Raw genomic sequence first — 113,251 nt, 5'->3', positions numbered from 1 at the left:
ATCGGCCTGCCCGACCGCTTCGTCGAACAGGGCGGCCGCGAGGAATTGCTCGGCCTAGTCGGATTGGATTCTCAGGGTATACTGACTCAAATCGAAGCTTTTTGCGCCTAGCCTCCATGCTTGAAATCGTCCAATTGCCGGTTCTGACAGATAATTATATTTATCTGCTGCACGACTCCATAAGCGGTGAAACGGCCGCCGTCGATCCGGCAATCGCATTGCCAGTCATCGATGCGTTACGGAAAAACGGCTGGCATCTGGATTATATTTTCAATACCCACCACCACGGCGACCACGTCGGCGCCAATTCGGAATTGAAAAGAGCGACCGGATGCAAAATAGTCGGGGCAGCTTCCGACCGCAATCGGATCCCGGGCATCGATATCGCCGTCTCGGAAGGCGAAACGGTTGCTTTAGGCCGGCATAATTTCGAAATCATCGAAACGCCCGGCCATACCAGCGGCCACATCGTTTATTACTGCGCCGACAGCGAAGCTCTATTTTGCGGCGATACCCTGTTTTCCCTAGGCTGCGGCCGATTATTCGAAGGCAGCGCCGATCAAATGTGGCAGTCGTTACAAAAGCTGAAAACCTTGCCCGGTAACACCCGTGTTTATTGCGCTCACGAATATACCCAGGCCAACGGCCGCTTCGCGTTAACAATCGAAGCCGATAATTCCGAACTGCAACAACGCGTAAAGCACGTAGCGGAACTCAGACGCGTGGATAAATCCAGCGTACCGTCGACTATCGCGCAGGAATTGGCCACCAACCCGTTTTTACGCGAACACAGCGCCGGTGTGCGCCAAGCAGTCGGCGCATCGGCCGAAGACCGCCCCGCTCAAGTATTTGCCAAAGTCAGGGCGTTAAAAGACCAATTCCGCTGATCACGCCTTGACGGCTTTTACGATCACGAATTTGGCATTGCCGGCGACGTGCTCGAAATTGCCGAATAGCTTTTTCAGAGCGTGATGATAATTCAAGTGCCGATTGCCGATCACCCGCAGTTCCCCGCCTCTGCGCAGCACCTCGTGCGATTGTCGAAACATTTGCCAGGCAATCTGATCACCTATCGTATGCTGCTGATGAAAAGGCGGATTGCAAACGATGCAATCGGCGCTATCAATAGGGAAACCGCTTAAACCATCATTCACGACGAAATCCGCCTGCCGACTAGCGCCGTATGCCAGGTCGAAATTCTCTTTGGCGGAGGCAACGGCCATAAACGATTCGTCAACGAAACTGATTCGGGCGCCGGGCCCACGTTCGGCCAACACCAATCCCACGACGCCGTTACCGCAACCTAAATCGATCATGTGGCGGTAATCTGACACATCCGGCAAATGCTTCAGTAATAGTCGAGTGCCGATATCTAAGCTGTCTCGCGAAAAAACATTGGCATGATTAGAAATCGTGAAACGAGTATTTTCCAACTTGTATTTGATCGGATAGGGATTGGCCGGTATGCTTAATTGCGGTTCGTGCTCGGCGAAAATTAGGCGGGCCTTCTTGACAGCCAACGACGGTACCGTCGGCCCAATTAGGCGTTCTAGTAATTTCCAAGCGTTAGCAGGCAAGGACTTAACCATACTCGCCGCGATGATCTTAGCATCAGGCTTTATGAGAGGGCGTATACGATGAAGTTGGTATTCGAGCAGTCCCAAGGTTTTCGGAATCTTGATCAATAGATAATCAATAGGCGAGTCCGGCACACTCAAGCTATCCAACAACCGAATGCTGCTGGGATCTATGCCGTTGTTTTGCAGATTATTCCTAGTCGCTTGCTGAGATAGAAATGAATCGGAAATCGCTATGGGATCGAAAGCATGCAAAGCCAGCGCGAGCGCACCGAAACCATCGTTCAGTATCGTAATCTGCGCACCAAGCGGCGGCATGTCTTGGCTAGCTAGATAGTTCAGCAGATACTCGTCCGCGGCATCCCATGCCTGCAGCGGCTCGTTTTTCCTAACGGGTAAACGCCCCAGCCTAAAACTGCCTTGTGGTACTTGAAAATCGATGTGCATGATGATTACGAATCAGCGACAATTTGCCACGCGGCGAAATGCCACATACTAAAGATGTTTGAGTTCCGCTAGACTATATCCAACTCTTGTATGCGCCCCTCGGGGAAACAGAGTTACTTCCCTCTCGCAGCGGCCAGACTTCTTCTCGTACCTGGCCGTTTTTTTTGCCGCAAAAAAATGAAATCTTTACATTGCGAACAAACGATAAAAATTATCGCGAGACAATGCGGCCACTTCTTCGACGCTACATCGGCGCAACTCGGCGATATGTTCGGCTACGTGGCAAACGTAAGTGGGATAATTAGGTTTGCCCCTATACGGAACGGGTGCTAGATACGGCGAATCGGTTTCGATTAAAAAGCGATCTGCAGGCACTTTTCGCGCGACCTCCTTAATGGCCTGGGCATTTTTAAAAGTCACGATGCCGGAAAATGAGATATAAAAATTAAGTTCCAGAGCCTTCTTTGCATAGTCCCAATCTTCGGTAAAACAGTGGATAATGCCGCCTACTCGATCAGCACCTTCTTCGCGAAGCACATCCAGGGAATCGTGGCCTGCTTCGCGGGTATGGATGATCAAGGGCTTAGATAATGTCTTAGCAACCTCAATATGATTTCTAAAGCGCCGGCGCTGCCATTCCAAATCACCGGCGCTACGAAAATAATCCAAACCGGTTTCGCCGATCGCAATGACTTTTTCAAGACGTCCGAGCTGTAATAGTTCGTCTATCGTCGGTTCTCGCCCTTCGGTGACGTTTGGATGCACACCTACCGATAAAGAAATATCCGCATAAGGCTCGACCAATGCCGCCATGCCGGGATACGACTCCATATCGATACCAATGCAAAGCATGTGTTCAATTTTTTTGCTGCGAGCATCTTCGACAAAGGCGCTAAAATCGTGATGGTACGGTTTTAGATCGATACGATCCAAGTGGCAATGGGAATCTATATACATTGAAAATATTGCTTGAAAAACCTGCGCCGGCCGCGCCAAGCGGCAATTACATGGTATGAGTTGAGCGATCCGACTCTAAAGCACCAGCCAGATAAGTTTCGATTTTGTTGCGTGCGGTACCGCCGTCTTGGTCGCTAAATTGTACGCCGATACCCGGAGCTCGATAACCTTCGGCCCCGACAGGCGTTTTCCAGATGATTTTGCCGGCGATGGGTAAACGTTCGGTTTCTTCCATTAAATTCAACAACATAAATACTTCTTCGCCGATTTGGTATTCGCGTTTGGTCGGAATAAACAAGCCGCCGTTTTTTATAAACGGCATATACGCCGCGTAAAGCGCATTCTTATCTTTAATGGATAATGACAAGATACCCTGTCTTGCTGCCGTCTCTGCCATGTTGCTATCGAATATTTAGTTGCGACCAGTCGATCAAAATCTGCTCCAACGTCAGTTGTTTATTGACTTGAGTGTTCAATTGCGAATATGCCTTCAGCAATCGATCGTAAAACCGATAAAGGCCCTTCAATTCTAACCTTTCGGCGAAGCCTTGCAAGGATTTTTGCAAGTCCGGATTATGCAATTGTTCATCTCCGGCCAGATACTTGATTTTAATAATATCCAACACCCAGTAAAGCATCCATTGCAGCAAGGTCGACAAATCGAGCCTATCCGATTTTTGCCATTGTTCAGACACTTCCAGCAAATTTTTTTTACCTTCGGCGATCTGCACCCATGCATCAAAATAATACCGCCTAATGCTAACAAAATCTTGTTCGGCAAAGGCTTTCGCCACTAAAGGCGCCCTCCCCGCCAGCGTTAACAACGTATCGATATTCTCTCTTACACCTTGCTCTTCCAACCATCGCTGCGCAAGCCGGTGTTCAGGCAGATGACATTGAATGGCTTGGCAACGGCTGCGAATCGTAGCGGGCAAAGCGGAAGGCTTTTCGGTCAACAATACCAGACACGTACGCTCGCTCGGCTCTTCCAGACATTTTAGGAAGGCATTTGCGGACGCGGTATTGAGTTGATCGGCCGGCGTAATGATCACAACGCGCTGCATCTCAAATTGGGGCTTCAACGCCAACTTGACGATGAGCCGTCTGATCTTGTCTATGCCTATCGCCTTACCAGGCTCGTCCGGCTCGATCAACAGGTAATCCGGGTGAGTTTGCGCGGCAAGCAGTTTACAACTTCGACAATGGCCGCATGCCGAATAATCGGCTGACGGCGCATGACAGCTCAGGCTTTGGGCAAAGGCATCGGCTAAACGGCGTTTGCCTACGCCAGCCGGCCCGGTGATCAATAACGCTTGGGGAATTCTTTGTTGCCGGATATAACCGAGCAAATGTTCCCAGTTAGCGTGCTGCCACGGATAAACCGGCAAACCGCTTTCTTTCATTTCCCGCAAAGCAGATCGACAATCTGCCGAATTCCGGCTTGTACGTCCGGCAACGGCAAACTGGCGTCGATGACGACATAGCGTTCGGGAATGCTTTTTGCCCGCTGTAAATAGGCCAGGCGTACCCGCTGAAAAAACTCAAGCTGTTCGCTCTCAAAACGGTCGAGAAGGCCGCGGCTCCGGGCACGCCTCATACCCGTTTCAACCGGGGCATCGAACAGCAATGTCAAATCCGGTTGCAGATCGCCATGCACGGTACGCTCCAGCCACTCGATTGTTTTAACATTCATCTGACGACCTCCGCCTTGATAAGCGAAAGTCGCGTCGGTGAAACGGTCGCACAATACCCAACAGCCCCGTCGCAAAGCCGGCAAAATCACATGATGAATATGTTGTGAGCGCGCTGCAAACATCAGCAACAACTCGGCGTCGGGTGTCATGCTCTCGTGATGCTTTGCTAATAAAAGATGGCGAATTTGTTCGGCCAGCTCAGTCCCGCCGGGCTCTCGCGTCACGACGGCTTCAATCTGCTTTTCCTGTAGTAAGCTTTTTATAAACTGCAAATTCGTTGACTTACCGACACCTTCGCAACCTTCGAGCGTTATAAATCGTCCGTGCGTCATCGTTGATAGGTTTGAACATATTTTTCATGCATGGCGTAACTCGCGGAAAAAGCATGGCGACCGTTGCCTCTCGCAACAAAGAACAACGCGTTTCCGTCTTCGGGATGCAAAGCGGCTACTATTGCCGCTTTGCCGGGCATCGCAATCGGTGTCGGAGGTAATCCCTTATTTACGTAGGTGTTGTAAGGCGTTGGTTCTTGCAAATCTTTGCGGCGAATATTGCCTTGATATCCCTCACCCATACCATAGATCACCGTCGGGTCGGTTTGTAATAACATGTCTCTTTTCAGGCGCCTGCTGAACACGCCGGCAATTTTTCTACGCTCTTCGGCCGCGGCGGTTTCTTTTTCGATGATAGAAGCCAGAATCAAAGCGTCATAAGCACTTTCTAGCGGAACATTTTTATCACGCTTCTCCCACTCGCTAGCTAACACCTGTTGCATCTTTTTGTGAGCCCGTTTCAACAGCTCGATATCGGAACTATTCTTTTCAAAAAAATAAGTATCGGGGAAGAACTGGCCTTCCGGGTGAACCTGATCGGAACCCAACTTTTGCATGACGTCGGCTAACTGATCATTTGACAGCGTGTGGTGTATATTGGGATTATTTCTGATGGCTTCGAGCATTTGCTTGAAGCTCCAGCCCTCCAAAAGCGTAATCCTATATTTACGAGTTTTGCCTTCCTTCAGCGTGGCCAATATATCGGTGGCTGTTGCGCCTTTTTTTAATACATATTCGCCTACTTTCAACAAGCGGTCCAGATGTGCGCGATAGGCATATAATCTGAACCAAATCTTATTGACTTCAATGCCTTTGGCGTGCAATTGCTTTATTACGCTGTTCAGCGTATCGCCTTTTTTAATTTCCAACGTACTTTGTTGACTGACCACCGGTTTCTTTTTCAAGATGTGGTAATGCATACCACCCCAAATCAGTAATAAGCCTAGCAGCATCAGGGAAGTAAACGCAACTATACTTCTAATCACACTATTGTCTCCGCTTCGCGTGCTTCCGCATACCATTGCTGAATACGTCGTGTTATCCGGCCCACTTTAAAGCACTGACTATCAAGTTGTCTTATTGGCCAAATGCCTATTACCGAGTTGGTAATAAAAAGCTCGTCCGCCGCCAAGACGCTCCGCTTGTGAAACTGTTGTTCACACACAACGATATTGTTGCGAATTGCCGAGTCTATCACAATTTTTCGAACAATCCCCGCGATTCCGCATTGGGTCAGAATCGGCGTATGTAATATTTCGTTTTTAACGAAGAAAAGGTTAGTCATTGTGCCTTCAATCACGTGATCGTCATAGTCCAGCATCAAGCCTTCTTGGTAGCCGTCATCCTGCCACTCCGCCCTAGCTAAGACTTGCTCCAAGCGGTTTAGATGCTTGATACCGGCCAAGCTAGGATTAATAGCTAAGCGCTGGCGGCAAAAGCGGGCGACAACGCCGTCGGTTTGAAAATGATCGGGATAAACAGGAAAAGGGTGCAGGCTTAACAGGCGCGTCGGCACGACCGGATCTGGCTGCCGATAACCGCGCCCGCCGCTACCGCGGGTGAAAATGATCTTTAATACGGCGTGATCTGCGTCGGCGCAAAGCTGTTCGGCCTCGGCTTGCAGCAGGCCCAAGTCAGGTGGCGGAATCAGTAATCTTTCACAACCTATAAGCAAACGCTGCAAGTGTTGCTGAAAAAACAGCAACTTACCGTTAAGCACTTCGATAGTCTCAAACAGACCATCGCCATATTGAAAGCCTCTGTCAGAGGCATCGATACACTGTCTGCGTTCGCCATTCAATAAGAACATCGGCAGACACTAGTTAGAAAACCGGCCTTATTCGAAACGCTTAAATACCAATGATCCGTTAGTACCGCCAAAACCGAAGGAATTGGAAACAGCGACATCGATTTTCATATTGCGAGCGACATTCGGCACATAATCAAGATCGCATTCGGGATCCGGATTTTCCAAATTGATAGTCGGCGGAGCGATTTGATGCATGATCGCCAAAGAAGTCAAAACGGCCTCGATACCGCCGGCGGCACCCAATAAATGCCCTATCATTGATTTGGTCGAACTGATGGCGACTTTATAGGCATACTCACCCAGCGCGGTTTTCATTGCATGGGTTTCCCCGACGTCCCCCGCCGGAGTCGACGTGCCGTGAGCATTGATATAATCGACTTCGCTCGCATTGATCTTGGCGTCGCGTAGCGCGTTGCGCATACAACGAGCCGCACCCTCACCCCCAACAGAAGGCGACGTAATGTGATAGGCGTCCCCACTCATGCCGTATCCGACCAATTCTGCGTATATTCTGGCTCCACGTGCCTTGGCATGTTCCAACTCTTCCAGAACCACAACACCGGCACCATCGCTCAGCACAAAGCCGTCGCGATCTCTGTCCCAAGGACGACTAGCGCGTTGCGGATCGTCATTGCGACGCGACAAGGCTTTTGCCGACGCAAAGCCTCCCATTGCGGTCGGAGATGTCGTACAGCGCTCGGCCCCACCGGCGACCATTACGTCGGCATCGCCGTATTTAATCAAACGCGCTGCGTCACCGATATTATGGGTACCGGTGGTGCATGCGGTTACGATTGCATAATTCGGCCCTTTCAATCCGTATTTGATCGACAGATTACCGGAAATCATGTTGGTAATATTGCCGGGCACGAAGAACGGCGAAATCTTCCGAGGACCGCCTGCCAAATAAGAGGCATAGCATTCCTCGATACCTGTGATACCGCCGATTCCGGCACCAATTGCAACACCAATTCGCTCTGCATTTTCGTCGGTCACTACAATGCCCGAGTCTTCAAATGCCTGGCAACCGGCGGCAATACCATAATGCATGAACCCATCCATCCTTTTGGCATCCTTCTCTGAGATGTAATCACCTATATTGAAGTTTCTGATGACGCCGCCGAACGTGGTTGCAAATGTGGAAATATCAAAAGAATCGATTGGACTGATGCCGCTTCTACCATTGACAATTCCATCCCAAGTATCAGCGACATTATTTGCCAAAGGCGTAACGGCGCCTAAGCCCGTTATAACAACTCGACGTGTGCTCACAGAAAAGTACCGTTATATTTGAAGAGAAGACAAACAGATGGGAATGCAGTGTAGGCTAGTGGACAAATCCACTAGCCACAGGAACGACTTTATTGCAGATTGGCGTTGATGTAATCGATAGCCAATTGTACGGTGGTGATTTTCTCAGCTTCTTCGTCAGGAATTTCGCACTCGAATTCCTCTTCCAGCGCCATGACGAGCTCAACCGTGTCTAAAGAATCCGCACCAAGATCATCAACAAAAGACGCGTCGTTTGCGATTTCCTCTTTCACGCCTAATTGTTCAGCGACAATCTTTTTTACCCGTTCTTCGATATTACTCATAATTATTTTCCTCGAACAATGCGAACGCTTAACTTGCAACGTCCACCTTATCTTTAGTGTGTGTTGTTAATATGTAAGTCTCGTCACCGGCGATGCCTAACGATTTCGGGAATTATACTTGATGTTCAAAAAAATTCACAACATTAGCCATCATAAGTGGAAACACCCGATAGCTACGGGGATTTTGAACTTAAATTTTTGACGATTTCCTCCAATGGCACTAAGTTAAGTTTGATTCGAAACAATATGGACTGATCCTCCAGCACACCGAAGCATTCGTAAGTGCGCAGCATGATATTGGTATGATGCAGCGTATTGTCTTTGGATTCGGGCAATTGTTTTACCAGAATGTGCAGTTTGTCATTATTTTTTACTTGTGCCAGATGCACTCTATCCACCGAGAAATCGTGCGATGTATACACCATAGGGTTACGCTTGAAATCGTGATTTTCCAATTGGGCTTTTTCCAATAACGCCCCCGAAGTCAAGCTGACAGGAAACACCTCGGGGTAATGCGCGACATGCACCAGCTCGTCGAAATAATCCGATTGCTCGGCGAGCGATCCCGATAAAAAGTTTTTCACATTGCCGTTGGTCAACCATTTTCGCTTCAAAAAAAACTCGGTGCCAGGCACCGTCGAATGATCCTGGATAGTATTCAGGTCGGGTAATGCGCTCAAATCGGTGTCCGCCAAGAACAAAGGTAGCTTGGTTTCCTTTTTATAACCCAACAATATCGTTTTACCCTGAGATTTGATCGCAATGCGATTTGTCAAGGTTAGATCGGGAATGGTCGCAATTAAGGTTTTTTTAATATCCAACGAAAACTCTTGCCGTGGTCGTAAGGCATTGACAAAAGTAACTTGATAATTGCTGAACCGCAGATGATTCTCTGCAATGATGTTGTCTTCATGCTGCGCCTCCCTAAACAGCTTCATTTGATGTTCGATCAGGGTGTTGAGCTGAAAACCCAATACAATAGGCCCTTTGAACGGGTTATGTGTAATCTGCAACCATTTATGCTTGTCGTGGAAAAGATTGAAGTCGTCAGAGGCCGCGCGGGCTACCTCGATGTGGATTTGGTCGAAGATAAATTGCTGGTCTTTCATTAGCGGATATTAACAATTTTGGAACGGCTATTCTAGATTGGAGTATTTCAGACCCGAAAACTTTAAGTTCCGGAGGTGGCATAAGGGGACGCTGATAGGGCGAATAGCTCGGTGTCAACACACTAAATGCTGGCGATCAATGCAGCTTCGGATATTTCGACTGGAAACATCAGCTTTCCGAATCCGGTGTATTCAATTGCCTGATTTGTATTTTCGCGACTGTTGGATAGGCGATAGCCATTCCACCGGTTCGCTTGGACAACGAACCGGTGAAACTAAGGCCAGACCTATTTCAAATCCATACAGTTGGCGTAGTAGGTAACGGTCGCCGCCCAATCCGAGAAGATACCGAGGATGCCGACGTCTTGCGCCAGCACATCCAGCATTTCCATAGTATCGCCGTCGGTTTTGACGCCATCCGTGACGGATTGATAGTAATAACCGCCCCCGTCTTTCAACAAGCCGGACCGCTCCAAGGTCCAGGTGATGATCTCCAAACCGGCAGCTTTAGCGGCTTTGGCATAGTCGGACGGCACGATTTTATTGTCAGCGTCCAGGGTCACCAATACCCAGATCGGCGGCGCGACGATTTGCACGCCTTCGGCTTTCAAAGACGGCAATCTAGCGATGGCTGGCGGCACATCTTCCGGCACATTCAAGTCTTCCAGAAATACCGCTTGTTTACCGAATTTAGGTTCATGGGCAATCCAGTAACGCACATCGTCCAACCTAAACGATTGCGGATAGACGTCTTTAGTATTGACGCCCGCAGTCTTGTATTCGTCGATCATTTTCTGCGCGTAAGCGTCTTGGGTAAAGCCATCGAACGGCATAGGCACGCTTGGCTCTTTCAGTTCGGGAGTCATTTTGACACCCAGTTTTTTGAACAGCTCAATACTTTCCTTATGCGTCATCACCTTGCCGTTACCCGCATAGCTATCAGTACGGAAACTTGGCGTGGCGTTCATGAAATCTGCCAGAGTCTTGGCATCGCGGTTACCTGCATCCATTTTGCCTTTCAGGGTTTTGAACTCGGCTAGGGTGATGTCGCTGGTACAGCATTTAACCTTTTTATAAGGCGTATCACTACTCATATCAGGGCCGACCGAACATTTGCCGGCCAGATCGGTTTCCAAAATATTAGTCGTGGTTTCCAAATCGCATTGGGAATGGCGGCAAACCAATTCTTTATCTTTGGTAAAGGTCACGTCGCATTCGACGATGCCAGCCCCCATCCGCGCGGCGGCCTCATAAGATTGCTGCGTGTGCTCCGGGAATTGCAACGCGGCACCTCGGTGGCCGATGGAAAAGTCGGTTTTATAGAACGGGCCGTTGGCGCATTGCTTCAAGGCCTGTTTCAGCTCGCCTTCTTGCATATCATTGACAAGAAAAAACGGTCTAGGACCTAATTGGACTGTCGCTTCCTTATCGCGGCGATCGTAGCGCGTATGATGACGGTCGTTTTTACCATCGGCCAATGCAGCCGCAGGCGCAAAAACGACCGCTAATGCCGAAACAAGCAATAGATTTTTGATCGAGTTCATGAGTGTTTCCTCGGAAGTAGTGGATTGTGCTCGCCCTCCTAAGGCGATCCAAAAACTTACAGGATATTTATGTCTGCTTGATGTCGGTGCCGTTAACGGCGAATGACAATAAGATGGGCAATTTTAATATTTCCGGCTCATTAACATACGACTGAAACCGGTGCCGTGGCACCGCTGCCGCCGATGCTCGGAATGCTTGCTGTTCCCAATTAAGGATATCGTCCAAAATAACTTCCCGATATGGCAATAGTCGCTGGGGATGTACCGAGTGAAGATGTCGGCAGCAAGGACGCGGCCGTCAAGCCCCCATGGGAAGGGTTCACGGCGTTCCTCATTCGGTATGCCCCAGGGTTCGCACCGGCAAAACGGGAAGTTGTTTTTGGCCAAATCCTAAGCAAAAACAAGTGAATAAGCGATGACCAAGCACCCGGGCCGGCTCAGTTTTATTGCTGAGTGATAGCGAGCAATGGAGGCACCGGCAGGAGGCTCGTTGGTAAGACTTTTTCGTCTTCGACAGATGGCATCCGCAAAACAAACCAGAAACTCAAGCCCGAAATGACCAACATTGTCGGCAGGGCGGCACCGGACGGCCTTGCCAGACCGAAAGTGAGGCCAAATACGATTACCATAAAAGTCACAACCCTGTGCATCGTAGAGCGTCTCATAGCACGATGCATGTACCAGTCTTTGATCATCCGCCCAAACAAACGTGATTGAAGCAGACGCTGATTTAAAGAAGGCGAAGCCTTTAACGCAAAATAGCTACTGAGAATAATGAAAGGCGCAGTGGGCATCAAAGGTAAAACGACACCCACCCCTCCCAAACCGAAGGACAGCATTCCGAGCCCCGCATACAACCGCCGACGTAATCCCGAAACAGTTTTCGGAGCACGGGCGTATATGCTCCGGCCGGAGGATTCCTGCCAATCAAAATAGGGATATTGCACGGAAACCCAATTTTTCCTTCGTTTCGCAGCGAGCTTGTCGCCCAATCGCGCTAATACGATCGGTGGCGGCGATGATTTTGGATGCAAATGTACGAAGGCCGAACCGATCGACCGATCGATTTCTATCGAAACCACTTCCTCCAATTCGAAACCGCGTTGCAAAAATTCGTCAACATAGCTGCCGTTGATATCTTGAAACAATCGGGGAAAATCAATCCGGATTGTCCAGATTCCGCTCATAACGACATAGGGATAGGACATACAATCAACACCTTATAATTTTTTCGTAAAAACCGACCGCCGGATAGCTATTTCAGCCGGCATGAACGGCGCCGTTGCCTTTACCACGCTGATGCATTCGAATTATCAGAACGCGCCTATTAGAGAAATTCGGGCGGTTTGAAGGATAATTCCCAAGACTCTAGCCTGCGGACGTCGATGCCGGCGCATAGAAAAAACCGACACCCAACATGATATAAACCATAATCAACCAAACACCGGCACCCCATCTTACGGACCCGAGTTGTAGCATGTTAACCACCGCAAGCACGGTGAGAATCAGCGCAACCAACTCGAATTTCGAGAACAACAGATTCATGTTTTGTCCCAACATCAAGCCGAAGAACATCAGCAAAGGCACAACCAGCAGCGCGATTTGAGCACTGCCTCCGGCGGTAATACTCATCGATATATCCAGCTTACCTTGTCGTGCAAATCTGACCGAGTTGATGAGTTCGGCAACGTTGCCTACCATGGCCAGAAAGAACACGCCCGCAAAAAGCGGTGTAAATCCCAGGCTTTTGGCCGCAGGCTCTATGGCATCGGTCATAATCTCACTCATTATTGCCAAACCTGTGGCTAGAATGGCTAAAAACCCTAATGCTTTGTTCCGGCTCCAATTAATCTCCCCGCTTGCACTTTCTTCCTCCCACTCGGTTTCATCCTCCTGCGTACCTCTCATGAGAGTGACGGCAATACTCATTAGATAAAACAGAAAAAGTAAAATGGCGATGTGTAAGCTGATTTCATGTTCCGATTCGGTACTAAAGTTGAATACCGCGGGGATAATCAAACCGAATACGGCCAGCAGTAAACTTCCCACATGAACTCGGACTGAAGCCGGGTTAAATTCTATATTCCTCTCCGGCGATTTCAGCCCGCCGGCTAAAATCGAAACGCCCAGTCCGAATAAAAGGTTTCCGATGATTGCCCCGGAAATAGAAGCCTTAACCATTTCGACCAAACCGTGTTTCAGCGCAAAAAAACCGATGATAATTTCCGGCGCGTTACCAAGCGACGCATTCAATAGACCTCCGACTGAGGGCCCCAGATAACGTGCCAAAACTTCAGTTGCATCTCCCATCATTCCGGCCAAAGGCACAACGGCGAGCGCCGAAACAATGAACACGAAAATCGGATTCGCCTCGAGCCAAGCTGAAAGGAGAGCGACCGGCACAAAAACTAACAACCATTTCAAATTCACAAGGCACCTCGTTGAGCAATAAGTTTTGAACCGATACTAGGGGTGGTAATAAAAGGCTACGGCCATTACTGCGTAAGTCACGATTAACAAAACCCCTTCGAGCCAGTTGGAGCGACCGTCCGTGCTAATCGAATTTGTTAAAAACACAGCAACCATTACCGCAAGCAACTCAAAAGATTTGAATCCCAAATCCATTGGATGACCGATAAAGTGTCCGACCAACACTAAAACAGGCGCCACGAAAAGTGCAATTTGCAGGCTCGAACCCATCGCGACGCTTAGGGCGAGATCCATTTTGTTCTTCCGCGCGAAGGTAATTACGGCGATGTATTCGACCACACCTCCGAATAAAGGGAGCAAAATCACGCCGGTAAATAATGGCGTTAAATCTAAAGATTGAATGGCTCCTTCCAGACTGTCGACAAGGACTTCGGAAACAAACACCAAAACGATACTTGTGAATGCTAGCTTGAAGATTTGCCGTAACAGCATGTTCCGACTCGCACCTATTACCAATTCGGCTGTGTCGCCGTTCGTCGTATCATCCAGATTCAGCTCATAAATATGGCGATGCGTCTTCATCGAAAATAGCAGCGACAGCAGGTAGTAGCCCAACAATAAAGAGGCTGCAATCAGGGAGAAATTTTTTATATTAGGGACGTGAAACTCAGGCGAGGTGTACAACATCGCGGAAGGCGTCAACAACACCACCAATCCGAGATTCAGCGAAGAAGAATTAATCCGACTGATGCGCGAATGGTAATGTTGCTCCGGATGCTTCAACCCGCCAAGAAACATTCCAAGTCCCAAGCCTAGCAGCAAATTGGTAATGATGGCTCCGCTAATACTAGCCTGGACGACTTCGGCCAGATCTTTGGAAAGAGCGACAATCGATATGGTCATCTCGGTAATGTTACCGAAGGTCGCATTCAGCAAGCCCCCCATCGTTGAGCCGACTGTACCGGCGATATTTTCGGTTGCGTTAGCAATTGCGGTCGCTAGCGGAATAATGGCCAAACCCGCAAGAAAAAAAACCAGCAAAGGGTCTAATTCCAGCCACTTGCTCACAAAACACAAGGGCACGAACAACAACATCCATGGAAACTGCGTGTAGTCGATACTCAGAAGGGCACTGCGTACCACAATACGGGAATCATTTACTGAATTCATTTATGAGGTTACCGTCTTTCCAAAACGTTAATATCTACGACTCTGTTTAACACTGGCACATGTCATTTTGTGCTTTGGTCTTTGTGCTGAACACGAGCTTTGGATTGATTAATCCTGTAACTCAACCTACTACTGCGCGACGAACGCACCGCTCATTCGCCGTTTTTCTTAACTGAACTCTATGGCGCGCCCGCGTCAAGCTTTCCGGACGCAGGTTCGATCCAAATAACTTTGCCGCGGTCCCGCAACCAGCTCTCCTGAAATACCCGCTTGGCTGTAATGCCGGCTCTAGCGACAAACTCCCGGTTCAAGTAGGCATTGAATGCAATACTGAAACCCGGAATAAGCATACCTAATTCGGAACCCAACACCGCGCGTTGCAACGCCCTGTTAGCCGATTCCTCGACCGCTTGATTCAAGAACGAATGCTCAATTTGGCGCTGGTAGTTATCCATCGCAAGCTTTCGTTCCTCCGGACTCTCGGAAGCCGAAAGAGCAAGAATATGAAGCATCAACTGTTTGTCGCTTTGCTGCTCGATCTGATAGCCGTAAGCCTGCGCCACCCGGTAGATCACGCGCAATGCACCGGCTAAAAGCACAGGGATGCCGGCGGCCGCAGCGACCGGCCCGCCGGTTCCCGTTACCGCCCCCATTCCAAGCGCGATATGACTCGCATCGTCAATCACGTGATCTGCCAGCATATCCGCAAAATTGAGCGGTTTGACAGCGATTTCCTCTAACGAGGAAACGCCTTGAGATAGGACGAAACGGTCTTTCAAAATATTGTCGTCCCGGGCAAGTTGTCCCGCCATCCGGTTGAGCGTACTGACAGCCATTTCTACGGCGTTCTTCGGCAACACTTTATTTGCGGCAATGCTGATGGGGCGCGTAATGGCTCGAACCATCCGTTTGGCAACACCAGGACGTTCCGCTTTCCACGCTGCGATTTGGCGTCCTTGTTCAGCTTCGTATTCAGTCAACAATATCCTGGCTTCGGGACTTTCATTAGAAACAACCACAGTCATCTTCCATCCTTTGGGTTACGAGGATACCGCCGCTCCAGGTCGTCAAGAAAACGATTGATCTGCTTCATGCTGCCATGGAAAAATTTTGGTGTATGGCCTTGTCGCCACTTTTCCACGCGTTTTCGATTACCGGGCCAAAGCGCAAAGGCCCCCATCAGCAAAAACGGAGTCCCCAAAATACCCGGCACAATCATTCCGATCGCGCCGGCGGTTACCAATATCCAACCGACTTCGTGCTCAAGTTTTCCAACGCGTTCAACCACTGCATCGTCTTCCATTTGCTCTTCCGGACCTAAGACCTCAGGCCTATGAATCACCACAGAAGATCCTGTTCTGGCCTCGGATGAGCTGTCTTCTTCCGCTTCATTCAAAGCACTAGCCGGATCGGCAGCGGTATTATCAACGGTATTGGTCGAATTTGAGGTCATCATCTTTAATCTAAAACCTGGAAGAGTTTGGCTTAGAACTGAATTCTTCTGAAATCATGCGTTTCATCAATCGATTTGAGCGATTCGGTTGCCTGTCGATACACTTTTAGTACCGCCACGTTGCCTAGAATTCCGGCGGTAACACCATTCAAAACGCCACCGAATCCACCGGCTACGCATAACAAATTAGGGATCATAGCTCGGCGGCAGGTCTCCTTAATCCGCGCGGGATATGCATGGGCCAAAATCGCAATTTCGGGTAAGGAATCGATAGCGTCGGAGGTCAGCACGATATCCGCAGATTCTCGCTGCGACAGGCCAAACCCGCTGGGAGAAATGGACACATGCGCTTCCCTTGCTCGTTCCGGACTGGCACCGAAATCACCGACATACAACGATTTAAGACCGCGGCGACGAAGCCCTTGTAGAAAACGTACTTGTTCGTCGACTGAAAGATCACCACTGAATAGATCGGTTCCAAGCAAACTCGCAGCTTCTTTCGCCTCATCGTTAGGACGATCCGACGCCAGAAAGACCTGAAACCCTTGCTTTCTCAGACGACGAACCGTTGCGGCCGCGCGCGTTTGCATACCGTATTTGAATTGCAATGAAGCCGTCTCGATGCCGTCGATTTCAACTGTCAAAGGAGGTGCGGGTTCGCCCGACACCTCGGGCCAACTCCTTAAGGTAATCGTTTGAGCGCCCTGTCGAACCGATACAAAATTTTCCTCAAGCCCGAGCAGTTCAGGCTGCCGCACTAGCAACCGGCGCTGCTGGCAGGCTGCCGCCAATGCAAACGCGCGCTCATCGCCAAGATAAAGTCCGGCACCGGCCACGCATCGCAACAGACCATCGGTTTCCGATTCCGGAAGTCGACTTTGCAGCCTATACAGCTCAAGTTCCCGCTTGAATAGTGCCGGCCTGTCATCCAACACGACGAAGTTGCTTTCCGCCAATCTGGCAATCGCCGTCGGTTCCAGAACGATCGCGCCCTTTCTGGCCGCCAGACGGATGGTTCTTAACGTTTCGATCGGTACGGTAAGTTCCGCTCCGCTCAGCCAGTCTTGGTGTAAGATCGCGCCGGCCGTGAACAGGCCGCCTGTTGCAAGACCGACACCGGCGGTCGCCAGGATCGGAGGAACTGTACGATCGACCAATACTTCGGACCGTTGTTTTAAATCGGGGTGGACCTGCAACGATGTGCAAGTTTGAAGCAAGGCCTGCGCCATCCGGGCGTTACGTGTATTTTGTCCGGAGCCCAAGACCTCGATTTCTACTTTGCCGTGAAAAACCGTGCTTCCGGCAAAAACAAGATCCCCGACCTTCTTCGTTACCGGCCCATGCATCCAACCGGCCGCGCCTTCATGCACCAAGGCGACACCAGCCGTCACCCGTCCATCGACGGAAATTACGTCACCGATCTGCACATTTAGCGCTTGCCCAGCGCTAATTTTTTCAACCGGCGTCCATACTTCGATTCCCTCATTCGTCTGAATTCGAGCATGATTCGGAACGGGCGCCACTTCGTCAATGAGTATTCGACTTTCCGACACAAGGTCGCGCCGATGCCGGCGAGCCCAATAGCGGAAAGACCAATCCGTCAATGCATAGGCAAGTACCTGGCCGCTGGCGATAGAGCACATCAGCAAAGCGGTCAACCATACCGGCGTTCCGACTTTACCTTGCCGCAACTGCACGGCGGCATCACGCACTATATTCGATTGCCCGACTACCAATAACCCTGCACCCAATATTTCCGCCAAAGGCAGCAGTAGCTCACCGGCAGTCGCAACTCCCACAGTGATATTCGTCAACCGGAAATCAACGGGTTGCGGTTGCAGTGCCGCAGACGACTGCCTCGACCAGACCAATCTTGAATCCAAAATACTTAGCAAGCCTTTAACATCGATTAATTCCGGCCTGTACCGTATCCAAAGATTACCCTTTGTGCCTGTTGCCGTCACCTCTGTGACGCCGGAAATAGAACGCAAAACGTGTTCGGCGCGACGTCCGAAATTGGTGTCTTGGCTCAGCACCGGATGGCGCAATTGCACCTGGCCGGGACTTTTACTCGCTATTTGCCATCTGGAAACCAAGCCTTCGAATCGATGCAGAGTTACCGGTTCGTCCATAGCCCATTGGGGCAAGCCGGAGTCCTCTATTTCCGTTCCCGTCCCTTCAATGGCTTCCGCAAGCTTAACAACGAAGTCCTGTACGCTGCGATTCCCCAACTGGTAATTAACCGCCACAGAGTGTTCATATGGGTCAATAGAGATCGAGAAAACTTCAGGAAAGCTAAATACTCTCCGTGCAATAAAACGGGATAGCCGAATATTTTCCGAACTGAACAAACGATCGTATTTAATACTTAGAGACTCTCCGTCGTACTGAATCAACGGATCGGCGATTTTTGTTGAAGAAATTTGTCTCACGGCATGAAATCTTGTTTATAGGGCTTGAGTGCTGCGCTGTCCACCATGTGCTCCAATTGGACCGCGATATTTTTGGTTTCGCTGTCAAGCACATCATAGACCTCACGCAGCTTTTTCCGCCGTCTATCGATCTCGAAGCCGACGGCAGCGATCATCGTCGCGGCAAAAAACAACCCAACAACCTCTGATATTCTATCCATCACTGTGTTCCTCTCTGGTTTATGCCATCATTTCGCTCGCACCTTCGCGAATGACCTCAATTGCGCCTTCCAAACCATCACGGTGCAGTCGTCTCTGCAAATCTTTTTCGATGTTGGGGCTTTTCCGATGATCCGAAATAAAGCGTAAAAACTCTTGCAATGCTTTCAAAGCCTGCTCCGGATTCTTGATGGCGCCGAGGCAAAGCCGGAAGCCGTGATAGCCGGAAGCTCCACGCCCGCCTTTGGCATGCAAATCATGCACCAGTAGAATAGGATCTTTGCCAAGAAGCACCGGGTTGGCGCGAATCAGCTCGATCGATTGTTCGCGGCTGAGAACATATAACACATCGTGGTTTTCGAATTCGCGGATCATATGAAAGTTCTCGCGCAACACTCTGGCGGAATGGGATTTCCAACCGGCATCAATGATAAAGTAGTGAAAGCGCGGTTGTGTTTCAGCGCATTCCGCTTCCGAAGCAACCAGCTCGGTAGAAGCGGCCGACCCGGACGGCGCCTCGGCAGCCTGAGAAGATGCTGTCGCGGAGGCCGCCAAGTCTTGGGTTGGCGCGCTTGTTTCTCCGGTTGGCTGCCCTTCCTTTTGTTGGCTCCGCCTTCTCAATCCGGTCGTTTTTGGCTGACGTTTTTGGGTTTCCATTGTTTCTCCTCAAAGGATAGACTCAACAATACGCCAACGTGCCGTCTTCTTCCACGTTTCGATCGTTGAGCCTGGGCTGTAAAAAACTGCTGCTCTCCTACAACTTTTAGGTAAGCGTCATGCTAATACGGCTTCATCTTTACCTTCGAGCTCCGAGGCAGCCGCAGCATGACCTTGTCCCGCGACATACCCGCTTTGCTTGAGTTCGAGCTCCAAACGATGTCTGCGTTCGGCCTCCAGTTGAGCCACCTTACGCATCGGCCAAACGCCATTGGCAAGAGCACCGATCGCGGCAACGTTATTGGTCAATACCGAGGCTCCGATCCCGAAGCCCATCGTGAATACCCCTGCCACGCAAAGAATGTTCGGAATCAAGATCATGGTCCAGCTATTGCGAACGTTCCTGTCCATCGAGTGGGCGATATCGCGCAATTCGCACAACTTGCTTAGACCCTGCTCCATGAAGACGATTTGCGCGGTATCGGTGGCAATCGACGTCGCTCCGCGCAGGGAAATCGAAACATTGGCTTGTTTGAGCGCAATCGAATCGTTGATGCCGTCGCCGACAAAACAAACTTTGCGGCCTTCCTGCTGCAGCTTCTCGACGTACTCGGCCTTATCCGCCGGCAATACCTCCGCAAAATAGCGATCCATGCCCAATTCCTCGGCGAGTTTACGGGTAGGCGCTTCGTGATCGCCCGAGATAATCGCAAGATGTTTGATGCCTCTGGCACGTAAGCCGGCGACGATTTCTTTTACTTCGGGACGTACCGCAGCCTGCAGTTCCAATGCACCGCCTAACTGATCATCGACACCGACCATGATCAAGGTGTTGCCGTCCAAATGGGCCTCGTCCAATGCCGACTGAATTTCCGGCGTCAGTTTAATTCCTTCCATTTCAAAATAGCGGTTACTGCCGACACGAATGGTATGGCCTTCGATTCCGACGCTAATGCCATAGCCGACTTTGTATTGCGTCTCATCGGTGCTCGCCAGCTCTATTGCCAGTTCCTCGGCCTTATGTAAGATAGCGAGCGCGATTGGATGATGGAATTTATGTTCGGCAGTGGCGGCATATCTTAGAATTTCGTTTTCTTTGAATCCGTTTGCAGTAATGACACGACTGACTTCCGGCCTTTCCCGTGTCAAGGTACCGGTTTTGTCGAACAGCACCGTATCGATCTCGTTCATCAATTCCAATGCCCGGCCGTCCTTAACCAAAATCCCTTTTTGCGCACATAAGGCAAGTGAAGAAAGAACGGCCAAAGGTGCCGCCATCCGGATACCGGTGCCCAAGTCGCTGTTCAATACCGCCACGCCGCCTTGCGGCCCCATCGCCGCGTATGCGAGCGCTCCCACCGCTAAAGTGGGAACTACCGCCGTATCGGCCAAGCGCTCCCCTTTATTCTGCGATGTCAATTTGTATCCTGCGGTGTCGTTCAAAATTTGACTGATCTTGGCCGATGCGGTTTCGCTTCCGGCTTTTTCAACGGATACGTAAACTTTGCCCGCGACCAAAATGGTCGATGCGAACACGCGATCGCCGACACCTTTTTCGGCTGGTGTAGATTCACCGGTCAGCGCATGCTGATCGATCATCGCCATACCGTCAACGATATGCCCATCAACCGGCACCATATCGCCGGTATGCACTACCACAATGTCGCCAGCCTTAATTTTGTCCAAGGAAATTTCCGTCTCAACGCCGTTTTGACAAAGCCAAACAAATCGTGGCTGTTTACCGAACGCGCTGAGCAGCATCCTTTTCGAATTGTCTTCGGTTTTTTTGACCAGCATACGCCCGAAGGACAGGCACCAAGCCAATACCGCGCCGGGGAAAACCTGCAATGTGCCAAGGCAGCCCAAAACGACAATGGAATCCAACACGTCGACGCCTAGCCGCTTTTCCTTAAATAAAACGTCATAGGCACCTTGAAAGCTCGGAATCGTAGTATACGCAAACAAGGCAGCGGCTACCGGAAGCAAAGCCGGAGCGGCAAACTGGGCGACACCCGCTAGCGCGAGCGATCCGGTGCAGATGGCCAAATCCAGATCCAGTTTATCTAATTCGGCTTGATGCTCGGCGGCGGCCAACGCGCCATCCAGGATTTCGATAATCTGAATTCTGGTAAGGCGTCTAGGATCGTACTCCACTGTTACCGAACATTGGAGCGAGTGAGTCTTATACCGGTCAATTCCTAGCACCGCCATCAATTCCCGCTCGATAGCCTGGCACAGCCCGGACTTACGGTACAGCACCGGATTTTTGACTTTCATGAATCCGGCACGTTCCGCTACGACTTGGAAACCGGTAACGACGTGTCCATAACGATGGTAATGAATGACCCCATGCCGGTCGCGCGCGGTGATGGACGGAGCGACCGATGGGACCATCGAACTACCTTGTTCCGATTTTGTGCCGGCCGTGGAACTTCCTTCGCCCGATAGACATTGTGCCAAACCATCCAAAACGTCGCGTAACGCATGTCGGCCGGCATCGAAATGAAACTCGGCCGTCGGTATCGAAACGCCGTTCAATTTAGCGCCATTAAGCGTCTTTGTTGCGAATGCGCGTTCAAGAAAACGCCGGCATTGCTCACCCTCAGGCTCGGCAAACAAAGCGTGGCTTTGGAAACGTATCAACCCCGAGGAAGGAAACGAAATTGATATATCGACAGGGACCGATGCATCGACTTTTGAACCAGATTCAAAGCGGCTATCGCTATACATAAATTTAATACTCCCGAATGGAGCGGACTATCTTTTCGGATTGTTCGATAGCCCGCCGGTTCCTTCATACACGATTAAAACAAGTTACCGTGCGCTCGCTGCCTATTTTTATTGCGACGGCCTAAGCCGGCGCTACTGAACCGATCGACTCGATGCTCAAGCCTTTCGCTTCGTTGACGGCTTCGACCGCGGCACGCGCACCATCGACGAAACCTTCTACAATCGGATTATCTTGCGGCACCGATTTAGCCACGAAGACTGTTGCGTAGACTACACCGTAGGAAAGCATGTAAGAAGTCGTGTAGGCAAAACGGGAAACTGAACTACCGACACCGGCGCTCACGCCCATGAGCTTTTCTTTCGCTCTCGTCGCATCTTCCGTTGCCGAATGAGCGGCATCCTTCACCGCGTCGGCGACTGATTTCAATGGATCGGCTTGTTCATTTACACCTGCTTTTGAGGCCATTTCATTTACTCCTGTTTTCTGTAAGAAAGAGATCCGAACACATGTACGACCCAACATGCTGTCTTTTCTGCAGCAGTTGAAAAATACTCCATCCCGTTATTGATGTCACTACCGGTCAAAATAAGCGCACCATCGCAAAGGTCTATTTGCCATACACCTTTATTGACGGGCAGTTCGGCGCGTACGGTCCAAGATTCTAATCGTGCGGACAGTACATTGTAAACACCAGAATGGATCTAATCGACAGTACATTTTTTGAATAATCTGAGGCGTTTTTCTAAACGCTTGTAAAAAAAAAAAAATCCAAGTTATCCGCAGCTAAATTTTATGCGCTGTTGCCCGGCTTCGTTTGACCGGCCTCATTTATATTCAACTTATGTTGCAGCACTATTACCAAATGATTTGACGACTAAGGTAGCGCACTATCGATATTTTACTAGTTGCTGATAAAAACATTTGCCGGAATACTCGTCCCATAAAGCCATCACAGCTCTGGCTAAAAGGAATATAAATCGGTTTTTTCGGTCAAAAAATGAAACGCCAAAGTACATCGAAGCGCTTTCAAAATTCACGACTATCGCCGAATAATAACCGTCAGACACCATCCAAAGCTCGATCACAGAGCACCCACTCTCTTTTTTCAGCCATCCCGGCATCGTACATCAAATTCCCTCACCTGCATCATCATTTTTTGTTTTAAAAAAAGAAACAATAAATGCGCAAGACAACCAATTGTTAATTGAAAAACAATGAACTACAGTTAAACCAACTTCGAAACCGACCGGCCCCACAAGATAAGGAGCTTGCGATGAACAACAAAATTACGGCAAACAAGCTAATCAGCTGTTCATTTTTTACGTCAGGCCTTTTAGCCTTAGTCTCCGGACAGTTCATATTGTCGACTGCTTTATTCGGCACGGCTTGTTTGGCTACCAACCTCTACGCCGTCAAGGCTAAACCCGCGCGAGTTTGATTTTCTGTGCCTCCTCGTTGTTAAGACAACGACACTCCACAGCCCCCAACTTTGCCCAAAGCTGGGGGCTCTTTTTGCGCGAAGGAACGCTTCTTAGGATATCGTCCAAAATAACTTCCCGATACGGCAATAGTCACTGGGGACGTACCGAGTGAGGGTGTCGGCAGCAAGGACGCTGCCGTCAAGCCCCCACGGAAGGGTTCACGGCGTTCCTCATTCGGTATGCCCCAGGGTTCGCACCGGCAAAACGGGAAATTGTTTTTGGCCAAAGCCTTATAGCATTTCCGATTCGGGCCGGCATTGCGCACGCGCTCCCGCGAAATCCCAAAGCCTTATTCCATCAACCGATGCCAAATGCTGTCGACCTGCGCCCGCAATTCAATAAATTCGGCATCGCTAGCCATCGCGCTTTCGCCTTGCAAAACCTGATGGTGGCCGTAATCGCGATACGCGCAATAGGCTTTTTTCAATATAGCCGCATCGTCCTTAGTCATAAAGCCGTGCCCGGCCAAACTCTCCAATAATCGAACATTATCGGTATAAGTCGCAAGGCTGTGATTGCGAGCGGTTTCCGCCAGCACGCCGAATTGAACCATGAATTCGATGTCGGCAATGCCGCCCTTGCTTTGTTTTAAATCGAATACATCGTCTTGTTTGCTGGCAAGACTTTCCCGCATTTTTGCACGCATGTCGCTTACTTCCCGCCTCAAGTCCGCCACATTGCGAGGCATTGCCAAGATACGGGTCCGGATCGCTTCGTATTCGGATTTCAGCTTGAGGTCACCCGCCACGAATCGCCCGCGCACCAGGGCTTGATGCTCCCAAGTCCAGGCTTGATCGCGCAGATAAGCTTCGTAGGTATCGATATGGGCGACCAATAAACCGGAGTCGCCATTCGGCCGTAAGCGTAAATCGGCTTCGTAAAGCACACCGGACAGCATTTTGGTATCGAGAATGTGACGAATCTTTTGCCCGAGACGCAAATAAAATTGGCCGGTGCTGATCGGTTTATCGCCATTTGTCATCGCGTCGGCGTCTTCGCAATCGCAAAGAAACACGAGATCCAAATCGGAAGCATATCCCAGCTCGATGCCGCCGAATTTGCCGAACGCGATAATGGCGAACCCGCCGGATTTTGTAACGCCGGTTTCGGGCGGACAGCCGTGCTTCTCGGCCAGCATCAGCCAAGCCCGTTCCATCACCTGTTCCAAGATAACCTCCGCGATCCAAGTCAGGTAGTCGCTGACCACCATGACCGGAATCGCGCCGACAATATCGGCGGCTGCCACCTTCAACACATTTTGATGCTTAAACTGACGCAGAGTAATCATCAATTGTTCGCTGTCGCCAGGGTCGACCTTATCGAGCTCGCGCTGCAAATCCCCGATCAGATCGGCTTTTTTCAAGGGTTCGAACAACCTGACGGGGTCCAGCAACTCATCGAACAAGATGGGGTACATCGCCAAATAATCGCAAATCCACGGACTGGCCGACGCCAGCCTGATCAACTGGGTCAACGCATCCAGATTTTCCACTAACAGCGACAAATACACGTTCCGGCCGGCTACGGCCTCGAACAAATCCAATAGCCGGCCTAATGTGATATCCGGGTTATCGACACAAGGCACGCGTTCGATCAACAACGGCATCAGCCTGTCCAATACACCGGCGCCCTTGCGCGTCATCCGCTTGATTGGATAAGAGATCTTGAAATCGACAATCGCCCGGTATACGACTTGAGGATCGGCGTAACCGCAAACCACCAGCGTTTCCCATGCTTGTTCTTCGTCGGCACCTATCCAGACCAAGCGGGTAGCCTGTTGCTGTATCTCCTTTTCGCTAAGCTTGAACACCTGGTCGAAAATGGCATGTACACTGCTTCTAACCTCGTCCAGCTCCCGTTTGAAGCTATGCCAGTCGCCGAAGTCCAGCGAATAGGCCAGAATCTGCTGCGCCAACGCCTGCTTAGGCAAATCATGGGCTTGCTTGTCTTGATATTCTTGAATGTGATTTTCTACCCGCCGAAGAAATCGATAGGCGAATTTCAGCGTGGCGACATCGTCGGCCGTCATCAGCCCGAACTCATCGAGCACTTCCAGAACGACCTGAATTTCACGCTGTTGTAGCGCTTTTTCTTGTCCGCCGCGTATCAGTTGAAACGCTTGCCCGATAAACTCAACCTCGCGTATTCCGCCAGGGCCCAATTTGACGTTGTCCATTCGGTCTTTGCGCATCAATTCCTGGCTAATCTGGAATTTCAACGACCGCAGCTCTTCGAAGGCGCCGTAATCCAGATAACGCCGATACACGAAAGGCTTTATCATCGCCGTCAATTGCTTGCCGGTGTTGATGTCGCCCGCTACCTGGCGGGCCTTGATCATCGCATAGCGTTCCCATTCGCGGGCTTGGGTCAAATAATAGTTTTCCATGCCGTCGAAGCTCATGATCAGAGGACCGCTATCGCCAAACGGCCTTAAACGCACGTCGGTCCGAAACACAAATCCATCTTTTGTGGTTTCGTCCAAGGCTTTTACTAGCGAACGGCAGATGCGGGCAAAGAACTCGTTATAGGAAATATCTTTTTTCTCCGACAAAACCCCATCTTCGGCATAGGCGAAAATCAAATCGATATCGGAGGAATAATTCAGTTCCCATGCCCCAAGCTTACCCATTCCGAGCACGACCATGTTGAAAGGCGTTCCATTAGCAAGCGTCGGCGTGCCCCAGCGCCGGCAAGCTTGCCGATAGAAAAAATCCAGCGCGGTTTGAATACAGGCCTCGGCTAAGGCCGTCAAATCGGCGAGCGTTTCGTCCAGATCGGACCATCCGGCCAGATCGCGCCAGGCAATTCGGACCATTTCTCGGCGCCTGAATAAGCGCAGTTGACTGGCAAGGTCGGCTTCGGCATCGACCGGATTTTCCCGCAACGCACTTGAATACACTTCTCGACGAGAAGCGCAAAACAAATCGCCGGAATCGACTAAATCGACTATTAAATTCGGATCGCGCAACCAGCTTTCGCTGACGAACCGGCTACAACAAGCCACTTTCAGGGCCGAACGGCTAAACGCTTCGTTGTCGAATATGCGCAATGCATCCCGCGTCAGTTTCTCTTCGAGCTGGCGGCCGAAAGCCATGGCTACGCTTTGCAATGCTTCCGGTAAATGCACGGCATGTTGAGCAAGCAATGTTTGGACGGTCATAGGCAAGTTCCGAAATTAAGGCTAAACCACTAATGATAACCAAACAATTAAAATAGACCCTAATTGCGCCAACCGGTTCGAATAAAAGGATGGTCTGAATTGAGCGGATCTTTGCGGCCGGCAACGCAGGCCGGCTTATCGGCCATCAATCGCAGCATCGTATCTGAGTTGCCTTCGCCGGTACTTGCCTTATGAGTAGCGCTTCGCCATTTGGCTTAATGGAACCGCTTTAATCTTACCGGCGTGGCCGGCACTGCCGAATGCCTGGTAACGAGCCTGGCAAAGCGTTTGCATCGCGTCTCTGGCTGCTTTGTAGGTTTTGCGGGCGTCCAACTCGGCGGCATTTTCCGGTTGGGCTATAAAGCGGCGAATCGCGCCGGTGGAAGCCATGCGCAGGTCGGTATCGATATTGATTTTACGGACGCCGTATTTAATCCCTTCGACAATTTCCTCAACCGGCACACCGTAAGTTTCTGGAATATCGCCGCCGTAGTCGTTGATAACTTTCAGCCACTCCTGCGGAACGGAACTGGAACCGTGCATGACAAAATGCATATTCGGCAAGCGTTGCTGCAATTCTTTCAAGCGGCTGATGACCAGCACTTCGCCGCTCGGGGGCTTGCTGAATTTATAAGCGCCATGGCTGGTGCCGATTGCCACGGCCAAGGCATCGACTCGGGTTTGCCGGACAAACTCAAGCGCCTCATCCGGATCGGTCAGCAAACGAGCGCGGTCCGATAAGTCTTCCGCGTTATTTTTGTTTTCCAACGAACCCAGACAGCCGATTTCACCCTCAACCGATACGCCGCATGCATGTGCCATGCTAACCACCTTGCGGGTGACGGCTACGTTATATTCAAAAGACGAAGGTGTCTTCATGTCTTCCAGTAAGGAACCGTCCATCATCACCGAGCTAAAGCCCGACCGAATGGCTTGAGCGCAGATATCCGGCGACGGCGCGTGGTCTCTATGCATGGCGACCGGTATCTGCGGATATTGCTCAACCGCAGCCAGGATCAAATGACGTAAAAACACCTCGCCGGCATAGCTATTCGCGCCGGCCGAACCTTGCATGATGACCGGGCTATCGCAGGCATCTGCCGCTTGCATGATGGCTTGAACCTGCTCCATGTTACTGACATTAAAAGCCGGTATGCCGAAACCCCGTTCCGCCGCATAATCCAAAAGCTGCCGCAATGATACTAAAGCCATGATCGGCTCTCCTTAGCGTTGTTATCGTAATGAGCTTATTATAAGCCGGAGAATTAGGCGCTTTTTAGCGCGCTACTTGAATTTAAGATTGTAGTAACTGTTCAGCGATATCCGTAGGAGCGGCGCATAGTCGTGAATTAAGCAGATCCGTATAACGAGGCGGAGAATTTTTACGCGTTTGCAGATCTCGTTTGAGCATTTCAAACTTGGCACGGTATACCGAGAATAAGTAAAGCAACTGTTAGCGCCTCACCGGAAAATTCCTAACATAGCCAATCGATCGAAGGATCGAACCGTAGGAACGGTAGGCCGAAAATAGACGGGATGGCCGGATGCGGAATACCCTGACTTGCCGAACCTCGGACAGCAATAAGCAGGCCGATGCTAGGCCGGTTGAGCATCAAAGCCTATATTTAATTTTTCCCAGTCCGCGGATATTTGCCACGTCCGCGGTACACACGACAGTAGCCGTTGTACGTTTATTCCAGTTCGTTTTTAACTTAAAGTTTAATTCCTGCTTGGCCTTTACATTCGAAAATACGACTTTAGTGCCGGCGGTCGACGTAACGACAATATTAAACGTGGCATCGGGCTCTTCGATCCAAGCGGTACAATCGACGCTCACCCCGCCGGTAAAAGTCGGTTTTGTCGTCGCTATACTTTGACCGTTACCGTCCAAAAAAAACTCAAAACTCTCCATTCATTAGCCCTTCAACTTATAACTATTTTTATTTTAACCGAAGCAAAACCCGTATGCTAATCCGGCGAAACGATTCAATATCGTGAAGAATCGTCCCACAATTCCTTATTTTCACTGCCTGTTGATTCAACCTTATTGGCCGGAAGAATAGATCGCCGGCCGCCATGCATCCGTAATGCCAATCAAGATACGCTGGTTTGTGCGTTTTCCTCAGCCTGCTCTTTGTTCACGTTCTTCTTCTCGTTCACGGCTTCGACTGCAGCACGCGCGCCATCGATAAAACCTTCCACAATCGGATTGTCTTGCGGTAACGATTTAGCTGCAAAAACCGTTGCGTAAACGACGCCATATGAGAGTAAGTATGAACCCGTATAGGCAAATCGCGACAGCGAATCATCGCCGCCCGCACCTAGTTCCAAAAGTTTTTCTTTGGCTTGGGAAGCATCTTCTTTTGCCGAATTAGCGGCATCTCTGACGGCATCCGCCACAGACTTTAATGGATCGCCTTTTTCGTTTGCACCCGTCTTTGTAGTCACTTCGCTCGCTCCTTTTTTAGGAGAGGTCCGATAACATATACCAAACAGCGTCCTGAAACATAACGCCCCATTGGAAATGGACATGACCCCCTAAACCATTAAAATACCGCTAAACTCAGCATCTAATTTCTCGGCATGAGCGGAACATTTTACGAGCAAAAGCCCAGCACTGTAAACTCCAGCTTTCCCGGTCGAAGCGAACTCCGGACAAAAAACTCGCCTTAAAGTACGGCTCTTTTCGATGAATGCAAACCTAGGCTACTGGCACGTTAACATCGGCCTGTATGTTTCGGCACCAAATTAAAACGACTGTTGAATTTCGAGTGATCATTAGATGAAATGTGATTAAAGCCTTCCAAATTTGCGCTAGTAGTAATCCTACGCGGATGTTATATTCATCCGAGCCGGACTGCTTGAGTCAGTCAAGACCGCGGCTTAACCAAGATACCGCAGAATTGCAATGTATCCTGAGATGAAAAAACCTCATAAGGTTCCGGACAGCGCAGGCGGTAAATCGCTAGCCATCGCATTTTGCCACTGAACTTGAAATATCGGACTTTGCGCGCCGAAAATACGTGTTAACCACGGTAACGATGAACCGAACGCTCATGTCATTAATTTTGGAGTCACTGAATGACCACGCCCTCGTCAATTGAGCCGCTAATTAAAAAACACTATCCGAATGCCACGACCGAGAGCGAATTTATCGAAAAACTATGGGGCGTGCTAAAGCAGCATGAACGGATCGACTTATCCAAAGTGCTGTTGGCTAATTCCGTGTGTGCGGACGACATCATCCCTTTGCACGAGTCGGATATCCCCTCGATTAAGTCGGAGAAAAAACTTAAAAAGCATTTTCTGGGGCCTTTTTCGATGGGGGGATTGGCCGGCCTCCCCTATTCCGGCATTACCGGGCTGCTGACTGTCGCCCATCATGTGCCGGAGGGCGGCTCGGTATTATTCGCTTTTGGACCCCACATCGGCATTTCGGACCGCGGAGAACTGGGAAAGTTATTCCGTCCCGGACAACATAAGGAATCGGCCGCATGCGGCGCCCTGTCGCTCGCCTTAAAACATTTTCAGTCTTCGCCTGATTATATTCCTCCGCACAACGACGACGATACGGAACAAATGACCTTGGAGCGGCGACTCCTTCCGTTCCGGACGCAAATTCTAACGGCGGAAAATCCCTTACGGGCTGCCACCGAAATTACCTATTCGATTATTAACGACTTTATGAATCGTTATATACGCGCCCAGAAAAGCCAATTCGAGTGCGAATATATAACCTTGGCCGGCGGCATCATCATCAATACCAGCCCATACTTTGAAGACTACATCGATCTACGACAGTTGAGCGTTCTGCGTGTTTCCGAAATTTAACGAGCACCACCTGTCATCAAAAAACCGGAATTCATGGAACATCATTTACGAAGATTCATTCGAGCGAATTGATGACGCATCGCAAATTCAATATTTAAGACAACGAAAATTACCTTCTCAGGAGATGAACAATGGCGACATTCGATAAGCAAACGTCAGCTGGCAACGGAAACGGCGCAGCCTTATCTTCTATTTCCATTCGTACTTGGCTATTGCTGGCGATCCCCATCGCGCTCCTGCTGCGCTGGTTCGATGCGAATCCGACTCTGGTATTTGCCGTATCTCTAGTCGCCATCTATCCGCTCGCGGAACTAATGGGTGAAGCGACCGAGTCCCTGGCGGTCTATTTGGGGCCGACCATCGGCGGTTTGCTTAACGCAACGCTTAATAACGCGCCCGAAATCATTATCGCGATGTTCGCCTTAAACAAAGGACTGGGGGATGTGGTCAAGGCATCCATTACCGGATCTATCTTAGTCGAACTCCTGTTCGGTCTCGGTCTGGCCATGTTTTTAGGCGGCATTAAACACGGCACCCAGAGGTTTAATGAAGAAGCCATACAGATCAATGCCGGGCTGCTTACGCTATGCGCGTTCGGCTTGGTGATCCCCGCGCTGTTTCATATCTCGTCCCCCAGAGTCGAACAAGAATTAAGCTGGGAGATTTCCGGCATTCTTCTGATTCTGTACGTAGCCAATCTTGGGCGCGCTTTGTTTCAAAAATCCGCAACGCCTGTCGGCGCAGTGCAAAACAAAGCAGCCGAACAGCACACGCAAGCCGCCGAGCATTCGGCTGAATGGTCGTTGAACAAATCGATCTGGGTGCTAACGTTATCCACGCTGGTTTTAGCCGTAATGAGCGAGGTGGTAACCGACGCGTTGGAGCCTACCAGCGAACAGCTCGGCTTGACGCCCATATTCAGCGGTATCATTCTTCTCGCCGGAGCCGGTGGCGTGGGCGAAGTGATCAGCGCCACTCGATTTGCCCGCAATAACAAGATGGATCTCGCTATAGAAGCCTCGATTGGATCCAGCATTCAAATGATCTTGTTTGCGGTTCCGTTCCTGATCTTCAGCGCGCCACTGTTAGGCGAGCATATGGATCTTCTGTTCACTTCATTTGAAGTCGTTTCGATGGTGTTGACCGTGGTTGTAATAAGAAATCTGACCGCGGACGGCCGCTCCACTTGGATCGAAGGCATGATGTTGCTCGCCGTCTATCTGATGTTGGCGGTGGGTTTTTTCTATTTGCCTGTCGACCCGGCATCGGCTGGATAAATAATATATCGAAACCGGTTTGTCGACGACGTACCCTAAAATTATGGCTAATCAGTTACGGATTATTGCTCAATCCAAGAAAGGCATGAGCGACATCGTCAGGGTGGCGATTTTTTTGTTTTTGGCTGCGCTAGCCGGCCCGATCGAAGCACGGGAACCGACCCAAGACGACATGACCGCGCTTACGGCGCGCTTCAACAAAGAACGGCGCCGGATCATCGCGGAGAATCTGCAATTATCGGATACGGAAGCGAAAAGCTTTTGGCCGATCTACGATCAACTGGAGCACGAAATTGCGGCCGCTCGGAATCATCGAACCCGCATCATTAGCGAATTTGGCGAGAATTACGACCAAATGACCGATGCCGAGGCCAAAAAGCTTCTGCTTGAGTATATCAACCTCGAAGAACAGCGCGGTCGACTATGGAAAATTTATTTCGAGAAATTCGAAAAAGTTTTGCCGATCAAAAAGCTGGCGCGCTATTACCAGATCGAGAATAATATTCACGCGTTCGTTGAAGCCGGAATTGCCGAAGAAATTCCACTGATCAAATAAGCCTGAAACCCTATTCCGCGAATTTGAGCATGTCCTCCAACCATCCCGTTCCGACGACTATCGCTGCACAACGCGCGGCATGCGCCATCCAAATCGGCCTTGCCGTGCTGATTTTATTATGCATGAGCGGATGCGCAATATCAGCCAAGCCGAAATCACCGACAAAAAACGTTTCATCGGACATCGACGCCGAAACGCCATCGAGCCCAAAACCGGATGCCCCAAACCTATACAAATTACCCCCTCAGGAATCATACGCACCGTTCCGCGCCTACGGCCGCCTGCTCGGCCGGGCTATCCTGAATGCGGCTAAAAACAAAGACGCTTCGGTGCAACTGCCTTCGGCCATGGATTTTCCGGAAAGTAAGGAATTTGATACCTATGGAAAAGAGATGGGCGAACTCGAAATGGAGGAGTTTTTTAAAGGACGTTTTAACCGCTCTCGGGCTCGACTGCCGGAGAATATTGAACGCTGGCGCAAAAGCCCCAACGCCGCCAACCCAGGAGCGGATTCGGCAAATTTCCCCAACAGCCCGTTTACGCTACCGGAGGGGCGCGCCTATGTGGAAGTTTCTCCCTACACATATTCCGGTAAAGCCCAAGGCACTCCCGGACAATATAATACCGAATACCTGTTACGCTACGGGGTCACTGACGACATTGAGTTGCGCTTATTCGGCAACGGTCTTAGTTGGTCGGAAGGCGGAAACTCTTCAGTGCAGTTAGCGCCGATCGGCTTCGACACGAAAATTTTATTGTGGCCGGAGCAGCAAGATTATTATCTGCCCGCCGTTGGCTTTGAGGCCAGCGTACAAACTGAACTGCTTGGAAGCTCCTCGCTCAACGCCGGAACACAACCGTCACTGACCCTCAATTTCGACCAGTCCCTGCCTTATGATATAGACTTCGGATATAGCGTCAGCGGCACCAGGTTTCAGGGCTCTAACGATAATAATCTTTGGGCTTTTCTGTTCGAGTGGGCCTTCCAGCGCGACCTTTTCAACAAAGATTTCGCGGTATTCGTACATGGCTACTACCAACCCACTACCGTCATCCAAAATGCCGTCGGAGGCGGATTTGTCTGGACACCCCATCACCGTTTCGGGTTTTACGGACAGGTCAGCGCCGGCACCACAAAGGCGACACCATCCGTGATCAGCAATGTCGGATTTGTGGTCGCTTTTTAAGCCGCTGAACAAAGCACGGTAATCCGATTCCGGCTTCGGGCGGCGCGATTTGGCTATGCGTGACAACGGGGCGCGACATGAGAATGCAGAATGATCGAGCCCCCCGCCTAACCGAATGCTTGATTTTTCGATGCACGCTTTTTAGCAATCAACTCGATAAAGTCTTCGGCCGGCACCGGCCTGGAAAAAAAATAGCCTTGCCCGTAATCGCAGCCGATTTCATGCAACAAATTTCTCTGACCCTCCGTTTCCACGCCTTCCGCGATGACGCTCAATCCTAACTTGTGCGCCATGACGATCATGGCTTCGCATAACACGAAATCGTTGGAGTCCTTACTTAGATTACGAACAAACGATTGATCGATTTTAATGTAATCGATATCGAATTTTTTCAGGTAGGCTAACGAAGAATAGCCTGTACCGAAATCATCGAGCGCCACTTGCATCCCATGATCCCTGAGCATAAAAAGAAGGAGGCTAGTGTCTTCCTTGGCCTCCATCAACAGGCCTTCGGTAATCTCGACGACTATGCTATGGCCGCTTAAGCCCTGCTTATGCAAATATTCCACCCATTGGGCACAGCCGTTCGGATTGGATTTGAATTGGATAGGCGATTTGTTAACGCTAATCTGGAATTCCGGATCGAATCCGGTTTGGAGCATGGCCGTCTGTGCGGCGGCTTGCCGAAACACCCAATCGCCGATCTCGGAGATCAGACCCGTTTCTTCCGCCACGGGAATAAATGCCGCCGGACTAACCATGCCGAGAGTTGGATGCTGCCAGCGCAGCAGGGCTTCCGCCTTACTAATGTTACCGCTCGCTAAATGTACTATCGGTTGATAATACACGGACAGTTGCTGTGCCGGCAGGGCGGAGCGCAAATCGATCGCCAACCGCATTCGATCATCGACCGCTTTTTGCATGACCGGCGAATAATAGCTCATACGGTTTCTGCCCTGGCGCTTGGCCGCATACATCGCCTGGTCGGCACGTTTGAGCATGGTGTCGACGTCCGTGGCATCCTTCGGATATTCGGTAATTCCTATACTGGCCGAAGCATAGACGATCTCATCGTCGATCTGATATAGGCGCTCCAGCTTTCCTAAAATTCGATTGGCGACGGTCTCGATGTCGCCCATGTCGGCCATCATGTCGGACACGACCACGAATTCATCGCCCCCTAAACGTCCGACTTTATAGGATTCCGGCACACACTGGCAGATTCTCATCGCGATTTCCCGCAGCAGTTGGTCGCCAAAAGCATGGTTGTGAGTTTCGTTGATTGCCTTAAAGTCATCGAGATCGATCAGAATTATCGCCAATTTCCCGCCTTGGATTTCGCATCTTTTGAGCGCGATGTCCAGCTCGCCGGTGATCCGCCAGCGATTAGGCAGCTCGGTTAATGCATCGAAATTTGCCTGCTTCCAGATCAATTCCTCGTTTTTCTTGCGCTCGGATATGTCGCTGAATAAGCCGACTCTGTATTTTAATGTGCCGTCCGAATTATAAACGCTGTTGATATTGAGCAATTCCGTGTACGCTTCGCCGTTCTTGCGCCGATTGCGAATCTCGCCGCGCCAACACCCGGTTTTGTTGACCGATTCCCACATGGTTTGAAAAAAAGCCTTGCCATGGGTATTCGAAGCGAGGATTTTCGGATTTTTTCCAACGACGTCTTCAGGCCTGTATCCCGTTATTTCGGTAAACGCGGGATTAACGCTGATGATTCGATTAAGGTCGTCGGTAACCATCATGGCTTCGCCGCTGTTTTGATAAACCAAAGATGATAATTTCATGTCGGCTTGAGATTGCCTCAACTCGTTAATCACGAGTGCCAACAGCAGCCCTACGATGGAGATCAGCATTAAGGCAAACTGCAGATTAATCAAGCCGGATTCGCGTATGTCGTTGCCGAAAAAACCGACCTCAAGCGCAGCCCCGACCATGGCTTGAACAGCCGTCAAGAGCAGGTACAACACCATGCCGTGAACGCCGAAACGAACCGCCCCCCAAAAAATGAAAATCAAAACCCAATAACCGCGCGCGATATGACCGACCCATTGATGTAACCAACCCAAAAAAATGATCTGGCCGAACAAAACGGCTAAACCCATAAATAAGATTGTTTCGATGGCCCTGCCTCTATCGAACCAGCCCTTAGGCAACATTCTCCAAATCAGCATGAATGGCGAAAGACAGACTATTCCCGTCAAATTCGTGATCCATATGCGGAGCATGTTTACGAGCAAGGTATTGGGTTTCAGTTCGCCGGAAAAAAACAGCCCCATTGAAATGACAAGGCCACTGATAATCACCGCAATCACCGCTGCCGCCCCGATCCGCCGGTAATCACCGGGCCGGCACATGTTTGCAATTTGGTCGACGCTGCAATCTTTACATTGCCGGTTCAGTAAGTAGATGGCGATCAGAGGCTCCAGCGTATCCCCAAATACGAAGGAAATCGTTGCCCAGAAGGGTTTGCCGATGAGGTAGTTCGACAAAAAGGCGCCTGCCGTAATGCCGGGCCAAAGACGCATGCCGCCGATAAGCAAAGATGCCAAAGCGAGTCCGGCCGGCGGCCAAATTGGCGCGACTAGCTCGTTGGAACGAAAACCGCTCATGACGATATGAGCCGTCAACAGATACGCTATGCCTAGCGCAGTCATGTTGACGATGTCTCTCCAACTATAAATTGATTCGATTTTCATGGCGGGGACTGTAATTGGAGAAACAATTTAATCTTTGCGACGGAGATCATTGATTCGTTCATCCGATCAAAAGGCGATCAATCTCGAACCGCCGCCTTGGAGTTGAATGACAAATTATTATGCTGGCTGTGCGTGATTGCCGATAACAAGGCTTCGCGCCGCGCCTTCAATTGTTGAAAATCTTGGGCTATTGAATCAATTCGCGCTTGCAAGGTTTTTTCGTCGTCCGCCATCGCCGCCAGCGTTTCCGCAGTCGATTCCAGTAAAAGATCGCTTTGCCCTTGATAAGGCCGTTTAAACCGGCTTTCAAAAGCCTGACTCAACGATTCCAGCAAGTTCTGGAAATCCTCCTCGCTGAAGTCGTCTTTGCGAATGCCGTCCAACAGTTCTTGCCTGACATCGAAGACGTCCTTCCTGAATGCTTGCCGATATGCCGAACGTAGCTGATCGACCAGTTCGCGCATCTGGGTGTCCGAATTCTGACACTGAACGACCAGGCGAGCCACACTATTTTCCAGGCTCTGCATGGGCTGTTGATGCTTAGCGATATACAGCGCTTCCATGGTGGCGACCAGTTCTTGCAACCTGGGCGCCGCATAGTTTTCCGACTCCAGCCACCGAAACATCAACTTCCGAAACACCTGAGGAAAGTTACCGAATTGCTCGATAAAAGCGTCCATGAAATCGGTAGTAAACGTTTCGAGTGCGACTCGTTCGGGCGCCTGGTTTTTTACAGCCGTCAATAATTGATGAACGAGCTGATCAAGCGATTGCTCGCATTTAGTCACAGGCGGCCTTTGGTTGATTTCGGCTTCCATAGGGTTCGTTGTTAGCTCATCTGCCGGCATTAATTCAGCCCCGGCTTCGAGACCGGCCTCGGCGTCGTCGACTAGAAAATTCTTCCAATAGTCCGCCAGCCCCGCTTCGCTATGTTCGGCACCGATATGTTTCAATACATTATCCGCAATGGCCCATAAACAGCGGCTTGCCGGCGCATTAGCGGCCAATTCGACGATAGGGCCTTGTCGCACGACCGATTTGGGAAAGGCCTCGTCACGCGCGACAAAACCGCCGTACTCGACCTTTAATGCCAGATATTTATCGACGGCAGCGGCAAAACGCCGATAGGTTTCCGTTGCGTGCGGATAATCCTTTGCCAAGTTGACGATCACACGTAAACAACCCGCGTATTTTCGGCTATCCAGAAGCTTCAACAGCGAAAACGCGTCGGTCAATGAAGTGGGCTCCGGTGTGATTATCACAAAGGTGGACGGCGCGGAGTCTATAAATTGCAGTACGCCTTCGGCCACGCCGGCGGCGGTATCGATCAAAAAATAATCGTATTCGGCTTCCAGTTCGGCCAATGCGTCGCACAAGCGTCTAACCTTACCGGTATCCATATTGGCCAATTCCGCCACCCCCGAAGCGCCTGGCACGACGGCGACACCCTGATCGGTCTTGATCACAATATCGTGTACGGACTTTTCTCCGTTCAGCAGATGTTCCAACGTATAGTTCGGCCTCAAGTCCAACAGGATATTGATATTTGCCAAACCGGTATCCGCGTCGAATATGCACACCTTAGCGCCTTTTTTTGCCATGGCGGTTGCGACATTGGCGCTTATGCAAGTCTTACCGACTCCGCCTTTACCGCTGGTAAACGCCATCACATGTGCCGTTCTTTTCTCAAATGTTCCGGATTGCCCGTTATCGCTTGGTGCGTGCATAGCCTCATTATAATTATTGGATTATGATGCCGCAGAATGTTAATGCAATTCTCGACCGAACCGATCCGATTATGCCTGGAATCAGGTCGGGCCATATTCCTGTTCGCCGATTGCTGCGTCGGCTCAGGTATAATGCTCGGCCCTTATGCTCAACCTTGAAAAAACATGAAGCCACCGCGACTGGCTTGGGCCATTACAGGCTCCGGCCATTATATCGAAGAATGCGTTGAATTCCTGCTTACGCTCGGCGATGTCGATTTATACCTCAGCCAAGCCGGCGAGGAGGTCTTGAAAATGTACGGCATTCCGCTGACGGAAATTAGAGGTAGACTGCCGATTTACCGCGACAAAGCGGCTTCCGCACCTCCGGTTGGCAAGTTTTACATGGGCCACTACCATACCTTCGTGATGGCGCCGGCCACGTCCAACACCATAGCCAAATGCGTACTCGGCATCGCCGACTCGCTGGTTACCAACCTCTACTCGCAAGCCGGAAAGTGCCGCGTACCCAGCATCGTTTATCCGTGCGATATCGCTCCCGAGATCGAGACCACCGCCCCCGGCAACAAGAAAGTCATGGTTTATCCGCGTCCGATTGATTTGGAAGCAACCGATAAAATCCGCGCCTTCCCGTACACCCAAGTCGTGGAAAGTGTAGAACAACTTAAAGAGGCGGTGACTCGCCGTCTAAAATCGTTAAGATGAACACCGAACCCGAGCGCATTCTGTTTTTGACCGGCAAATTGGCCGAGAAGCAATTACGCCAAATTCTGGCCGGCATGGAGCCTGACTTCTATTACAAAGTCAAGGAAATGGGCGTCAAAGTGGCCGCATTGATGACCACCGACATGATCGCCCGCCGCCTGAAAGATACGGAAGGCGCTACTCGTATTCTGATTCCGGGCCGATGCCGGGGCGACATCGAGGCCCTGTCGCAACATCTGGGTGTGCCGGTCGAACGCGGCCCGGAAGAGGTCAAGGACTTACCGCTCTATTTCGGCCAGGCCGCTCATCATTACGATCTTAGCCGGTATCAAATCAAAATTTTTGCCGAAATCGTAGACGCGCCTAATATCGATGTCGATGAAGTCGTGCGACGAGCCTATTATTATAAAAGCAATGGCGCCGATGTCATCGATATCGGCTGCCTGCCCGGCACGCCGTTCCCGCATCTTGCGGATTGTATCCGCAGCCTGAAACAGGAAGGCTTTACCGTCAGCATCGATTCCCTGGAAGATAAGGATTTACTGGCCGGCGGCAAGGCCGGGGCCGATTATATGTTGAGTCTGACCGAAAAAAGCCTGTGGATAGCCGACGAAGTCGAGACCACGCCGATCTTGATTCCGCAAGCGCACGGCGACCTGAGCACCTTGGACGCGGCCATAGACATTTTGCAACGGAAAAACAAGGATTTCATTGTCGACCCCATCCTCGACCCGATTCATTTCGGCTTTACCGAATCCATCGTGCGCAACTATCAGTTCCGCCGGCGTTATCCGGATATCGAGATGATGATGGGGGTCGGCAATCTGACCGAATTGACGCATGCGGACACTTGCGGCATGAATGCCTTGCTGTTGGGCATTTGTTCCGAACTGAACGTCAACCATATCTTGGCGACCGAAGTCAGCGGACATGCTTGCCGCGCGATCAAAGAAGCCGACCGCGCCCGCCGCATCATGCATGCCGCTAAAGAATCCAACTGTCTTCCCAAACATATTTCGGCCGATTTAATGACGGTGCACGATACGGTGCCCTTCCCTTACCGCTTGGAGGAAATCCAAGCCATCGCAGCCGAAATCAAGGATCCCAGCTATCGGATTCAAACCAGCCGCGAGGGATTGCATATATTCAACCGAGACGGCTTTCATTCCGCTCAAGATCCGTTCGACCTGTATCCGAAATTGGGGGTTGAAACCGACGGCGGCCATGCTTTTTATCTGGGTGTGGAACTGGGCCGAGCGCAAATAGCGTGGCAATTGGGCAAACGCTTTACGCAGGATCAACAGCTCACTTGGGGCTGCGCGGCCCAAGGCATGGAAGCGGAAGCCGACTTGCACGCCTTCAAACCGGCGGGGACCACCTTGAAAAAACGTCACGAGTAAAATCCGGACCTGCGCCAAAGCTGTAAATTGAGAAAAAACGAATCCGTCAAAGTAAAGCGGCATATCCGGTTCGGTAACCGAGAGATTGGAGGCCGAATTGGTCACATGGATAACGTTATCGCGTTATTATCCACGTAGAGATTTGGCCAAAAACAACTTCCCGTTTTGCCGGCGCGAACCCTGGGGCATACCGAATGAGGAACGCCGTGAACCCTTCCATGGGAGCTTGACGGCAGCGTCCTTGCTGCCGACATCCTCACTCGGTACGTCCCCAGTGGCTATTGCCATATCGGGAAGTTTTTTTGGACGATATCCTAAATAAAAATTTTCCGTTCAGAGGCCGCCGCTGCAATTTTGCGGGGTCCGACATTGCTGAGGGATGTGTTGAAACGGTTTGAATTCATTCGTTCGATAGGAGAGACCCAATGCCTACTTTCATTTCACATACCGCGGTTCCCATTGCTATCGCCAACGTGGCCGGAAAACGAAAAGTTCCAAACAGGCTCTTGAAGGCCGCAGTAGCGGCTTCGGTCATTCCCGATTTGGATATCGTCGGCGCGGCTTTCGGGATACCCTTCGAACATGCCATGGGCCATCGCGGTTTCCTGCATTCGCCGGTCTTTGGCTTGGCGCTTGCCTTGACTTCGCTGGGTGTCTGGCGCAAGTTGGGACCTTCCAAATCGATGGTTTTTGGCGTCATATCGCTTTCGGCCATGTCGCATGGCCTGCTTGATGCGGCCACTCATGGCGGCATCGGCGTCGCTTTTTTAAGCCCGTTCAGCAACGAACGATTCTTGCTTCCCTGGCGCCCCATACCAGCGGTGCCCACCGAGCTGACTCAGATGATCGGCCTGGAAGGTTTGGCGGTAGTTGCGGCGGAAATCATGTGGATATGGATTCCATGCCTGATCATTATCATGTGTTTCCGCTTGCTGCGGCGCAAGGCGGCACTGAACCAAACGCACACGGGAAAAACCAAGACCCGATTTTTCAATCCGGCGTCGGCCTGGCGGATACGGGAGGCCAAGCGCGCTAAACCGGCATGAATAAAGGCCGAACTACGGCAGTCGATTCGCCGTGACGATTGATTTCGGCCGGCGAAATCGCCCGGTATCGGTATCTTGCCGGCGGAAACCGCCGAGCATTCTTTTCGCCTTTCAATGCCCTATCGCCTCCAGAGCGGTCTCCAGATTTTTCAGCGTCCGCTCAATATCCTGCACTTTATCCAGGCCGAACAAGCCCAAGCGGAATGTTTTGAAATCTTCACCTTCATCGCATTGCAAGGGAACGCCGGCGGCGATTTGCAGGCCTTGTTCCAGAAACTTCTTGCCATTGTGGATTTCAGGATCGTCCGTAAAACAAACGATGACGCCCGGCGCTTCGAAACCCTCGGCGGCCACGCTTTTAAAGCCCTTGTCGGCCAGCAGCGCGCGTATTTTTTCGCCTAAAACGACTTGTTCGTCCCGGATGCGTTCGAAGCCATAGGCTTCGGTTTCTTGCATCGCTTGATGGAATTTCGCCAATGCGTCGGTCGGCATCGTCGCATGATAGGCGTGGCCGCCGTTTTCATAAGCTTGCATGATGTTGAGCCATTTTTTTAAGTCCGCGGCGAAACTAGTGCCGGTGCTTGCTTCCACCCTTGCTTTCGCCGTTGCGTTCATCATCACCAATGCACTACAGGGCGACGCGCTCCAGCCTTTTTGCGGCGCGCTGATCAGTACGTCCACGCCGCAGGCTTTCATATCCACCCAAATCGCGCCGGATGCGATGCAATCCAAGACCATTAAACCGCCGACTTCGTGCACGGCGCCGGCCAGGCTTCTGATGTATTGATCCGGCAGCATCATGCCCGAGGAGGTTTCCACATGCGGTGCAAACACCAGCGCCGGTTTTTCCGTAAGGATCGTGGAAACCGCTTCGTCGACGGGTACAGGCATGTAGGCTTGCTGATAACCGCCAGCGACCGGACGCGCCTTCAAGACGATGCTATCGGTGGCGATATGCCCCATTTCCAAAATTTGGGTCCACCGGTAGCTGAACCAGCCGTTGCGGATGATCAGACATTTCCGATCATTGGCCAATTGCCGCGCCACGGCTTCCATGCCGAAGGTGCCGCCGCCCGGGACGATGGCGACGGCTTCGGCTCGATAAACTTTTTTCAGCGTCGAAGAAATATCCCGCATGATATTCTGAAAGCTTCGCGACATATGATTCAAGGAACGATCGGTGAATACGACCGAATATTCAAGTAAGCCGTCGGGGTCTATGTCGGGTAGCAACGCTGCCATAAATTTTCCTAGTGTTTTGTTTCAATAAAAATTTCGGTTATTCGATATATTTGGCTTATTAAAATTTGCAAATCTAAAAGCAAGACGCATACCAAACGCTAAGCTAATGATTTTATTCGATATGATCGAATGATTGTGGCGTTTCCGACAAGATTATGCGTTTGATTTTCATCAGGCCGAGCTTGTTCGCATAAAACAGGCAATTGCCGAATCGATAGACGCCAATGGTGTTTTGAAGTGGCTGCAATCGGCCGATTCATCGGATTCAAACCGGTCAGGGCGGTGGGACGGCGGCGCCGTTCTTGGTACTATGGCGCTCATGACGAGTTTAGTATTCCGAGGAAATCAGAAATATGGATACGCATGTTATAACTGAAACCTTGATTTGGAACACGCCGATGGCGGTTTCCGCGGTTATTCTGATCGTGACGTTCATAGGCATTTTCACTGAAGGCGTGCACGGTTTTCACCGTACCAAGTTTGCTATGGGCGGAGCCGGTCTAATGGTGATCTTCGGCCAATATTACGGCTTTTACAGTCCGAAATTGGCAGTGGAAGCCATAGACTGGAACGTGGTGTTTTTGCTCGGCGGCATGATGACGATAGTCGCGATCATGATTCCGACAGGCGGCTTTCAAGCCTTGGCCTATCGCATTGCGGACCTTAGCCGCGGCCGGCTGTTTCTGTTGCTGGCGATGTTGGGAACGGCGGTGACCGTCATTTCCCTGTTATTGGACAACGTGACCACGGTGGTGATCTTCGGGCCTTTAATCGTGCTGATTTGCCAAGCGCTCAAGGTTAGCCCTGTGCCCTATCTTTTGGCGGCGGCCTTGTTGTCCGATACGGGCGGCGTGGCCACGCTGGTAGGCGATCCGCCCAACTTAATGATAGGGTCGGCCGCTCGAATCGATTTCAACACCTTTTTGATACATATGGGCGGCATCGTATTGGTCGCCTGGTCGGTGATCCTAGTCGCGCAAAAATGGTTGTTTAGCGAGGAACTGGCGGTGACGCCCGAACGTTCGGATTTCTCCGGGCAAGGCGAGATAATCGATCCGCAGACTTGGTATGCCGCAGTGGCGGTGCTGGCAGTCATGGTCGTTTTATTTGTTTTTCACCACGCACTCGATTGGGATCCTTGGTTCGTCGCCGCCACAGGCGTGACGGTGTTGGTCTTCATTGGACGTCAAGTCGATATGGATAAGTCTTTCGAGGACGTGGAGATGACCTTATTGATGTTCTTTGTTTCGCTATTCGTAGTGGTCGGCGGCGTGGAGCAGAGTCATTTCCTGGAGTACCTGGGACAATATATCCGCCCGTTCGTGGAATCGGATCTATTGCTCGCTTCCATCGTTCTGATGTGGATGGCGGCCATACTTTCGGCCATGATAGACAACATACCTTTCACCGCGGCGATGGTGCCTATCATCTTGGGTATGGAGCAGCAAGGAATCAATGTCACGCCCTTATGGTGGTCGTTAGCGATAGGCGTGGGCATGGGAGGCAACGGTACTCACTTGGGATCGACGGCCAATGTATTCATCGTAACCCTTTCGGAACGACTGGCAAAGGATACCGGCGACGAAAGTCTGCGCATCACACCGGGGCTTTGGTTTCGTAAGGGTACGCCGGCAATGCTGCTTAGCCTGCTGACCTCGTCCGCCGTCATGTGGATGTTTTTCGGTTTCTTCAGTACGCCTTTTTTAAACGAATAGCCAACGGCGGTTATTCCTCGCAATTCGACCGCCGATAGGGCGGTTATAGCGCTTGATGCGGAATCTGAAGCGGGTTCGGGCCGGTAAGCTAATATTAAAACGGCGAAACAAGCAATTTCCGAGAGAGGTGCGCTATGGAATCGAAAGAAGATAAAGGTTATGCCGGCACACTACCTATCGCTCTGGTGTTAACCCTATTGGCCGGCTTCGTCTTTACCTATTCCTTACCTTATCGAGATCAAAGGCCGGCGGTTGGCCAACCGTTGAAGATTGCTTACGACGCTGTTCAGGACGTCGATGCAAGGCTGTGGCAGGATCCGTTTGTCGCGATAAGCCATCTCGGCGACAGCCCTCGGACGGAAACGACCTTCCATGCAATCGGCGAAAAGGGTGATTCATTTAGGCTTGAGCTTGTCGATTCCGGCTCCGCCGCTAAGCGGCAAGGCGCGGCAAAACTGTACAAAGGCGATTTCGTCGCCGCGGGAGACCCGGTCAGCATTATTGTCGTGACCTTATCCGGCAGCCCTTACCAGGATGCCGCCGAGCAGCGGATGAGATGGCGGTATGCGATTCTTTCCGCTCTTGCCAATCAGGATATCGTTCCCATGGACGAGCAGCATATCGGCTATTTCGAACCCATGTCCGCTACGTTCCCGCAAAAAAGAGTGCCCTTTGAATGGTGGAAACGATCGCAGGGCCGTCAGAAGGCCCTGCTGTTATGGGTGGATGAGGCGGGTTTGTCGGGCAGGCCCGCTTTAAAATTAAATGCCTTGTTGAGTGAAGTTTATGAAGCCGGAACGGCACAATTAAATCCGAAGCCGGCGTTTCAATACACCGTTATCGGGCCGAACAGTTCGACTTTGCTCAGGGAAATGATCAAGGAATCGGCGGCGGAACTGGCCTCCGCCGGCCGCATTAATAATGAGACCATTCAATATTTTTCGGCCGCCGCCACCGCGTCTGATCAGGCATTATTAAATGGAGATAAGGACTGTCGGAGTGTTTCGGAATGTTTAAGCCGAAAAGGCGTGAACCTGCTGAGGACAACCGTAACGGACGATAAAATGATGGCATTATTGGTTGAGGAATTGGCCAACCGAGGGGTCGATTCCCAATCCGCTCCCGATCAAGCCCCCCATATCGCCATTTTGTCGGAATGGGACACGTTTTACGGACGAACCATGCGTAGCGCATTTAAGGCGGCATGGGGAGATCGCGAAACCGTACACGGCTATAGTTACATGCGCGGTTTGGATGGGGTATTGCCGGGGCAGGAGCCGTCAAACGGAAACGGCGACAACAATAAGGGAAAAAGCGCAAAAACGGAGAATAACGGCTCGTCGATCGAATACCCTGAGGGGCGGAATCAAAAGGATTATTTACGGCGCCTGGCCGGTAAAATTGCCGGATTGGACCGTTCGCTCAAAGACAGCGGGCACAAAAGAGGCGTTGCCGCGATCGGCGTCTTAGGCTCGGACGTACATGACAAGCTGTTAATTCTTGAGGCATTGCGCCAATATTTTCCGCACAAGTTGTTTTTTACGACCGATTTGGATGCGATCTACAGTCATCCGGCCAAATGGAGGCAAACTCATAACATGTTAGTGGCCTCGTCTTTTGATTTGGCTCTGCGCGACGAGCTACAAGGAAGCATTCCGCCCTTTCGAGACGTTTACCAGACGGCAATGTTTTTCACTGCTCAATTGGCATTGACGGAGCTTGCGCAAAATACATCGCAACTGCTACGTCCGCAGATGTTTGAAATCGGCCGGGGTCGGGCGATTCCCTTGTCGATGTCGGGCGACCGGAAAAAATCGGGATCCGACGGAACATGCGGCTGGGACAATTTTGCGAATTGTGAGGATCAGATCCAGCCTTTGACTACCGCATCCGCCGGCGACTCTTTTAATTGGAAGGATATTTGCGTAATAGCGGCGGGCGCATTATTAGTGCCGCTGATAAGTTGGGGAGTCCGTTCCAAACTGTTTGCGTTTGCAAGCTACGCGCGGGCATATCCGCTGAAAGTGTCGGGTGCCGGAATTATTTTAGGTTTGGCGGCAGGCTTAATTTATGGCGGTTGGACCCGCTACTTGACCCACTGCAATCCCGAGCCTAACGAATGGTTTGAAGGCGTCAGTATTTGGCCCAGCCAATGGCTGCGTCTGGCCGCCTTTGGATTTGCGATTGCTTTTTATTTTTGGGGAAGCGCGCGGATAGCTAAGATGGAACGGCTGTTGCAGGCACGGAGGGAAAGCGAATCCGATGGCCACACCATTTTCGCGTTGCCCGAATACGCTACCGACGTGGACTTGCTCAAGGAAAAACCGTGCAATGTGCTTTTTGTCGGGAGCTGGACTCAGGATATTAGCTGCCGGAAAGATTACCTCGATCCCAACGTCTTGTGGCAAACCTATCTCAGTTACCGAAACAAGAAAAAACTGCGTCTCAAAGGATCCCGTGTACGGGTTGTGGTCCACAGCCTGGCTTTTTTAATCTTTGCCATGGTGCTATTTCTTTGGAGCGATCGCCCCAACACGCCGGCGCGCGGCGAGTTTGCGTTCATCGTTAACGGACTTGTTCTTCTTTTGTCGGTACCGGTTACGATAGGGTTAACCATGTGGGTCGTGCAAAACGCGCGTTTGTGCGAACGCTTTATACATTGCTTAACGGAAAAGCCCAGCCGCTGGAATGAAACAGCCAAAGAATTTGCCGTCAACAATAAGAATATTGCCGGGGATTGCGTTGAAGAATGGCTGGACATACGATTAGTGGTTCTATTGACAAAATCCATGCAACCGCTGATCTGGGGGCCTATCGTCTGCACGGCCTTCTTGATGTTGGCGCGAAGCCCGGCAATCGACGACTGGGATACCCCTTGGGGTCTGGTTGTGGTCTTCATCACGATGTTGACTTATGCGTTTTCAACCGAAATGTATCTACAGCAAGGCGCCAAAGCAATGCGCCGGAAGGTCATCGAGCAATGGAACAGCAGCATAAGAGCCAGGCGTAATCAAAGTAACCCGGATCCGGCATCCATAGAACGCATCCAAATCGAAATCGACAATGTCAGGTCTTTGCGCGAAGGCGCGTTCAGGCCATGGTATGAATGGCCGTTGTTGCAATCGTTCGGCGGATTCGGCTCAATTGTGTTGATGTTGCAATATCTTATGGAATTATTGGGTGGCAACTGAAATCGCCTTTGACAAGAGTGATTTGCATCCCCGATATCGAAACCCAAGGTTCCAATATCGAGATGCACGGTTTCTGATTAAGACTTAATCGAGCTCAGGTGCTTTGAATCACGATATTAGGAAACTTGCCGCTGTAGTCTTTTGCTCGCATGGCGAGTTTGGCGGCCATTTTACGGGCGATTGCTTTATACATTTCCGCCGGACGGCCACTCGGATCCGATGCAACGGTCGGACGGCCGCTGTCCGCCATTTCGCGAATGTTGATATCCAGAGGCAGCGAACCAAGTAGTTCGACCTTATTTTTCTTGGCGATTGCCAGACCGCCGCCCTGCCCGAAGATGGCTTCCTCATGTCCGCAATTGCTGCAAATATGGATACTCATATTCTCGATCAAACCGAGTATCGGTACATTAACCTTTTCGAACATGCTGATGCCTCGCTGGGCGTCGATTAAGGCGATATCTTGCGGCGTGGTGACGATGACGGCTCCGCTGACCGGAATTTGTTGAGCGAGTGTCAATTGAATATCGCCGGTACCGGGCGGCAAATCGATGATCAAGTAATCCAGATTAGACCATTGAGTTTGAGTCAATAATTGCTGTAAAGCCCCGGTAACCATCGGCCCGCGCCAGATCATGGCTTGATCGGGATCGACCAAATAACCTATCGAAATGGTCTGGATGCCGAACGAGACCTTAGGCACCATAAACTTGCCGTCTAAGACCTCGGGTTGGCCGGAAAGGCCTAGCATGGTCGGAATACTTGGGCCGTAAATGTCGGCGTCCAAGATACCGACCTGTGCGCCCTCAGCGGCAAGCGCCAATGCCAGATTGACCGATGTCGTGGATTTGCCGACACCGCCCTTGCCCGAAGCAACCGCAACGATGTTTTTGACGCCGGGCAACGGTTTTAAGGTTTGCTGTACCGAATGCGCCACGACGTTGACACTGATATCCAGCGTAATTTTGCCGATTCCGTTTAATACCGCTAGTTTTTGTTCCAGGTCTTGTTTCAAGTCCGGTAAAAAGCTTTTGGCCGGATAACCCAATTCGATCTTGATGTTGACATCGTTGCCGTCTACCGCAATGTTTTTAACAAACTTCGCCGAGACAAGATCGGTGGCGACGTTGGGATCGATATACGATTTGAGTAGATTTTCGACAGCAGTCTTGTCGATGCTGGTCATATGTAAACTCCATTGAAATAAGTAGCGAAAATTCCCGAGCCGGATGCTAGGAATAGCGTATCACTTTCGCCAAACGTAATGAAGTCGAAACCCGCTAAACTATCGAAGTTGAAACTTTTTGACTAACGACCGGATCAATTAACCGTTCCGGCGGCGCTTGATTGAAACAATTGATGTCGACAAAAATGAGGGTTTCGTTAAAAACGAGTTTTTTTAAATCAAAACAGGTATTTTTTTAATTATTTATACGTATTTTGTTTTGCCATGTTTGTTTTTGCGCCCGATCACTATTTCTTTAGTAGAAATCGCTCGTCCGTGTGCCGGCTTATAGTAGCTATGATATTGTTGCAAGGCTGTCAGACATTGCCACGATACCAGGCCGAGCATTTTTCCGTAACGACAGGTAGAGCCGAGTTTATCGAAAGCCACGATTACGGCCTTGTCGGCAATCAAGGATTGATAGGGACTCTGGCAACGGTCGAAAGCCAGTCGGGGGATACCCTACCTGATTTCGCTCGACATTTCGGCCTGGGTTTTACCGATATTACCAATGCCAATCCGCTGCTCGACCCTTGGGTTTTACGCGATCATCAAGACGTGTTATTGCCGTTACAATTTATATTGCCGGACGCCCCGCACAACGGCATTGTGCTAAACCTGGCCAATATGCGGATGTTCTATTACCCGAAAAATCAGAACATGGTGCATACCTATCCGATCGGTATTGGCCGTGACGGGTGGAATACGCCGTTGGGGAGCACCAAAATTATCGCCAAGAAAACTAAGCCGGCGTGGACGGTACCGGCATCGATTCAGAGAGAACACCTACAAATGGGCGATCCTTTACCTAGTGTCATTAGGGCCGGTCCGGATAATCCCTTAGGCGAATATGCGATGCCTTTAGGCTTTAAGGGTTATCTGATCCACGGCACCAATAAACCTTATGGGATCGGCATGCAGGTCAGCCATGGTTGCGTACAGATGTATCCCGAAGATGTGGAGACCTTATTTAACCGGGTCGATATAGGCATGCCGGTGCGCATTGTACATCAACCTTATCTTGCGACTTGGGATCAAGCCATGCTGTATCTGGAAGCTCACAAACCGATAAGCAAATGGGCCAAGCAGGACAAAAAATTACAAAAAGCCGTCCGGAATAAACTGGAAGCATTAGCCGCTGAAACAAGAGCGAATATCGACTGGCAACGGGTTGACGAGGTGTTGGAGCGGGCCGATGGCATTCCCACGCCGGTTTTGCTTGATAACCCCGGCTTGACTCAACTGAAAGCCGATGCGATTAAAGTAGCGCGGCCGGAACTGCTTTACGGACAGCCGACGGTTGCCGAATTGACTGAGCAGGACTGGTCGGTCTTGATGCCCGAGATTACCGATGAAGTTGAAGCGGAAAAGCTGGCTGCCATGTTGAATCACTTAGGACCGCAGATTCCCGCTCGGAAAATAGAAAAGGATGGGGTGTATCAGGTTGTCGCCGGGCCTTTTAAAAATAAAAAAGAAACCAAATCGATTGCCCGGCGGATCAAAAGGAGTTTCGACCTCGAGGTTAAAACCGTTAAGCCACTGGCGAAACGCGAATAGCATATGGAATGCGAGTGACGGCTAGTACCGAGTGGAATCCGAGTCGACAACCGCGGTCGTATCGGAAGACTACACATAAAAAAGGCGGATGCTATCGATTAGCATCCGCCTTTTGCTGTTTGTTGCCGGCCAGATTAAGCCATCGCGCGCAGTCTGCTGTTCAATCTGCTTTTGCTGCGAGCAGCTTTATTTTTATGGATCAAGCCTTTATTGACAGCCGAATCGATAACCGGGACGGCGGCTTTAAATGCGGATTGGGCTTGTTCTTTATCTCCCGCGTTGACGGCAGCGATTACTTTTTTGATAAAAGTGCGAAGGTTGCTGCGCTGTCCGGCGTTGCGAATACGGCTTTTCTCTGCCTGGCGCGCTCTTTTTCTAGCTTGTGGTGAATTAGCCATAATAGAGTATTTGTTCTTTCATGTGGATTATAAACCGCTCATTATCTTTTCGGACGCCATAATTGTCAACTTTTTAAGTCGAATCATTAAGACCGAGCATGGTTCGATCTTGATAGGGATAGATGCCGGACACATCATTATGCTAACGCCGCCCGCTTTGTCGAGCTTGAGTATAACAGCCGAATCGGCTGTTATACCCCGCTTCTCGATTTCGTTGCTCGCCGGCAGCGCTTGTTTGTCCATTTTCTGCCAATTGGAGACCGGGATAAGCCGCTCGGTCCGACATTAACGAACACTTGAGATTTAATACAGCGCCTCCATAGTCATGTAGAATGGGTCGACTTCATTTTTGATCTTTGGGTTTAAAAATTAATTAATAAGTTATATGAACACACGAACAATCGGATTTATTGGTGGTGGCAACATGGCCACCAGCTTAATGAGCGGACTGATTGCCAGCGGACATTCGCCGCAACAGATCTGGGTTTCGGATACGTCGGCCACTGTTTTACAGGCGCATCGCGATAACCTCAAAGTCAATGTATCGACCGATAATATCAAGGTTGTGCAAGAAGTGGATGTAGTCGTGCTGGCCGTCAAACCGCAGGTTTTGCGGGAGGTCGCTTCGCAAATCGCCCCGTCGATACAACAGAAAAAATCTTTGGCTGTTTCGATCGCGGCTGGCATTTCGCAAACCAGTTTAGCTTTATGGCTAGGCAGCGATGTCGCCATCGTGCGCTGCATGCCGAATACGCCGGCATTAGTGCTGACCGGGGCGACCGCATTGCATGCAAACGCCAACGTCAGCGAGGATCAAAAGGACTTGGCCGAAAATATTTTGCGGGCGGTGGGATTGTCGCTGTGGGTTGACGATGAGAGTCAGCTCGACGCGGTAACCGCGGTCTCCGGAAGCGGGCCGGCTTATTTCTTCCTAATGATGGAAGCAATGGAACAGGCGGCCGTCGAGTTGGGCCTGAATGAACATACCGCACGCTTGCTGGTCCAACAAACCGCATTGGGAGCCGCTAAAATCGCACTTGAATCCGCCGAATCGCCCGCACAATTGAGGGAGCGCGTGACTTCTCCCGGCGGCACGACGCAGAAAGCAATAGAAACCTTTCAACAAAACGGTTTCGTCGAGTTAGTATCCAAGGCGGTGTTTGCAGCGAGAGACCGCTCTATTGAAATGTCCAAACAACTGGGAGCCGATTGATGGGTTCTAATTACATGACCGACCCGTTGGTGTTTCTAATCGACACTGTGTTTTCTTTGTACATATTGGCCGTCATGTTGCGGTTTTTACTGCAATGGACGCAGGCCGATTTTTACAATCCAATATCGCAATTTTTGGTCAGAATAACGCATCCGCCGTTAAAAATTATGCGTCGCTTCGTTCCGGCGGTTGGCCGTATCGACTCTTCTTCACTGATACTCGCCTTGGTTTTACAAATTGTGGCTAACTTTGCAATTCTGGCAATCAAAGGCGTGACTATCGGTGTCGTCGCTCTGACGGTGCTATCTTTTACCGATCTGCTGAAAATGGCGATGGATATATTCATTTATGCAATTTTTGCCGGTGCTATATTGAGTTGGTTTGCACCGGGTAGTTATAGCGGGGCATCATCGTTGCTATACAGTTTGACAGACCCCGTGCTGAATGTTTGTCGCCGGTTGGTACCCGATTTGGGAGGCATCGATTTGTCGCCATTGGTTGCCTTGGTTTTTTTGCAGCTGGCGAAGATGATGATTCTGCCTCCGCTGCATCAGTTGGCGAGCTTGCTAAGTTAACAAGTTGTTTTATGCGCACAAAGTTCTACTCATTAGCCTTAATTTCTTCGTTGCTTCTGGTTTTAGCGAACGATAGCTACGCTAAAAAGAGGTTGTACCGCTGGGTAGATGATGAAGGCAATGTTACGGTTTCCGACCAAGTTCCGCCCGATCAGGTGCAACACAAACGAGAAACCTTAAATGAAAAAGCACAAGTGCTGGATGTCGTTGAAAGAGCCAAATCCCCCGAGGAGTTGGCTCGAGAAATACGATTGGAAGAACTGCGGAAGGAACAGGAAAAGATCATCGCCAAACAGGCTGCAACCGACAAACTGTTGCTTGCCACTTATCGCAACCTCGACGACATGAACAAGGCTTTAGAGAACAAGCTGGCTTTACTTGACAATCAAAAACGCATAATCGAAGGCAACAAAAGCCGGTTGGAACAGCAATTGTTTCAGCAACAACATCAGGCCGCCAATCTCGAACGAAACGGACAAAATATACCGGAAAAACTTTTAATCGACATTGCTGCAACCCGACAGCAGATTGAACTGACCGCGAAGGACTTGCAGCGGCACGAATTTGAGCGGCAAGCGATTGAGCGCGAATTCAGGGGCGATATTGCCCGCTTCGAATTTTTGACGCGCGATTATAACGACATATCCAACACTCAGAGGAGTTTAGCTGCGAGTAATGCCAATAACGAACTGGGTTTGTTTGTTTGCCAGGATGCCGGCCAGTGCGAGCGAGCCTGGAAATTTGCGGCTGAGTTTGTAGCCAAATTCGCCACTACCGGCGGAGACATAGAAACGGATAAGCTGATCATGACGGCCGCCCCGGTCAATGACACCGATTTCAGCCTGTCCGCATCTAAATTGGAACGGAATGGGACGCAACAGATCTTTTTAGACATCCATTGCAAGGCGTCCAATATCGGTCGAGAGTTATGCGCCGGTGAAAAAGCTCAGGCCATACGCCGGAGCTTTTCTCCTTATATTCAGTTACACCTATCTTCTTCTATGCAGTAGCGTACCGATACCGTCATCGGTAAACAATTCCAACAACACGGAATGCTCGATACGGCCGTCGATGATGTGCACACTATTAACGCCGCCTTTTAACGCATCAGTGGCACAGCGCGTCTTCGGAATCATGCCTCCGGAGATCGTACCGTCGCCAATCAAATTGTCGATATCGGTTAACGTCAATCCGGTCAGTAGCTTACCTTCTTTGTCCAAAATGCCCGGTATATTGGTCAACAGCATCAACTTTTCGGCTTTCAATATTTCCGCCAATTTACCCGCGACCAAATCGGCATTAATGTTGTAGGAGTGGCCATCCTTACCGACCCCTATAGGCGCAATGACCGGGATGAAATCGCTATTACCGAGCATATCGACCACCGAAGGATCTATGCTGCTGACTTCGCCGACATGTCCTAAATCGATGATCTCCGGCGCCTCGTCCAGGCTTGCGCCGGCTTTGGTTAAGTTAATTTTGCGGGCATGAATGAAGTTGCCGTCCTTCCCGGTCAGGCCGACCGCCTTACCGCCGTGAACGTTAATCAGATTGACGATTTCTTTGTTAACCAATCCGCCTAATACCATTTCCACTACGTCCATGGTTTCGCTATCGGTCACGCGCATGCCATCGATAAACTCCGATGTTTTGCCCAGGCGTCTCAACAAATCACCGATCTGCGGACCGCCGCCATGTACCACTATTGGGTTGATACCGACCAATTTCATCAGCACGATGTCGCGCGCAAACCCATGCTTGAGCTTTTCGTCTGTCATCGCATTGCCGCCGTATTTGATCACGACGGTTTTACCTTTGAATTTTTGTATGTAAGGCAAGGCCTCGGTCAATACATGGGCAATCTGGTGAGCAGTTTTTTCTTTCATCGCAATCTAAAGTTAAAAAGGAAGAGTTATGTCGGGTTTGATTTTTAGCATCAATGTCTTGAATTGCGCCTGAATGCGTATCAATGCATCGCGATCATCCGCTTCAAAGCGTAACGTGATAGACGGTGGGGTATCCGTCGATCTAATCAATCCCCATCCGTCCGAAAACTCCACCCGCATGCCGTCGGTGTCGGTGATATAAGCGTCATTGAATTCCGCTCGTTTGGCCATCTCTTCGATGAAGGCGGTGCTTTCCCCGGTCGGCAACGGAACACGTATCTCCGGTGTGCTAACGCTATCCGGCAACTCATCGAACAATTCGCTGCTGGAGGAAAGCAAGTCTGCGGACAATATTTCTATCATCCGTACGGCCGCATACAGTGCGTCGGCAAAGCCGAACCAGCGGTCATGAAATAGAAAATGCCCACTAATGTCGCCGGCCATCGGGGCGCCGGTTTCCCGCATGCGGAGTTGTAAGTTTGTTCGGCCATTTTTCCAGGGTACCGGATAACCACCGCGCTTTTTTATTTGTTCGGGCAGGTGTTTGCTGCAGGCGGCATCAAATACGATTTCCGAACCGGGCTTCGACGCAAGCAATTCGCGCGCGAATAACATCATTTGCCGATCCGGCCATATGATTTTGCCGCCGGAATCGACTAAGCCCATACGGTCGCCGTCCCCGTCAAAGGCAATACCGACATCGGCGTTGTTGAGCTTGACGGCTTGAATCAACGCTTCCAGATTGTCCGGATTGCTTGGGTCCGGTAGATGATTGGGGAATTTTCCGTCGATTTCGCAGTTTATTTCGATGACATCGCATCCGATGGTCTTTAGCAAGACCGGCCCCAGATTCCCTGTAGCGCCGTTGCCGCAATCCAAAGCCACGGTCATCGGTCGGGCGATATGGATTTCCTCGGATAGAATGCCGAGATATTCGTCACTGAATAAGGTATTTTGTTCGACGGAACCGGGCTCTGACTCAAGGAAGTCGTTGTTCTCTATACGGTTTTTTATCGCTTCGATTTGCTGTTCGGATATCGGTTCGTCGTGTAATACCGCTTTCAGGCCATTGTACTCGGCAGGCAAGTTGCTGCCGGTGACCATAATGCCGGTTCGCCCGTCGGTATGGTGAGCGACAAAGCATAACAACGGCGTCGGGATTAGACCGAGATCCAGAACATCGCAACCGGTCGAAACGATGCCTTTAATTAATGCTTGCGCCAAAGCCGCGCTGGATAGGCGGCCGTCTCGGGCCACAACGATGGTCTTGGTGTCGAGTTGCTTGGCTTCGCTGGCGAATGCCCGGCCGATTTTTTCGAATGTGTTCTCATCGATACCATTACCAACGAGCCCGCTTATTTCGTGTTCATGGAAAATAGTAACGCTAGCCGCCGATTTTGATTGAATAACAGCTGCCGTTTCAGAGGAGGCCTTGGGTGTGGCGGCTTTGACCTCCATATCCCAACTGTCGGGTGTATAAGCGATTTGATCCGTTTCTTTATCTGAAACGAAATCTTGTTCTTCGTCGACATGGGCGCGTGCTGAAGCGGTCGCTACGCTGTCGGAAACGCTAATCGGTGCCGTGTCTTCGAGAAAGTCGAGATCAAACGATTCGTCGAAAAAGTCGTCTTTTTCCTCGGCTTCGTCTTTAATAGACGGTATATGCTCCTGACTAATGACGCGTTTAAATTGGGCCATTGCGGCGATGATAGGCTGCAACTCTTCCAATTTCATCGGATAATTGCCAAGATTTTTCCCTTGGATCATGTCCTTGGCCGCCTTCAAAATGCTGCTTTGATCCTGGTGGAAAAATTCGGCCAGTTTGCGGTAAGCGATAAAATACGCTAAACAGCTTAGCAAGATGGGAAGCGCAAATATGGTTGCCAGTATTGTGGTTTCGCCCAGACTAACCCCGGTGCTGGACCAGCTAGCGATTTTCCAGCGCGTGTTTGTTATCGGAATGATGGTAGGGTCTCCATCTTTAGCCGCGGCGTTGCCCGCATTCGACAGCAGCAAATTATCTTGCTTCAGTTCGATAAAGCCATCGGCCAATTGGACTTTTGACAATATTTGCTTGGGAAAGTCGGCATCCAGACTGGCTAAGACCACACCGACGACTTTTTCGCCTTTTCTGACCGCACTGGTGATGGCCAGATGGCGGTCTTCGGTATCGCCCTGAATAACCGGTGCGGGTTTGCCGGTTAAGGTAGCGCGCACCATCTCGATATCGCCGAAGCCCATGTGCGGTGTCTGCGATTCGTCGAGATCATCAACGTCAGGTGCTAATAAACGCAGGCGCAGATTATAGGGAATTGCCGTTTGCAGATTCGCGGCGGCCGCTTTAATCATGTCGGGATCATTGCTGCTTAACGCATTCACGACGTCGGGCGATCGCGCCAAGCCGTCCACCGCTTTTTGTAAGATGTCGGTCTGCTGAGATAGATTAATCGCCGCGTTATTAACAATCGAATTGACCGCTTCACGTTTGGCGGCGTCGGCGTTTGTCGACGATAACCAATATATACCGCCTCCAACCGAGAGCATCATTACGACTGAAATCATCGCAACGATACTGAAAATACGACCCATATTATTATCTCCCTCAATTACGTTTAATGACGGCCGCTGTGCCCAAATCCGCCACTACCGCGTAGGGTCTCGTGAAATTCAGTCACGCATTCGAACTCTGCCTGCACCACGGGCACAAAAACCAGTTGCGCGATACGCTCGCCAACTTCTATGGTGAACGTGCTGTTCCCTCTATTCCAACAAGATACAAAAATCTGACCCTGATAGTCGGAATCGATCAGTCCGACCAAATTGCCCAATACGATGCCGTGTTTATGCCCCAGGCCGGAACGCGGCAGTATCACGGCGGCCAGATGCGGATCGGCGATATGGATTGCCAATCCGGTCGGAATCAGTGTTGATTCTCCCGGTGTAAGTTTGACCGGTTCATCCAAGCAGGCACGCAGATCTAAACCTGCCGAGCCATGTGTGGCATAGCTTGGCAACGCAATTTGATCGCCTAATCTCGAATCAAGGATTTTGAGTTGAATTTTTTTCATTGAATCTCTCAGTAATCACGCAGAGCAGTTGTTCCGCCAGAAGATATTTGTCGGTCATCGGCAAGTATCGATTTCCGCCAGTCCAATACACATGTAACGCGTTACGGTCACTGTCAAACCCGCCTTCGGTCTGTCCAACCCGGTTAGCCGCGATCATGTCGAGATTTTTTGCGCGTAGTTTGCCGATCGCGTAATTCTCCAAATCATCGGTTTCCGCTGCGAAGCCAACGACGAACGGTCTGTTAGGCAAACCGGCGACAGCAGCGACAATATCCGGGTTTTTTTCCAAGGCAATCACCTTATGGTCGTGCCGTTTCTTGATTTTGCGCGATTCCATTTGAGCCGGGCGATAATCCGCCACGGCGGCCGCACCGATATAGATGTCGCAGTCATCGATGCAATCGAAAACGGCGTCATACATTTCCTGCGCGGTTTCGATTCTGACCAGCCTTATTCCGCCCGGCACGGGTAAATTGGCCGGCCCGCTGATCAACGTAACGTCCGCGCCGGCCTGAACGGCGGACTTGGCTAAAGCGTAACCCATCTTGCCGGAGCTGCGATTGCTGATATAGCGTACCGGATCCAGCGGTTCTCGTGTCGGACCCGCAGTAATCACCAACTTGAGCCCGCTAAGCGCTTGCTGCCCGAAGCCGCCAAGAATTTCATTACAAATTTCCGCGGGTTCGCTCATTCGGCCGAAACCTTGCTCTCCGCAAGCTTGCTCACCGCTGGCCGGCCCGATCACACGTACGCCGTGTTGCTTCAGACGGACGATATTGTCTTGCGTCACCGCTTTATTCCACATCGCTTGATTCATGGCCGGCGCAACAAATACAGGACAATCGGCGGCCAAATAAAGTGTCGACAGCAAGTCGTCGGCAATGCCATGGCCCATTTTAGCCAGCATGTTGGCGCTGGCCGGGGCCACCAGCAGCAAATCCGCCCAACGTGTCAAATGAATATGACCCATGACTTGTTCCTGTTGCGCGTCGAATAACTCGGTTTGGACGGGATTTCCCGTTAAAGCTTGGAAGGTCAACGGCGTGACGAATTCTTGGGCGGAGCGGGTCATTACGACCCGAACCTGGCAATTCTGCCTCCGCAAAAGACGTGCGATTTCAGCGGATTTGTAAGCGGCGATGCCGCCACAGACCCCTAACAAGACTCGAATGTTTATGATGTTAACCCTTAATATCCAAATAAATAGATTATGGCAAACTCACTCCGATTCTTCTACGCTTAAAACTCGATTTTACGGATCGGAGCAGCAAATGAGCATCAGGGATTGGCCTGCAGATGAACGGCCGCGCGAGAAACTGTTGCAACGCGGCGCTAAAGCGTTGACCGACGCCGAACTGTTAGGCATTTTTTTGCGTACCGGCACAACCGGCAAATCGGCGGTAGACATGGCCAGAGAATTGCTGGCGGAATACGGCTCGCTGCAAGCGCTGCTATCGGCCGATAGGGAGCGTTTCTGCGCCAGCAAAGGGTTGGGCGATGCCAAATATACCCAATTGCAAGCCGTACTGGAAATGGCGCGCCGCCACTTTGCCGAAATCTTGCAGCGCGGCAACGCCCTGACCAGTCCCGACGTCACCCGGGCTTATCTGAGCGCGCAATTGCGCGGCTACAGCTATGAGATATTTGCCTGTTTGTTCTTGGACAATCAGCATCGGGTGATCCAATGGGAAGAACTGTTTCGCGGCACCATAGACGGCGCTAGCGTTTATCCACGGGAAGTGGCCAAGCGCGCGTTGTTTCATCACGCCGCGGCCGTGATCTTCGCGCATAATCATCCGTCCGGCATCAACGAACCCAGCCAGGCCGACCGTCAAATCACCGACAAGTTGAGACAAGCACTAGCCTTATTCGATATCCGCGTACTCGATCATTTTATCGTTGGCGACGGCGAACCGTTTTCGTTCGCCGAACACGGCTTGATTTAACGTTTATTGGCTTTCGTGACCGGGATGGTAGTGGCTCAGCACTTGTTCCGCCAACCGGGAAAACGGCATGCTCTGTATCCACACCGAACCGGTGCCTTTCAAGGTCGCCAAAAATAAACCCTCGCCGCCGAACAACATGCTCTTTAATCCGCCGCTCATCTTGATATCGTAATCAATATTAGCAGTGAATGCGACCAGGCAGCCTGTATCCAGACGCACAGTTTCGTCCCGCAGATCTTTGCGGAGGACGGTGCCGCCGGCATGAATGAAGGCCAGGCCGTCACCGCGCAGACGTTGCAGGACGAAACCTTCGCCGCCGAAGAAGCCGCTGCCTAAGCGCTTGTTGAACGCAATATCGACCTTTGTACCAAGCGCAGCAGCCAAAAAAGCCGTGCGTTGACATATGATTTCTTCTCCGAGTTCGGCCAGATTCAGCGGTATCACCGAACCCGGAAACGGCGCCGAAAATGCCGCTTTGCGCTTTTGTTTGCCTTTGTTGGTGAAATGGGTCAGAAATACCGACTCGCCGGTCAGCATGCGTTTGCCGATGCCGAACAATTTGTCCACGACGCCGCCGGAACCGTCCCCCATTTTGGCCTCGAAATCGATGTCCTGTTCCAGATAGGTCATCGCGCCGGCCTCGGCGATCACGGTTTCGTTCGGGTCCAGTTCTATTTCGACCATTTGAATGTCATGGCCGATGATTTGGTAATCGACTTCATGGCAGCGCATGTTGAAGGTCTCCCCGGTTATACCAGTAGATTGATCAATATTTGTTCATAAACCTGGCTGAGCGTTTCCAGATCGGCCAGGTCGATATGCTCGTTGACTTTGTGAATGCTGGCGTTGACCGGCCCCAATTCCACGACCTGAGCGCCGGTCGGAGCGACGAAGCGGCCGTCCGAGGTGCCGCCGCCGGTGTCGTCTTTCGGGGTGACGCCGCAAACGCTTTCGATGGCCGCGTGTGTAGCGGCTATCAATTCGCCTCGCGACGTCAAAAAAGGGTTGCCGGACAAGCGCCATTGAATATCGTACTTTAAGCCATGCTTATCGAGAATCGCATGGGTCCTGGCTTTGATAGCGGCTTCGTTCAATTCGGTGCTGAATCGGAGATTGAACACCACTTGCACCTGGCCGGGGATGATATTCTCGGCGCCGGTACCGCCGTTGATGTTGGAAACCTGCAAGCGGGTTGGCGGGAAATAGGCGTTGCCTTCGTCCCAGACTTCCTCGGTCAGCTCCTTCAATGCCGGCGCCAAGGTATGAATCGGGTTTTCCGCCAGTTCGGGATAGGCCACATGGCCCTGGATGCCGTACACGGTCAATTTGGCATTCAAGGAGCCGCGCCGCCCTACCCTAATCACATCGCCGAGTTTCCGGTTGCTGGAAGGTTCGCCGACCAAACACCAATCAATTTTCTCCTGCCTGTTTTCCAATACGTCTACGACTTTGACCACGCCATTGGTAGCGATGCCTTCTTCATCGCTGGTCAACAAAATCGCGATCGAACCATGGTGTTCGGGGTACTGCGCGACGAAGCGTTCGACGGCGGTGATGAAAGCGGCGATGCTCCCTTTCATGTCGGCGGCACCGCGGCCGTAAAGCTTGCCGTCGCGTATGCTCGGCTGGAACGGCGGCGAGTCCCACGAATCAAGCGGGCCGGTCGGCACCACGTCGGTGTGGCCGAGGAACACAAACAACGGCGCTTCATGGCCGCGCCGCAACCATTGGTTTTGGGTATCTGCGAAATCCAGGCGCTCGTCTTTGAAGCCGAACTCGACCAATCTGTGCGCTATGATCTCCTGGCAGCCGGCGTCGTCGGGGGTGACGGACTCGCGCGTAATCAATTGTTTTAGTAAAGATAGGGTGTCAGTCATAGGATTGTTGAGTAAAGATCGGGATCGAAGCCGACGTAAAATCGATCGTCTATCGAAACGATGGGGCGCTTGATCAAGGTGGGAACTTCCAACAGCAGTTGCAGGGCCTTTTCGGGGGTCAGATCGGATTTTTGCTCGTCGTTCAACTGGCGCCAACTGGTGCTGCGCTGGTTTAATACGTTGTCTAGACCCAGTTGATCGATGAATGTTTGTAGGAGGACGGTATCGAGTCCTTCTACCCGATAGTCGTGGAATCGATAGTCGATCTGCCGCGCCTCCAGCCACGCCCTGGCTTTTTTGACGCTGTCGCAGTTTTTGATGCCGTAAATGGTAATATCGGAAGTTAGCATGATTGTGATGATTTGGACTTGAATCTAACGAGGATGCGGTCACGGTGCATTATAACGCGAGTTCTTCACCTCAAGCCTATAAGCTACCGGGTTAAAATTGATTGCTTAAGGACTTTGCTTTAATGGCATAAAAGCGGTATTTACCAAGACTGACGTTCTTGAAACATACCCGTCATGGACAACGAGCAATAGCTAAAGTGGACACCAATCGACAAAAGCCGGGTACTGCGACTCGTCTTATTAGGCGTTGCAGTGCGATTCGGCTAGACTTATCGCTTCAAACATTTTTTTGATATTTTTGTACTTATCGGCCTAATGACGTGACTTCAAAAAAACAGCTCAGTGTCGTTCTTCCGGCGAAAAATGAAGCCGCTAATCTACGGAATCTTCTGGAACAGATAAAAACCGTTGTGCCCGACGCGGATATTCTCGTTGTCGACGACGGCTCCACCGACGAAACCGCTCAACTAGCAAAAGACTCTGGTGTCCGCGTCATCAGTCATCCATATAACCAAGGCAACGGCGCTTCAATCAAAACCGGGGCCAGAAACGCCAAAGGCGATATATTGATTTTCATGGACGCCGACGGCCAACATGATCCAGGAGACATTCCGGCGCTGTTGACTAAGTTAGAGCAAGGTTACGATATGATCGTCGGCGCTAGGCACGTGAGTACGCAAGCCTCCTGGTTTAGAAAAATAGGCAATAATTTCTACAATCGATTGGCATCTTTAATGACTGGCCATCGCATCGAAGATTTGACCTGTGGATACCGGGTAGTCAGGGCGGACAAATTTCGCAAGTTTCTTTATTTGCTGCCGAACGGTTTTTCGTATCCGACCACCAGCACCATGGCCTTTTTTCGATCGGGATTTCCCGTCGCATATGTGCCGATTCACGCGGGAAAGCGCGTGGGCAAAAGCCATGTGAGGTTGTTTAGAGACGGTGTACGCTTCTTTATCATTATTCTGCGGATAGGCTCGTTATTTTCACCGATGCGTTTATTCCTGCCGATCAGCGCAATGGTTTTTCTTTCGGGTATTTCTTATTACGTTTATACCTTTACGACCAGCGGGCGATTCACCAATATGAGTGCTGTGCTGATTTTGGCTTCCTTGATCATTTTTTTAATCGGCATTCTTTCCGAACAAATTTCATCTTTACACTATCGATCAGCCGAGGATGATAGGCGGCAGTAATGAAGAAAATACTGCTGTTGACCCGGAACTTTCCCCCTTTATCGGGCGGTATGGAACGCTTAAACCACCATCTTTATCTGGAATTAAAAAAAAACTATGACGTTTTGGTCGCGGGACCCTACGGCAGTCATTCTTATCTTGATACCGATACCCAATATTGCGAATTTCCTTACAAGCCGTTATACGTTTTCTTGTGGTTTTCGTTGTGGAAGACGCTAAAATTTTGTAATCAACATAAACCGAATTTGATCATAGCAGGTAGTGGTGCAACGGCATTGTCGGCTAGATTGATAGGCTATGTATTTAATGTTCCGGTCGTAACATTTGCGCACGGTTTAGATTTAGTACTGCCTAATCCGGTCTATCAAATTTCATTTTTGCCGGCAATTCGAGCTTCGGATGCGGTTTGGGTTAATAGTCGCAATACAGAGAATTTAGCGATCAGCAAAGGAATAGCCTCTGAAAAAATCGAAATCGTTTATCCCGGCGTGACAATTCCTGACCTTTCCATAACGCCGTGTTCATTGAACGGATTTAAAAATAAATTAAGGCTCCCAGCCGACTGCCGGATTTTGCTTAGCGTTGGACGATTAACCGAGCGTAAGGGTTTGCCGGAGTTTATTCGTTATTGCCTTCCGGACATCATCAAAAATTGTCCCGGTTGTGTGTTGGTTATCATAGGGAGCGAGCCGGATAATGCTTTGCATCATAAAATCGGCGTAAGAGCAAAAATCGAAAATGTGATACAGGAATTAGGATTAACGGAACATGTGCGACTGCTCGGCCATGTTGACGAAACGAAACTGGTCGAGGCTTATCAAGGTAGTTATTTACATATTTTTCCAGGGCTCGATTTACCAGGCGACGTGGAAGGTTTCGGCATGGTAGCGATAGAGGCTGCAACCTACGGACTTCCTACCGTTGCCTTTGCAGTGGGGGGAGTGGCGGAGGCCGTTGATCATAATCAATCCGGTTGGCTGATTGACGCTGGCGATTACGACGGCATGACTCAAACGATACTGAACGGCCTCTTGCATGACGATGATGCCTCAAAATCAGTGAATATAGAGAGTTGTCGAATTCACGCTGCAAAGTTCTCCTGGGAGTTGTTCGGAAACCGGGTAAGGCGGCTTTGCGAAAAAGTAATAATGGACTAATGGATTTTTAGATGATTGAAAACGATTACGCCATAGGGCACTTACAATAAGCATCACACCGACATAATGAGATAAATACCGTGTATTGCCTGCGGGAGTCGCGCCGAAGGGAAGTTACTGTAACCTCCATCGTCAAAAAAGCCGTTTTAATAATCAATAGCGCTGGCACTGCCCCACTTTTTACATTATCTTTAGTCATGCGTCTCTTCGCTTCAAATGCGCTACGCACCAGATTAAGTCATAACTCCCTCACGTCGAATAACCTAATGACTTTGCCCAATATAAACATAGCTTGTGTGATTATTACTTTTAATCCATTAGAAAAATATATAGATCAACTTTTATGTAGACTTTTAAAGTCACCTGTTTCAATTTACATTGTTGATAATTGGCATTCTAATTATTCAAGAAAATATATTAAGAACCTGACATTAAAATTCAAAGAACGAGTAATTTTAATTGAGCTTGAAAAAAATTATGGAATTGCTAAAGCTTTAAATATAGGCATTGATTATGCACGTAAGGAACACCATCAGTTTGTTATTTTATTTGATCAAGATAGCCTGCCACAGGAAGGCTTAATAGGTGAAATGAAAGCAATCGCCGAACAACTAGTCTTGTCTGACAAACAGGTCACGGCAATTGGTCCTCGCTTGTACGACCCAAGATCTAACGTATTCTTTAAATTTGCATCGCTAAAATGGGGTATATGGAAAAAAAAAGGATGCAATGTTGGTGATGGTAGATTAATCACGTGCGAATTTATTAATTCTTCTGGGAGTATGATTTTTTTAGATCATTGGGAGTCTATTGGGCCATTCCGGGAAGACTTTTTTATTGATCATGTCGAGACGGATTGGTATATGCGTGCACGACATTTGGGGTATAAATGTTACGGCGTTTGCACTAAGTCCTATCTCCTGCATCATATGGGGGATAGTGTATGCAGATATTGGCTTATGGGTTGGCGGTTTATGCCGCATAGATCACCCGAGCGGCACTATACTATCGTAAGAAATGCCATTTGGCTAAGTAAGATGAGCTATACGCCTTATTCCTGGGCTGTAAACGTTACCGCGAAAGTGATTTTTACATTCTTATACTTTTCCCTTTTTGATAAAAATGGAAAAGACCAAGCTAAAAATATATTAAAGGGCATTCGGGATGGGATATCAATATCTCCAAGTCGGAGTACGACTCGTTAAGGCTAAATTCAATGACAGAAATTACTCAGTTAAAATGCCATATAAAATGCAAAGTTTGTCCATTATAATGTTTGCTGTGTCACTGAATATACGACGAACCGGCGGTGAAAATTGCGCTCCGGAAGTTCTTTTTTGTTTTATCATATCTAAAAATACTGCGGAGTAATCAGCGCCGGCCGATTTTATTGAGTAATTTTCAAGGACTTGGTTTTGCGCGTTCCTTGCTATCGCGCTCGTTTTCTCTGGACTAACAATCAGTTCTTCAATACAGCAAAACCAGGCTTCTGGATCGTTGTCAACTAATAACCCGGTGTCGTTATGTTTAACGCATGAGTTGTAAGGCGGGAGATTGCTATAAATTCCCGGAATTCCTGCAGATGAATATTCCAGCCATTTGATATTGCTCTTGCAACGATTGAACGCCGTGTCTTCTAAAGGGGTTAAAGCGAAATCTGCATTCAAATTACGTAGCTGTGCAGCGTAGTCGACATAATTCCGTTCGAAATTAACTTTAGTAATTAACGGGTTGTTCAGAAAAAACTTCGGTGGAGTTCCAAGAAAAGTGATATTAACCCCGTCTTTATATTTTTTTAATATTTCGTTGATTGGCTCGATAATTATTCGCCAATCATGCTTATGGGATGGGGTGCCGGATACTAATATATTAACTGTACCCGTTCTTTGGCGTGGAGGAACGTATAGTAACTCATGATTTATTAGGTTGCGGTTAACGATGATAGGCTTGTTGGTATGAGTTTCTATCTTTTCTTTTAACTCGGACGTGGAGACGGTGATGATGTCCGATTCCTGAATAATCCACTGTATATATGGTTTAACTGTTTTAAAATAAAAATATCGTTGATGCTTTATTTGGTTATCAATAATATAATCGTCTACATCGTACAGAATAGGAATTCTTAGCGAAGTCAAATATGACAATATATTCGCTGTTTTTCTGCAAGGAAAGTCTCTTTGAATAATAATTAAATCGACTTTCTCTATGTTATTGGTGTCGAAATTAGTTCCAGCACAATCATCCCTTTTTTTCCAAATAATGTTCCAGTTACAAGCCGATATTGGGTCAAATAAGCGTATAGCCGAACATGCGGCCTTAGGACTTTCCTTGGAATAAATGGCAACTGTTGGCAGTTTGTTTGAGATGGTTTCCATTCTTTATTAAAATTAAAATTGTTTAATATACTTCTAATAATTTTTCAGTTTAATATTACTTGTATAAGTAAGTTTCAGATTATTGAGCATATTTTGTAAAATCCATCGCATACTACCTCGTTTTATAATTCTTTCCAGTTGATTTATTTCGTCACCGATGTTAACCAGAAAACCTAGCCCTACAGTGTTATTTTCTAGATCTTTTCGCAGTAATTCGTTTTTTATTTTTGTATAAGTAGCTATATGAATATGGTCAATATCGCTTTGCGTATAGGAATCTTTTTTTGATTTTTTTCTTTGATGATAATTGGCTAAATATTCCGGAATGAATCCTATGTCGAACTTAGTTAAAAACCGCAAGTTGAACTCCCAGTCGCCTAAAACAGGTAAATCTTCGCGATACAATCCAATTTCTTCTAGTGCGTCTCGGCGATAAACAAAAGACAAATTTGGAAATGACTTGAATTTGGCAACTCTGAAAAGAGTTATTGCCGACAGATTAGCGTCAAATGGGTAAGTCTTGTTGGTGAGTATTTCTTTGTCGGTAATTTCTTCTTCTACAACTAATGTATTAGTAACCACTCCTTTGTAAGAGCTATTTATTGGGTTTTCTAAAAATCTGATGCATTTTGTTAAAAATTCAGGATGCCAAGTGTCATCGTCATCCAGGAGTACAATATATTTGCTTTTTGACTGTTTTATTCCTGTATTGCTTGCGGCCTTTCTTCCAAATGAGGTTTTGTTGTGAATGGCGGAAGCTTCGATTCCGGACGCTAATGCCTCTATAAGAATTTGGTCGACGGTTTGCGTTTGACCACCATCGTTTACAATAACCCATTTTAAATCTTTAAATTCTTGATTAACTATGCTTAGCATTGTTCTACGCAAAGTTAATGGTCTATTGATGGTTCGAGTTATTATTGCAATGCTTTTCATATTAAATTATTTAAATCGGTTTTAAGCGGCCTGAATTTGTTTTTGTAAAACCGCCAGAGCATTCGTGTTAATTGATAAGTATTGTTTAAAAGCCCAGCGGACTTTCTACCTTTTAAATATGCCGATACTGAAAATGGGTATTTATAAGAGGTTTGTAAGCATAAGTTTAACCAACGCTTTTCCAGTTCGTGTTCTAAATGGGGACGTGAAAAGACATTATGCTCATTATTAGCTATTTCAATCTTATTGAGCCAAGCGTGACAATCATCGAAATTAGGTCGAAATGTTGTCGAAGTTGGCGTAGACAGCATTTCATGACAAATTAGGTCGTATTCATTTGGGTTTAGTTTTAGCCTTTCAAGTTGCCTTAATCGAATCATGTTGGTTAGATTCTGTTGGCCTAATTTGTAGGTCGCTCGGTTCCAAGTCGGATGAGTGCGGTAGCTCAATAATACTTCTGATAAATTAGCAAAGCGAACTAGTGGCGATTCACTTAGTCTCTGCCATAAATCGTAGTCCTCCGCTCCGTTGAATGCACTTTGATATCCATGAAATTCACCAAAAATTATTTCTTTTTTGAAAAAAATGGTTGGGTGACAAAGACTATTTTCAAATAGCATGGCTGCTACTATTTCTTGGTGCGTATTAGGTGGGTGAACAGCGACTTTAGGAGATTCAACGACTTGTATTGCGGTTCCGCAGAGACTAATTTGCGGATTAGCACGCATAAATTCATACTGACGATCTAATCTGTTAGGGTGTGCAATATCATCCGCATCCATGCGTGCAACAAAAGGCGCGCACGAAAGCTGCATTCCGATATTGAGCGTCTCTGCTAAACCGCGATTAGTGGAGTTACGATAAAAGCGAATACGGGAGTCCTTATTTACGTATTGTTGAATAATCGAGCTAGTGCTGTCAGTTGATCCATCATCGATGATTACAAGTTCAAAGTGAGGAAAGTGTTGTGACAGGATGCTTTCAATAGCTTCGGATAAATGTTTTTGACCGTTGTAAACGGGCATCACAACCGAAACTAACGGCGTACTCATATTCGTATCCAGGATTCTGGTATCAAATCGTCTGTACTAATGGCTGTATCTCTGAACCACCGTTTAGGAGCTATTACGATTTTGCCTGGGTTTTGATTGAGCCAAGCTCCCCACCAGCTAAATGAGCTGTTAGCAATAATGTTATGTTTACATTGACTCATTAAGAACATTTCATCGCAATCACGGTCTTCATGTTTGAGTTCAATAAATGTGACAGGCGAATCTATTACTAAATTTTCTTTTGCCCAACGAAGGTCGTCACTAAAAATAAAAAGAAATGGATTTTCGATTCTTGGGCTTATGAAAGAAATAGCGTCGCCATAGTAAGCGAGACTGCATGTTCCATGTATATTGTTAGTTTTTGTGTTATATACATAGTCGCCACGTCGAATATGTAAACTAATAGATTCACAAGAAGATATATTATCAAAATACAATTTTGTCTTGTGATTAATCGGGCGTGATAGCGTGAATTGATGCAACAAATTGTTTCTGTATTTGCAAAAATATTGTTCGCTTTGCCAATAACCGTTAAAATAAATATCACCTGTTCGCTTTAAAGCACCTTTATCAAACTCAAAACAACGTTCTTGGTAATAAGTACTAGAAAAGGGTCTGGGAAGTCTTTTTATATTTCTTATTGTCCTTTGTAGCGTGCTTTCTAGCTCATATTTAAGTAAACTGATTTCAGCAGGTGATGCTATTTGGCTATTGATGTTGTACTTATTTAACATATATTTTCGTAACTCCTCATTTTGAAATGAGGTGGTGTCCAGCTTTAATGTTGTATTGCGATTTTGGCTTTGTGCATAAGCGAAGGCATATTGAAACATTTGATTTCCTAGGCCACCAATAATATTCTGTATAATCATTTTTTTATTCGTCAATAGTATTAGTTTTTTGTCTCCAATTTTCCCATACAAAAGGGTATTTGTAAGTGCATAAATGCGTCTGAGAGAGTCTTTCTTGAATTGATTCTAATCTTTCTTTAGCATCAGATATAAAATCGTGAAATTGAATTTGGAAGTTAATAACTTTTTTTGTTAAACCTAAGTCAATCATTTGTTCTAGCAATTCATACTCCCCCCCCTCTATATTAATTTTCATTATTGCGACAGACTCGATCTTATTCTCAGTGAAAAAATTTTCAACGTCAACAAGTTGAATTTTTGTGCATGAACTACTGGTCTTATACAAAGAAGATTTATTTTGATCTAGAGAAATAAAGTCAGTTCTATTCTCGTTAGACAAGGCTATTGTAAATACACAGATATCAGAGTTGCGATCAAAACGCTTTCTTATTATCTCAGCAAACTGTTGAACAGGTTCTATTACGTATATTTTGCACTGGTACATCGCATATATATCACTTGCCCACTGTCCTTTGTAACCGCCGACATCTAATACTAAAGAGCTTTGATCAATGTTGTCGTATTGCAAACGATAGGTTTCGTCTCCATGATATTGATTCCATAGTGCAACATTTTTTTCAAGCTCACTTTGATAACATTTATCTCCCAATTTTAAAAGCTTAGCCGCGACAAACCTGAGACCCTTTCTAAAAAATAATCTGGATTTAATTAAAGTATTATTTAGCATTGTCAATAATAAATTTTTTGGCAATATATTTAATCCTGACAACTTTTCTGAAGCTTTCAGGAAAAATGGTGTTTTTGGATTTTTTGGTTTGTGTGTTGATTTTTTTTAGCCTATTTGTAAGCATTGAAAACAAATTATATTTATAGAGAGTCATATTTCTCGATATTTCTATATAATTTTTTGAGTTTTCGTATATGTTGCTATTTATGATCTTAGCAACTTTTAAAAACTCAGTCATATTAATTCTAGAAAACGACTCTTCTGGAAAATATTTTTCTAAATTAGGGCACCCCCAATAAATTGGATATGCTCTTCCTAGATATGTATCTGTTAGTTTTTCTGTGAAGTAGTCATCAACGAAACTGTTCTCCATGACCAAATGATACTTATATGGCGCGATTGCGTCCCATTTATCGGCTATCTCATTGAACCCGCGGCCAAAGATATCTACGGTATCGCCGAGCTCTTTTATTAATTTTTCGACAAAAACTAATCGCTGCCTATGTCCTTGAGTAAGTTTCTTGTTTGAAACAACCACCGATAAAAGTTTATTTTTGACTACCTTACTATTTTGGTAAGAAATCAATTTATCATAATCATACAGCGTCTCGTATTGCCCTTGTTTCTGTTTCACTCCTAGCATCCATGGTAATGATTGTTGCATAAGATGATTATTAGGATGTTTAATGGCTTTATTACAGGAAATAACTAATGAAAATTGGTGTAGAAATTGTGAAGCGTAAGTTTTAATGTCGGGGGGTTCTGATGCAATAAATATTATATTATCTTTCGGACAGGTTACAGTTTCGGGCTTTAACAATCCATCATATACAACCCAATAATCACAATCGGTGACCGTGTCATCATCTACGTAGAACTTGTAGTCATTCCATTCTCCTCTCCATTTTGGTGTCTGTCGCAAAATAGGCCAAGCTGGAAATGATGTTGTTAGTTTTACTTTGATCATTTTGAAGCAACTACATTTAGAGAAATCGGTATTTCGCCAATCCGTGCAAAAGATGCATCAACTGGCGGAAAATCTTCCATCTTTGCTCGTTCAAATCTTTCGACATTCGAAAAACCAGCATCTTTCAAGTATCGTCGTAACGTTTGAAATGAGTATCCATAAAAATGAAAATCGAATCGATTGACCTGACCACCAAAAATTACATCACATGCGAGATCAGCTACTAATTGCGAGTTTTTCTCCTTGTCATAACCTGACAGATTTTCTAGATAGATTTTGCTTAATATTTCGAGATCAGGAACACAGATATATGCCTTGCCTCCTTGAGATAGTACTCGACTCCATTCATTAAGGACTGAAAGAGTTTTTTCTCGTGGGATATGTTCAAAAATATGTGATGCATAAATATAATCAACAGCGCCATCTCGAAGGTGTATCTTCTCCAGCCCTGCAACTACGTCACAATAGGTAAAGGGATTTCCATCGATATTGAGATAATTCGGAATAATAGTACCACCTGACCCGAGATTGAGACCTTTAAACTTTTTGCCAGATAGCTTATATAGCCAGAAATTATAGGCGATCGAATTAATGAACTTTTTGAACGGGGAGATTAATCCTATCCAACGAAGCCATGGAAAAACGTAGATAATTTTTCTCTTTATTTTTTTTAAAATATTCATAATTTATTTATAAGCCATTGTTGTGGCATTAATATGAATGAATGAAACGTTTCGTTGATGTGGCCTTGATTGAATTTATGTGGTTGCAATATGCTAATTTCTTTATGTATATTGTTTTTATCCAAATAATCTTTAATTCCGTATCTGCTTGCATGCAAAATCACTTTATAGTTGCCAGGGAAGAGTAATTTTGGTGGCACTGTGAGTTTTACTTCGTATTTACCTAAGTCAATAAATTCATTTTTTGGTTCCCAATCAGCCAAAAAAGATCGAAAAATGGTCTCTCCCGTTACTAGTTTTAAATAAACTCCAATTCTGAATGCAGTTAGAGGCTCTAATAATTCAAAAACGATGTTTATATTAAATGATTTGTCGCCATCAACATGATCAACCGGGGCTCCTCCTTGATTTATATCAAACTCATGAATAATTAATTCTTCCTTCTGTGCGGGCAACGCCATTTTATTACAATTGTCGCTCTTCAAATATTCCAGAGTCACGTGAGATACGTTACCCATAGCGATTGCACATCCATTATGAAGCAATAGAGCTTTGCTACATAAATTGCTAATGGCCGCCATATTGTGGCTCACGAATAAAACCGTTCTTCCGATTTTACTTACCTCATTCATCTTTCCTAAGCATTTTGCCTGAAACTCAATGTCGCCTACCGCCAGTACTTCATCTACAACTAATATTTCTGGATCCAGATGCGCAGCCACTGCGAAAGCCAATCGCACATACATCCCACTGGAATAGCGTTTGACCGGAGTGTCCAGAAACTTTTCGATTTCGGCAAATTCGACGATTTCATCGAATTTTCTTTTTATTTCGGCTTTTCGCATGCCGAGGATTGCGCCGTTTAAATAAATATTTTCACGGCCGGATAATTCGGGATGAAAGCCGGTACCGACTTCCAGCAGGCTGGCGACGCGGCCTTTTAGAGTGACTTTGCCGGTGGTCGGTGCGGTGATGCGGCTGAGTATTTTTAATAACGTGGATTTACCGGCGCCATTGCGGCCTATGATGCCGACCTTGTCGCCTTGTTGAATTTCGAAGTTTATGTCTTTTAACGCCCAGAATTCCTCTAAGTCAGTTTCCTCGGTATTGGGTTGCAATGGGTGCATCAGGCGGTTAGCCATGGATTTAACGCCATGGCTTAAACTATCGCGCAACGTTTCGTAGCGCGCCTCTTTCTCGTGACCAATCAGGTATTTTTTGCCTAGGTTTTCGACTTTGATGACGGTTGTCATAGTTGGTTATACTGGAATTTTAGCCGCGCGTTTATTTGCGCCGAGGATAATGGCGTCAACATAAATATGCTATTGCTCGTTTAAAATAGTGTGAAGTTCGGCGCAGTTGTAGGAGGCATCGTCTATTCATTCATATTTGGACTAATTTGATGTAAGTGACTTCGTCGATACTTTTGAAGAAAGCTGTTTTGCAATAGAGTTCATATGTCTTGTAACGCGATTAAGCCTTTAGCAGCAAACTTAAGCAATCCGGTATATGCTGCATTTTTTATTAACGCTCTAATTATTTCCGGCTCGATATTGAGATAATCGTGTACTAGAGCATTTCTCATGCCGATAATTTTACGCCATTCTATATCATTGATTCCCTCAATCCCCTGCTGGGATAGTTTTTCGAAAGCTGAATAGGCATCGGCGGGTGCCGTTTTATATAAAGTATAGTTCCAGTGTTTGGCAATGCTAATACACGCTTCGATTAATATTTGCAACGTTCGTTCTGCAGCCCGATATTCATATCGATTTAAATCTCGCTGGCTAATTATATCGGTTAAACCTTCTAACTCGCTTTGTAATTCACCGAGATGCTCGCGCATCGATAAAATATAAGGATTATCCATTAATAGCGTACCGATTTTGGTAATGGTATAAGTAATCTATTTCCCATTTCGACATGATGCGTTGCTGCTCTTGCAATTGCCTGGCTGGATTTTTACTGAGTAGTAATTCGCCATGTTGCAGTACGGACATGGCTATTGGTATAGGGGCAGTAGCTATGTCCAAAATACTTAATTGGTTTTCATGCAGGTCTAGTTTATTCTGCCACTCTAAAGCGAGTAACTCGGGCCTTAATCGGCGTTCAATAATATCCTGTTCCCAGGTTTTAAAGGCAACGGCTAAATCAATATCGCTTTTTTCATGCGCAATTCCTTTGGCATGCGATCCATAGAGCCAGAGCAATTCTATATTGTCGTTTGCTTTTGTTAACTGAATTAACCGGATTTTGATTTTTTTGAAATTCATAAATTAAAGTAACGATAAACCGAACAAAATATATTCATAGGTAATTGGACTTTTTCTTTTCCGGGTTTACGGAAGCGTAAACTAAAACAGAAGTATCTTCCACCAATACAATTATTTTGGCGTGTCTGTTTACAAGTTTTTCGTAATTTTTTAATTCGATATATTTATTTTTTATGTCTGTTCCAAATTCTATGGCGTACATCGTTTTGTCTCCCTATGAGTGGTAAGCCGTTCAATCTCCTGTCGTTCCCAGGTTACGGCGTTCCAGGCCGGAAAGACGTGGCTTTTAGGTTTTGATCTGAAGTTTTTTTGAACGCAGTCCTTTGGCTTATTAACTCAATGCCGCCAGTAATGCACCGCAAAAAACATAGACAAGCCAATATTGTGGCGTTTTGTGTGCTTCCGGTCTTCGATCGGAGCTGCATCTGTTGGTCTTTGGCTCATTCCAATAAAGATTCTATGGTGTCCGCTAAGAAAATGCGTTCGGCCCAGTGTTCCAGTTGTTCGGTATCGGCTTGCTGTAGTTTGAGTTCAGCCCAGTTTGGTAGTTCGCTGTATTTCAAGCGGATCTGTTTGGTCAGCAAGCGAACCGCTTCTTGCTTTTGGCCTTCTTTACGACCTTCTTCCAGGCCTTCTTTACGACCTTCGTTTAGGCCTTCGATTTTCCACTGCAGGGTCCAATCTGTCATGCGTTCGGCTAACATGGCGTCTACCTCGTTAAGTTCTTGATATTCGGGGATGCTTTGCTGTTTGAATCTTACGCGCAATAAACGGCTTAGCCAAATGGCAAATCCGCGGCGGATTTGTTGGTATTGCGGCGATTTGAGTAGTTGGTGCAAACATTGAATGCGTTCACGCATTTCATCCGGGGTGTTGCAAAATTCCAGTGCGATCAAATGACCGACCAAATTATCCGGATGCCGTTGACTATAGTCTTTCGGCGTGGTTTTTTCCTGTAGCAGAAAGTAACTCAATCGCGGCGTGAATGCGCCGAGGGCCGGATGAACCGGATCGATCAGCATTTCAATTGCAACCGGTCCGCTCCAATCGGATGAGCCGTTGTAAATGACGATAGGCAGCACGGGAGGCAGTTTGTCACCTTTTTTCAGTGATTGCGAGCGAACGATATCCTGATATAGCAGCCCCATATAGACCATGACACGGTTGGCCATAAAATAATCATCACTGGATTGAAACTCCAGCAACAAGTAAAGATACAGCCAAGTGTCCTTAAATTTTAGCCGCCAAATGCAGTCGTCGTGACGTTGGCGTAAATCGTCGGTCGTAAAACCGGCTTTGTACGGCTCTAAAGTGCCGAAGTCGATGCTGTCCAGCCATTCGGGTTGTACGAACCCGGTGATTAAATCTTGTACTAAGCGCGGATGGCTGAACAATAGTTTGTAGCCCGTGTCGTGAGGCATTGCGGGTTCGGCGGTCATGCTGCTAGTAAACGATGTCGTCAAATGGTGTCGGCAAACTGTTTTTCGGTTTTTGAATAATAGTTCAGTCCTAGCAAAAACAACAGAAGCGACACGCCGATAGACAAATAGAATCCTTGCAAATGAAGCGCCGATGCGTCGCCGGAGACCATCCAACGAAATCCGTCGATGACGCCGACCATGGGGTTCATCGAATAGAGCAAGCGCCATTGGTCCGGGATGATTTGGCTGCTGAATCCGACCGGCGATATATAGAGCCCCATTTGCACGATAAACGGAACGATAAAACGGAAATCCCGGTATTTCACGTTAAGCGCGGCGATTAGATAGCCGAGCCCTAGTGCGGCCATTCCTGCTTGAATCAAGAACAAAGGCATCAGTGCCAGATATAAGCTGGGTACAAACCGGTAATAGATCATCAAACCCATCAAAATGACGAACGAGATGATGAAGTCGATTAGATTAACGAAGACGGGCGCGGTGGGAATGATGATGCGCGGAAAATAGACTTTGCTGATCATCGCCGAATTGTTGACAACGGCGTTAGCGCTTTCGCTTAAAGTCGTGGCAAAAAAGTACCACGGTAACATTGCAGTAAACACCATGATTGAATAGGGTGCTTCGCCTTCCGTCGGGAGTTTGGCGAGTTTCCCGAAGACGACGGTAAAGACGGCCATGGTCAGTAATGGTCTTATTACGGCCCAAGCGGCACCGATGGCGGTTTGTTTGTATCGGACTTTGAAATCCCGCCAGGCCATGAAATAAAATAAGTCGCGGTATTCCCACAGTTCTCGGCCGGATTCGCCAAGGGTTTTATGCGGGGTGATGATGATTTCTCGTTGAATGGTCATTCTGATATTGGATCAAAGATTTTCGGTGGCTGCGTTGGTTTTCCGTGAGAAACAATACCGGTGTCTCCGGGAACGGTATTTTACAGCGCGAAGGAATCCGCTATTCCGGCTCAAACTCCATCAAATAACCGCAATGGTCGGAAACCTGTCCGTAATCCCAATCGGTGAAAAGAACTTTTGCCGACTTAACCTTTAGCTCGGCGGTTTTATTCAGAAAAATATAGTCGATGCGGTAGTCATCCGCCAATAATTTGCCCCAGTGAGGATCGTTAACGCGGAATATTTTTTCAAACAGACCTTGATGATTGGCGGCCAAATATTGATCTTCGTATTGGTTACCGTTGACGACTTGTTGGTAACCAATGGAACCGGCGGCAATGTTGAAGTCGCCGCACAGCATCGTAGCCTTGGTATCTTCGGTTGACTGACTCTCGGCCCAATCGGACAAATGCTGAAATTGATGTTGAAATCCGTCCTCCCACCAGCTCAGATGCGCGGAAAATACGTTGATCGCCCCCATGTAGGGCACTTCTATTTGAGCCATGACGACTTTACGGGAGCTGATGCTGTATGGATCTTGACTATCCGATACATAGCGGGATTGGGTATTTTGCAGCGGATAACGGCTTAAGATCGCAACGCCTTCGCGGTACTTGTCGAAGCCCAAATGCGACCAGTCGGTATAAAGATTCATCGGCCGCTTTAGTTTTTGATTGATGATATTGGCCGCATTGGAGGGCCAATCGCCGTTACCGTCATTCCAATGTTCCGCGACTTCCTGAAAGCAAACCACATCTACGGCTTGCTCGTTAATGGCCTTGGCTATTTGCGAGAATTTGTAGTCCTGTTGCTGTTCCTGATAACAATGCAGGTTTAATATCATTACCCGTAACGGTTCACGGCTGATGCGGTAGTTTTTCCCTAAATTATTGTCCCAAAGCTCCTGAAATGGCGTTTTACAATGAATGCCGTACTCAAGCGCAAACACTTCGCCGACTTTTAGGCGAGCAGCCCAGATCTGCGCCCCTTGTTGCTTTTGTCGCTTATTGCGATGACATTTGGTTTGTTGACTCGTTCGCCAGTTATCGTTAGTCCAATGCAGCTCGACATTGTCTGCGCGATAGGCCGGATTTATAGCAATCTTAATTTGTACGAATTGCTGTTTATCGTCTATATGCTGTTTGAAGCTCAGATTTTGCAGCGGCAAATCGCCGATTAGCGTTAAACCGCTACCCTGCCGGCAATGGTGATTCCAGCCATCGTTGTTATCCCAGGCTTCGTCGGTATCGGAACGCAATCGCAGAGCAAAGCAAACATCGCCCGGCAACTTTTTACCTGATTTGGCGCTTATCGTAACGCGCGCCTGCCAATATTCTTGATGTTCGCCGCGAGGCCCCTGATAATCGGCCGCCAAGGTATGCCAGATACCATCATGGCCGCTCCAGATAACATCGACCTGTTTGTGGTAATCGGGACTTTCGACCGCTATCAGAAACTGCAAGACTTGTTGATGACCATTTTTTTTTCGGGTCAGAGTGTTTTCGACCGCCAGCAATTCAATTTTAGCCATTGCCTACCCCTTGCGTTCCGAAACGCTGTATTCACGAAAATCAATGTCGGGAAAGATGTCGTCCATAATTTCCAGTGCCGCTAGATAACGCTCGTCTATCCTGTTTTTGCGTATGCAATCGTGTAGATAATTGAAACGTGCCAAGTGATCGGTCAGACGTTTTCTCGCATACTCCGCCGTAGTGCCGGATTTCAGAATAAAAGGCCAGTCCGAGGCCTGCGCCAATAATAACGAGCGTGCGGCCTGGTTAAGTGCGCGTTGTTGCAATTCGTTGACTTTAAAGCCTTGCAAATCGCTTGCTAACTTTTCCATTTCCTGACCGGCTTTATGCAACAAAGGATATATCCAGTCGTTGGTTTCATTCAACCAGTAATCGGAATAGCCTTGATCTCCCCATGTCGAGGCTGACGGCGTCGCTTGCTGTTGGTTTGGGAACAGTTCCAGATAATCGCCGCAGCTGACTGTCTGAAGGCGGCTGTCGCTTTGGTTGGCCAGACGTAGAACCTGCTCAAGCCAGAAGGGGCCTTCATACCACCAATGCCCGAACAATTCCGCATCGTACGGGGCCACGATGATGGGGGGGATGTCCATTTCCGGAACCAGCATTTCTGTCTGTTGCCGGCGCTTACCGATGAAATCTTCCGCATGTAACTTGGCTTTGGCCAGAGCCTTATGGGGGTCGTAAATATCTTTACGATCCACATTTCCTGTGACACGGTGATATTTGATGCCGGTATTGATGCGCGTCTTGCCGTCGAGAATATAAGGACCGATATAATCCAGTGGCAAATCGAAACCGATATCCCGGTAATACTCCCGATAATCCGCATCGCCGGGATAACCTTCCGTCGCACTCCAAACCTGTTGCGAGCAAGCCGGATCACGCCCGAATGCCATTACGCCGTTACCGCAGTCCAGCGGAGCATAGACGCCAAAGCGCGGCGGCTGGCCGGCGTCAAGAATACCGTGGCTGTCGACAAAGAAATATCGAATGCCATTGTCTTTTAGCAGCGTTTCTAAGCCAGGATAATAAGCACATTCGGGCAACCAAAATCCGTTGGGGCGAAAACCGAAACGTGCTTGGAACGTATCGAGACCGATTTTAATTTGGGTTTGAACGGCTGTTTGGCTAACATTTAATAAGGGTAAAAATCCATGGGTCGCGGCGGTTGTGATCAATTCCAAGCTACCGCTACGCTGATGCTTTTCAAAGGCGGCCAGCAAATCGCATTGATAGTGGTTTTGGTAGCAGTGCATGGCTTCCAGGCAATCGGCGTGATAGCGTTCCGAAAGCCCGCGAATCTGAGATTGATCCTTAGTGCGTGCAATTTCCTTTTCCGTCAACTCCAGTAAGCGGTTTAAATGGCGTAAATACCGATTCCGCAATAAATCATCCTGTAACATCGTGATCAATGTCGGTGATAGCGATAAAGTCAGGCGACAAGTCTGCCGATCTTGCTGCAATCGGTCCAGCATCATGATCAACGGCAAATAGCAGCCGGTAATCGCTTCGAACAGCCAATTTTCTTCAAAAAAACTATCGTGTTCCGGATGATGCACATAAGGAAGGTGGGCATGCAGAACGATACTAAGATAGCCGGTATTCATCGTTTCGGTTCTTTCCTTGGCCTGACGCACTTTTGCCGGTGGACGAAGCATGGTTTACGGACATCATCAACTGTATGACAGGACCCGATTGTTGATGGCGCGCTTGAGGCGATGGACAGGGAGCCGCCGTATTGGAATATACCAGTGGAATAAATGTACGCTCGCCTCTATTTTCGCCTATCACCGCCCGAAACTTAAAAGGAGTTGAATCGGGGACAGGTTCGGATAAATAAATATCCTGATGGCCGTCGTCATTAGTAATATCGACATCCAGCCAGCTTGCCGGCGTACTGCCGGGTACGACCTCTTCCGCATTCGTTTCAGGCTGAGTATAGATTCTCAAGGTCATCGGTTGCTGTTCAATGCGATTAAGCGCCGTGCTAAGCCGGCGCTTGGAAATACGCCAATAAGCATGTAATCGTCTTGGCGATATTGCCAGTAATACCAGCCTGGATTGCCCGCTATTTCGGGTAGGCGCGTATTCCCGGATGATTTGTCTACTGATATCCAGTAACTCCTGTGGGGAAAACTGTGTAGTCGGCGAACGCGTTGCCCGACTCGCGAAGAAGCGTGGCGAAAAATCACGACTGATAGCCTGACTGATGCCGTACATCTCTTGCCGTGACAGTGGGAGACGGGGACGAGACTTGGAAGACTTTGACGGCATTATATCAGTTTAAAAAAATCGTTTAGTTGATTCGGATTAGATCTGCCAAATGAATTAAAAATAAAATAAACGCCAGGTGCAAAATTCGCGTAAAACTCTACCTGTTGCGGATAATTTACGCAAGATAACCGCTTCTTTCGCTACGATTGCAGTAAAATCGCCTATAACCAAACGCTTTCACTTCAATTCATGCATAAAAAGTACACATTGAGACCGGGCAGTCCTTATCCGCTTGGTTTAAACGTCGGCGAGGATGGCGTCAATTTTGCGATTTCCAGCCGGCATGCTACGCATGTCGAACTATTACTGTTTAATCATGCCGATAGTCGACAACCGTTTCAAATCATACCCTTGCAAAAGGACGTCAATCATACTTTCTTCTCCTGGCACGTGTTTGTTGAACATTTGCCCATAGGCACTTGGTATGCTTGGCGGATAGACGGGCCATCGGTGACTCGCGAATCAGGCTTGCGTTTCGATCGTGACAAGCTACTGCTGGACCCTTGGGCAAGAGCGGTTAGCGACAAACTTTGGCAACGCAGCGCGGCCTGTTTGCCCGGCGATAACACGCCCTATTCCATGCGTGCCGCGGTAGTCGACAACAATCATTATGATTGGGAAGGCGACACAACGCTGGCAATCCGTAGCGAAAAAGCCATTATATACGAGTTGCACGTGGGCGGTTTTACCCGCCATTCGTCTTCCAATGTCAAACATCCCGGTACTTTTGCCGGTTTGATCGAGAAGATTCCTTATCTACAGCAACTCGGCATTACTCATGTGGAGTTGTTACCGGTGATGGCGTTCGATGAGCAAGACGTGCCTGCGCATACCGCGGAACTGGGACTCAAGAATTATTGGGGTTACAGCACCCATAGTTTTTTTAGTCCGCATCCGGGCTATTGTGTGACGCCGGAACAAGCCACACATATCGGAGAATTTCGTAATTTAGTCAAAGCCTTGCACCAAGCCGGTATCGGCGTGATTATGGATGTGGTTTTTAATCATACCTCCGAAGCCGGTTCCGAAGGGCCGGTCATTAACTTTAAAGGCATCAACGGCAATAGCTTCTATTTGACCGACAAATACGACAAACGCATTTTCCACGATTACACCGGCTGCGGTAACACCGTTAACGCCAATCACCCGTTGGTCAGTCATTTTATTATCAGTTGTTTGGAATACTGGGTTAAGGAAATGCATGTCGACGGCTTTCGTTTTGATTTGGCCAGTGCGTTGGCGCGGGGCGAGGAAGGCCATGTCATGCAGGACCCACCTGTGCTATGGGGCATAGAACTATCCCAACAATTGGCTAAAACCAAGCTGATCGCCGAAGCCTGGGATGCATCGGGTTTATATCAAGTCGGGAGTTTTCCGGGATATCGCTGGGGCGAGTGGAACGGCATGTACCGCGATGCGATACGTCGATTCCTGCGCGGCGATGCGGGTGTCGCCAACGAGGTGGCTACCCGGCTTTGCGGCAGCAGCGATTTATATGAACGCCAAGGACGTCTTCCCATCAGCGGCATCAATTTCGTTACCTGCCATGACGGTTTTACCTTGAACGATTTGTTTAGCTATAACGAAAAACACAATCAGGCTAACGGTGAAAACAATCGGGACGGATGCAATCACAATTTAAGTTTTAATTGCGGCGCCGAAGGTCCTACCCAAGACATATCCGTATTGGCCCTGCGCCGTAAACAAGTAAAAAACGCATTTGCTATCCTGCTATTGAGCCATGGCGTGCCCATGTTGTTGGCTGGCGACGAGTTTTTACATAGCCAAAAAGGTAATAATAACTGCTATTGTCAGGACAATGAACTTAGCTGGCTAGATTGGGAAGACAGCAAGCGCAATGCGGACATATTGCATTTTGTGCAACGAATGATACAGCTTAGAAAACGCCACCCGTCTCTGATGCGCCGTAATTTTCTCACCGGCGCTATTATAGAAGACAGAGGCATTGCCGATATTACCTGGCATGGCTTGGAACCGGGCCAACCGCCCGAATGGAACAACCCTGAAAACCGGATTCTGATTTTCACGTTGGCCGGTATGGGTCCGGACGACGCCGATCTGCATGTCGTCATGAATATGTCCGACAGTCAGCAATATGTACATTTACCCGCGATAGACAATAGGTCCTGGTGTTTGGCAGTCGATACTTCCCTGGGAGCGCCGGATGATATCGTCGTTCCGGAAAAGCAAAAGCCGATCGGTAAAACTAGCTACCTGGTCGATGCGCATTCGGTAGTGGTATTCGAAAACACCAGGACTCATTCGGTATCCGCTAATAAAGGCATCGGTTTTTTCTCACTTTGAAACAGGTCCTATCGCCGAACCTGAAGCCGCATTTATTAGGAGCGTAGTCGAGGAGAAATCTGCGGATTTCACCAGCGACCGATAGCGCGCTATCCGGCATCAGCTTCCGATGTAAGCGAGCATGTCTTTCAACCGTTCTAGCGGGCCTCGCATGCCTTCGCCGTCGCCGGTTTCAATATGATGGCTGAGGGTATAAATCAAATCGACAATGTCTTCCTTATCCTCGGCCGACACCTTATCGAGCGATAGTCTGGCCTTGGCTATGACTCTCCTGGCTTCGTCCCCCAGAGCCGTTTCCGCAGCCGCCACTGATTCGCCGAACAAGCCTTCGATGCGTTGCTTGGCATCGGCGAGCACCTCCGGCGCGAAACGGGATATCGCATTGTTGATCGTAATGGATTTTTCATTACCGGTGGCTTTTTCCTGCGCAGAAACGTGCAAGATGCCGTCCAAGTCAAGCTCTAAGGTCACGGTTATGACGTTGCCGGCCGCTACGTTTTGCAAACCCTCGATCTTGAATTCGCCGATTTCTATATTATTTAACGCGTCCGGGTCTTCGCCTTGAAAAATCCTGACATCGACCATGCGCTGGCCGTCCTTATGCGTCATGAAGGCTTCGGATTTGCGCACCGGCAGCACGCTGTTCTTGTGGATGATGGGAAAGAACTGGTATGGATAAGGCATGCCGTCCAGATAACCCATCGCGCTGGTGCCGTAGGTATACGGCGTCACGTCGACCAGCACCGCGTCAACGGCATGACCGGCGATCATGGCCGCTTGCATGGCCGCCCCCATCGCCACACATAAATCCGGATCGACCTCGCCGTGCGGCTCGAAACCGAACTCGTCGGACAAACGTTCACGTATGCAAGGCGTGCGGGTCGAGCCGCCGACCAGGATGATTTCGTCGATATCCGATATTGCCAGCTTCGCCTCTTTCAAAGCGATCCGCACCGATTCCATAGTCTTATCGACGTAGGCGCCGATCATGTCTTCGTAGGCCGAACGCGCCAGCTCCAGGTTCAGGTGTATGGGTATGCCTTTGTGCTCCAGCAGATATTCCTCCGCGATCTGAGCATAGGGTTCATCGGACATCTGTAATTTGGCCTGTTCGGCGGTGCGCGCGATGCGGGCCAGGGCTTTGCTGTGAGGTTCGACATCCAGGCCGTGCGTTTGGCGCAGATGCTTCAAGATATGCTCGACGATCAGCTGGTCGAAATCGTCGCCGCCCAGGTGATTATCGCCATGGGTGGACAACACTTCGACTACGCCGTCCTGCACATCGACCACCGATACGTCGAAAGTGCCTCCGCCCAAGTCGTAAACCAACAGACGCTTGGCTTCCGCATTGAGGCCCCGGTACACCAAGGCTGCCGCGGTCGGCTCGTTGATCATGCGCACGACTTCCAGGCCCGCGATTTCGCCTGCTTCGCGCGTGGCACGGCGTTGGGCGTCCGAAAAATAAGCCGGTACGGTAATGACGGCTTTATGAACCGGTTTACCCAAATAGCTTTCGGCGATCGTTTTAAGCCGCTTCAAAATAATCGCCGATATTTCCTGAGGAGTGTAGTTGTGGCCGGCCATGGCAACCCGTATATCCTGCCCCATCAAACGCTTGATCGATTTAACGGTGCGTTCCGGATACAGCAAATACTGGTTGCGGGCGGCTTCGCCGACCAATATCTCGCCGCTATCGCCCACGCCGACGAAAGACGGCAGGATTTTGTTGCCGCCATCGGCGATGACGGTCACCTTAGCGTTTTCCACGATCGCCACTTCCGAATTCGTGGTTCCCAGATCGATACCGATGATGATGTCATTCATAGCAATCCTTTAAGATTCGAGTTTGTTGACTTTGACTTCGGCCAAGCGCAGTACGCGATCTTCGAGCATGAAACCCTTACGTAGTTCCTCCAACACGATACCCTGGCCGAATTTCGGATCGCTGCCGATGGCAATGGTATTCATGGTTTGCGGGTCGAAGGGCTTGCCGACGCAAGCCATCGGATAGACCTTGCGGCGTTTAAGCATGAGTTCGAAACGCTGCAATGTGAGTCGTTGGCCTTGAAGCAGACTTTCGATGAAGCGCACGTCGCGTTTTTTCGAATGGTTGAACAGCGAATCGACCGGCCGGTAGTTTTGCAACGCCATATATCCGTCGGCGAGCCTGTCGTATACATCCAACCATTCCATCAACATGGCCCGTTGCGTTTCGAATGTTTGCCGGCCTAAGCGCTCGCCGACCAAGGTCAGTTCGTTTGTCAAAGCCAGATTATCGGTTCTAAGCGTATCCACGGCTCCGCTCAAGGTATCGAGTGCAGCCTTGAATTGGAGCGACTCGGACTTGACTTCGGCTTTTAGCTCGGCCAAATCGCTGAACAACGCCGCCAAGTCCGGCTGATCGACGGCAAAGGATTGAGCGAACTCGCTCTCCTCTACATATTGCCGCAAGGCTTTGAGCAAAAGGGCTTGAAGGTCTTCGTCGGCCATAATGGTTAACGCCCTGATTTCGCAAGTGCGCTATTGACGGATTCTTCGGCGAACAGCTGCATAAAGTCTCCCGGCGCCATGGCTTGAGCCGGTGTTTCACGCCTGAACGCATCATCGAGCAATAGTTCGAACTCGATGTCGGGCAAATCAAACAATGCGTAATGCAAACGGCTTTCTTCGTCCTTGATCAATTCATACGCTTGCCGGATGCGCCTGAACTGCAATTGATCGCAATCCGGCGGATGGCGTTTGGCCAATTGCAGATAAGCCTGTTTGATTTCGGCATCGGCCGCATCTTCTCCGACGCCAATGATTTGGTAGGGCGTGTGCTTAAGCATGGTCAAGATAAAGTGTGCGTAAAACGGGCCACGACGTCCTTCATAGCGACGCCGATGTCGATCTGCAATTGTTCAGCCGCCTCTAATAAAGCGGCCGACGCAAAAAAATCGGGATCGTCAAACAATAATCTTAAAGTCTGTATATCGTTGGATGCGGCATATCGGCGCATGGCTTGTTCCGCGAATTGCACGGGGTCGGTTTCCAGCATGATGTCCCGAACTTTTCGCTCGAGTTTTTCCATCGCTTCGGCCGGTATATGCCCGAACAAGGCTTCGTAGAGGTCTTCGCTCTGCGAATGGCTGTCGACCGCCGAAACCTCCTGCTTGAAGACAAATGGATCGGAAGCGATTTGACTCCGCTCTATCAAACGGCCAATCAGCAAAACCGCCTTGGAATCGTTTTCAGCGCGCGCCTCTGCCATCGCGTTTTGTAACTGAAACAGCGTGATATGATCCAAGCGGCTGACGTCGCCGTGACAGCCGGCAAGGGTTTTGTAATATAGCCAAATCGGTTTTTTGTCCGGCTCGCCTGCCAGCGCCACGCAATGCCTCAACAGATCGAAATGGCCCACGCGTTCCAACACGCCGCACCAGGACAGCATTAGCGCCTCATTCTTTGCCAACCTTGCGATGCTATGTTTGACTGGTTTCCCAATCTGATTCAAAGCCTCCGCCAAGCAATTACCACCTATGCTCTGTTCATCATAATATTCGATTAAGGCAATCAGGTGTTTTAGTTGCCGGCTAGTCAATTCCGCATCTTCAACAGGCAACGAAACCGGACAGGGTCGGTTCAACAATGCCGATTCCATTAAGAGCTGAAACTGCTTGCTAACCGGATCGTCACCGAGTTTTTCCAAGGCATCGATGGTCTGTTTGTCGAATTGCCCGCGTTCTTGCACCGGCCGGCAATAAACGCCTCGCAGCAAATCGAGTTGAGCCCGCTGCTCTTTCTCGACTATACACTGCTCCGCGCTTTGTAGCCGTTCTTCGGCCGCCGCATAATTTTCGCTGCTGATTAAACGGCGGGCCTGTGCGACGTAATCGCCGAACAACTGCTGTTTTGCCGTTTTATTGGCCGGATCGATGTTCAATAAAGCCCGCGCATATTCGCGGATTTGTCCGATTGATTTGCGTTTGGCGGCCGACTTAACGGCGTTGACTAGAATGTCGACATCATGCGGAAAACCTTTCAGGCTTCGTTCCAACCAATGTTCGTATTGCGCCGAATCGGGCTGCTCCAGACCGTAAAACGTTAAGATCCCGAGATAGCTTTCTTTATGCGCCGCATCGTAGTCCAAGCTTTCGACCAATAAATCGACCGCCTCTTCGCGCGGGACAAGCGCAGCCATATGCCGCAGTATCATGGCTATTTTCCGATTTTCAGTTGTGCCATTCCCTTGCAAGATTTCGATGCATCGGCGCCAGTATCGCTGAGCATCATGGCTATTCTTTGCCTTTTCGCACAGCAAAGCATGGATCCGGTTTTCTTCGAAAGCGTTCGCAGTGCCGAAATAGTTTAGATAGTCTTGAAAGCCGTCCGGGTAATGCGCCAACCGGCCCAAACAAAAAGCCTGAGCCGCTTCTGGCCCGAATAAACTCCTATATTGCAAAGCCAGATAGAATCGTACCTTATCCGTCAGCCAGCCACTCTCCCCGCTCACGGTTTCGACGAGTTGTATTTGATTGGCCGACAAGCCGCAGGCAATCGCAACGACGCGGCGGTGATGGGGTTCGAGCTTCGCCAGACTGGCGACCAATTCAGCGCCGGCTTGTAGAGAAGCAATGGCCGCATCGGCCGCGGATCGATAGGGCGAGGACTCGGGGATTTTCGACAATTGCGCTTCAGCCGGGTCGGGACAAAGTTGCGCCCTAAGGAGAATGCGAAAATCGCGGAAGGCGGATCGATAGGGCAAGCTTTTTAAGGCCTGCTTGCAAGCCTCGAAACGACCATCGCGATACGCGGCGAGCGCGGCTTTCACGAATTGCCAATGGCGGAATAATGCGGAATCCGGCGGCAAATGCGAGGCCAGCGCCGTGTTGCCGGATACCAACAAAAAGCCCAACAAGACCGCCAACTCGGGAAATTGGTGATCCAATTGCGCGGCGCCCAGCTTTTCCAAAGCCGGATAGGCTTTCGAAAATTCTCGTTCCGCCAATAGCCAGCTTATGTATTTATCTTGGGCGACCAGCGGCGTTTGGGCATAAGCGGCATAGGCTTCCCACAATGGCCCGGCCTGCTTGAGCCTGCCTTGACCGGCCGTATTCAATGCCCATTGCAAATAACATTGGGCTAATTGATCGCGATAGTCGGAATTATCCGATCGATTGAGTAATTCTTTGAATAATTCAGCTGCTTGCGGATAGCGTCCCGCTGCAAAAAGCTTACGCGCCTTTTGCAGTAAGTCGGATTCCTCGGCGGACAGACCGGAAACGGATTCGTTCATTGCGGCACTGTTTTCCCTATTGGTTCAAGGGCATTAAAAGCGATACGATGCCAAATAGGCTTGGCTTACAGTAGCACCATGTTGTCACGATGGATAAGCTCGGCCTCATCGGCATAGCCTAGAAGCTTTTCAAACGCGCCGCTGGGTTTACCGGCTATCTTTGCAGCTTCATCGGCGCTGTAATTAATCAAGCCGCGCGCAATTTCACGTCCTTGCAAGTCGCGGCACGAGACTAAGTCACCGCGTTGAAAACGCCCCTGCACCGACTTGACGCCGACGGCCAGCAAACTTTTTCCGGCCGTTTTCAGGCTGAGCACAGCCCCGTCGTCCAGCGTAACGCTGCCTTTGACCTGCAGCCGGCCGGCCAGCCATTGTTTTCGCGCGGCCAAGGGTTCCAGCGTCGGAAGCAAATACGTGCCTAATTCCTCGGCTTCAAACACCCGTTTGATAACATCGTCCAACTTGCCGGAAACAATGACCGTTGCCGCGCCGGAGCGAGCGGCCAAACGGGCGGCTCTTACCTTTGTGTACATGCCGCCGCGCCCTAAGCCGCTGATGCTGCCGCCCGCCACTTCATCCAGCAGGCTTTCGTTAACGCAAATCTCGGAAATCAGTTTGGCGTCCGGATTCAGGCTAGGATTGGCGTCAAACAGACCCAGTTGATCGGTCAGTATGATCAGCAGTTCGGCTTCGACTAGATTCGCGACCAATGCGCCCAGCGTGTCGTTGTCGCCGAACCGGATTTCTTCGGTCGCCACGGCGTCGTTTTCGTTGATGACCGGTACGACGCCGAATTTCAGCAAGGTCAACAAGGTACTGCGCGCATTCAGATAGCGCTGCCGGTCGGACAAATCGTCGTGAGTCAGCAAGACCTGCGCAGCCAATAAACCGTGACCGCCGAATTCATTCTCGAAACACCTGACCAAGCCCATTTGGCCTACCGATGCGGCGGCCTGTAATTCATGCAGGGTCTTGGGACGCGCCTTCAGCTTCAAACGACTGACGCCTTCCGCGACCGAACCCGACGACACCAGCACCACATCGACGCCTTGTTGCCTAAGTGCCGCCATTTGTTCGACCCAGGCCCGGATGGCGACTTTATTTAAGCCTTTCCCGCCATCGGTCAATAAGGAGCTGCCGATTTTGACGACAACACGCTTGGATTTGCGAAAATCACTCCGGCTCACCGCTCAGCTCCCGCTCCTCTGCTTGTCGTTCCGCTTTGCGTTGCTCCAGGAAAGCCATAATCGCGTTCATCAGCTCCTGAGTGCCTTGGTTCTTTAATGCCGAAATCTTGAATACCGGACCTTCCCAAGCCAATTCGTCGATTATGGCCTGGCAGTGTTGATCGAGCTCGTCGTCCGGCACATTATCGATTTTGTTAAACACCAGCCAACGCGGCTTTTCCGCCAGTTCGTCGCTCCATTTTTCAACTTCATGAACAATTTTCCGGATTGCCGAAACCGGCGTTTCATCAGTCTCGTAAGGAACCACGTCCACCAAATGCAACAGCAAGCCCGTGCGGGACAAGTGCTTCAAAAACTGTAAACCTAGGCCCGCTCCATCGGCCGCGCCTTCGATGACGCCAGGAATGTCGGCGATCACGAAACTGCGCATTTCGTCGATTCGCACCACCCCCAAATTCGGGTGCAAGGTGGTGAATGGGTAATCGGCGACTTTTGGCCGGGCGGACGACACCGCTCGAATCAAACTGGATTTGCCGGCATTCGGCATGCCGAGCAGGCCGACATCGGCGATCACCATCAATTCCAGGTGCAGAACCCTGTGCTCGCCGGGCGTGCCTTTAGAAGTTTGCTGCGGCGCCCGATTAATACTGCTTTTGAACCGGGTATTGCCCAAACCATGAAAACCGCCTTTGGCCACCAGCAATTGCTGGCCAGGCTTGGTCAAGTCGCCGATTTTCTCACCGGTATTGGCTTCATAGACGATGGTACCGGGCGGAACGGCCACCATGCAATCGTCGCCTTTTTTGCCGGTACAGTTACGGCTGCCGCCGTTTTCGCCACGCTGAGCCCTATATACTGAATGGTAACGAAAATCCACCAAGGTATTGACGTTTTCAGTGGCAACCAGATAAACGCTACCGCCGTCCCCGCCGTCCCCGCCGTCCGGCCCGCCTAAAGGAATATATTTTTCACGGCGAAACGAGGCCTTGCCGTTACCGCCGTCACCTGCTTCCACGCGGATTTCCGCTTCATCAACAAATTTCATATTTACCGGTAGTTAGCGATTTCCCGGGAACGATCAACCAAACTGTTCGAATACTATTGGCTTATCAGTCGCCCAAACAAAAAAGCCCCGCTAAAAACGAGGCTTTTCCTGTCGCTTGTGCCATCAGCACAGCTAACAATTTTATGCGGATGCGATGCTGATGAATTTACGATTTTTCGGGCCTTTTTCTTCAAAAACCACCTTACCGTCAATCAACGCGAATAATGTGTGGTCTTTGCCGACACCTACGTTATCGCCGGCATGAAATTTGGTGCCGCGTTGACGAACCAAAATATTGCCTGCTTTAACCACTTGACCACCGAACCGTTTCACACCCAATCGCTGGGCATTAGAATCGCGACCGTTGCGAGTACTGCCGCCTGCCTTCTTATGAGCCATTTTCTAAACCTCGTGTGTTATGCAGAAATACCAGTGATTTGGACTTCCGTGTAATATTGACGGTGCCCCATTTGCTTCATATGGTGCTTACGTCTTCTGAATTTAATGATTCTGACTTTTTTGTGTCTGCCTTGAGAGACTACCGTCGCAGTGACTTTGCTGCCAGGGACAAAAGGTTGACCGACTTTTACAGCGTCACCTGATTGAACCATAAGCACTTTGTCGAACTCTACACTGTCGCCGGCGCCCAACTCAAGTTTTTCGATTTTTAAGGTAGTACCCTCTGCGACACGATACTGTTTACCACCTGTTTGAATTACCGCATACATCGCGCAAGCTCCATCAAGCATAATCTGTTAAAAGTGAACATCGGATTATATTTTTAAACGCATTGACAGTCAAACCAATTTTGCAGCCGACCGGGTTATTTGAATCGGATTCCGTGGTACTATTGACACCAAACAACATTATACATAGCATGGCCGCCACTTTATCCCCAGCCTTGCGCTTTCTAATGAATTTTTAATACACCTCATGACAGCAACTCAATCAACTGCCGATTCGGTAACCATCGATTTCGATTCGATCAAAAATTTGACCGCAGCCGAAACCAAGGCTGTCGATCAATTGATACTTAACGAGCTGAGCTCGGACGTGGTATTGATCAACCAAATCGGTCACTACATCATCAGCAACGGCGGCAAACGCTTACGACCCATGCTGCTACTGCTAGCCGCGAAAGCTTTGGGCAACTTTGACGACCACCACTTAACCCTGGCAGCCGTGATTGAGTTTATTCATACAGCTACGTTATTGCACGATGACGTTGTGGACGAATCCGAGTTGCGCCGCGGCAAAGAGTCCGCTAACGCGGTTTGGGGCAATGCGGCCAGCGTCCTGGTCGGCGACTATTTGTATTCCAGCGCTTTCGAAATGATGGTCCGCACCAACAACATGCGAGTGATGGACATCATGTCCAAGACCACCACCGCTATTGCGGAAGGCGAAGTGCTCCAACTTTTAAATTGCAATAATCCGGATACCACCGAAGAGAAATATCTGGAAGTCATCGCTCGCAAAACAGCGATTTTATTCAGCACCGCGACCCGGTTAGCCGGGGTAATTTCGGGCGCCGCCCCGGACGTCGAAGAGTCGCTAGCGATTTACGGCCAACAACTAGGCGTCGCTTTTCAATTAATCGATGACGCCCTGGATTACAAAGCGAGTAAAGAAGAGCTGGGTAAAAATCTAGGTGACGATTTGGCGGAAGGCAAACCGACGCTGCCGCTAATATATGCGATTGAGCATAGCACCCCGAAACAAGCTCAAATCGTCATAGACGCCATACGCCAAGGCTCTCGTGAGGCATTTAACGAGGTTTATGCCGTAGTCAAGACCAGCAATGCGATTGAATACACCGAACGATGTGCAGACCAAGCCGCCGAGAGGGCCATCGCCGCGTTGGATTGCCTACCGGATTCGAAATACAAAACCGCGCTTGAACAGTTAGCCCGTTTTTCGGTACAACGCGGCCATTAGCCGAGCTTTCGCCAACACCTCAGCCAATCGCCGGATATTATCGATCGCATCCAAATGGTATTTTTAATTTGTCCGGCATTTGCTCAGAAAACGCTCGCTGCGCGCTTTCCTCCCGACAATTCGACTAAAAAGCGCGCGCATGCAGCAAGCAAGTCTCTATCGAACAGTAATTTAACCCGCTTTACCGGCTTCGCCGACACCTTCCTTGCAATAGTTAGCCGCTATCAGCAGTCTTGGAAATCATCAACACCAACGTTCCAACTTTCCCGCACCGCCGAAACCGCAATAATCCCTGAAGCGATCACACATCACCCAAAAACCATTGATTTTCAAGGCTTTTAATCGCCCGGATATTGGATTAAGCTTGCAATTGGCCCAATTATCATTTACCGTACGCAATCACCATAAGGCTAGGGGTGCTTTCGTGCTGGGGGATTTTGCACAAAGCTGAGAAAAACCCTTCGAACCTGAACCGGTTAATGCCGGCGTAGGAAAGCCAAACCTTCCCTGCGCTCGCGATTTATTGATATTTTTGGAGATAAGCATGAGCGCTGTCCGCAATGAAATTACTACCGATACCGGCAGTAGCGTAAGAATCGATTCCTACCCCGCGTCCGAGAAAGTCTATATTCCAGGCAGTCGTCCCGACATTCGAGTGCCGATGCGCAAAATCAATCTGTCGGACACTCCGGCCCATTTCGGAGCGGAGAAAAACCCGCCGATTTTCGTTTACGACACCTCCGGCCCTTATACCGACCCCAATATCGATATCAATCTCCATGCCGGCTTGGGTTCCGTACGTAGCGCATGGATCGAGGAACGCGGCGATACCGAATTGCTGAAAGGCCCGAGCTCTGAATTCGGCTTGGAGCGCCAAAACGACCCTAATACCGCTCATTTGCGTTTCGATCACATCCGCAAGCCTCGCAAAGCCAAGGCCGGGCAGAACGTCACCCAGATGCACTACGCCCGTCAAGGCATCGTCACGCCGGAGATGGAATTTATCGCGATCCGCGAGAACCAGAATCTGGAAGCGATGCGCGACCGTTACCAAGGCCAGCACCCCGGATTTTCCTACGGCGCGAACATCCAATCCTTCATTACGCCGGAATTCGTCCGTGACGAAGTCGCCAGAGGCCGCGCGATCATCCCGGCCAACATCAATCACCCGGAACTGGAGCCGATGATCATAGGCCGCAACTTCCTGGTCAAGATCAACGGCAACCTGGGCAATTCGGCGATCACCTCTTCGATCGAGGAAGAAGTCGAAAAAATGCTGTGGGGCATACGCTGGGGCGCGGACACCATCATGGACTTATCCACCGGCAAAAACATCCACGAAACCCGCGAATGGATTTTGCGCAACTCGCCGGTACCTATCGGCACCGTGCCGATTTACCAAGCCCTGGAAAAAGTCGACGGCAAGGCCGAGGAACTAACCTGGGAAATCTTCCGCGACACACTAATCGAACAAGCCGAGCAAGGCGTGGATTATTTCACCATCCACGCCGGCGTGCGTCTGCACCACGTGCCGCTGACCGCCAAACGCCTGACCGGCATCGTCTCGCGCGGTGGCTCGATCATGGCCAAATGGTGCTTGGCTCACCACACCGAGAGCTTCCTCTACACCCACTTCGAGGAAATCTGCGAAATCATGAAAGCCTACGACGTGTCGTTCTCTTTGGGCGACGGCTTGCGTCCCGGCTCGATTTACGACGCCAACGACGAAGCCCAGTTCGGCGAGCTGGAAACCTTGGGCGAACTGACCCAAATCGCCTGGAAGCACGATGTGCAAACCATGATCGAAGGCCCAGGCCACGTACCGTTGCAAATGATCAAGGTCAACATGGACAAGCAACTCGGAGATTGCTTCGAAGCACCGTTCTATACCTTGGGCCCACTGACCACCGACATCGCCCCCGGCTACGACCACATCACCTCGGCGATCGGCGCCGCCAATATCGGCTGGTACGGCTGCGCGATGCTGTGCTACGTCACCCAGAAAGAACATCTGGGACTACCCAACAAGCAGGACGTGCGCGAAGGCATCGTCACCTACAAAATCGCCGCGCACGCCGCCGACTTGGCCAAAGGCCACCCCGGCGCGCAAATCCGCGACAACGCCATGTCCAAAGCCCGTTTCGAGTTCCGCTGGGAAGACCAATTCAACTTGGCGCTGGACCCGGAAAAAGCCCGCTCATTCCATGACGAAACTTTGCCGAAAGACTCCGCCAAGGTCGCTCACTTTTGCTCGATGTGCGGCCCGCATTTCTGCTCGATGAAAATCACCCAGGATGTGCGTAATTATGCCGCCGAAAAAGGTTTGGAAGACGAAGAAGCCTTGAAAAAAGGCATGGAGGAAAAATCCAAGGAATTCCTCGAAGAAGGCGCAGCCATCTATCACCAGGTTTAACCAGCAAAGAGGTCGGTTTTCACTGAAAAACCGACCTCTTTACCGCCCGTACAGCATTCCGTTACGGAACTTTAACCAAAGTCCTTCCTTCAGTAGAGAAGTGGCAGATACCCGCCACGAAATAGCCGCATCCTTCCGATTGCTCGACGGTCGCCCCGTCCTCAGTCAATTTGATATTCAAATTGCAATAACGCGCCTCACCGTCCCAGTGCTTTCTCATTAATATTTCATTTTCGGCGACATATTTCGCATCGCCGCTAATATCCGCCGAGCAGGCTTGCTGACCCTGCTCGCCGGCATTCGGTTCGAAATCGACATCTACTGTCACGTTAATATCGTCCGCTACTTGGTTAATTTTTAAATGTTGCACATGATTGCCGTCCCGCAACAAATAATGGTCAGTTGCCGCTTGCACCCCGACAGAAAGCAGCATCGCAATAGCTAGAAAACTATATTTTTTCATAAACTACCCTAATCTAAATCGTGCCAAATTTTTATTCAAACAGCCCGGCGGCTGCTTCACCACGCTATCGATCGTCGGCCCAACCGGCAATCGAGAGGTTTTTGCATGGTACGCCTTGACCTCTCGCTGTCAAGTAAGAAACCACATGCATTATCCGCCTAATTTCATCAGAGCCCGGATAAACTGCGCCTTAGCTCATGAAAGGAAACGGGTTTTATGACATAATTCGCGCCTTAATTTTTAAGCCGTTTTTGTCATGTCTAACCGAAAAATACTTGTTACCAGCGCATTACCCTACGCCAACGGCCCAATTCATCTAGGCCATCTTGTCGAATATATTCAAACCGACATTTGGGCACGGTTCCAAAAAATGCGCGGCCATGAGTGCCATTATGTTTGCGCCGACGACACCCACGGCACACCGATTATGTTGCGCGCCGACCGCGAAGGCATTACGCCTGAACAACTGATTGCCAACGTCGAGAAAGAGCACAGAGCCGATTTTGCGGAATTCGGCGTGGCCTTCGACCATTACCACAGTACACATTCGGAAGAAAATAAAACGCTGTCCGGTCTGATTTATAAACGTCTGCGCGACAGTGGCCACATCAACAGCCGCAGCATTACTCAGGCCTATGATCCGGTCAAAAACATGTTTTTACCCGACCGCTTTATCAAAGGCGATTGCCCGAAATGCGGTGCAGCCGACCAATACGGCGATAACTGTGAAGCCTGCGGCGCCACCTATTCGCCGATGGACTTGAAAAATGCCGTGTCGGCCATTTCCGGTGAAAAACCCATAGAAAAAGAATCCGTGCATTACTTTTTTAACTTGGCCGACTTTGCCGGCATGCTGAACGACTGGACCCGCGCCGGCCATTTGCAGCCGGAAGTCACCAACAAAATGGCCGAATGGCTGGATAATGGCTTACAAGAATGGGACATTTCCCGCGACGCGCCTTATTTCGGCTTTGAAATCCCCGACGCGCCCGGTAAGTACTTCTACGTCTGGCTGGACGCACCCATTGGCTACATGGCTAGCTTTAAGGCATTTTGCAATAGCAAAGGAATTGATTTCGACGAATTCTGGGCCGAAGACAGCACAGCCGAGCTGTACCACTTTATCGGCAAAGACATCGTCTATTTCCATGCGCTATTCTGGCCGGCTATGCTCTATGGCGCCGGATTCCGGACGCCTAGTGCGATTTTTGCACACGGCTTTTTAACGGTGAACGGTGAGAAAATGTCCAAATCGCGCGGTACTTTCATCAAAGCCCGCACTTATTTGGACCATTTAAATCCCGAATATCTGCGCTATTATTTCGCGGCTAAACTCGGCCCAGGCGTCGAAGATATCGATTTAAATTTCGACGACTTCACCCAACGCGTCAACTCCGATTTAGTCGGCAAAGTGGTCAATATCGGTAGCCGTTGCAGTGGTTTTATCAACAAACGCTTCGATGGCATGTTGTCGGACACGTGCACAGAACCGGACTTGTTCCAAGAGTTCGTCGACTCCGAATCCGATATCGCCAATTTCTACGAAAACCGGGAATTCGGCAAGGCCATGCGCCTGATCATGGCCTTGGCGGATAAAGCCAATTTATACATAGACGATAAAAAACCCTGGCTGATCGCCAAGGAAGAAGATAAGGACCAGGAGTTGCAAGATGTTTGTAGCGTTGCTTTAAACCTGTTCCGCATTCTCGCGGCTTATCTAAAGCCTGTTATTCCGGCCTTGGCGGCAAACGCGGAAGCATTCCTCAATATTCCTACGCAAGACTGGCCCAGCGAGGCTCAGCCTTTGTCCGCACACAAAATCAACGCATTTAAACCGTTGATGACTCGGGTTGAAGCGGACAAAATCGCCGCCGTCATAGAAGCGTCCAAGGAAAACCTGGAAAAAACGGAGTCAATACCGGCCGCCAAACGCTTCGACCCGATTGCCGAAACGGTAGAAATCGACGACTTCGCCAAAATCGATCTGCGTATCGCCAAAATCCTGAAAGCCGAACCAGTGGAAGGCGCGGATAAATTACTGCACTTGACCGTCGACATCGGCGATGAAACCCGTAGCATCTTTGCCGGCATCAAGTCGGCTTACGCGCCTGAAGACTTGGTTGGAAAACTGACCGTCGTCGTCGCCAATCTAAAACCACGCAAAATGCGCTTCGGCATGTCGGAAGGCATGGTGTTGGCGGCCGGACCCGGTGGCAAAGATTTATGGGTATTATCGCCGGATACAGGCGCTCAGCCAGGCATGCGGGTCAAATAAATCGGCATGAACGAAACGCTGGCAGAACAAATCGATGCCTTATTGCCGCAAACCCAATGCCGTAAATGCGGCTTTGCCGGCTGTATGCCTTACGCGGAAGCCATCGCCCGAGGCGAAGCCGATATCAACCGTTGCCCGCCGGGCGGTCAACACGGCATGGAAAAACTGGCCGAATTTCTCGGCGTAATCGCCAAGCCGCTTGACCCTGCTTGCGGCAAGGAAGGCCAAAGATTAGTAGCCGTCATCAACGAAGCGGACTGCATAGGTTGCACAAAGTGCATTCCGCCCTGCCCCACTGACGCGATTCTCGGCAGCTCCAAGCACATGCATACCGTCATCGCGACAGAATGCACTGGATGTGAACTCTGCGTAATGTCCTGCCCGGTCAATTGCATCGGCATGGCACCTGCCTCTGAGCTTGCCTGGACTGAAGAAGACGCTGATCGCAGCCGGCGCCGTTATCAAGCTAAAAACGTGCGTCAGGCCAAACAAGAGGCCGAAAAAGCTAATCGCTTAGTCCGCCAAAAACAAATGTTGGCAAGAATCAAAGCCCAAAATCAAGTTTAAGCAATTGAGGTCATGACGAAAACCACGTTTGGCTTTATAATGCCGTCTCTGATCATTTGCGCCCTTAGCTCAGCTGGATAGAGCGCGGCCCTCCGGAGGCCGAGGCCAGAGGTTCGAATCCTCTAGGGCGCGCCATCGTGTTTCTGTCAGTTGGACATTCGGTTACACATGAAAGGTATAATAACTTTTGCGTTATAAAACCCTTATGCGGCCGTTTACGCCAATATCGTAAACAGCGCCGGGTCGGCGATGAAAATGCCGAACAAATTGAAAGCCGCCACTGCTCCCACGATGTTGACATCTCGAACGCTCCGTTTTGCGCCATCGCATCTGACTTGTGAAAGTCTCGCTCAGTGATAAGTCGCTTCGCTCCCGAGTGTTAGAATCCTTTCACCATTATACAAGCAGGCAAGTTCAGCCCCGTTTTTCAACGAGCAGCGGAAACAGATTCGAACGCTCCACCAAATTCGCCAGACTTTTGCTGACGACGTACGTAAGCAATAATAGGCTGCCTCAGAACTGACCAGGGGCGACTCTATGCCGCTTTTTTCGACATTAGCCAAGTGGTGACGCATTTCGGGATGATTTCGACTTTAAAGCCACTACCGACAGCAATCACAATAAAGCCTTTTAGCCAATCCTTCGGATCGGTGGTTGAATGCTAAGCCTAATCAGGCCAACCGGCCACCTAGCGCGCGGATGCCAAAAGGAAGCACATTATATCGCTATCGTGATCAATCTATTTTCCCGCGAGCTCCGGCTACACGATTGACGATCATATGGGAATTTCGCAGTGCGTTAAGCCTTGCAAATACGGCTTTGGCGACGCAAACCCACCCGGTCTATTGCACCACCACTCAGGCCGTGTAGTCAGTATACCAACCGTGAATCGAGCATGTCTGGCCATGATGAAGATGGAACTGAGCATGAGTCCGCGGGTAGTTGCCGGGATAAGTCACCCGCTGAACGATTGACTCGTAGCCTCAAGCACGAACGGCTCAGCTACGAAAAATTCAAAGCTCAAGAAGCAGTAAAATTGGGTGCGCTTAATTGTTTGACTTATAACGATGGCTGCCGATCTCTATCAACGCGGATATCAATCGACCGATCAAATTCAAACGCACATTTTACTGCAAGCCTACCCGAATCGGTTTCCGGTTTTTGTTGACCATTTTACCGCTTATGGTACTAGCAACAGATCGAATGCGCCCATTACTACGTTGATAAGTAACGCATAATATGCCAGTTCTTTCTTGAACTGTGACTTAATAAGAGCTGTTACTGCCAACCCGACACCGGCTAAATTGAAAACTGTCAAGAAGTATACAATTCCAAATAGATTTCGATTTGAAGACGAACCCGATAAATTGGCCAAATTACCGGAAAGAAGCAACGCCACTAGCAAGATAATGAAAGCCGAGCTAGCCATGATTAATGAACTCGAGGAATAGCCAATACCTGAGCGCCTTCTACTTCTCCGCGAGATCGTTTTTTTAAACATTAGCCCCCTCCCCCGCACACCTTATAATATGTAAATGGGATATCTTTTACATTGCGCTTATTAAAAAATCAACAGACAAAAAATAATCATTCCTTTCGCTCTGCCCATTTGATTTTCCGACATTAGCGAACCGGCGTTAGAACCTTAACAAAATCTGCTTTTGAAGCGACTTTATGTTAACTAGCGCGGTCCCTAAAAATCCTGACATAACGGAATTTAAACGAGGCCTAAGCGTATTTTAAAAGTTGTTTTTGATTTCCGATGTGCCTCGGCATATGCACCCGCCCGTTTTGAATTCCGGGTAAAAAGATTAACTGGATATCAGGTATCAAAATCGTATTGAATAACCGGAAGTAGTCAAACAAGCGGAACTCACAAGTCTTTGGGAATGGCAACAGCATCGGATAAAAAAGCTGTCGACGGACAATTATTGAATTGCCTAGGCCGGCTGGTTTTTGTTGTCACCCACTGTGGTTATCATAACGTGTGGCTGCTGCGATTGTACTCCGTTTACGAGTACGCACACCGCCACCTCAGCTCTCAATTACCCACAGGCACCCTATTCACAACACCAAACCGCCGCTGGTGAGAGATAGCTAGGCATTATGCTCATTTATCCAGCAAATACTGGCCGGTTATGCGCTAGCTTATCCGCATTTCGGACGGCGGAAACCGACCAAAATAGCTACAATTTAGCCAAGTAAATAAAAAAGGCCTAGACCGTTAGACCTAAGCCTTTGATATTATGGAGCTGGTGATGGGACTCGAACCCGCGACCGGCTGATTACAAATCAGCTGCTCTACCAACTGAGCTACACCAGCAAATTGTTCCTTTATTCCGTTCTATCAATCAACTCGACGTATGCCATCGGTGCGTTATCGCCCGGCCTAAAACCGCATTTTATAATTCGCAGGTATCCACCGGGTCTTTCTTTATATCGCGGACCCAAATCGTTAAATAGCTTTGTAACTGCGTCTCTGTCTTGCAGTTTTGCGAATGCCTGACGCCTTTTCGCTACGGAATCTTCTTTCGATAGCGTGATCAACGGCTCCGCAATCATACGTAACTCTTTTGCTTTTGGCAATGTTGTTTTGATTAATTCGTGTTTAAACAACGAACACGCCATGTTGCTAAACAGCGCTTTTCTATGACTGCTGTTTTTGTTTAGTTGTCTTCCAGATTTACGATGTCTCATTTTCGTATGCCTTTTTTCCTAGATACCGATTTGAGATTGGTCCACTAGATTTTCTGGCGGCCAGTTTTCCAGTCTCATACCCAGCGACAAGCCCTTCATCGCTAATATGTCTTTAATCTCGGTAAGTGATTTTTTTCCTAAATTGGGTGTCCTCAACAGTTCAACTTCCGTTCGTTGGATAAGATCACCGATATAGAATATATTTTCCGCTTTTAGACAATTCGCCGACCGGACTGTTAGCTCCAGATCATCAACTGGTCTGAGTAAAATTGGATCGAATACATCCTCTTCGACCACATTCTCTTCCGGCATCTGTTCTTTTACTTTTTCGAAGTCGACGAACACCGATAGCTGATCGTGCAATATCGACGCGGCCAGCTTGATCACCCCTTCGGGATCTGCCGTTCCGTTCGTTTCCAGCTCGATTACCAGTCTATCTAAGTTGGTACGTTGCTCAACACGTGCGGTTTCGACATGATACGCCACCTTGGCAACAGGACTAAACGCCGCATCGAGCATTAGGACACCGACCGGCATGTCGTCTGACTGTGCCTTACGAACATTCGCCGGAACATAGCCGCGGCCTCGCTCGACTTTAATTTTTATGTCGAACACTTTATCCTGAGTAAGGTTAGCAATAACCAGTTCCGGATTTACGATCTCTACATTCGAGTTCGGCTCGATATCCGCCGCAGTAACGACACCAGCGCCTTTTTTGGTAAGCGATAACGTGACTTCATCTTTATTGTGAAGCGTAACAGCTAATTTTTTCAGGTTCAGCAAGATGTCAATTACATCTTCTTGGACTCCGTCGATCGTCGTGAACTCGTGCAATACGCCTGCGATAGACACTTCGGTTACAGCGCAACCGGGAATTGACGACAGCATAACGCGACGTAGTGCGTTGCCAAGTGAGTGTCCGTAACCACGCTCCAATGGTTCGATGACTATTCGCGAGTGGTTCGCGGTGTGACTTACGACCTCGACTAACTTTGGCTTTAACAAACCCGCTATAGAACTTTGCATATATCCGACCAATCGATTACTTAGAATAAAGCTCAACAACTAGCTGCTCGTTGATCTCCGAGCCCAAATCCGCCCGGTCAGGCAAAGATTTAAAGGTTCCGCTCATATCTTTCGCATTGACTTCAACCCATTGAGGAAATCCGTATTGCTCCGCAACCGTAACCGCCTCTTTTATGCGCTGTTGGTTTTTCGCTCTTTCTCGTAAGCTGATTTTATCCCCGGCGTTAACCTGAAACGAAGGTATATTAATCAACCGGTCGTTAACTAAGATCGCTTTGTGCGAAACCAGCTGTCTCGCTTCAGCGCGAGTGGATGCAAAACCCATGCGGTAGACTACGTTGTCCAGTCTTGATTCTAAAAAGTCCAGCAGGTTCTGACCCGTCGCGCCTTTTTTTAAATCCGCCGCTTTATAGTAATTTCTGAATTGTTTTTCTAACACGCCATAGATGCGTCGAATTCGTTGTTTTGCTCTCAACTGGAGCGCATAGTCTGAGTTTCTAGCGCGCTTGGCGCCGTGTTGTCCCGGACGCTGTTCTAGCTTACATTTGCTATCTAACGCTTTACCTCTGCCCTTCAAAAAGAGATCCGTGCCCTCTCTTCTACTTAACTTACAAACTGGACCTATATATCTTGCCATTTCTATTTACTCCCAAAACCTTATACGCGGCGCTTTTTAGGTGGACGACAACCGTTGTGCGGAATAGGCGTAACGTCGACGATGTTGGTAATTTTGAACCCGAGATTATTAAGCGAGCGCACAGCGGACTCACGACCGGGGCCAGGCCCTTTTATCATAACATCTAGGTTTTTCATGCCGTACTCTTGAGCAACTGAACCCGCTTTTTCCGCTGCGACTTGCGCTGCGAATGGCGTGCTTTTTCTCGACCCTCTAAAGCCAGATCCTCCGGCAGTTGCCCAAGATAAAGCGTTGCCTTTGCGATCAGTAATAGTGACGATCGTATTATTAAATGAAGCATGTACGTGCGCTATGCCGTCGGCCACTTCTTTTTTGATGCGTTTTTTTACACGGTTTTGGGTTGCCATTAACTTGCCTACTGAAAAACTTTATTTAGTAACTGGTTTTCTAGGCCCTTTACGGGTCCTTGCATTTGTTCGAGTGCGCTGCCCTCTTAAAGGGAGTCCTCTTCTGTGCCTAATTCCTCGATAGCACCCAAGATCCATCAAGCGCTTAACATTCATGGAGACCTCACGCCGCAAGTCGCCTTCAACAGTCATTGTTGATATAACTTTACGTATGGACTCCACTTGATCTTCGCTTAAATCTTTGATCTTTACGGTAGTCGGTATGCCAACCTGAGCGCAGATAAGCCTTGCAGTCTGCCGTCCAATCCCGTATATAGCAGTCAAAGCGATTTCTGCGTGCTTATGATCAGCTACGTTAATACCGGCTATACGAGCCATCCAGATACTCCTAAAGTTTAAATCTTAAGTTAATCGAAAATTATAACATTATTATTTTAAAAAACAAAATTAACCTTGGCGCTGCTTGTGACGCCCGTCTTTACAGATGACACGTACAACCCCACTTCTTTTAATAACTTTGCAATTTTTACAAATTGGTTTTACAGATGCGCGAACTTTCACGGCTATCTCCTCTCAATTAATTTAATTTCTTTTCAAATTGGCTTTCTTCATTAAGCCTTCATATTGTTGAGACATCAAATGCGTTTGCATTTGTGAAATAAAGTCCATTACGACAACAACAATAATCAGAAGCGAAGTACCACCAAATGAGAAAGGAACATTCCAATAAACGATTAAAAACTCAGGCAACAAACAAATTAGTGTGATGTAAATCGCTCCGACTAACGTTAAACGAGTCATTACCTTATCGATGTACGCCGTTGTCTGTACACCAGGCCTAATACCGGGCAAATAAGCACCCGATTTCTTCAGATTCTCGGCCGTTTCTTTCGAGTTAAATACAAGTGCAGTATAGAAAAAACAAAAGAAGATAATAGCGAGAGCATAAAACATTACATAAACGGGCTGCCCGGGAGACAACACGGTCGAAATGTCTTGAAGCCATGCGAAGCCTTCTACGTTGCCGAACCACCCGGCAATCGTTGCGGGAAACAGAATGATACTGCTAGCAAAAATGGGAGGAATAACACCTGCCATATTCAGCTTCAGCGGCAAAAATGATGACTGCCCCGCATACACTCGGTTGCCTTGCTGGCGCTTAGGGTAATTAATTGTGATCCGTCTTTGCGCCCGTTCGACAAATACTACTATCCCCGTGACAACGATAGAAATCGCAAACAGCAATACAATTAAGGCGCTATTCATTTCGCCGGTTCGGGCTAACTCGAGCGTACCTCCGATTGCCGATGGCAAGCCGGAAACGATACCTGCGAAAATAATCAAAGAAATACCGTTCCCTATGCCTCGTTCGGTAACCTGCTCTCCTAACCACATCAGAAAAATGGTCCCGGTAACCAGGGTCAACGTCGTTACAACGACAAACGATATGCCAGGATGAATGACCACAGCCAACCCGCCCGCCGTTTGATTTTGCAACGCGACCGAAATACCTATCGATTGGAACATTGCCAACAGCACGGTCGCATAACGGGTGTACTGCGTAATCTTACGACGGCCTGATTCACCCTCTTTTTTAATTTGCTCTAGCGTCGGGACGACGATAGTCATTAGCTGCATGATAATCGACGCCGAAATATAGGGCATAATGCCGAGAGCAAAGATACTGAGCCTCATCAACGCTCCACCCGAGAACATGTTAAACATGTCCAAAATGGAGCCCGATTGTTGCTCGAACATTGCTTGTAAAGCATTTGGATCGATTCCAGGCACTGGTATGTGTGCGCCGATACGATAAACGACGAATGCGCCGAACACGAATAACAACCTAGACTTTAACTCTCCAAACTGGAACTTGCCAGCGGAGACATCATACCCTTTCGTACTCACTTACGCCTCGACCTTGCCGCCAGCCGCTTCAATCGCCTGGCGCGCGCCCGGAGTTGCCGCGATGCCTTTTAACGAAACTGCTTTAGCGATAGAACCAGAATTGATCAATTTCACTTTTTTAACAAATACCGGGACAATATTGTTTGCAATGAGCGTTTGCAGATCAATAGTATCCGTATTAAGTCGATTCAGCTCGCTCAAGCGTATTTCTGCGCTAAATTTTTTTATCCGCGAATTGAATCCGACCTTAGGCAACCTTCTTTGCAACGGCATTTGACCGCCTTCGAAGCCGACTTTATGGAAACCGCCTGCTCGAGCTTTCTGGCCTTTATGCCCCCTGCCACACGTTTTCCCGTCAGTTGAGCCGATACCGCGACCAACCCTTTTCCTTTCTTTTCTCGCACCAGAAGATGCTTGAATTGTATTCAAGTACATCACACTTCCTCAACTTTTAGCATGTAGGCAATTCTGTTAATCATTCCGCGATTTTCCGGCGTGTCTATTACTTCGACGGTGTGCCGAATCTTCCGCAATCCTAACCCTTTCAAACATTCCTGATGACTTTTCAAGCGACCATTTTTACTTTTGGTCATCGTCACACTTAACTTTTTTACTGTCATGACAATTACCCTGTAATTTGTTCAACCGTTAAACCCCGCTTTGCGGCGATTTGTTTAGGATCGCGCATCGCGGTCAAACCGTTGATTGTTGCTCTCACAACATTGATCGGGTTGCTTGTACCTATGCATTTCGCTAATACATTATGAACCCCAACGACTTCAAAAACCGCGCGCATCGCCCCGCCAGCAATAATACCGGTGCCCTCTGACGCTGGCTGCATGTAAACTTTTGCGGCGCCGGTATTCGACATAACCGAATATTGCAGCGTACCGCCGCTCAGCGCGACCTTTTTCATGTTCTTCCGTGCTTGTTCCAGCGATTTTTGAATCGCAACCGGGACCTCGCGAGCTTTAGCCACGCCATAACCGACGCGACCTTCACCGTCGCCAACAACAGTAAGCGCGGCAAAGCCGAAGACTCGACCCCCTTTTACTACTTTCGCAACGCGTCTAACGTTGACCAGTTTTTCTTGCAAACCGTCTGTACTACCTTGAGCTGGTGCTGTTGCCATTCTAATTCCCCTAAAACTTCAATCCAGCTTCACGAGCCGCGTCGGCTAATGCTTTCACGCGACCATGATATTTAAAACCAGAGCGATCAAATGCCACTTCGGTAACACCGGCGGCGATAGCTTTTTCCGCTATTTTTTTACCGACTTCGCTTGCCGCGGTGATATTACTTGTGTTTTTGATGGCGGCCTTTATCTCGCCTTGAGTAGTTGAGGCCGCCGCTAGCGTTGATTTTCCATCGGTACTTAACACCTGTGCGTAAATGTGCTGCGCGGTGCGGTGGATCGTAAGCCTGTTAACCTCGGATCGCTTGATTTTGCAACGTAATTTCAGCGCTCTCTTTAATCTTGCGGATTTCTTGTCCATCTTTTTACCTATTTCTTCTTGGCTTCTTTACGAGCGACGTATTCATCTGCGAGTCTGACCCCTTTACCTTTGTATGGCTCAGGTGGACGAAACGCGCGGATTTCCGAAGCGACTTGCCCCACTTGTTGTTTATCGCTACCTTTAACTAGCAGTTCTGTCTGCGTGGGCACTTCGACAGTGATACCTTCTGGTAGAGTATATTCGACGGGGTTTGAATATCCGAGTGAAAGGGTCAATACTTTTCCGCTGACTTGCGCTCGATAACCAACACCAACCAGTTGCATTTTTTTAACGAAACCTTCAGAAACGCCTTTGACCATATTGCCGATACAAGCCCTCGCGGTTCCGGCAAACGCTTTCGCGTTTTTGACGTTATCGTCCCACTTAACCTTGATTTCGTTCTGGCTAATATCTAGTGTTACAGCATCGTGAAGACCAAAGGATAACTGGCCTAACTTTCCTTTTACGACCATCAGGTTTCCGTCGAGTGATACATCGACGCCTGCTGGCAGCGCAATAGGGGCATTTGCTACTCTTGACATGCTACCTCCTAATCTTAACAAACCGTGCAGATGACTTCGCCGCCGTGACCAATGGCACGCGCCGCACGATCTGTCATAACACCGTTAGATGTGGATACAATCGCAATACCTAATCCACCTAAGACTTTAGGTAACTCGTCTTTTGATTTATAAATTCTAAGACCCGGGCGACTAACGCGTTTTAAGCTTTCGATAACTGGAGTACCATTGTAATATTTCAAATCAATGGTCATCTCCATATGATTACCTACTTTATCGGCTTGATAATCATTAATATAACCTTCTTCTTTAAGTACTTTAGCGATCGCCAGCTTCAACTTGGAAGACGGCAGTTTTACGCTCTTTTTTCCTGCAGATTGACCATTTCTTATTCTGGTCAGCATATCTGCTATTGGATCTGTCATGCTCATCAAAATTCTCCAAAAACGTAAGTAACTGAGCTACCAACTTGCCTTGGTAACACCGGGCACATCACCACGCATAGTTGCTTCGCGTAGCTTGTTCCGGCTCAGACCGAACTTTCTGTAATAGCCATGTGGGCGACCCGTCAGGTTACAACGATTGCGTAACCTGGACTTACTAGAATCCCTAGGCAATTTTTGCAATTGGAGTTGAGCGTTTTCTTTTTCTTCGAACGAGCTATTGGGTGACCGAATAATTTCTTTTAAAGCTTCTCTTTTAGCTTGATATTTTTTTATTAAAACCGCACGCTTCGCTTCACGTGCAATCATCGATTTCTTTGCCATGATCAGCGCCCTTAGTTTTTAAATGGAAAGTTAAATTGTTTCAGCAATGCCAAGCCCTCTTCATCTGACTTAGCCGATGTTGTGATACAAATATCCATACCGCGGAGAGCGTCGATTTTGTCGTAATCGATTTCAGGAAAGATGATTTGTTCTTTTATTCCACAGCTATAATTTCCCCGGCCATCGAAACTTTTTGAGCTCATCCCTCTAAAATCCCGAATACGGGGTATCGCGATTGTGATTAACCGGTCAAAAAATTCGTACATCTTCGCACCACGCAGAGTTACTTTACAACCGATCGGCATATCGTCGCGAATTTTAAAACCGGCGATTGATTTTCTCGCTAATGTGATCACTGGTTTTTGCCCGGCGATTTTCTCCATATCAGCGACTGCGGATTGCAGTATCTTCTTGTCAGCAATTGCTTCGCCCACCCCCATGTTTAGGGTAATCTTAGTAATCTTGGGCACTTGCATAATCGATTTATAGCCGAATTGCGCTTGCATGGCAGCCACAATTTCGTTCTTATATTTAGTTTCAAGTCTTGCCATAGCTTTATAACACCTTATAGACCAACAACTTCATTGTTTGATTTAAAAAATCTGACTTTTTTTCCGTCTTCCAGAGTTCTAAATCCCACGCGATCCGCTTTTTTAGTCTTTGGATTGTATAAAGCCACGTTGGAAATATCGATGGGCATGTCCTTATCGACGATACCACCCGAGACCCCCTGATTGGGATTGCCTCTTTGGTGTTTTTTGACCGTGTTAATACCTTCGACCAAAACTTTATTGTTGTGAAGAATTTTCGAAACTTTCCCTAACTTTCCCTTATCTTTTCCTACGATGACGATTACTTCATCGCCTTGTCTAATCTTTTGCATTTTGGCACCCAATATCTAAAGAACTTCCGGAGCAAGCGAGATAATCTTCATAAACTTATCCCCCCTTAATTCTCTTGTGACTGGTCCAAATATACGAGTCCCAATAGGCTGAAGTTGGTTGTTTAAAATGACAGCCGCGTTGCCGTCAAACCGAATGACCGAACCGTCGGCTCTACGCACACCTTTTCGTGTTCTAACGACTAGTGCGTTATAGACATCCCCCTTTTTAACGCGAGTGCGAGGCATTGCTTCTTTAACGCTGACCTTAATGATGTCGCCTATACCGGCATAACGCCTATGTGAACCACCTAGTACTTTGATACACATGACCTTTTTTGCGCCACTATTGTCGGCGACGTCAAGGCTAGTTTGCATCTGAATCATTTTAAATTCCCAACTAAAATTTAATTATTTACTTATTCGAAGCTTCGAGTACTTCTACTAATTTAAACGTTTTTCGTTTAGATAACGGCCTACAGGACGTAATAGAAACGATGTCGCCTTCTTGACATTGATTATTTTCGTCGTGCACTAAAAACTTGGTAGAACGCTTAACATACTTCCCGTAAACCGGATGTTTCACCAAACGCTCAACCAGAACCGCAGCTGTTTTGTCCATCTTGTTACTGACCACGCGGCCGGTAACGGTGCGAACTTTTGTCAAATCATCGCTCATTGTTAGCCTCTTGCCATTTCAGTTAAAACGGTGTTGATACGAGCTATATCCCGTCTGACCTGTTTTACTTGGCTTGACTTAACTAGCTGACCAGTGCCTTTTTGCATACGCAAGTTGAACTGTTCGCGAGTCAGTTCCAACAGACTAGCCATCAACTCTTCTTTTGACTTGTTTCTTAATTCTGTTGCTTTCATCACATTATCGTCCGCGCAGAAAATGTTGTTTTGACGGGCAGTTTTGCTGCCGCCAGGCTAAACGCCTCACGTGCTAGTTCTTCCGGCACGCCTTCAATCTCAAACAGCATCTTGCCAGGCTTAATTTGTGCAACCCAATATTCTACACTACCTTTACCTTTTCCCATACGAACTTCTAATGGTTTTTTGGTAATCGGCTTGTCGGGGAATACACGTATCCAGATCTTTCCGCCCCGTTTTACATGACGGGTGATCGCTCGACGCGCCGCCTCGATTTGGCGGGCCGTCATTCTACCACGGCTTATCGCCTTTAATCCATACTCGCCAAAACTGACGGACGAACCTCTAAGCGCTGTGCCGTTATTCTTGCCGGTTTGTTGCTTTCTAAATTTTGTTCTTTTGGGCTGAAGCATTTTTTCTTTCCTTCAACTATTTTTTAGACTCAGTGTTTAATGAAGCATTATGCGCATCCATATCAAACACTTCACCTTTGAATATCCAGACTTTAATTCCGATTATGCCATACGTCGTTTTTGCTTCAGCAGTACCATAATCGATATCGGCACGCAATGTATGCAAAGGAACGCGGCCCTCTCTATACCATTCGGTACGAGCAATCTCTGCACCGTTCAAACGGCCGGCCACTGTGATCTTTATGCCTTCGGCGCCCAGGCGCATAGTGTTCGTCACCGCTCTTTTCATCGCGCGACGATACATGATACGCTTTTCCAATTGCTGAGCGATACTTTCAGCGACCAAATACGCATCGAGTTCAGGCTTCCGGATTTCTTCGACATTCAATTGTACGGGGACCCCCATCATTTTTGAGATGTCCTGTCTTAATACATCAATGTCTTCGCCTTTTTTACCGATTACAATACCAGGGCGCGCGGTATGGACAGTAATGTTGGCGTTATTGGCAGGCCGGTTAATTTGAACTCTGCTGACTGACGCGTGCATTAGTTTCTTTTTAATGTATTCACGAACCTTCAAGTCTTGTAACAGAAGCACCGGGTAGTTCTGGCTATTTGCATACCATCTTGAAGTCCAATCTTTAACTATCCCTAGACGAATGCCGGTGGGATGAACCTTTTGACCCATTTTAATACCTCTGTTAGCCTTCTGTTACTTTGATTGTTATGTGGCACGTTCTTTTTAGAATGTGATTAGCGCGACCTTTAGCTCGCGCCGCGATCCTCTTCAAAGTCCGACCTTCGTTTACATAAACTGTTGATACTTTAAGCTCGTCGATATCGGCACTTTCATTATGCTCCGCATTTGCTATCGCGGACTCCAACACCTTTTTAAAAATCCCGGCCGCCTTCTTAGAACTAAAAGCCAGAACGTTAAGCGCCTTTTCGACGGGCATGCCACGGATCTGATCTCCCACCAGCCTTGCTTTTTGAGCCGACAAGGGTGCGTTACTTAATTTTGCTGAAATTTCCACACTCCTCTCCTATCTTGATTTTTTATCGACGATATGGCCTTTATAAGTACGAGTCGGCGAAAACTCGCCCAACTTATGACCGACCATGTTTTCTGTGATCAAAACAGGAATGTGCTGCTTACCGTTGTGCACAGCTATGGTCAATCCCAACATTTCAGGGCTGATCATCGATCTTCTTGACCAAGTTTTAATCGGTTTCCGGCTATTTGTTCTCACTGCTTCATCGACCTTTTTCAGCAAGTGATGATCAATAAATGGACCTTTTTTAATTGAACGCGGCACGAGTAATACCTCTTATTTTTGCTTACGGCGTCTAACAATCATATTGTCAGTACGTTTATTTTTGCGTGTTTTATAACCTTTAGTTGGGGTACCCCACGGTGACACAGGGTGTCTACCGCCCGAAGTCCGACCCTCACCACCACCGTGCGGATGATCTACCGGATTCATCGCCACACCTCTAACAGTAGGGCGAACGCCTCTCCATCTTTTAGCGCCAGCTTTGCCTAACGAGATCAGGTTGTGCTCAGAGTTCGATACTTCACCAACCACACCTCTACAATCCGACGACACTTTACGCATCTCGCCTGAACGCAAACGAAGGGTTGCATACGCTCCGTCCTTTGCCACTAATTGCGCCGAAGCCCCCGCACTACGCACCAATTGAGCGCCTTTGCCTGGTTTCAACTCGATACAATGAATCGTTGTACCTAACGGAATATTGCGTAATGGCATACAGTTGCCCGCTTTAACCGGCGTTGTCTCGCCACTTAGAATTTCTTGGCCAACTTCGATACCTTTTGGCGCGATGATGTATCTGCGCTCACCGTCTTTATATAAGACTAATGCGATATTCGCCGTTCTGTTTGGGTCATACTCCAATCTTTCGACAATAGCGGGAATATCGCTTTTGTTACGTTTGAAGTCGATAATGCGGTAGAACTTTTTATGCCCACCACCGACATGTCGGGTAGTGATCCGACCAGTATTGTTGCGACCGCCAGATTTGCTTTTTTTGTCTAGTAGTTGCGCAAATGGCTTACCCTTATGCAAATCATTGTTTTGTACGCGTACTACAAACCGAGAACCCGGGGATGTCGGTTTAGATTTTAGAATAGCCATGCTGTTCTACCGCTCCTATTGATCTTAAAACTTAAGCTGTTGCTAATTCGATATTATGTCCGGACTGTAATTTAACGTATGCCTTCTTCCAGTCCGATCTTTTACCCAAAGTACGCCCAAAGCGCTTAATCTTACCCTTCACATTCAGAACACGCACTGTGTCGACTTTTACGTCAAACATTAACTCGACGGCGTTTTTAATTTGTAGCTTGGTCGCGTTCTTTGCAACTTTAAAAACGTACTGATTGCTCGTATCGGCGACGATTGCGCTTTTTTCAGACACTACGGGTGCCGATAAAACAGTCGCTAATTTGATTTGTTGCATGCTCATGCTAAACGCTCCTCGATTTGCTTCAGGGCTGTAGTTGTCGCAATCACTTTGTCGGCCGAAACCAATGAAACGGGATCGACGCTAATCGGCGTCATCACCGCAACGTATGGCACATTTCGCGCTGCCAAGATCAGATTTTCGTTTAGTTCCTCGACGACAATCAGAATACGTTTAGCATCAATTGATTTAATTTTGGTCAAAAACTCTTTTGTTTTCGGAGCCGAAGGCAAAATATCGTCGCACACTGAGATACGATCTTGTCTAAGAAGCTCGGAAAAGATTGAGCGTATACCAATCTTATACATTTTTTTATTCAGTTTTTGATCGAATGATCTGGGCTGTGCCGCAAACGTGACACCACCTGAACGCCATATAGGCCCTCTAGTGGTACCCGCGCGAGCGCGGCCCGTGCCTTTCTGACGAAAAGGCTTAGCACCGCCGCCGCTGACGGCAGCGCGATTTTTTTGCGCCTTCGTGCCGGCACGGGCTGACGCCATGTACTTGACCACAAGCTGGTGAACTAGCGTCTCGTTGAAGCCCTGTCCAAAAACCGCCTCAGACACATCGAGCGCCGTTCCTTGATTAGTAATCGCAGGTATTTGCAAACTCATAATTTAACCTTTATTTAACATTTTGACTGCTGGCGTAATGACGACATCGCTATCTTTAGCACCAGGAACAGCACCTTTAACCAAGATCAGGTTTCTTTCCAGATCAATGGAGTGGATAGTTAAATTTTGCACGGTGGTTTTTACTGCACCCATTTGGCCGCACATTTTCTTTCCCTTAAATACTCGGCCGGGCGTCTGGTTCATACCGTTTGAACCGGGAACCCTGTGTGATCTTGAGTTACCGTGCGTAGCGTCCTGCGTTCTGAAATTATGTCTTTTGACCGTGCCCGCGAAGCCCTTTCCGATACTTGTGCCTGATACGTCTACTTTTTGACCAGCCTCAAACACGCTTACAGTCAGTTCCGAACCGGCAGACAGCTCAACACCCTCATCGTCATTTAATCTGAATTCCCACAATCCGCGGCCAGCAGTTACGTTTGCAGCTGCATAATGACCAGCCATGGCTTTGTTTACTTTCGAAGATTTAACGTTTCCGGCAGCAACTTGAATTGCGCGGTACCCATCGGATTCAACGCGTTTCACTTGGATAACACGATTCGAATCGATGTGTAAAACAGTTACAGGCACTGAAGCGCCATCTTCACCAAAAATACGGGTCATACCACATTTACGACCAACAAGACCTATTGACATCTGCCAATCCCTCTAAAATAGTTTCTCGCTTTACTTAAGCTTAATTTGAACATCAACCCCGGCTGCCAGATCCAGTTTCATCAATGCATCCACAGTTTTATCGGTTGGCTCAACAATGTCCAACAACCGTTTGTAAGTTCTTAACTCATACTGATCGCGCGCGTCCTTATTGACATGAGGCGAGATCAAAATGGTGAAGCGCTCTTTTCTTGTCGGCAACGGAATAGGACCTTTTACTTGCGCTCCGGTTCTTTTAGCCGTTTCAACAATTTCACCAGCCGATTGATCAATCAATTTATGATCAAACGCTTTCAATTGGATTCGGATTGTTTGATTAGCCATTCTTTATTTACTCGATAATAGAAGCAACAACACCCGCACCGACGGTACGGCCGCCTTCACGAATCGCAAAGCGCAAACCATCGTCCATTGCAATCGGCACGATCAGTTTGACAGTCACGGCGATGTTATCGCCAGGCATGACCATTTCAACGCCTTCCGGCAATTCGACCGCTCCGGTTACGTCTGTGGTTCTGAAGTAGAACTGCGGACG

114 protein-coding genes, 2 tRNA genes and 1 riboswitch are annotated in these 113,251 nt (G+C 48.9%); of the genes, 25 read left to right on the top strand and 91 right to left on the bottom strand.

The features are described from left to right. Positions 1 to 116 precede the first annotated feature (116 nt). Positions 117 to 887: a hydroxyacylglutathione hydrolase gene (gene gloB, locus ACW73I_RS12485; RefSeq protein WP_458029706.1), complete on the top strand. Its 771-nt coding sequence runs from the start codon at positions 117 to 119 to the stop codon at positions 885 to 887. Here gloB and ACW73I_RS12480 read toward each other — a convergent pair whose 3' ends face one another. From ACW73I_RS12480 to ACW73I_RS12365, 24 genes are all read right to left on the bottom strand, one after another. Beyond that, the gene (locus tag ACW73I_RS12480; RefSeq protein ID WP_458029705.1) at positions 888 to 2,024 is read right to left on the bottom strand and encodes a methyltransferase; all 1,137 of its coding nucleotides are present in this window, start codon (positions 2,022 to 2,024) and stop codon (positions 888 to 890) included. It lies immediately after the preceding gene. 186 nt (positions 2,025 to 2,210) lie between these two features. Next, complete coding sequence (locus tag ACW73I_RS12475; protein ID WP_458029704.1) at positions 2,211 to 2,981, bottom strand: TatD family hydrolase; 771 nt, start codon at positions 2,979 to 2,981, stop codon at positions 2,211 to 2,213. Positions 2,982 to 3,027: 46 nt separating this feature from the next. Then, positions 3,028 to 3,378: a PilZ domain-containing protein gene (locus tag ACW73I_RS12470; RefSeq protein WP_458029703.1), complete on the bottom strand. Its 351-nt coding sequence runs from the start codon at positions 3,376 to 3,378 to the stop codon at positions 3,028 to 3,030. A 4-nt stretch (positions 3,379 to 3,382) separates the two neighbouring features. Beyond that, complete coding sequence (locus ACW73I_RS12465; protein WP_458029702.1) at positions 3,383 to 4,384, bottom strand: DNA polymerase III subunit delta'; 1,002 nt, start codon at positions 4,382 to 4,384, stop codon at positions 3,383 to 3,385. After that, positions 4,381 to 5,007, bottom strand: a complete 627-nt coding sequence (tmk, locus tag ACW73I_RS12460) for a dTMP kinase (protein ID WP_458029701.1) — start codon at positions 5,005 to 5,007, stop codon at positions 4,381 to 4,383. Before tmk ends, ACW73I_RS12465 begins: the two co-directional genes overlap by 4 nt. Beyond that, positions 5,004 to 5,993 (bottom strand): endolytic transglycosylase MltG, encoded by a 990-nt coding sequence (mltG, locus tag ACW73I_RS12455; RefSeq protein ID WP_458029700.1) that lies wholly within the window; start codon positions 5,991 to 5,993, stop codon positions 5,004 to 5,006. Before mltG ends, tmk begins: the two co-directional genes overlap by 4 nt. Then, on the bottom strand, positions 5,990 to 6,817 hold the full coding sequence (pabC, locus tag ACW73I_RS12450) for an aminodeoxychorismate lyase (protein ID WP_458029699.1): 828 nt from the start codon (positions 6,815 to 6,817) through the stop codon (positions 5,990 to 5,992). The genes mltG and pabC overlap by 4 nt, the downstream gene beginning before the upstream one ends. Positions 6,818 to 6,844: 27 nt before the next feature. Beyond that, a complete protein-coding gene (fabF, locus tag ACW73I_RS12445) occupies positions 6,845 to 8,089 on the bottom strand; it encodes a beta-ketoacyl-ACP synthase II (protein ID WP_458029698.1) in 1,245 nt (414 codons plus the stop codon). An 89-nt stretch (positions 8,090 to 8,178) separates the two neighbouring features. Next, entirely contained in the window at positions 8,179 to 8,412 is a 234-nt protein-coding gene (acpP, locus tag ACW73I_RS12440; RefSeq protein ID WP_013820083.1) for an acyl carrier protein, read from the bottom strand. 173 nt (positions 8,413 to 8,585) lie between these two features. After that, complete coding sequence (locus ACW73I_RS12435) at positions 8,586 to 9,521, bottom strand: hypothetical protein (protein ID WP_458029697.1); 936 nt, start codon at positions 9,519 to 9,521, stop codon at positions 8,586 to 8,588. Positions 9,522 to 9,808: 287 nt separating this feature from the next. Then, entirely contained in the window at positions 9,809 to 11,065 is a 1,257-nt protein-coding gene (locus ACW73I_RS12430; RefSeq protein ID WP_458029696.1) for a glycerophosphodiester phosphodiesterase family protein, read from the bottom strand. Between the two features lie 443 nt (positions 11,066 to 11,508). Beyond that, positions 11,509 to 12,273 (bottom strand): YbaN family protein, encoded by a 765-nt coding sequence (locus tag ACW73I_RS12425; RefSeq protein WP_458029695.1) that lies wholly within the window; start codon positions 12,271 to 12,273, stop codon positions 11,509 to 11,511. Positions 12,274 to 12,433: 160 nt separating this feature from the next. Next, positions 12,434 to 13,495 (bottom strand): calcium/proton exchanger, encoded by a 1,062-nt coding sequence (gene cax / locus ACW73I_RS12420; protein WP_458029694.1) that lies wholly within the window; start codon positions 13,493 to 13,495, stop codon positions 12,434 to 12,436. 36 nt (positions 13,496 to 13,531) lie between these two features. Then, entirely contained in the window at positions 13,532 to 14,665 is a 1,134-nt protein-coding gene (gene cax / locus ACW73I_RS12415; protein ID WP_458029693.1) for a calcium/proton exchanger, read from the bottom strand. Positions 14,666 to 14,844: 179 nt separating this feature from the next. Next, positions 14,845 to 15,690 (bottom strand): EcsC family protein, encoded by an 846-nt coding sequence (locus ACW73I_RS12410; RefSeq protein ID WP_458029692.1) that lies wholly within the window; start codon positions 15,688 to 15,690, stop codon positions 14,845 to 14,847. Next, complete coding sequence (locus ACW73I_RS12405) at positions 15,687 to 16,121, bottom strand: hypothetical protein (RefSeq protein ID WP_458029691.1); 435 nt, start codon at positions 16,119 to 16,121, stop codon at positions 15,687 to 15,689. Before ACW73I_RS12405 ends, ACW73I_RS12410 begins: the two co-directional genes overlap by 4 nt. A 29-nt stretch (positions 16,122 to 16,150) precedes the next feature. Next, a complete protein-coding gene (locus ACW73I_RS12400) occupies positions 16,151 to 18,367 on the bottom strand; it encodes a P-type ATPase (RefSeq protein WP_458029690.1) in 2,217 nt (738 codons plus the stop codon). 179 nt (positions 18,368 to 18,546) lie between these two features. After that, positions 18,547 to 18,750 (bottom strand): hypothetical protein, encoded by a 204-nt coding sequence (locus tag ACW73I_RS12395; RefSeq protein WP_458029689.1) that lies wholly within the window; start codon positions 18,748 to 18,750, stop codon positions 18,547 to 18,549. Positions 18,751 to 18,769: 19 nt separating this feature from the next. Beyond that, positions 18,770 to 19,405, bottom strand: coding sequence for a hypothetical protein (locus ACW73I_RS12390; protein ID WP_458029688.1), 636 nt, complete (start codon positions 19,403 to 19,405; stop codon positions 18,770 to 18,772). A 117-nt stretch (positions 19,406 to 19,522) separates the two neighbouring features. Continuing rightward, positions 19,523 to 22,135, bottom strand: a complete 2,613-nt coding sequence (locus tag ACW73I_RS12385; RefSeq protein WP_458029687.1) for a heavy metal translocating P-type ATPase — start codon at positions 22,133 to 22,135, stop codon at positions 19,523 to 19,525. 121 nt (positions 22,136 to 22,256) lie between these two features. Continuing rightward, positions 22,257 to 22,601: a hypothetical protein gene (locus ACW73I_RS12380; RefSeq protein ID WP_458029686.1), complete on the bottom strand. Its 345-nt coding sequence runs from the start codon at positions 22,599 to 22,601 to the stop codon at positions 22,257 to 22,259. 1,305 nt (positions 22,602 to 23,906) lie between these two features. Further along, positions 23,907 to 26,777, bottom strand: a complete 2,871-nt coding sequence (gene glnE, locus ACW73I_RS12375) for a bifunctional [glutamate--ammonia ligase]-adenylyl-L-tyrosine phosphorylase/[glutamate--ammonia-ligase] adenylyltransferase (RefSeq protein ID WP_458029685.1) — start codon at positions 26,775 to 26,777, stop codon at positions 23,907 to 23,909. Positions 26,778 to 26,966: 189 nt separating this feature from the next. Beyond that, positions 26,967 to 27,989: a class II fructose-bisphosphate aldolase gene (fba, locus tag ACW73I_RS12370; RefSeq protein WP_458029684.1), complete on the bottom strand. Its 1,023-nt coding sequence runs from the start codon at positions 27,987 to 27,989 to the stop codon at positions 26,967 to 26,969. 882 nt (positions 27,990 to 28,871) lie between these two features. Continuing rightward, positions 28,872 to 29,309 carry a hypothetical protein gene (locus tag ACW73I_RS12365; protein WP_458029683.1) on the bottom strand — a complete coding sequence of 146 codons (438 nt, stop codon included), beginning with the start codon at positions 29,307 to 29,309 and terminating at the stop codon, positions 28,872 to 28,874. Between the two features lie 549 nt (positions 29,310 to 29,858). Here ACW73I_RS12365 and ACW73I_RS12360 point away from each other — a divergent pair. From ACW73I_RS12360 to ACW73I_RS12350, 3 genes are all read left to right on the top strand, one after another. Next, the gene (locus ACW73I_RS12360) at positions 29,859 to 30,608 is read left to right on the top strand and encodes a hypothetical protein (protein WP_458029682.1); all 750 of its coding nucleotides are present in this window, start codon (positions 29,859 to 29,861) and stop codon (positions 30,606 to 30,608) included. A gap of 131 nt (positions 30,609 to 30,739) precedes the next feature. Then, positions 30,740 to 31,885 (top strand): calcium/proton exchanger, encoded by a 1,146-nt coding sequence (cax, locus tag ACW73I_RS12355; protein ID WP_458029681.1) that lies wholly within the window; start codon positions 30,740 to 30,742, stop codon positions 31,883 to 31,885. A 43-nt stretch (positions 31,886 to 31,928) separates the two neighbouring features. Continuing rightward, positions 31,929 to 32,441 carry a hypothetical protein gene (locus ACW73I_RS12350; RefSeq protein ID WP_458029680.1) on the top strand — a complete coding sequence of 171 codons (513 nt, stop codon included), beginning with the start codon at positions 31,929 to 31,931 and terminating at the stop codon, positions 32,439 to 32,441. Between the two features lie 10 nt (positions 32,442 to 32,451). On the opposite strand, the gene ACW73I_RS12345 is transcribed toward ACW73I_RS12350, so the two are convergent. Next, complete coding sequence (locus ACW73I_RS12345) at positions 32,452 to 32,625, bottom strand: hypothetical protein (RefSeq protein ID WP_458029679.1); 174 nt, start codon at positions 32,623 to 32,625, stop codon at positions 32,452 to 32,454. Between the two features lie 163 nt (positions 32,626 to 32,788). Between ACW73I_RS12345 and ACW73I_RS12340 the strand changes: the two genes are divergently transcribed. Continuing rightward, the gene (locus tag ACW73I_RS12340) at positions 32,789 to 33,628 is read left to right on the top strand and encodes a transporter (RefSeq protein ID WP_458029678.1); all 840 of its coding nucleotides are present in this window, start codon (positions 32,789 to 32,791) and stop codon (positions 33,626 to 33,628) included. A gap of 107 nt (positions 33,629 to 33,735) precedes the next feature. Here ACW73I_RS12340 and ACW73I_RS12335 read toward each other — a convergent pair whose 3' ends face one another. Together ACW73I_RS12335 and ACW73I_RS12330 are read right to left on the bottom strand one after the other, a co-directional pair. Further along, a complete protein-coding gene (locus tag ACW73I_RS12335) occupies positions 33,736 to 36,336 on the bottom strand; it encodes a bifunctional diguanylate cyclase/phosphodiesterase (RefSeq protein ID WP_458029677.1) in 2,601 nt (866 codons plus the stop codon). A 77-nt stretch (positions 36,337 to 36,413) separates the two neighbouring features. After that, positions 36,414 to 38,063: a MinD/ParA family protein gene (locus tag ACW73I_RS12330; RefSeq protein WP_458029676.1), complete on the bottom strand. Its 1,650-nt coding sequence runs from the start codon at positions 38,061 to 38,063 to the stop codon at positions 36,414 to 36,416. Between the two features lie 165 nt (positions 38,064 to 38,228). Here ACW73I_RS12330 and ACW73I_RS12325 point away from each other — a divergent pair, with 165 nt between their 5' ends. The 3 genes from ACW73I_RS12325 to ACW73I_RS12315 all read left to right on the top strand — a co-directional run bounded on the left by ACW73I_RS12325 (position 38,229) and on the right by ACW73I_RS12315 (position 41,214). Beyond that, the gene (locus tag ACW73I_RS12325; RefSeq protein WP_458029675.1) at positions 38,229 to 38,768 is read left to right on the top strand and encodes a flavoprotein; all 540 of its coding nucleotides are present in this window, start codon (positions 38,229 to 38,231) and stop codon (positions 38,766 to 38,768) included. Next, entirely contained in the window at positions 38,765 to 40,168 is a 1,404-nt protein-coding gene (locus ACW73I_RS12320) for a DUF6513 domain-containing protein (protein WP_458029674.1), read from the top strand. Before ACW73I_RS12325 ends, ACW73I_RS12320 begins: the two co-directional genes overlap by 4 nt. A 425-nt stretch (positions 40,169 to 40,593) precedes the next feature. Next, positions 40,594 to 41,214, top strand: a complete 621-nt coding sequence (locus tag ACW73I_RS12315; RefSeq protein WP_458029673.1) for a metal-dependent hydrolase — start codon at positions 40,594 to 40,596, stop codon at positions 41,212 to 41,214. A 111-nt stretch (positions 41,215 to 41,325) separates the two neighbouring features. On the opposite strand, the gene ACW73I_RS12310 is transcribed toward ACW73I_RS12315, so the two are convergent. Further along, positions 41,326 to 42,456 carry an aminotransferase class V-fold PLP-dependent enzyme gene (locus tag ACW73I_RS12310; RefSeq protein ID WP_458029672.1) on the bottom strand — a complete coding sequence of 377 codons (1,131 nt, stop codon included), beginning with the start codon at positions 42,454 to 42,456 and terminating at the stop codon, positions 41,326 to 41,328. A 353-nt stretch (positions 42,457 to 42,809) separates the two neighbouring features. On the opposite strand from ACW73I_RS12310, the gene ACW73I_RS12305 reads away from it, so the two are divergent. Together ACW73I_RS12305 and ACW73I_RS12300 are read left to right on the top strand one after the other, a co-directional pair. Beyond that, positions 42,810 to 44,171, top strand: a complete 1,362-nt coding sequence (locus ACW73I_RS12305; protein WP_458029671.1) for an SLC13 family permease — start codon at positions 42,810 to 42,812, stop codon at positions 44,169 to 44,171. A 134-nt stretch (positions 44,172 to 44,305) separates the two neighbouring features. After that, positions 44,306 to 47,362, top strand: coding sequence for a hypothetical protein (locus ACW73I_RS12300; protein ID WP_458029670.1), 3,057 nt, complete (start codon positions 44,306 to 44,308; stop codon positions 47,360 to 47,362). A gap of 94 nt (positions 47,363 to 47,456) precedes the next feature. On the opposite strand, the gene apbC is transcribed toward ACW73I_RS12300, so the two are convergent. Next, a complete protein-coding gene (gene apbC / locus ACW73I_RS12295) occupies positions 47,457 to 48,548 on the bottom strand; it encodes an iron-sulfur cluster carrier protein ApbC (RefSeq protein WP_458029669.1) in 1,092 nt (363 codons plus the stop codon). A gap of 336 nt (positions 48,549 to 48,884) precedes the next feature. On the opposite strand from apbC, the gene ACW73I_RS12290 reads away from it, so the two are divergent. Then, a complete protein-coding gene (locus ACW73I_RS12290; RefSeq protein ID WP_458029668.1) occupies positions 48,885 to 50,144 on the top strand; it encodes a L,D-transpeptidase family protein in 1,260 nt (419 codons plus the stop codon). A 134-nt stretch (positions 50,145 to 50,278) separates the two neighbouring features. On the opposite strand, the gene rpsT is transcribed toward ACW73I_RS12290, so the two are convergent. Further along, a complete protein-coding gene (gene rpsT, locus ACW73I_RS12285; RefSeq protein WP_458029667.1) occupies positions 50,279 to 50,542 on the bottom strand; it encodes a 30S ribosomal protein S20 in 264 nt (87 codons plus the stop codon). A 385-nt stretch (positions 50,543 to 50,927) separates the two neighbouring features. Between rpsT and proC the strand changes: the two genes are divergently transcribed. Genes proC through ACW73I_RS12270 form a run of 3 tightly spaced genes read left to right on the top strand, consistent with a single transcriptional unit; the run spans position 50,928 to position 53,340 of the window. Then, positions 50,928 to 51,755, top strand: coding sequence for a pyrroline-5-carboxylate reductase (gene proC, locus ACW73I_RS12280; RefSeq protein WP_458029666.1), 828 nt, complete (start codon positions 50,928 to 50,930; stop codon positions 51,753 to 51,755). Then, positions 51,755 to 52,330 (top strand): YggT family protein, encoded by a 576-nt coding sequence (locus ACW73I_RS12275; protein ID WP_458029665.1) that lies wholly within the window; start codon positions 51,755 to 51,757, stop codon positions 52,328 to 52,330. The genes proC and ACW73I_RS12275 overlap by 1 nt, the downstream gene beginning before the upstream one ends. 11 nt (positions 52,331 to 52,341) lie before the next feature. Beyond that, entirely contained in the window at positions 52,342 to 53,340 is a 999-nt protein-coding gene (locus ACW73I_RS12270; protein ID WP_458029664.1) for a DUF4124 domain-containing protein, read from the top strand. Here the strand turns inward: ACW73I_RS12270 and argB are convergent. Genes argB through coaBC form a run of 4 tightly spaced genes read right to left on the bottom strand, consistent with a single transcriptional unit; the run spans position 53,320 to position 58,455 of the window. Continuing rightward, entirely contained in the window at positions 53,320 to 54,216 is an 897-nt protein-coding gene (gene argB, locus ACW73I_RS12265) for an acetylglutamate kinase (RefSeq protein ID WP_458029663.1), read from the bottom strand. The genes ACW73I_RS12270 and argB overlap by 21 nt on opposite strands. Positions 54,217 to 54,228: 12 nt before the next feature. Continuing rightward, entirely contained in the window at positions 54,229 to 56,805 is a 2,577-nt protein-coding gene (locus tag ACW73I_RS12260; protein WP_458029662.1) for a phosphomannomutase/phosphoglucomutase, read from the bottom strand. Positions 56,806 to 56,828: 23 nt separating this feature from the next. Further along, positions 56,829 to 57,284: a dUTP diphosphatase gene (gene dut, locus ACW73I_RS12255; RefSeq protein ID WP_458029661.1), complete on the bottom strand. Its 456-nt coding sequence runs from the start codon at positions 57,282 to 57,284 to the stop codon at positions 56,829 to 56,831. Continuing rightward, a complete protein-coding gene (gene coaBC / locus ACW73I_RS12250) occupies positions 57,256 to 58,455 on the bottom strand; it encodes a bifunctional phosphopantothenoylcysteine decarboxylase/phosphopantothenate--cysteine ligase CoaBC (RefSeq protein WP_458029709.1) in 1,200 nt (399 codons plus the stop codon). The genes dut and coaBC overlap by 29 nt, the downstream gene beginning before the upstream one ends. Positions 58,456 to 58,555: 100 nt before the next feature. Between coaBC and radC the strand changes: the two genes are divergently transcribed. Next, the gene (gene radC / locus ACW73I_RS12245; protein ID WP_458029660.1) at positions 58,556 to 59,230 is read left to right on the top strand and encodes a RadC family protein; all 675 of its coding nucleotides are present in this window, start codon (positions 58,556 to 58,558) and stop codon (positions 59,228 to 59,230) included. A gap of 3 nt (positions 59,231 to 59,233) precedes the next feature. Here radC and ACW73I_RS12240 read toward each other — a convergent pair whose 3' ends face one another. The 3 genes from ACW73I_RS12240 to ACW73I_RS12230 are packed head-to-tail and all read right to left on the bottom strand — an operon-like array spanning position 59,234 to position 61,457. After that, positions 59,234 to 59,962: a TIGR00266 family protein gene (locus ACW73I_RS12240; protein ID WP_458029659.1), complete on the bottom strand. Its 729-nt coding sequence runs from the start codon at positions 59,960 to 59,962 to the stop codon at positions 59,234 to 59,236. Between the two features lie 17 nt (positions 59,963 to 59,979). Beyond that, positions 59,980 to 61,107, bottom strand: coding sequence for a succinyl-diaminopimelate desuccinylase (gene dapE, locus ACW73I_RS12235; RefSeq protein WP_458029658.1), 1,128 nt, complete (start codon positions 61,105 to 61,107; stop codon positions 59,980 to 59,982). After that, entirely contained in the window at positions 61,104 to 61,457 is a 354-nt protein-coding gene (locus tag ACW73I_RS12230; protein ID WP_458029657.1) for an ArsC family reductase, read from the bottom strand. The genes dapE and ACW73I_RS12230 overlap by 4 nt, the downstream gene beginning before the upstream one ends. Positions 61,458 to 61,777: 320 nt before the next feature. On the opposite strand from ACW73I_RS12230, the gene ACW73I_RS12225 reads away from it, so the two are divergent. The 3 genes from ACW73I_RS12225 (at position 61,778) to ACW73I_RS12215 (ending at position 65,018) form a co-directional block, all read left to right on the top strand. Then, a complete protein-coding gene (locus ACW73I_RS12225; RefSeq protein WP_458029656.1) occupies positions 61,778 to 62,656 on the top strand; it encodes a glycosyltransferase family 2 protein in 879 nt (292 codons plus the stop codon). Beyond that, on the top strand, positions 62,656 to 63,813 hold the full coding sequence (locus ACW73I_RS12220) for a glycosyltransferase family 4 protein (RefSeq protein ID WP_458029655.1): 1,158 nt from the start codon (positions 62,656 to 62,658) through the stop codon (positions 63,811 to 63,813). Before ACW73I_RS12225 ends, ACW73I_RS12220 begins: the two co-directional genes overlap by 1 nt. A gap of 266 nt (positions 63,814 to 64,079) precedes the next feature. Next, positions 64,080 to 65,018, top strand: coding sequence for a glycosyltransferase family 2 protein (locus tag ACW73I_RS12215; protein ID WP_458029654.1), 939 nt, complete (start codon positions 64,080 to 64,082; stop codon positions 65,016 to 65,018). A gap of 21 nt (positions 65,019 to 65,039) precedes the next feature. Here ACW73I_RS12215 and ACW73I_RS12210 read toward each other — a convergent pair whose 3' ends face one another. The 15 genes from ACW73I_RS12210 to ACW73I_RS12140 form a co-directional block, all read right to left on the bottom strand. Beyond that, positions 65,040 to 66,188: a hypothetical protein gene (locus tag ACW73I_RS12210; RefSeq protein WP_458029653.1), complete on the bottom strand. Its 1,149-nt coding sequence runs from the start codon at positions 66,186 to 66,188 to the stop codon at positions 65,040 to 65,042. A 33-nt stretch (positions 66,189 to 66,221) separates the two neighbouring features. Continuing rightward, positions 66,222 to 67,124, bottom strand: coding sequence for a glycosyltransferase family 2 protein (locus tag ACW73I_RS12205; protein WP_458029652.1), 903 nt, complete (start codon positions 67,122 to 67,124; stop codon positions 66,222 to 66,224). Next, positions 67,121 to 68,176, bottom strand: a complete 1,056-nt coding sequence (locus ACW73I_RS12200; RefSeq protein ID WP_458029651.1) for a glycosyltransferase family 2 protein — start codon at positions 68,174 to 68,176, stop codon at positions 67,121 to 67,123. Before ACW73I_RS12200 ends, ACW73I_RS12205 begins: the two co-directional genes overlap by 4 nt. Further along, entirely contained in the window at positions 68,173 to 69,048 is an 876-nt protein-coding gene (locus ACW73I_RS12195; RefSeq protein ID WP_458029650.1) for an alpha-1,2-fucosyltransferase, read from the bottom strand. The genes ACW73I_RS12200 and ACW73I_RS12195 overlap by 4 nt, the downstream gene beginning before the upstream one ends. 4 nt (positions 69,049 to 69,052) lie before the next feature. Further along, positions 69,053 to 69,799, bottom strand: a complete 747-nt coding sequence (locus ACW73I_RS12190) for an FkbM family methyltransferase (RefSeq protein ID WP_458029649.1) — start codon at positions 69,797 to 69,799, stop codon at positions 69,053 to 69,055. Further along, a complete protein-coding gene (locus ACW73I_RS12185; protein WP_458029648.1) occupies positions 69,765 to 70,742 on the bottom strand; it encodes a glycosyltransferase family 10 domain-containing protein in 978 nt (325 codons plus the stop codon). Before ACW73I_RS12185 ends, ACW73I_RS12190 begins: the two co-directional genes overlap by 35 nt. Further along, positions 70,739 to 71,425, bottom strand: coding sequence for a class I SAM-dependent methyltransferase (locus ACW73I_RS12180; protein WP_458029646.1), 687 nt, complete (start codon positions 71,423 to 71,425; stop codon positions 70,739 to 70,741). The genes ACW73I_RS12185 and ACW73I_RS12180 overlap by 4 nt, the downstream gene beginning before the upstream one ends. Further along, positions 71,422 to 72,678: an ABC transporter ATP-binding protein gene (locus tag ACW73I_RS12175; protein ID WP_458029645.1), complete on the bottom strand. Its 1,257-nt coding sequence runs from the start codon at positions 72,676 to 72,678 to the stop codon at positions 71,422 to 71,424. The genes ACW73I_RS12180 and ACW73I_RS12175 overlap by 4 nt, the downstream gene beginning before the upstream one ends. 200 nt (positions 72,679 to 72,878) lie before the next feature. Further along, entirely contained in the window at positions 72,879 to 73,295 is a 417-nt protein-coding gene (gene hepT, locus ACW73I_RS12170) for a type VII toxin-antitoxin system HepT family RNase toxin (protein ID WP_458029644.1), read from the bottom strand. Next, entirely contained in the window at positions 73,288 to 73,698 is a 411-nt protein-coding gene (gene mntA, locus ACW73I_RS12165) for a type VII toxin-antitoxin system MntA family adenylyltransferase antitoxin (RefSeq protein WP_458029643.1), read from the bottom strand. The genes hepT and mntA overlap by 8 nt, the downstream gene beginning before the upstream one ends. A gap of 440 nt (positions 73,699 to 74,138) precedes the next feature. Next, entirely contained in the window at positions 74,139 to 75,119 is a 981-nt protein-coding gene (locus tag ACW73I_RS12160; RefSeq protein ID WP_458029642.1) for an Rpn family recombination-promoting nuclease/putative transposase, read from the bottom strand. A gap of 38 nt (positions 75,120 to 75,157) precedes the next feature. Then, positions 75,158 to 75,988 carry an ABC transporter permease gene (locus tag ACW73I_RS12155; RefSeq protein WP_458029641.1) on the bottom strand — a complete coding sequence of 277 codons (831 nt, stop codon included), beginning with the start codon at positions 75,986 to 75,988 and terminating at the stop codon, positions 75,158 to 75,160. Positions 75,989 to 76,088: 100 nt separating this feature from the next. Next, positions 76,089 to 77,558 (bottom strand): endonuclease/exonuclease/phosphatase family protein, encoded by a 1,470-nt coding sequence (locus tag ACW73I_RS12150; RefSeq protein WP_458029640.1) that lies wholly within the window; start codon positions 77,556 to 77,558, stop codon positions 76,089 to 76,091. Between the two features lie 3 nt (positions 77,559 to 77,561). After that, entirely contained in the window at positions 77,562 to 79,166 is a 1,605-nt protein-coding gene (locus ACW73I_RS12145; protein WP_458029639.1) for a glycoside hydrolase family 57 protein, read from the bottom strand. Beyond that, on the bottom strand, positions 79,147 to 79,779 hold the full coding sequence (locus ACW73I_RS12140) for a DUF4912 domain-containing protein (protein ID WP_458029638.1): 633 nt from the start codon (positions 79,777 to 79,779) through the stop codon (positions 79,147 to 79,149). Before ACW73I_RS12140 ends, ACW73I_RS12145 begins: the two co-directional genes overlap by 20 nt. Positions 79,780 to 80,022: 243 nt before the next feature. Here ACW73I_RS12140 and glgX point away from each other — a divergent pair, with 243 nt between their 5' ends. After that, positions 80,023 to 82,158, top strand: coding sequence for a glycogen debranching protein GlgX (glgX, locus tag ACW73I_RS12135; protein WP_458029637.1), 2,136 nt, complete (start codon positions 80,023 to 80,025; stop codon positions 82,156 to 82,158). Positions 82,159 to 82,257: 99 nt separating this feature from the next. Here glgX and ACW73I_RS12130 read toward each other — a convergent pair whose 3' ends face one another. The 8 genes from ACW73I_RS12130 to rplU all read right to left on the bottom strand — a co-directional run bounded on the left by ACW73I_RS12130 (position 82,258) and on the right by rplU (position 90,393). Further along, entirely contained in the window at positions 82,258 to 83,982 is a 1,725-nt protein-coding gene (locus ACW73I_RS12130) for an Hsp70 family protein (protein ID WP_458029636.1), read from the bottom strand. A 9-nt stretch (positions 83,983 to 83,991) separates the two neighbouring features. Beyond that, the gene (locus ACW73I_RS12125) at positions 83,992 to 84,648 is read right to left on the bottom strand and encodes a nucleotide exchange factor GrpE (protein WP_458029635.1); all 657 of its coding nucleotides are present in this window, start codon (positions 84,646 to 84,648) and stop codon (positions 83,992 to 83,994) included. 5 nt (positions 84,649 to 84,653) lie between these two features. Beyond that, entirely contained in the window at positions 84,654 to 84,986 is a 333-nt protein-coding gene (locus ACW73I_RS12120) for a J domain-containing protein (protein ID WP_458029708.1), read from the bottom strand. Positions 84,987 to 84,988: 2 nt separating this feature from the next. After that, positions 84,989 to 87,433 carry a tetratricopeptide repeat protein gene (locus ACW73I_RS12115; protein ID WP_458029634.1) on the bottom strand — a complete coding sequence of 815 codons (2,445 nt, stop codon included), beginning with the start codon at positions 87,431 to 87,433 and terminating at the stop codon, positions 84,989 to 84,991. A 65-nt stretch (positions 87,434 to 87,498) separates the two neighbouring features. After that, on the bottom strand, positions 87,499 to 88,620 hold the full coding sequence (gene proB, locus ACW73I_RS12110; protein ID WP_458029633.1) for a glutamate 5-kinase: 1,122 nt from the start codon (positions 88,618 to 88,620) through the stop codon (positions 87,499 to 87,501). Next, a complete protein-coding gene (cgtA, locus tag ACW73I_RS12105) occupies positions 88,607 to 89,665 on the bottom strand; it encodes an Obg family GTPase CgtA (protein ID WP_458029632.1) in 1,059 nt (352 codons plus the stop codon). Before cgtA ends, proB begins: the two co-directional genes overlap by 14 nt. Positions 89,666 to 89,806: 141 nt before the next feature. Continuing rightward, positions 89,807 to 90,064, bottom strand: a complete 258-nt coding sequence (gene rpmA, locus ACW73I_RS12100; protein WP_458029631.1) for a 50S ribosomal protein L27 — start codon at positions 90,062 to 90,064, stop codon at positions 89,807 to 89,809. A gap of 17 nt (positions 90,065 to 90,081) precedes the next feature. Continuing rightward, complete coding sequence (gene rplU, locus ACW73I_RS12095; protein WP_458029629.1) at positions 90,082 to 90,393, bottom strand: 50S ribosomal protein L21; 312 nt, start codon at positions 90,391 to 90,393, stop codon at positions 90,082 to 90,084. 205 nt (positions 90,394 to 90,598) lie between these two features. Here rplU and ispB point away from each other — a divergent pair, with 205 nt between their 5' ends. The 3 genes from ispB to thiC all read left to right on the top strand — a co-directional run bounded on the left by ispB (position 90,599) and on the right by thiC (position 94,016). Further along, positions 90,599 to 91,603: an octaprenyl diphosphate synthase gene (gene ispB / locus ACW73I_RS12090; RefSeq protein WP_458029628.1), complete on the top strand. Its 1,005-nt coding sequence runs from the start codon at positions 90,599 to 90,601 to the stop codon at positions 91,601 to 91,603. Positions 91,604 to 91,657: 54 nt separating this feature from the next. Then, positions 91,658 to 91,945 carry a hypothetical protein gene (locus ACW73I_RS12085; RefSeq protein ID WP_458029626.1) on the top strand — a complete coding sequence of 96 codons (288 nt, stop codon included), beginning with the start codon at positions 91,658 to 91,660 and terminating at the stop codon, positions 91,943 to 91,945. Between the two features lie 60 nt (positions 91,946 to 92,005). Then, a riboswitch (TPP riboswitch) is annotated at positions 92,006 to 92,114 on the top strand. 33 nt (positions 92,115 to 92,147) lie between these two features. Then, on the top strand, positions 92,148 to 94,016 hold the full coding sequence (gene thiC, locus ACW73I_RS12080; RefSeq protein ID WP_458029624.1) for a phosphomethylpyrimidine synthase ThiC: 1,869 nt from the start codon (positions 92,148 to 92,150) through the stop codon (positions 94,014 to 94,016). Positions 94,017 to 94,077: 61 nt separating this feature from the next. On the opposite strand, the gene ACW73I_RS12075 is transcribed toward thiC, so the two are convergent. Next, a complete protein-coding gene (locus tag ACW73I_RS12075) occupies positions 94,078 to 94,479 on the bottom strand; it encodes a hypothetical protein (protein ID WP_458029622.1) in 402 nt (133 codons plus the stop codon). A gap of 256 nt (positions 94,480 to 94,735) precedes the next feature. Here ACW73I_RS12075 and metG point away from each other — a divergent pair, with 256 nt between their 5' ends. From metG to ACW73I_RS12060, 3 genes are all read left to right on the top strand, one after another. Beyond that, positions 94,736 to 96,754 (top strand): methionine--tRNA ligase, encoded by a 2,019-nt coding sequence (gene metG, locus ACW73I_RS12070; protein WP_458029621.1) that lies wholly within the window; start codon positions 94,736 to 94,738, stop codon positions 96,752 to 96,754. A gap of 6 nt (positions 96,755 to 96,760) precedes the next feature. After that, positions 96,761 to 97,321, top strand: coding sequence for an RnfABCDGE type electron transport complex subunit B (locus ACW73I_RS12065; protein ID WP_458029620.1), 561 nt, complete (start codon positions 96,761 to 96,763; stop codon positions 97,319 to 97,321). Positions 97,322 to 97,379: 58 nt separating this feature from the next. Further along, positions 97,380 to 97,456 (top strand) — tRNA-Arg (locus ACW73I_RS12060). Positions 97,457 to 99,568: 2,112 nt separating this feature from the next. Here ACW73I_RS12060 and ACW73I_RS12055 read toward each other — a convergent pair. The 30 genes from ACW73I_RS12055 to ACW73I_RS11910 all read right to left on the bottom strand — a co-directional run. Continuing rightward, positions 99,569 to 99,644: transfer RNA gene (locus ACW73I_RS12055), tRNA-Thr, on the bottom strand. Positions 99,645 to 99,655: 11 nt separating this feature from the next. Continuing rightward, on the bottom strand, positions 99,656 to 100,018 hold the full coding sequence (gene rplQ / locus ACW73I_RS12050) for a 50S ribosomal protein L17 (protein WP_458029618.1): 363 nt from the start codon (positions 100,016 to 100,018) through the stop codon (positions 99,656 to 99,658). Positions 100,019 to 100,036: 18 nt separating this feature from the next. Next, the gene (locus ACW73I_RS12045) at positions 100,037 to 101,044 is read right to left on the bottom strand and encodes a DNA-directed RNA polymerase subunit alpha (RefSeq protein ID WP_458029617.1); all 1,008 of its coding nucleotides are present in this window, start codon (positions 101,042 to 101,044) and stop codon (positions 100,037 to 100,039) included. 16 nt (positions 101,045 to 101,060) lie between these two features. Further along, positions 101,061 to 101,681: a 30S ribosomal protein S4 gene (rpsD, locus tag ACW73I_RS12040; RefSeq protein WP_458029616.1), complete on the bottom strand. Its 621-nt coding sequence runs from the start codon at positions 101,679 to 101,681 to the stop codon at positions 101,061 to 101,063. Positions 101,682 to 101,701: 20 nt separating this feature from the next. Beyond that, positions 101,702 to 102,088: a 30S ribosomal protein S11 gene (gene rpsK, locus ACW73I_RS12035; RefSeq protein WP_458029614.1), complete on the bottom strand. Its 387-nt coding sequence runs from the start codon at positions 102,086 to 102,088 to the stop codon at positions 101,702 to 101,704. Between the two features lie 21 nt (positions 102,089 to 102,109). Next, positions 102,110 to 102,466 (bottom strand): 30S ribosomal protein S13, encoded by a 357-nt coding sequence (gene rpsM, locus ACW73I_RS12030; protein ID WP_458029613.1) that lies wholly within the window; start codon positions 102,464 to 102,466, stop codon positions 102,110 to 102,112. 69 nt (positions 102,467 to 102,535) lie between these two features. Further along, positions 102,536 to 102,649, bottom strand: a complete 114-nt coding sequence (gene rpmJ / locus ACW73I_RS12025; protein WP_458029611.1) for a 50S ribosomal protein L36 — start codon at positions 102,647 to 102,649, stop codon at positions 102,536 to 102,538. Positions 102,650 to 102,670: 21 nt separating this feature from the next. Further along, positions 102,671 to 103,996 (bottom strand): preprotein translocase subunit SecY, encoded by a 1,326-nt coding sequence (gene secY, locus ACW73I_RS12020; protein WP_458029609.1) that lies wholly within the window; start codon positions 103,994 to 103,996, stop codon positions 102,671 to 102,673. Next, positions 103,997 to 104,431: a 50S ribosomal protein L15 gene (gene rplO / locus ACW73I_RS12015; RefSeq protein WP_458029607.1), complete on the bottom strand. Its 435-nt coding sequence runs from the start codon at positions 104,429 to 104,431 to the stop codon at positions 103,997 to 103,999. Continuing rightward, positions 104,431 to 104,616, bottom strand: a complete 186-nt coding sequence (gene rpmD / locus ACW73I_RS12010; protein ID WP_458029605.1) for a 50S ribosomal protein L30 — start codon at positions 104,614 to 104,616, stop codon at positions 104,431 to 104,433. The genes rplO and rpmD overlap by 1 nt, the downstream gene beginning before the upstream one ends. Before the next feature lie 5 nt (positions 104,617 to 104,621). Then, on the bottom strand, positions 104,622 to 105,128 hold the full coding sequence (rpsE, locus tag ACW73I_RS12005) for a 30S ribosomal protein S5 (RefSeq protein ID WP_458029603.1): 507 nt from the start codon (positions 105,126 to 105,128) through the stop codon (positions 104,622 to 104,624). A gap of 10 nt (positions 105,129 to 105,138) precedes the next feature. After that, positions 105,139 to 105,492 (bottom strand): 50S ribosomal protein L18, encoded by a 354-nt coding sequence (rplR, locus tag ACW73I_RS12000; RefSeq protein WP_458029601.1) that lies wholly within the window; start codon positions 105,490 to 105,492, stop codon positions 105,139 to 105,141. Between the two features lie 8 nt (positions 105,493 to 105,500). After that, positions 105,501 to 106,034 carry a 50S ribosomal protein L6 gene (gene rplF / locus ACW73I_RS11995; protein ID WP_458029600.1) on the bottom strand — a complete coding sequence of 178 codons (534 nt, stop codon included), beginning with the start codon at positions 106,032 to 106,034 and terminating at the stop codon, positions 105,501 to 105,503. A gap of 14 nt (positions 106,035 to 106,048) precedes the next feature. Further along, a complete protein-coding gene (rpsH, locus tag ACW73I_RS11990) occupies positions 106,049 to 106,444 on the bottom strand; it encodes a 30S ribosomal protein S8 (protein ID WP_458029598.1) in 396 nt (131 codons plus the stop codon). A 30-nt stretch (positions 106,445 to 106,474) separates the two neighbouring features. Beyond that, entirely contained in the window at positions 106,475 to 106,780 is a 306-nt protein-coding gene (rpsN, locus tag ACW73I_RS11985) for a 30S ribosomal protein S14 (RefSeq protein ID WP_458029596.1), read from the bottom strand. Positions 106,781 to 106,791: 11 nt separating this feature from the next. Then, positions 106,792 to 107,331 carry a 50S ribosomal protein L5 gene (rplE, locus tag ACW73I_RS11980; protein ID WP_458029594.1) on the bottom strand — a complete coding sequence of 180 codons (540 nt, stop codon included), beginning with the start codon at positions 107,329 to 107,331 and terminating at the stop codon, positions 106,792 to 106,794. A gap of 14 nt (positions 107,332 to 107,345) precedes the next feature. Continuing rightward, positions 107,346 to 107,663 (bottom strand): 50S ribosomal protein L24, encoded by a 318-nt coding sequence (rplX, locus tag ACW73I_RS11975; RefSeq protein WP_458029592.1) that lies wholly within the window; start codon positions 107,661 to 107,663, stop codon positions 107,346 to 107,348. A gap of 15 nt (positions 107,664 to 107,678) precedes the next feature. Then, positions 107,679 to 108,047 carry a 50S ribosomal protein L14 gene (rplN, locus tag ACW73I_RS11970; RefSeq protein ID WP_458029591.1) on the bottom strand — a complete coding sequence of 123 codons (369 nt, stop codon included), beginning with the start codon at positions 108,045 to 108,047 and terminating at the stop codon, positions 107,679 to 107,681. Between the two features lie 28 nt (positions 108,048 to 108,075). Continuing rightward, positions 108,076 to 108,339, bottom strand: coding sequence for a 30S ribosomal protein S17 (gene rpsQ, locus ACW73I_RS11965; protein WP_458029589.1), 264 nt, complete (start codon positions 108,337 to 108,339; stop codon positions 108,076 to 108,078). A gap of 2 nt (positions 108,340 to 108,341) precedes the next feature. Further along, on the bottom strand, positions 108,342 to 108,533 hold the full coding sequence (rpmC, locus tag ACW73I_RS11960; RefSeq protein WP_458029587.1) for a 50S ribosomal protein L29: 192 nt from the start codon (positions 108,531 to 108,533) through the stop codon (positions 108,342 to 108,344). Beyond that, positions 108,533 to 108,946: a 50S ribosomal protein L16 gene (gene rplP / locus ACW73I_RS11955; RefSeq protein ID WP_458029586.1), complete on the bottom strand. Its 414-nt coding sequence runs from the start codon at positions 108,944 to 108,946 to the stop codon at positions 108,533 to 108,535. The genes rpmC and rplP overlap by 1 nt, the downstream gene beginning before the upstream one ends. A gap of 16 nt (positions 108,947 to 108,962) precedes the next feature. After that, the gene (rpsC, locus tag ACW73I_RS11950) at positions 108,963 to 109,634 is read right to left on the bottom strand and encodes a 30S ribosomal protein S3 (protein WP_458029585.1); all 672 of its coding nucleotides are present in this window, start codon (positions 109,632 to 109,634) and stop codon (positions 108,963 to 108,965) included. 13 nt (positions 109,635 to 109,647) lie between these two features. After that, positions 109,648 to 109,980, bottom strand: coding sequence for a 50S ribosomal protein L22 (gene rplV / locus ACW73I_RS11945; protein WP_458029584.1), 333 nt, complete (start codon positions 109,978 to 109,980; stop codon positions 109,648 to 109,650). 9 nt (positions 109,981 to 109,989) lie between these two features. Next, positions 109,990 to 110,262 (bottom strand): 30S ribosomal protein S19, encoded by a 273-nt coding sequence (gene rpsS, locus ACW73I_RS11940; RefSeq protein WP_458029583.1) that lies wholly within the window; start codon positions 110,260 to 110,262, stop codon positions 109,990 to 109,992. Between the two features lie 12 nt (positions 110,263 to 110,274). Next, positions 110,275 to 111,102 (bottom strand): 50S ribosomal protein L2, encoded by an 828-nt coding sequence (gene rplB, locus ACW73I_RS11935; RefSeq protein WP_458029582.1) that lies wholly within the window; start codon positions 111,100 to 111,102, stop codon positions 110,275 to 110,277. A gap of 31 nt (positions 111,103 to 111,133) precedes the next feature. Continuing rightward, entirely contained in the window at positions 111,134 to 111,427 is a 294-nt protein-coding gene (gene rplW, locus ACW73I_RS11930) for a 50S ribosomal protein L23 (RefSeq protein WP_458029707.1), read from the bottom strand. A gap of 2 nt (positions 111,428 to 111,429) precedes the next feature. Continuing rightward, positions 111,430 to 112,044: a 50S ribosomal protein L4 gene (gene rplD, locus ACW73I_RS11925; protein ID WP_458029581.1), complete on the bottom strand. Its 615-nt coding sequence runs from the start codon at positions 112,042 to 112,044 to the stop codon at positions 111,430 to 111,432. 3 nt (positions 112,045 to 112,047) lie between these two features. Further along, positions 112,048 to 112,698 (bottom strand): 50S ribosomal protein L3, encoded by a 651-nt coding sequence (rplC, locus tag ACW73I_RS11920; protein WP_458029580.1) that lies wholly within the window; start codon positions 112,696 to 112,698, stop codon positions 112,048 to 112,050. A gap of 30 nt (positions 112,699 to 112,728) precedes the next feature. Beyond that, positions 112,729 to 113,040: a 30S ribosomal protein S10 gene (gene rpsJ, locus ACW73I_RS11915; protein WP_013820389.1), complete on the bottom strand. Its 312-nt coding sequence runs from the start codon at positions 113,038 to 113,040 to the stop codon at positions 112,729 to 112,731. A 7-nt stretch (positions 113,041 to 113,047) separates the two neighbouring features. After that, positions 113,048 to 113,251: EF-Tu C-terminal domain-related protein (locus ACW73I_RS11910; RefSeq protein WP_458029579.1), on the bottom strand; the 204-nt coding region annotated here is incomplete at its 5' end.

It is taken from the genome of Methylomonas sp. MgM2, assembly GCF_054172045.1.
The sequence above is the reverse complement of the archived record's forward strand: the minus strand, read 5'-3'. Positions and strand labels throughout refer to the sequence as shown.

Bases quoted from the DNA above. Each gene is read 5' to 3' on its own strand.
- gloB (WP_458029706.1), top strand. From the start codon at position 117: ATGCTTGAAATCGTCCAATTGCCGGTTCTGACAGATAATTATATTTAT.
- ACW73I_RS12480 (WP_458029705.1), bottom strand. From the start codon at position 2,024: ATGCACATCGATTTTCAAGTACCACAAGGCAGTTTTAGGCTGGGGCGT.
- ACW73I_RS12475 (WP_458029704.1), bottom strand. From the start codon at position 2,981: ATGTATATAGATTCCCATTGCCACTTGGATCGTATCGATCTAAAACCG.
- ACW73I_RS12470 (WP_458029703.1), bottom strand. From the start codon at position 3,378: ATGGCAGAGACGGCAGCAAGACAGGGTATCTTGTCATTATCCATTAAA.
- ACW73I_RS12465 (WP_458029702.1), bottom strand. From the start codon at position 4,384: ATGAAAGAAAGCGGTTTGCCGGTTTATCCGTGGCAGCACGCTAACTGG.
- tmk (WP_458029701.1), bottom strand. From the start codon at position 5,007: ATGACGCACGGACGATTTATAACGCTCGAAGGTTGCGAAGGTGTCGGT.
- pabC (WP_458029699.1), bottom strand. From the start codon at position 6,817: ATGTTCTTATTGAATGGCGAACGCAGACAGTGTATCGATGCCTCTGAC.
- acpP (WP_013820083.1), bottom strand. From the start codon at position 8,412: ATGAGTAATATCGAAGAACGGGTAAAAAAGATTGTCGCTGAACAATTA.
- ACW73I_RS12435 (WP_458029697.1), bottom strand. From the start codon at position 9,521: ATGAAAGACCAGCAATTTATCTTCGACCAAATCCACATCGAGGTAGCC.
- ACW73I_RS12430 (WP_458029696.1), bottom strand. From the start codon at position 11,065: ATGAACTCGATCAAAAATCTATTGCTTGTTTCGGCATTAGCGGTCGTT.
- ACW73I_RS12425 (WP_458029695.1), bottom strand. From the start codon at position 12,273: ATGTCCTATCCCTATGTCGTTATGAGCGGAATCTGGACAATCCGGATT.
- cax (WP_458029693.1), bottom strand. From the start codon at position 14,665: ATGAATTCAGTAAATGATTCCCGTATTGTGGTACGCAGTGCCCTTCTG.
- ACW73I_RS12410 (WP_458029692.1), bottom strand. From the start codon at position 15,690: ATGACTGTGGTTGTTTCTAATGAAAGTCCCGAAGCCAGGATATTGTTG.
- ACW73I_RS12405 (WP_458029691.1), bottom strand. From the start codon at position 16,121: ATGATGACCTCAAATTCGACCAATACCGTTGATAATACCGCTGCCGAT.
- ACW73I_RS12395 (WP_458029689.1), bottom strand. From the start codon at position 18,750: ATGGATAGAATATCAGAGGTTGTTGGGTTGTTTTTTGCCGCGACGATG.
- ACW73I_RS12390 (WP_458029688.1), bottom strand. From the start codon at position 19,405: ATGGAAACCCAAAAACGTCAGCCAAAAACGACCGGATTGAGAAGGCGG.
- ACW73I_RS12385 (WP_458029687.1), bottom strand. From the start codon at position 22,135: ATGTATAGCGATAGCCGCTTTGAATCTGGTTCAAAAGTCGATGCATCG.
- ACW73I_RS12380 (WP_458029686.1), bottom strand. From the start codon at position 22,601: ATGGCCTCAAAAGCAGGTGTAAATGAACAAGCCGATCCATTGAAATCA.
- glnE (WP_458029685.1), bottom strand. From the start codon at position 26,777: ATGACCGTCCAAACATTGCTTGCTCAACATGCCGTGCATTTACCGGAA.
- fba (WP_458029684.1), bottom strand. From the start codon at position 27,989: ATGGCTTTAGTATCATTGCGGCAGCTTTTGGATTATGCGGCGGAACGG.
- ACW73I_RS12365 (WP_458029683.1), bottom strand. From the start codon at position 29,309: ATGTCCATTTCCAATGGGGCGTTATGTTTCAGGACGCTGTTTGGTATA.
- ACW73I_RS12360 (WP_458029682.1), top strand. From the start codon at position 29,859: ATGACCACGCCCTCGTCAATTGAGCCGCTAATTAAAAAACACTATCCG.
- cax (WP_458029681.1), top strand. From the start codon at position 30,740: ATGGCGACATTCGATAAGCAAACGTCAGCTGGCAACGGAAACGGCGCA.
- ACW73I_RS12350 (WP_458029680.1), top strand. From the start codon at position 31,929: ATGGCTAATCAGTTACGGATTATTGCTCAATCCAAGAAAGGCATGAGC.
- ACW73I_RS12345 (WP_458029679.1), bottom strand. From the start codon at position 32,625: ATGTCCGATGAAACGTTTTTTGTCGGTGATTTCGGCTTGGCTGATATT.
- ACW73I_RS12340 (WP_458029678.1), top strand. From the start codon at position 32,789: ATGGATTTTCCGGAAAGTAAGGAATTTGATACCTATGGAAAAGAGATG.
- ACW73I_RS12335 (WP_458029677.1), bottom strand. From the start codon at position 36,336: ATGAAAATCGAATCAATTTATAGTTGGAGAGACATCGTCAACATGACT.
- ACW73I_RS12330 (WP_458029676.1), bottom strand. From the start codon at position 38,063: ATGCACGCACCAAGCGATAACGGGCAATCCGGAACATTTGAGAAAAGA.
- ACW73I_RS12325 (WP_458029675.1), top strand. From the start codon at position 38,229: ATGAAGCCACCGCGACTGGCTTGGGCCATTACAGGCTCCGGCCATTAT.
- ACW73I_RS12320 (WP_458029674.1), top strand. From the start codon at position 38,765: ATGAACACCGAACCCGAGCGCATTCTGTTTTTGACCGGCAAATTGGCC.
- ACW73I_RS12315 (WP_458029673.1), top strand. From the start codon at position 40,594: ATGCCTACTTTCATTTCACATACCGCGGTTCCCATTGCTATCGCCAAC.
- ACW73I_RS12310 (WP_458029672.1), bottom strand. From the start codon at position 42,456: ATGGCAGCGTTGCTACCCGACATAGACCCCGACGGCTTACTTGAATAT.
- ACW73I_RS12305 (WP_458029671.1), top strand. From the start codon at position 42,810: ATGGATACGCATGTTATAACTGAAACCTTGATTTGGAACACGCCGATG.
- ACW73I_RS12300 (WP_458029670.1), top strand. From the start codon at position 44,306: ATGGAATCGAAAGAAGATAAAGGTTATGCCGGCACACTACCTATCGCT.
- apbC (WP_458029669.1), bottom strand. From the start codon at position 48,548: ATGACCAGCATCGACAAGACTGCTGTCGAAAATCTACTCAAATCGTAT.
- ACW73I_RS12290 (WP_458029668.1), top strand. From the start codon at position 48,885: ATGATATTGTTGCAAGGCTGTCAGACATTGCCACGATACCAGGCCGAG.
- rpsT (WP_458029667.1), bottom strand. From the start codon at position 50,542: ATGGCTAATTCACCACAAGCTAGAAAAAGAGCGCGCCAGGCAGAGAAA.
- proC (WP_458029666.1), top strand. From the start codon at position 50,928: ATGAACACACGAACAATCGGATTTATTGGTGGTGGCAACATGGCCACC.
- ACW73I_RS12275 (WP_458029665.1), top strand. From the start codon at position 51,755: ATGGGTTCTAATTACATGACCGACCCGTTGGTGTTTCTAATCGACACT.
- ACW73I_RS12270 (WP_458029664.1), top strand. From the start codon at position 52,342: ATGCGCACAAAGTTCTACTCATTAGCCTTAATTTCTTCGTTGCTTCTG.
- argB (WP_458029663.1), bottom strand. From the start codon at position 54,216: ATGAAAGAAAAAACTGCTCACCAGATTGCCCATGTATTGACCGAGGCC.
- ACW73I_RS12260 (WP_458029662.1), bottom strand. From the start codon at position 56,805: ATGGGTCGTATTTTCAGTATCGTTGCGATGATTTCAGTCGTAATGATG.
- dut (WP_458029661.1), bottom strand. From the start codon at position 57,284: ATGAAAAAAATTCAACTCAAAATCCTTGATTCGAGATTAGGCGATCAA.
- radC (WP_458029660.1), top strand. From the start codon at position 58,556: ATGAGCATCAGGGATTGGCCTGCAGATGAACGGCCGCGCGAGAAACTG.
- ACW73I_RS12240 (WP_458029659.1), bottom strand. From the start codon at position 59,962: ATGCGCTGCCATGAAGTCGATTACCAAATCATCGGCCATGACATTCAA.
- dapE (WP_458029658.1), bottom strand. From the start codon at position 61,107: ATGACTGACACCCTATCTTTACTAAAACAATTGATTACGCGCGAGTCC.
- ACW73I_RS12230 (WP_458029657.1), bottom strand. From the start codon at position 61,457: ATGCTAACTTCCGATATTACCATTTACGGCATCAAAAACTGCGACAGC.
- ACW73I_RS12220 (WP_458029655.1), top strand. From the start codon at position 62,656: ATGAAGAAAATACTGCTGTTGACCCGGAACTTTCCCCCTTTATCGGGC.
- ACW73I_RS12215 (WP_458029654.1), top strand. From the start codon at position 64,080: ATGACTTTGCCCAATATAAACATAGCTTGTGTGATTATTACTTTTAAT.
- ACW73I_RS12210 (WP_458029653.1), bottom strand. From the start codon at position 66,188: ATGGAAACCATCTCAAACAAACTGCCAACAGTTGCCATTTATTCCAAG.
- ACW73I_RS12205 (WP_458029652.1), bottom strand. From the start codon at position 67,124: ATGAAAAGCATTGCAATAATAACTCGAACCATCAATAGACCATTAACT.
- ACW73I_RS12200 (WP_458029651.1), bottom strand. From the start codon at position 68,176: ATGAGTACGCCGTTAGTTTCGGTTGTGATGCCCGTTTACAACGGTCAA.
- ACW73I_RS12195 (WP_458029650.1), bottom strand. From the start codon at position 69,048: ATGATTATACAGAATATTATTGGTGGCCTAGGAAATCAAATGTTTCAA.
- ACW73I_RS12185 (WP_458029648.1), bottom strand. From the start codon at position 70,742: ATGATCAAAGTAAAACTAACAACATCATTTCCAGCTTGGCCTATTTTG.
- ACW73I_RS12180 (WP_458029646.1), bottom strand. From the start codon at position 71,425: ATGAATATTTTAAAAAAAATAAAGAGAAAAATTATCTACGTTTTTCCA.
- ACW73I_RS12175 (WP_458029645.1), bottom strand. From the start codon at position 72,678: ATGACAACCGTCATCAAAGTCGAAAACCTAGGCAAAAAATACCTGATT.
- hepT (WP_458029644.1), bottom strand. From the start codon at position 73,295: ATGGATAATCCTTATATTTTATCGATGCGCGAGCATCTCGGTGAATTA.
- mntA (WP_458029643.1), bottom strand. From the start codon at position 73,698: ATGAATTTCAAAAAAATCAAAATCCGGTTAATTCAGTTAACAAAAGCA.
- ACW73I_RS12160 (WP_458029642.1), bottom strand. From the start codon at position 75,119: ATGCCTCACGACACGGGCTACAAACTATTGTTCAGCCATCCGCGCTTA.
- ACW73I_RS12155 (WP_458029641.1), bottom strand. From the start codon at position 75,988: ATGACCATTCAACGAGAAATCATCATCACCCCGCATAAAACCCTTGGC.
- ACW73I_RS12150 (WP_458029640.1), bottom strand. From the start codon at position 77,558: ATGGCTAAAATTGAATTGCTGGCGGTCGAAAACACTCTGACCCGAAAA.
- ACW73I_RS12145 (WP_458029639.1), bottom strand. From the start codon at position 79,166: ATGAATACCGGCTATCTTAGTATCGTTCTGCATGCCCACCTTCCTTAT.
- ACW73I_RS12140 (WP_458029638.1), bottom strand. From the start codon at position 79,779: ATGTACGGCATCAGTCAGGCTATCAGTCGTGATTTTTCGCCACGCTTC.
- glgX (WP_458029637.1), top strand. From the start codon at position 80,023: ATGCATAAAAAGTACACATTGAGACCGGGCAGTCCTTATCCGCTTGGT.
- ACW73I_RS12130 (WP_458029636.1), bottom strand. From the start codon at position 83,982: ATGAATGACATCATCATCGGTATCGATCTGGGAACCACGAATTCGGAA.
- ACW73I_RS12125 (WP_458029635.1), bottom strand. From the start codon at position 84,648: ATGGCCGACGAAGACCTTCAAGCCCTTTTGCTCAAAGCCTTGCGGCAA.
- ACW73I_RS12120 (WP_458029708.1), bottom strand. From the start codon at position 84,986: ATGCTTAAGCACACGCCCTACCAAATCATTGGCGTCGGAGAAGATGCG.
- ACW73I_RS12115 (WP_458029634.1), bottom strand. From the start codon at position 87,433: ATGAACGAATCCGTTTCCGGTCTGTCCGCCGAGGAATCCGACTTACTG.
- cgtA (WP_458029632.1), bottom strand. From the start codon at position 89,665: ATGAAATTTGTTGATGAAGCGGAAATCCGCGTGGAAGCAGGTGACGGC.
- rpmA (WP_458029631.1), bottom strand. From the start codon at position 90,064: ATGGCTCATAAGAAGGCAGGCGGCAGTACTCGCAACGGTCGCGATTCT.
- rplU (WP_458029629.1), bottom strand. From the start codon at position 90,393: ATGTATGCGGTAATTCAAACAGGTGGTAAACAGTATCGTGTCGCAGAG.
- ispB (WP_458029628.1), top strand. From the start codon at position 90,599: ATGACAGCAACTCAATCAACTGCCGATTCGGTAACCATCGATTTCGAT.
- ACW73I_RS12085 (WP_458029626.1), top strand. From the start codon at position 91,658: ATGGTATTTTTAATTTGTCCGGCATTTGCTCAGAAAACGCTCGCTGCG.
- thiC (WP_458029624.1), top strand. From the start codon at position 92,148: ATGAGCGCTGTCCGCAATGAAATTACTACCGATACCGGCAGTAGCGTA.
- ACW73I_RS12075 (WP_458029622.1), bottom strand. From the start codon at position 94,479: ATGAAAAAATATAGTTTTCTAGCTATTGCGATGCTGCTTTCTGTCGGG.
- metG (WP_458029621.1), top strand. From the start codon at position 94,736: ATGTCTAACCGAAAAATACTTGTTACCAGCGCATTACCCTACGCCAAC.
- ACW73I_RS12065 (WP_458029620.1), top strand. From the start codon at position 96,761: ATGAACGAAACGCTGGCAGAACAAATCGATGCCTTATTGCCGCAAACC.
- rplQ (WP_458029618.1), bottom strand. From the start codon at position 100,018: ATGAGACATCGTAAATCTGGAAGACAACTAAACAAAAACAGCAGTCAT.
- ACW73I_RS12045 (WP_458029617.1), bottom strand. From the start codon at position 101,044: ATGCAAAGTTCTATAGCGGGTTTGTTAAAGCCAAAGTTAGTCGAGGTC.
- rpsD (WP_458029616.1), bottom strand. From the start codon at position 101,681: ATGGCAAGATATATAGGTCCAGTTTGTAAGTTAAGTAGAAGAGAGGGC.
- rpsK (WP_458029614.1), bottom strand. From the start codon at position 102,088: ATGGCAACCCAAAACCGTGTAAAAAAACGCATCAAAAAAGAAGTGGCC.
- rpsM (WP_458029613.1), bottom strand. From the start codon at position 102,466: ATGGCTCGTATAGCCGGTATTAACGTAGCTGATCATAAGCACGCAGAA.
- rplO (WP_458029607.1), bottom strand. From the start codon at position 104,431: ATGTACTTGAATACAATTCAAGCATCTTCTGGTGCGAGAAAAGAAAGG.
- rpmD (WP_458029605.1), bottom strand. From the start codon at position 104,616: ATGACAGTAAAAAAGTTAAGTGTGACGATGACCAAAAGTAAAAATGGT.
- rpsE (WP_458029603.1), bottom strand. From the start codon at position 105,128: ATGGCAACAGCACCAGCTCAAGGTAGTACAGACGGTTTGCAAGAAAAA.
- rplR (WP_458029601.1), bottom strand. From the start codon at position 105,492: ATGGACAAGAAATCCGCAAGATTAAAGAGAGCGCTGAAATTACGTTGC.
- rplF (WP_458029600.1), bottom strand. From the start codon at position 106,034: ATGTCAAGAGTAGCAAATGCCCCTATTGCGCTGCCAGCAGGCGTCGAT.
- rpsH (WP_458029598.1), bottom strand. From the start codon at position 106,444: ATGAGCATGACAGATCCAATAGCAGATATGCTGACCAGAATAAGAAAT.
- rpsN (WP_458029596.1), bottom strand. From the start codon at position 106,780: ATGGCAAAGAAATCGATGATTGCACGTGAAGCGAAGCGTGCGGTTTTA.
- rplE (WP_458029594.1), bottom strand. From the start codon at position 107,331: ATGGCAAGACTTGAAACTAAATATAAGAACGAAATTGTGGCTGCCATG.
- rplX (WP_458029592.1), bottom strand. From the start codon at position 107,663: ATGCAAAAGATTAGACAAGGCGATGAAGTAATCGTCATCGTAGGAAAA.
- rplN (WP_458029591.1), bottom strand. From the start codon at position 108,047: ATGATTCAGATGCAAACTAGCCTTGACGTCGCCGACAATAGTGGCGCA.
- rpsQ (WP_458029589.1), bottom strand. From the start codon at position 108,339: ATGAGCGATGATTTGACAAAAGTTCGCACCGTTACCGGCCGCGTGGTC.
- rpmC (WP_458029587.1), bottom strand. From the start codon at position 108,533: ATGAAAGCAACAGAATTAAGAAACAAGTCAAAAGAAGAGTTGATGGCT.
- rplP (WP_458029586.1), bottom strand. From the start codon at position 108,946: ATGCTTCAGCCCAAAAGAACAAAATTTAGAAAGCAACAAACCGGCAAG.
- rpsC (WP_458029585.1), bottom strand. From the start codon at position 109,634: ATGGGTCAAAAGGTTCATCCCACCGGCATTCGTCTAGGGATAGTTAAA.
- rplB (WP_458029582.1), bottom strand. From the start codon at position 111,102: ATGGCTATTCTAAAATCTAAACCGACATCCCCGGGTTCTCGGTTTGTA.
- rplW (WP_458029707.1), bottom strand. From the start codon at position 111,427: ATGCAACAAATCAAATTAGCGACTGTTTTATCGGCACCCGTAGTGTCT.
- rplD (WP_458029581.1), bottom strand. From the start codon at position 112,044: ATGAGTTTGCAAATACCTGCGATTACTAATCAAGGAACGGCGCTCGAT.
- rplC (WP_458029580.1), bottom strand. From the start codon at position 112,698: ATGTCAATAGGTCTTGTTGGTCGTAAATGTGGTATGACCCGTATTTTT.
- rpsJ (WP_013820389.1), bottom strand. From the start codon at position 113,040: ATGGCTAATCAAACAATCCGAATCCAATTGAAAGCGTTTGATCATAAA.